The 109,873-nt window shown below is 68.8% G+C and carries 107 protein-coding genes and 1 tRNA gene; 66 read left to right on the top strand and 42 right to left on the bottom strand.

From position 1 onward, the window contains the following. Positions 1 to 400 precede the first annotated feature (400 nt). Entirely contained in the window at positions 401 to 1,147 is a 747-nt protein-coding gene (locus ACN5KJ_RS08920) for a hypothetical protein (RefSeq protein WP_347165822.1), read from the top strand. A 69-nt stretch (positions 1,148 to 1,216) separates the two neighbouring features. Here ACN5KJ_RS08920 and ACN5KJ_RS08915 read toward each other — a convergent pair whose 3' ends face one another. Genes ACN5KJ_RS08915 through ACN5KJ_RS08895 form a run of 5 tightly spaced genes read right to left on the bottom strand, consistent with a single transcriptional unit; the run spans position 1,217 to position 6,053 of the window. Then, positions 1,217 to 2,464 (bottom strand): Nramp family divalent metal transporter, encoded by a 1,248-nt coding sequence (locus tag ACN5KJ_RS08915; RefSeq protein WP_347165821.1) that lies wholly within the window; start codon positions 2,462 to 2,464, stop codon positions 1,217 to 1,219. A gap of 57 nt (positions 2,465 to 2,521) precedes the next feature. Next, positions 2,522 to 3,748: an FAD-dependent oxidoreductase gene (locus ACN5KJ_RS08910; RefSeq protein ID WP_418593391.1), complete on the bottom strand. Its 1,227-nt coding sequence runs from the start codon at positions 3,746 to 3,748 to the stop codon at positions 2,522 to 2,524. Between the two features lies 1 nt (position 3,749). Continuing rightward, the gene (locus tag ACN5KJ_RS08905; protein ID WP_418593390.1) at positions 3,750 to 4,217 is read right to left on the bottom strand and encodes a RidA family protein; all 468 of its coding nucleotides are present in this window, start codon (positions 4,215 to 4,217) and stop codon (positions 3,750 to 3,752) included. A gap of 28 nt (positions 4,218 to 4,245) precedes the next feature. Further along, entirely contained in the window at positions 4,246 to 4,938 is a 693-nt protein-coding gene (locus tag ACN5KJ_RS08900; protein WP_418593388.1) for a gamma-glutamyl-gamma-aminobutyrate hydrolase family protein, read from the bottom strand. After that, complete coding sequence (locus tag ACN5KJ_RS08895) at positions 4,926 to 6,053, bottom strand: M20 family metallopeptidase (RefSeq protein WP_418593386.1); 1,128 nt, start codon at positions 6,051 to 6,053, stop codon at positions 4,926 to 4,928. The genes ACN5KJ_RS08900 and ACN5KJ_RS08895 overlap by 13 nt, the downstream gene beginning before the upstream one ends. 101 nt (positions 6,054 to 6,154) lie before the next feature. Between ACN5KJ_RS08895 and ACN5KJ_RS08890 the strand changes: the two genes are divergently transcribed. The 12 genes from ACN5KJ_RS08890 (at position 6,155) to ACN5KJ_RS08835 (ending at position 19,791) form a co-directional block, all read left to right on the top strand. Then, the gene (locus tag ACN5KJ_RS08890; RefSeq protein ID WP_418593385.1) at positions 6,155 to 7,009 is read left to right on the top strand and encodes a LysR family transcriptional regulator; all 855 of its coding nucleotides are present in this window, start codon (positions 6,155 to 6,157) and stop codon (positions 7,007 to 7,009) included. 299 nt (positions 7,010 to 7,308) lie between these two features. Further along, positions 7,309 to 9,273 carry an AMP-binding protein gene (locus ACN5KJ_RS08885; RefSeq protein WP_418593573.1) on the top strand — a complete coding sequence of 655 codons (1,965 nt, stop codon included), beginning with the start codon at positions 7,309 to 7,311 and terminating at the stop codon, positions 9,271 to 9,273. A gap of 211 nt (positions 9,274 to 9,484) precedes the next feature. Next, the gene (locus tag ACN5KJ_RS08880) at positions 9,485 to 10,300 is read left to right on the top strand and encodes an ABC transporter ATP-binding protein (RefSeq protein WP_418593384.1); all 816 of its coding nucleotides are present in this window, start codon (positions 9,485 to 9,487) and stop codon (positions 10,298 to 10,300) included. Positions 10,301 to 10,465: 165 nt separating this feature from the next. Further along, on the top strand, positions 10,466 to 11,419 hold the full coding sequence (locus ACN5KJ_RS08875) for a branched-chain amino acid ABC transporter permease (RefSeq protein WP_206564118.1): 954 nt from the start codon (positions 10,466 to 10,468) through the stop codon (positions 11,417 to 11,419). Positions 11,420 to 11,482: 63 nt separating this feature from the next. Beyond that, a complete protein-coding gene (locus ACN5KJ_RS08870) occupies positions 11,483 to 11,737 on the top strand; it encodes a hypothetical protein (RefSeq protein ID WP_347165814.1) in 255 nt (84 codons plus the stop codon). Then, on the top strand, positions 11,734 to 11,997 hold the full coding sequence (locus ACN5KJ_RS08865) for a hypothetical protein (protein WP_347165813.1): 264 nt from the start codon (positions 11,734 to 11,736) through the stop codon (positions 11,995 to 11,997). Before ACN5KJ_RS08870 ends, ACN5KJ_RS08865 begins: the two co-directional genes overlap by 4 nt. 177 nt (positions 11,998 to 12,174) lie before the next feature. Then, a complete protein-coding gene (locus ACN5KJ_RS08860) occupies positions 12,175 to 13,251 on the top strand; it encodes a branched-chain amino acid ABC transporter permease (RefSeq protein WP_418593382.1) in 1,077 nt (358 codons plus the stop codon). A gap of 160 nt (positions 13,252 to 13,411) precedes the next feature. Further along, entirely contained in the window at positions 13,412 to 14,710 is a 1,299-nt protein-coding gene (locus tag ACN5KJ_RS08855; protein ID WP_418593381.1) for an ABC transporter substrate-binding protein, read from the top strand. Between the two features lie 173 nt (positions 14,711 to 14,883). Continuing rightward, a complete protein-coding gene (locus ACN5KJ_RS08850; protein ID WP_206564113.1) occupies positions 14,884 to 15,708 on the top strand; it encodes an ABC transporter ATP-binding protein in 825 nt (274 codons plus the stop codon). Positions 15,709 to 15,727: 19 nt separating this feature from the next. Beyond that, entirely contained in the window at positions 15,728 to 16,729 is a 1,002-nt protein-coding gene (locus ACN5KJ_RS08845; RefSeq protein ID WP_418593379.1) for a phosphatase domain-containing protein, read from the top strand. Then, positions 16,726 to 17,898: a phenylacetate--CoA ligase family protein gene (locus ACN5KJ_RS08840; protein WP_347167944.1), complete on the top strand. Its 1,173-nt coding sequence runs from the start codon at positions 16,726 to 16,728 to the stop codon at positions 17,896 to 17,898. The genes ACN5KJ_RS08845 and ACN5KJ_RS08840 overlap by 4 nt, the downstream gene beginning before the upstream one ends. Positions 17,899 to 18,063: 165 nt before the next feature. Further along, complete coding sequence (locus tag ACN5KJ_RS08835) at positions 18,064 to 19,791, top strand: peptidoglycan-binding protein (protein WP_418593378.1); 1,728 nt, start codon at positions 18,064 to 18,066, stop codon at positions 19,789 to 19,791. Between the two features lie 212 nt (positions 19,792 to 20,003). Here ACN5KJ_RS08835 and ykgO read toward each other — a convergent pair whose 3' ends face one another. Both ykgO and ACN5KJ_RS08825 read right to left on the bottom strand, forming a co-directional pair. Further along, positions 20,004 to 20,129, bottom strand: coding sequence for a type B 50S ribosomal protein L36 (gene ykgO, locus ACN5KJ_RS08830; RefSeq protein ID WP_005859170.1), 126 nt, complete (start codon positions 20,127 to 20,129; stop codon positions 20,004 to 20,006). A 100-nt stretch (positions 20,130 to 20,229) separates the two neighbouring features. Further along, a tRNA-Val gene (locus tag ACN5KJ_RS08825) sits at positions 20,230 to 20,304 on the bottom strand. A gap of 151 nt (positions 20,305 to 20,455) precedes the next feature. Here ACN5KJ_RS08825 and ACN5KJ_RS08820 point away from each other — a divergent pair. Continuing rightward, on the top strand, positions 20,456 to 21,316 hold the full coding sequence (locus tag ACN5KJ_RS08820; RefSeq protein WP_418593376.1) for an N-formylglutamate amidohydrolase: 861 nt from the start codon (positions 20,456 to 20,458) through the stop codon (positions 21,314 to 21,316). A gap of 203 nt (positions 21,317 to 21,519) precedes the next feature. Here ACN5KJ_RS08820 and lpxK read toward each other — a convergent pair whose 3' ends face one another. The 7 genes from lpxK to rbfA form a co-directional block, all read right to left on the bottom strand. After that, the gene (gene lpxK / locus ACN5KJ_RS08815; RefSeq protein ID WP_418593375.1) at positions 21,520 to 22,515 is read right to left on the bottom strand and encodes a tetraacyldisaccharide 4'-kinase; all 996 of its coding nucleotides are present in this window, start codon (positions 22,513 to 22,515) and stop codon (positions 21,520 to 21,522) included. Position 22,516: 1 nt separating this feature from the next. Further along, positions 22,517 to 23,743: a 3-deoxy-D-manno-octulosonic acid transferase gene (locus ACN5KJ_RS08810; protein WP_418593374.1), complete on the bottom strand. Its 1,227-nt coding sequence runs from the start codon at positions 23,741 to 23,743 to the stop codon at positions 22,517 to 22,519. A 163-nt stretch (positions 23,744 to 23,906) separates the two neighbouring features. Continuing rightward, complete coding sequence (locus ACN5KJ_RS08805) at positions 23,907 to 24,146, bottom strand: DUF4170 domain-containing protein (RefSeq protein WP_206564106.1); 240 nt, start codon at positions 24,144 to 24,146, stop codon at positions 23,907 to 23,909. A gap of 126 nt (positions 24,147 to 24,272) precedes the next feature. Further along, a complete protein-coding gene (locus ACN5KJ_RS08800) occupies positions 24,273 to 25,046 on the bottom strand; it encodes a 3'(2'),5'-bisphosphate nucleotidase CysQ (protein WP_418593372.1) in 774 nt (257 codons plus the stop codon). After that, the gene (locus tag ACN5KJ_RS08795; protein ID WP_418593370.1) at positions 25,033 to 26,379 is read right to left on the bottom strand and encodes a TldD/PmbA family protein; all 1,347 of its coding nucleotides are present in this window, start codon (positions 26,377 to 26,379) and stop codon (positions 25,033 to 25,035) included. The genes ACN5KJ_RS08800 and ACN5KJ_RS08795 overlap by 14 nt, the downstream gene beginning before the upstream one ends. 125 nt (positions 26,380 to 26,504) lie before the next feature. After that, positions 26,505 to 27,263 carry a phosphodiester glycosidase family protein gene (locus ACN5KJ_RS08790; RefSeq protein WP_418593369.1) on the bottom strand — a complete coding sequence of 253 codons (759 nt, stop codon included), beginning with the start codon at positions 27,261 to 27,263 and terminating at the stop codon, positions 26,505 to 26,507. Positions 27,264 to 27,267: 4 nt separating this feature from the next. Beyond that, positions 27,268 to 27,663 (bottom strand): 30S ribosome-binding factor RbfA, encoded by a 396-nt coding sequence (gene rbfA, locus ACN5KJ_RS08785; RefSeq protein WP_418593368.1) that lies wholly within the window; start codon positions 27,661 to 27,663, stop codon positions 27,268 to 27,270. A gap of 109 nt (positions 27,664 to 27,772) precedes the next feature. Here rbfA and dapB point away from each other — a divergent pair, with 109 nt between their 5' ends. Beyond that, positions 27,773 to 28,585: a 4-hydroxy-tetrahydrodipicolinate reductase gene (gene dapB / locus ACN5KJ_RS08780; protein WP_347165803.1), complete on the top strand. Its 813-nt coding sequence runs from the start codon at positions 27,773 to 27,775 to the stop codon at positions 28,583 to 28,585. Positions 28,586 to 29,078: 493 nt separating this feature from the next. Here the strand turns inward: dapB and ACN5KJ_RS08775 are convergent, their stop codons facing one another. Continuing rightward, complete coding sequence (locus ACN5KJ_RS08775) at positions 29,079 to 29,276, bottom strand: DUF1674 domain-containing protein (protein WP_206564100.1); 198 nt, start codon at positions 29,274 to 29,276, stop codon at positions 29,079 to 29,081. A gap of 78 nt (positions 29,277 to 29,354) precedes the next feature. On the opposite strand from ACN5KJ_RS08775, the gene ACN5KJ_RS08770 reads away from it, so the two are divergent. The 8 genes from ACN5KJ_RS08770 (at position 29,355) to ACN5KJ_RS08735 (ending at position 39,686) form a co-directional block, all read left to right on the top strand. Then, positions 29,355 to 30,632 (top strand): RsmB/NOP family class I SAM-dependent RNA methyltransferase, encoded by a 1,278-nt coding sequence (locus tag ACN5KJ_RS08770; protein ID WP_418593367.1) that lies wholly within the window; start codon positions 29,355 to 29,357, stop codon positions 30,630 to 30,632. Between the two features lie 50 nt (positions 30,633 to 30,682). Further along, entirely contained in the window at positions 30,683 to 32,431 is a 1,749-nt protein-coding gene (locus ACN5KJ_RS08765) for a heparinase II/III family protein (protein ID WP_418593366.1), read from the top strand. Positions 32,432 to 32,453: 22 nt separating this feature from the next. Then, positions 32,454 to 34,040, top strand: coding sequence for a bifunctional phosphoribosylaminoimidazolecarboxamide formyltransferase/IMP cyclohydrolase (purH, locus tag ACN5KJ_RS08760; RefSeq protein ID WP_418593364.1), 1,587 nt, complete (start codon positions 32,454 to 32,456; stop codon positions 34,038 to 34,040). Positions 34,041 to 34,176: 136 nt separating this feature from the next. Then, positions 34,177 to 34,659, top strand: a complete 483-nt coding sequence (gene lspA / locus ACN5KJ_RS08755) for a signal peptidase II (RefSeq protein ID WP_347167943.1) — start codon at positions 34,177 to 34,179, stop codon at positions 34,657 to 34,659. A 56-nt stretch (positions 34,660 to 34,715) separates the two neighbouring features. After that, entirely contained in the window at positions 34,716 to 35,237 is a 522-nt protein-coding gene (locus ACN5KJ_RS08750; protein ID WP_418593362.1) for a DUF3035 domain-containing protein, read from the top strand. Positions 35,238 to 35,393: 156 nt separating this feature from the next. Beyond that, complete coding sequence (locus tag ACN5KJ_RS08745) at positions 35,394 to 36,782, top strand: M16 family metallopeptidase (RefSeq protein ID WP_418593360.1); 1,389 nt, start codon at positions 35,394 to 35,396, stop codon at positions 36,780 to 36,782. Continuing rightward, positions 36,779 to 38,101 carry a M16 family metallopeptidase gene (locus ACN5KJ_RS08740; RefSeq protein ID WP_418593358.1) on the top strand — a complete coding sequence of 441 codons (1,323 nt, stop codon included), beginning with the start codon at positions 36,779 to 36,781 and terminating at the stop codon, positions 38,099 to 38,101. The genes ACN5KJ_RS08745 and ACN5KJ_RS08740 overlap by 4 nt, the downstream gene beginning before the upstream one ends. A 154-nt stretch (positions 38,102 to 38,255) precedes the next feature. Beyond that, the gene (locus ACN5KJ_RS08735) at positions 38,256 to 39,686 is read left to right on the top strand and encodes a DUF2252 domain-containing protein (protein ID WP_418593356.1); all 1,431 of its coding nucleotides are present in this window, start codon (positions 38,256 to 38,258) and stop codon (positions 39,684 to 39,686) included. Here the strand turns inward: ACN5KJ_RS08735 and ACN5KJ_RS08730 are convergent. After that, the gene (locus ACN5KJ_RS08730) at positions 39,677 to 39,955 is read right to left on the bottom strand and encodes a hypothetical protein (RefSeq protein ID WP_418593354.1); all 279 of its coding nucleotides are present in this window, start codon (positions 39,953 to 39,955) and stop codon (positions 39,677 to 39,679) included. The genes ACN5KJ_RS08735 and ACN5KJ_RS08730 overlap by 10 nt on opposite strands. 14 nt (positions 39,956 to 39,969) lie before the next feature. Then, positions 39,970 to 40,845: a 4-hydroxy-tetrahydrodipicolinate synthase gene (gene dapA, locus ACN5KJ_RS08725; RefSeq protein ID WP_418593353.1), complete on the bottom strand. Its 876-nt coding sequence runs from the start codon at positions 40,843 to 40,845 to the stop codon at positions 39,970 to 39,972. Positions 40,846 to 40,981: 136 nt separating this feature from the next. Between dapA and ACN5KJ_RS08720 the strand changes: the two genes are divergently transcribed. Beyond that, positions 40,982 to 42,955, top strand: coding sequence for a lytic transglycosylase domain-containing protein (locus tag ACN5KJ_RS08720; protein ID WP_418593351.1), 1,974 nt, complete (start codon positions 40,982 to 40,984; stop codon positions 42,953 to 42,955). A gap of 118 nt (positions 42,956 to 43,073) precedes the next feature. Here ACN5KJ_RS08720 and ACN5KJ_RS08715 read toward each other — a convergent pair whose 3' ends face one another. Together ACN5KJ_RS08715 and mnmD are read right to left on the bottom strand one after the other, a co-directional pair. Next, the gene (locus ACN5KJ_RS08715) at positions 43,074 to 43,943 is read right to left on the bottom strand and encodes a DMT family transporter (RefSeq protein ID WP_418593350.1); all 870 of its coding nucleotides are present in this window, start codon (positions 43,941 to 43,943) and stop codon (positions 43,074 to 43,076) included. A 2-nt stretch (positions 43,944 to 43,945) separates the two neighbouring features. Further along, positions 43,946 to 44,608 (bottom strand): tRNA (5-methylaminomethyl-2-thiouridine)(34)-methyltransferase MnmD, encoded by a 663-nt coding sequence (mnmD, locus tag ACN5KJ_RS08710; protein ID WP_418593348.1) that lies wholly within the window; start codon positions 44,606 to 44,608, stop codon positions 43,946 to 43,948. 94 nt (positions 44,609 to 44,702) lie between these two features. Here mnmD and ACN5KJ_RS08705 point away from each other — a divergent pair, with 94 nt between their 5' ends. Further along, positions 44,703 to 45,731, top strand: a complete 1,029-nt coding sequence (locus ACN5KJ_RS08705; protein WP_418593347.1) for an NAD(P)/FAD-dependent oxidoreductase — start codon at positions 44,703 to 44,705, stop codon at positions 45,729 to 45,731. A 75-nt stretch (positions 45,732 to 45,806) separates the two neighbouring features. Here ACN5KJ_RS08705 and ACN5KJ_RS08700 read toward each other — a convergent pair whose 3' ends face one another. From ACN5KJ_RS08700 to ACN5KJ_RS08690, 3 genes are all read right to left on the bottom strand, one after another. After that, complete coding sequence (locus tag ACN5KJ_RS08700) at positions 45,807 to 46,289, bottom strand: hypothetical protein (protein ID WP_418593345.1); 483 nt, start codon at positions 46,287 to 46,289, stop codon at positions 45,807 to 45,809. A gap of 153 nt (positions 46,290 to 46,442) precedes the next feature. Continuing rightward, positions 46,443 to 46,886 (bottom strand): MaoC family dehydratase, encoded by a 444-nt coding sequence (locus tag ACN5KJ_RS08695; protein ID WP_206564085.1) that lies wholly within the window; start codon positions 46,884 to 46,886, stop codon positions 46,443 to 46,445. Positions 46,887 to 47,010: 124 nt separating this feature from the next. Next, a complete protein-coding gene (locus tag ACN5KJ_RS08690) occupies positions 47,011 to 47,709 on the bottom strand; it encodes a helix-turn-helix transcriptional regulator (protein ID WP_418593343.1) in 699 nt (232 codons plus the stop codon). A gap of 107 nt (positions 47,710 to 47,816) precedes the next feature. Between ACN5KJ_RS08690 and ACN5KJ_RS08685 the strand changes: the two genes are divergently transcribed. Continuing rightward, positions 47,817 to 47,942 carry a hypothetical protein gene (locus ACN5KJ_RS08685; RefSeq protein ID WP_347165791.1) on the top strand — a complete coding sequence of 42 codons (126 nt, stop codon included), beginning with the start codon at positions 47,817 to 47,819 and terminating at the stop codon, positions 47,940 to 47,942. Positions 47,943 to 47,949: 7 nt separating this feature from the next. Here the strand turns inward: ACN5KJ_RS08685 and ACN5KJ_RS08680 are convergent, their stop codons facing one another. From ACN5KJ_RS08680 to ubiA, 4 genes are all read right to left on the bottom strand, one after another. Continuing rightward, positions 47,950 to 48,822 carry a TIGR01459 family HAD-type hydrolase gene (locus ACN5KJ_RS08680; protein WP_418593341.1) on the bottom strand — a complete coding sequence of 291 codons (873 nt, stop codon included), beginning with the start codon at positions 48,820 to 48,822 and terminating at the stop codon, positions 47,950 to 47,952. 214 nt (positions 48,823 to 49,036) lie between these two features. Then, positions 49,037 to 49,363 (bottom strand): hypothetical protein, encoded by a 327-nt coding sequence (locus ACN5KJ_RS08675; RefSeq protein WP_206564082.1) that lies wholly within the window; start codon positions 49,361 to 49,363, stop codon positions 49,037 to 49,039. Next, a complete protein-coding gene (locus tag ACN5KJ_RS08670) occupies positions 49,350 to 51,284 on the bottom strand; it encodes an OmpA family protein (protein ID WP_418593339.1) in 1,935 nt (644 codons plus the stop codon). The genes ACN5KJ_RS08675 and ACN5KJ_RS08670 overlap by 14 nt, the downstream gene beginning before the upstream one ends. 61 nt (positions 51,285 to 51,345) lie before the next feature. Continuing rightward, positions 51,346 to 52,311, bottom strand: coding sequence for a 4-hydroxybenzoate octaprenyltransferase (gene ubiA / locus ACN5KJ_RS08665; RefSeq protein ID WP_418593337.1), 966 nt, complete (start codon positions 52,309 to 52,311; stop codon positions 51,346 to 51,348). Positions 52,312 to 52,323: 12 nt separating this feature from the next. Here ubiA and ACN5KJ_RS08660 point away from each other — a divergent pair, with 12 nt between their 5' ends. The 4 genes from ACN5KJ_RS08660 (at position 52,324) to ACN5KJ_RS08645 (ending at position 55,851) form a co-directional block, all read left to right on the top strand. Further along, positions 52,324 to 53,043 carry a 16S rRNA (uracil(1498)-N(3))-methyltransferase gene (locus tag ACN5KJ_RS08660; RefSeq protein WP_347165787.1) on the top strand — a complete coding sequence of 240 codons (720 nt, stop codon included), beginning with the start codon at positions 52,324 to 52,326 and terminating at the stop codon, positions 53,041 to 53,043. Beyond that, positions 53,040 to 53,894: a GNAT family N-acetyltransferase gene (locus tag ACN5KJ_RS08655; protein ID WP_418593335.1), complete on the top strand. Its 855-nt coding sequence runs from the start codon at positions 53,040 to 53,042 to the stop codon at positions 53,892 to 53,894. Before ACN5KJ_RS08660 ends, ACN5KJ_RS08655 begins: the two co-directional genes overlap by 4 nt. Next, positions 53,891 to 54,415, top strand: coding sequence for a hypothetical protein (locus ACN5KJ_RS08650; RefSeq protein ID WP_418593334.1), 525 nt, complete (start codon positions 53,891 to 53,893; stop codon positions 54,413 to 54,415). Before ACN5KJ_RS08655 ends, ACN5KJ_RS08650 begins: the two co-directional genes overlap by 4 nt. 65 nt (positions 54,416 to 54,480) lie before the next feature. Then, positions 54,481 to 55,851: a glutamate--cysteine ligase gene (locus ACN5KJ_RS08645; RefSeq protein ID WP_347165784.1), complete on the top strand. Its 1,371-nt coding sequence runs from the start codon at positions 54,481 to 54,483 to the stop codon at positions 55,849 to 55,851. Between the two features lie 253 nt (positions 55,852 to 56,104). On the opposite strand, the gene ACN5KJ_RS08640 is transcribed toward ACN5KJ_RS08645, so the two are convergent. From ACN5KJ_RS08640 to ACN5KJ_RS08630, 3 genes are all read right to left on the bottom strand, one after another. Then, a complete protein-coding gene (locus ACN5KJ_RS08640; RefSeq protein ID WP_418593332.1) occupies positions 56,105 to 57,682 on the bottom strand; it encodes a gamma-glutamyltransferase family protein in 1,578 nt (525 codons plus the stop codon). A gap of 708 nt (positions 57,683 to 58,390) precedes the next feature. Beyond that, positions 58,391 to 58,852: an ATP-binding protein gene (locus ACN5KJ_RS08635; protein WP_418593330.1), complete on the bottom strand. Its 462-nt coding sequence runs from the start codon at positions 58,850 to 58,852 to the stop codon at positions 58,391 to 58,393. A 23-nt stretch (positions 58,853 to 58,875) separates the two neighbouring features. Then, entirely contained in the window at positions 58,876 to 59,211 is a 336-nt protein-coding gene (locus ACN5KJ_RS08630) for an STAS domain-containing protein (RefSeq protein ID WP_347165782.1), read from the bottom strand. Between the two features lie 89 nt (positions 59,212 to 59,300). Between ACN5KJ_RS08630 and ACN5KJ_RS08625 the strand changes: the two genes are divergently transcribed. From ACN5KJ_RS08625 to ACN5KJ_RS08610, 4 genes are all read left to right on the top strand, one after another. After that, positions 59,301 to 60,473, top strand: a complete 1,173-nt coding sequence (locus ACN5KJ_RS08625) for a thiolase family protein (protein WP_418593329.1) — start codon at positions 59,301 to 59,303, stop codon at positions 60,471 to 60,473. Between the two features lie 144 nt (positions 60,474 to 60,617). Then, positions 60,618 to 61,079 (top strand): GAF domain-containing protein, encoded by a 462-nt coding sequence (locus ACN5KJ_RS08620; protein ID WP_418593327.1) that lies wholly within the window; start codon positions 60,618 to 60,620, stop codon positions 61,077 to 61,079. 109 nt (positions 61,080 to 61,188) lie between these two features. Beyond that, complete coding sequence (locus tag ACN5KJ_RS08615) at positions 61,189 to 61,572, top strand: GFA family protein (RefSeq protein WP_418593326.1); 384 nt, start codon at positions 61,189 to 61,191, stop codon at positions 61,570 to 61,572. A 176-nt stretch (positions 61,573 to 61,748) separates the two neighbouring features. Beyond that, entirely contained in the window at positions 61,749 to 62,393 is a 645-nt protein-coding gene (locus ACN5KJ_RS08610; protein ID WP_418593325.1) for an RluA family pseudouridine synthase, read from the top strand. Positions 62,394 to 62,597: 204 nt separating this feature from the next. On the opposite strand, the gene ACN5KJ_RS08605 is transcribed toward ACN5KJ_RS08610, so the two are convergent. Further along, the gene (locus ACN5KJ_RS08605) at positions 62,598 to 64,037 is read right to left on the bottom strand and encodes an aldehyde dehydrogenase family protein (RefSeq protein WP_418593324.1); all 1,440 of its coding nucleotides are present in this window, start codon (positions 64,035 to 64,037) and stop codon (positions 62,598 to 62,600) included. 168 nt (positions 64,038 to 64,205) lie between these two features. On the opposite strand from ACN5KJ_RS08605, the gene ACN5KJ_RS08600 reads away from it, so the two are divergent. From ACN5KJ_RS08600 to ACN5KJ_RS08575, 6 genes are all read left to right on the top strand, one after another. After that, complete coding sequence (locus ACN5KJ_RS08600) at positions 64,206 to 64,859, top strand: peroxiredoxin (RefSeq protein ID WP_206564067.1); 654 nt, start codon at positions 64,206 to 64,208, stop codon at positions 64,857 to 64,859. 352 nt (positions 64,860 to 65,211) lie between these two features. Beyond that, on the top strand, positions 65,212 to 66,243 hold the full coding sequence (locus ACN5KJ_RS08595; protein WP_418593322.1) for a succinylglutamate desuccinylase/aspartoacylase family protein: 1,032 nt from the start codon (positions 65,212 to 65,214) through the stop codon (positions 66,241 to 66,243). A gap of 225 nt (positions 66,244 to 66,468) precedes the next feature. Continuing rightward, entirely contained in the window at positions 66,469 to 67,257 is a 789-nt protein-coding gene (locus ACN5KJ_RS08590) for an exodeoxyribonuclease III (RefSeq protein ID WP_418593320.1), read from the top strand. Between the two features lie 496 nt (positions 67,258 to 67,753). Beyond that, positions 67,754 to 68,668 (top strand): thioredoxin, encoded by a 915-nt coding sequence (gene trxA, locus ACN5KJ_RS08585; protein ID WP_418593318.1) that lies wholly within the window; start codon positions 67,754 to 67,756, stop codon positions 68,666 to 68,668. A 27-nt stretch (positions 68,669 to 68,695) separates the two neighbouring features. Continuing rightward, positions 68,696 to 69,340: an LON peptidase substrate-binding domain-containing protein gene (locus tag ACN5KJ_RS08580; protein ID WP_347165773.1), complete on the top strand. Its 645-nt coding sequence runs from the start codon at positions 68,696 to 68,698 to the stop codon at positions 69,338 to 69,340. Continuing rightward, on the top strand, positions 69,337 to 69,519 hold the full coding sequence (locus tag ACN5KJ_RS08575; RefSeq protein ID WP_206566931.1) for a Trm112 family protein: 183 nt from the start codon (positions 69,337 to 69,339) through the stop codon (positions 69,517 to 69,519). The genes ACN5KJ_RS08580 and ACN5KJ_RS08575 overlap by 4 nt, the downstream gene beginning before the upstream one ends. A gap of 107 nt (positions 69,520 to 69,626) precedes the next feature. Here ACN5KJ_RS08575 and ACN5KJ_RS08570 read toward each other — a convergent pair whose 3' ends face one another. Beyond that, the gene (locus ACN5KJ_RS08570) at positions 69,627 to 70,592 is read right to left on the bottom strand and encodes a threonine ammonia-lyase (RefSeq protein ID WP_418593316.1); all 966 of its coding nucleotides are present in this window, start codon (positions 70,590 to 70,592) and stop codon (positions 69,627 to 69,629) included. Positions 70,593 to 70,864: 272 nt separating this feature from the next. Between ACN5KJ_RS08570 and ACN5KJ_RS08565 the strand changes: the two genes are divergently transcribed. The 7 genes from ACN5KJ_RS08565 (at position 70,865) to ACN5KJ_RS08535 (ending at position 76,513) form a co-directional block, all read left to right on the top strand. Continuing rightward, positions 70,865 to 71,389 (top strand): DUF1643 domain-containing protein, encoded by a 525-nt coding sequence (locus tag ACN5KJ_RS08565; protein WP_418593314.1) that lies wholly within the window; start codon positions 70,865 to 70,867, stop codon positions 71,387 to 71,389. Between the two features lie 109 nt (positions 71,390 to 71,498). Then, positions 71,499 to 71,780, top strand: a complete 282-nt coding sequence (locus ACN5KJ_RS08560; RefSeq protein WP_206564065.1) for a DUF5665 domain-containing protein — start codon at positions 71,499 to 71,501, stop codon at positions 71,778 to 71,780. A gap of 104 nt (positions 71,781 to 71,884) precedes the next feature. Further along, the gene (locus tag ACN5KJ_RS08555) at positions 71,885 to 72,916 is read left to right on the top strand and encodes a calcium-binding protein (RefSeq protein ID WP_418593312.1); all 1,032 of its coding nucleotides are present in this window, start codon (positions 71,885 to 71,887) and stop codon (positions 72,914 to 72,916) included. Between the two features lie 161 nt (positions 72,917 to 73,077). Further along, positions 73,078 to 73,347 (top strand): 30S ribosomal protein S15, encoded by a 270-nt coding sequence (rpsO, locus tag ACN5KJ_RS08550; protein WP_147099053.1) that lies wholly within the window; start codon positions 73,078 to 73,080, stop codon positions 73,345 to 73,347. Positions 73,348 to 73,855: 508 nt separating this feature from the next. Then, positions 73,856 to 74,332 carry an SsrA-binding protein SmpB gene (smpB, locus tag ACN5KJ_RS08545; protein WP_206565721.1) on the top strand — a complete coding sequence of 159 codons (477 nt, stop codon included), beginning with the start codon at positions 73,856 to 73,858 and terminating at the stop codon, positions 74,330 to 74,332. Between the two features lie 136 nt (positions 74,333 to 74,468). Further along, a complete protein-coding gene (gene sseA / locus ACN5KJ_RS08540) occupies positions 74,469 to 75,329 on the top strand; it encodes a 3-mercaptopyruvate sulfurtransferase (protein ID WP_347165767.1) in 861 nt (286 codons plus the stop codon). Continuing rightward, positions 75,329 to 76,513, top strand: a complete 1,185-nt coding sequence (locus ACN5KJ_RS08535) for an aromatic amino acid transaminase (RefSeq protein WP_418593310.1) — start codon at positions 75,329 to 75,331, stop codon at positions 76,511 to 76,513. The genes sseA and ACN5KJ_RS08535 overlap by 1 nt, the downstream gene beginning before the upstream one ends. A gap of 309 nt (positions 76,514 to 76,822) precedes the next feature. Here ACN5KJ_RS08535 and ACN5KJ_RS08530 read toward each other — a convergent pair whose 3' ends face one another. Next, positions 76,823 to 77,170: an antibiotic biosynthesis monooxygenase gene (locus ACN5KJ_RS08530; RefSeq protein WP_347165765.1), complete on the bottom strand. Its 348-nt coding sequence runs from the start codon at positions 77,168 to 77,170 to the stop codon at positions 76,823 to 76,825. Between the two features lie 58 nt (positions 77,171 to 77,228). After that, positions 77,229 to 80,327, bottom strand: coding sequence for an error-prone DNA polymerase (locus ACN5KJ_RS08525; protein ID WP_418593571.1), 3,099 nt, complete (start codon positions 80,325 to 80,327; stop codon positions 77,229 to 77,231). Between the two features lie 481 nt (positions 80,328 to 80,808). Between ACN5KJ_RS08525 and ACN5KJ_RS08520 the strand changes: the two genes are divergently transcribed. The 4 genes from ACN5KJ_RS08520 to rlmH all read left to right on the top strand — a co-directional run bounded on the left by ACN5KJ_RS08520 (position 80,809) and on the right by rlmH (position 83,484). Beyond that, the gene (locus ACN5KJ_RS08520; RefSeq protein WP_418593309.1) at positions 80,809 to 81,903 is read left to right on the top strand and encodes a hypothetical protein; all 1,095 of its coding nucleotides are present in this window, start codon (positions 80,809 to 80,811) and stop codon (positions 81,901 to 81,903) included. A 176-nt stretch (positions 81,904 to 82,079) separates the two neighbouring features. Continuing rightward, the gene (locus tag ACN5KJ_RS08515) at positions 82,080 to 82,379 is read left to right on the top strand and encodes a hypothetical protein (protein ID WP_418593308.1); all 300 of its coding nucleotides are present in this window, start codon (positions 82,080 to 82,082) and stop codon (positions 82,377 to 82,379) included. A 259-nt stretch (positions 82,380 to 82,638) separates the two neighbouring features. Continuing rightward, complete coding sequence (rsfS, locus tag ACN5KJ_RS08510) at positions 82,639 to 83,004, top strand: ribosome silencing factor (protein ID WP_418593306.1); 366 nt, start codon at positions 82,639 to 82,641, stop codon at positions 83,002 to 83,004. A gap of 9 nt (positions 83,005 to 83,013) precedes the next feature. Continuing rightward, complete coding sequence (gene rlmH / locus ACN5KJ_RS08505) at positions 83,014 to 83,484, top strand: 23S rRNA (pseudouridine(1915)-N(3))-methyltransferase RlmH (protein ID WP_418593304.1); 471 nt, start codon at positions 83,014 to 83,016, stop codon at positions 83,482 to 83,484. An 81-nt stretch (positions 83,485 to 83,565) separates the two neighbouring features. Here rlmH and ACN5KJ_RS08500 read toward each other — a convergent pair whose 3' ends face one another. After that, a complete protein-coding gene (locus tag ACN5KJ_RS08500) occupies positions 83,566 to 84,369 on the bottom strand; it encodes an undecaprenyl-diphosphate phosphatase (protein ID WP_418593302.1) in 804 nt (267 codons plus the stop codon). 233 nt (positions 84,370 to 84,602) lie between these two features. Here ACN5KJ_RS08500 and ACN5KJ_RS08495 point away from each other — a divergent pair, with 233 nt between their 5' ends. The 7 genes from ACN5KJ_RS08495 (at position 84,603) to ACN5KJ_RS08465 (ending at position 93,875) form a co-directional block, all read left to right on the top strand. After that, entirely contained in the window at positions 84,603 to 86,051 is a 1,449-nt protein-coding gene (locus tag ACN5KJ_RS08495) for an NAD(P)-dependent oxidoreductase (RefSeq protein ID WP_418593300.1), read from the top strand. A gap of 124 nt (positions 86,052 to 86,175) precedes the next feature. Continuing rightward, complete coding sequence (locus tag ACN5KJ_RS08490) at positions 86,176 to 86,682, top strand: hypothetical protein (RefSeq protein ID WP_418593299.1); 507 nt, start codon at positions 86,176 to 86,178, stop codon at positions 86,680 to 86,682. Then, positions 86,679 to 87,107 carry a GFA family protein gene (locus ACN5KJ_RS08485; protein WP_347165759.1) on the top strand — a complete coding sequence of 143 codons (429 nt, stop codon included), beginning with the start codon at positions 86,679 to 86,681 and terminating at the stop codon, positions 87,105 to 87,107. Before ACN5KJ_RS08490 ends, ACN5KJ_RS08485 begins: the two co-directional genes overlap by 4 nt. A 51-nt stretch (positions 87,108 to 87,158) precedes the next feature. Continuing rightward, on the top strand, positions 87,159 to 87,359 hold the full coding sequence (locus ACN5KJ_RS08480) for a hypothetical protein (RefSeq protein WP_418593297.1): 201 nt from the start codon (positions 87,159 to 87,161) through the stop codon (positions 87,357 to 87,359). Between the two features lie 107 nt (positions 87,360 to 87,466). Beyond that, the gene (gltB, locus tag ACN5KJ_RS08475; protein WP_418593295.1) at positions 87,467 to 92,011 is read left to right on the top strand and encodes a glutamate synthase large subunit; all 4,545 of its coding nucleotides are present in this window, start codon (positions 87,467 to 87,469) and stop codon (positions 92,009 to 92,011) included. Between the two features lie 375 nt (positions 92,012 to 92,386). Then, positions 92,387 to 93,118, top strand: coding sequence for a monofunctional biosynthetic peptidoglycan transglycosylase (gene mtgA, locus ACN5KJ_RS08470; protein WP_418593293.1), 732 nt, complete (start codon positions 92,387 to 92,389; stop codon positions 93,116 to 93,118). Positions 93,119 to 93,209: 91 nt separating this feature from the next. Further along, the gene (locus tag ACN5KJ_RS08465; protein WP_023849825.1) at positions 93,210 to 93,875 is read left to right on the top strand and encodes a glutathione S-transferase family protein; all 666 of its coding nucleotides are present in this window, start codon (positions 93,210 to 93,212) and stop codon (positions 93,873 to 93,875) included. 91 nt (positions 93,876 to 93,966) lie between these two features. Here ACN5KJ_RS08465 and ACN5KJ_RS08460 read toward each other — a convergent pair whose 3' ends face one another. Together ACN5KJ_RS08460 and ilvD are read right to left on the bottom strand one after the other, a co-directional pair. Further along, positions 93,967 to 94,590 carry a DedA family protein gene (locus tag ACN5KJ_RS08460; protein ID WP_418593290.1) on the bottom strand — a complete coding sequence of 208 codons (624 nt, stop codon included), beginning with the start codon at positions 94,588 to 94,590 and terminating at the stop codon, positions 93,967 to 93,969. Positions 94,591 to 95,142: 552 nt separating this feature from the next. Next, complete coding sequence (gene ilvD, locus ACN5KJ_RS08455; protein ID WP_418593289.1) at positions 95,143 to 96,993, bottom strand: dihydroxy-acid dehydratase; 1,851 nt, start codon at positions 96,991 to 96,993, stop codon at positions 95,143 to 95,145. Between the two features lie 97 nt (positions 96,994 to 97,090). On the opposite strand from ilvD, the gene ACN5KJ_RS08450 reads away from it, so the two are divergent. From ACN5KJ_RS08450 to ACN5KJ_RS08425, 6 genes are all read left to right on the top strand, one after another. Continuing rightward, entirely contained in the window at positions 97,091 to 98,017 is a 927-nt protein-coding gene (locus ACN5KJ_RS08450) for a LysR family transcriptional regulator (protein WP_347165754.1), read from the top strand. 249 nt (positions 98,018 to 98,266) lie between these two features. Beyond that, the gene (gene queG, locus ACN5KJ_RS08445; RefSeq protein WP_418593287.1) at positions 98,267 to 99,325 is read left to right on the top strand and encodes a tRNA epoxyqueuosine(34) reductase QueG; all 1,059 of its coding nucleotides are present in this window, start codon (positions 98,267 to 98,269) and stop codon (positions 99,323 to 99,325) included. Between the two features lie 233 nt (positions 99,326 to 99,558). After that, the gene (msrB, locus tag ACN5KJ_RS08440; RefSeq protein ID WP_347165753.1) at positions 99,559 to 100,008 is read left to right on the top strand and encodes a peptide-methionine (R)-S-oxide reductase MsrB; all 450 of its coding nucleotides are present in this window, start codon (positions 99,559 to 99,561) and stop codon (positions 100,006 to 100,008) included. Continuing rightward, positions 100,005 to 100,511, top strand: a complete 507-nt coding sequence (gene msrA, locus ACN5KJ_RS08435) for a peptide-methionine (S)-S-oxide reductase MsrA (RefSeq protein WP_418593285.1) — start codon at positions 100,005 to 100,007, stop codon at positions 100,509 to 100,511. The genes msrB and msrA overlap by 4 nt, the downstream gene beginning before the upstream one ends. A 421-nt stretch (positions 100,512 to 100,932) precedes the next feature. After that, the gene (locus ACN5KJ_RS08430) at positions 100,933 to 102,957 is read left to right on the top strand and encodes an FAD-dependent oxidoreductase (RefSeq protein ID WP_418593284.1); all 2,025 of its coding nucleotides are present in this window, start codon (positions 100,933 to 100,935) and stop codon (positions 102,955 to 102,957) included. A gap of 200 nt (positions 102,958 to 103,157) precedes the next feature. Continuing rightward, positions 103,158 to 103,703 carry a type 1 glutamine amidotransferase domain-containing protein gene (locus ACN5KJ_RS08425; RefSeq protein WP_418593282.1) on the top strand — a complete coding sequence of 182 codons (546 nt, stop codon included), beginning with the start codon at positions 103,158 to 103,160 and terminating at the stop codon, positions 103,701 to 103,703. 63 nt (positions 103,704 to 103,766) lie between these two features. Here ACN5KJ_RS08425 and ACN5KJ_RS08420 read toward each other — a convergent pair whose 3' ends face one another. After that, positions 103,767 to 104,216: a DUF4399 domain-containing protein gene (locus ACN5KJ_RS08420; RefSeq protein WP_418593280.1), complete on the bottom strand. Its 450-nt coding sequence runs from the start codon at positions 104,214 to 104,216 to the stop codon at positions 103,767 to 103,769. A 181-nt stretch (positions 104,217 to 104,397) separates the two neighbouring features. Here ACN5KJ_RS08420 and ACN5KJ_RS08415 point away from each other — a divergent pair, with 181 nt between their 5' ends. Further along, positions 104,398 to 105,306, top strand: a complete 909-nt coding sequence (locus tag ACN5KJ_RS08415; protein WP_418593279.1) for a LysR family transcriptional regulator — start codon at positions 104,398 to 104,400, stop codon at positions 105,304 to 105,306. Positions 105,307 to 105,393: 87 nt separating this feature from the next. On the opposite strand, the gene ACN5KJ_RS08410 is transcribed toward ACN5KJ_RS08415, so the two are convergent. The 5 genes from ACN5KJ_RS08410 to ACN5KJ_RS08390 all read right to left on the bottom strand — a co-directional run bounded on the left by ACN5KJ_RS08410 (position 105,394) and on the right by ACN5KJ_RS08390 (position 109,016). Further along, positions 105,394 to 105,789 (bottom strand): J domain-containing protein, encoded by a 396-nt coding sequence (locus ACN5KJ_RS08410; RefSeq protein WP_418593277.1) that lies wholly within the window; start codon positions 105,787 to 105,789, stop codon positions 105,394 to 105,396. Positions 105,790 to 106,009: 220 nt separating this feature from the next. Continuing rightward, entirely contained in the window at positions 106,010 to 106,939 is a 930-nt protein-coding gene (locus ACN5KJ_RS08405; protein ID WP_418593275.1) for an OmpA family protein, read from the bottom strand. After that, a complete protein-coding gene (locus tag ACN5KJ_RS08400) occupies positions 106,911 to 107,483 on the bottom strand; it encodes a peroxidase-related enzyme (protein ID WP_206565692.1) in 573 nt (190 codons plus the stop codon). The genes ACN5KJ_RS08405 and ACN5KJ_RS08400 overlap by 29 nt, the downstream gene beginning before the upstream one ends. Beyond that, positions 107,480 to 108,220 carry a GNAT family N-acetyltransferase gene (locus ACN5KJ_RS08395; RefSeq protein WP_347165746.1) on the bottom strand — a complete coding sequence of 247 codons (741 nt, stop codon included), beginning with the start codon at positions 108,218 to 108,220 and terminating at the stop codon, positions 107,480 to 107,482. The genes ACN5KJ_RS08400 and ACN5KJ_RS08395 overlap by 4 nt, the downstream gene beginning before the upstream one ends. A gap of 64 nt (positions 108,221 to 108,284) precedes the next feature. Continuing rightward, positions 108,285 to 109,016 (bottom strand): molybdopterin-binding protein, encoded by a 732-nt coding sequence (locus tag ACN5KJ_RS08390; protein WP_206565690.1) that lies wholly within the window; start codon positions 109,014 to 109,016, stop codon positions 108,285 to 108,287. A 45-nt stretch (positions 109,017 to 109,061) separates the two neighbouring features. Between ACN5KJ_RS08390 and sfsA the strand changes: the two genes are divergently transcribed. After that, positions 109,062 to 109,766, top strand: coding sequence for a DNA/RNA nuclease SfsA (gene sfsA, locus ACN5KJ_RS08385; protein WP_347165744.1), 705 nt, complete (start codon positions 109,062 to 109,064; stop codon positions 109,764 to 109,766). The last annotated feature ends 107 nt before the right edge of the window (positions 109,767 to 109,873 follow it).

Below are 109,873 nucleotides of genomic sequence, written 5' to 3'. Positions count from 1 at the left end.
CGGGCAGCGCTTTGCGGTTCCGGGTCCGGGCGGGTGGTCCGGGGGTGCGGCAGGCCATGACCGGCCGGGGCCGTCTTGCGACATCCGCGTGGGGCGCGGCGGGCGCAGGCCCGGGGGCCGGCTCTGCGCCGATGACAGCGGTGGCATGGCGCAATTTCGGTTCACCGGTGACGGTTGCGCCGAAGTGTATTAATCTCGGCAAACCTGCTTGGTCCGGGCGGTCGCGCCGAGGGTCCCGACGGGCCCGGTGGCCCGCGCCGGACGGTGGGTTGGCTTATCGCGAATCCCGATCAATGCATGCGCACTCTTCGCTTCCAATTTCATGCGATGCTGGCAAGTGTCCGCCAGTTCAGCGGCGCCGCATCGGGCGCCGCCTATCCAGATGAGGAGAGGACCCGACGTGGACGTTCATGAAACGAAGCTGACACATGCCGATCGGCAGGGGCGGCGGGTGCGGCTGGGCTTGCTGTCACCGGCCTCCGATATCCTGATCGAGCGCGACTTCTGGCGGCTGGGACTGGCCGCGAATGTCGATATCTACACCACCCGGATCGCGCTGGAGATGCCGCTGACGCCGGTGACGTTGGCCCGGCTGGCCGATGGCATCGGCGATGCCACGGAACTGCTGTTGCCCGAGGCGGAAATCGACGCGCTGGTCTTCGGCTGCACCTCGGGGTCGGCGGTCATCGGTCCCGACAATGTCGCGGCGCGGGTGCATGCGGTCAAACCCGGTCTTGCGGTCACCAACCCGGCAACGGCGGCGGTCGCGGCACTGGACCATCTGGGCTGCAAGCGTATCGCTTTCATCGCGCCCTATACGCCGGACGTGGCAGAGATCACCGCCGATGTCTTCCGCAACGGCGGCATCGCCATCAGCAGCGCGCGCTGCCTTGGCCTGCTGACGGACGAAGAGATCGCGCTGCCCGGACCGGATCACTATCTGAAGGTGCTTGAGGCGATGGACCTGACGGATGCCGAGGCGATCTTCATTTCCTGCACGACCTCGCGCGGGCTGGACGCGATTGCGCCGGTCGAAGCAGCGACGGGCCTGCCGGTTGTCACCAGCAATCAGGCGTCCTTCTGGCACGCGCTTCAGCTGATCGACCGGCCCGCTCGGATCGAGGGCTTTGGCCGCCTTCTGCAATAGCGAAGGCCATGTCGGCCCTGCCTTGCAGGGTCAGCGCGCGCCACCCTTCGCGGATGGCGCGCACAAGGGTCAGCCCAACAGGGCGGTCAGCGTGGAGATCAGGCTTTTCCCGCCAAGGAAGAGCGTCACGATGGCCGCGAGAGCCCCGAGGGTCAGCGAGAGTTTCGAGTTCACGTACTCACGCATGAAGCGGGCCTGACTGGTGATCACGACAAGGAAGATCACCGCGACGGGCAGGATGATCCCGTTGAGAACCTGGGCCGAGATGATCACGGCGATGGGGTTCAGGCCGGTCGCGGAGATCAGGATGCCGAAGATCAGGATCGCCATGTTGGTGGCAAAGAAGCGGCGGTCCGATTTGTCGTAGCGCCACCCGAAGATGCCCGCCAGAACATAGGAGGCCCCAAGCGGGGTCACGATGGCCGAGGACAGGCCCGCCGCGATCAGGCCGATGCTGAGGAAGTAGTTGGAGAAATCCCCCATGATCGGGCGCAGCGCCTCGGACATGACGGCGACGCTCTCGACGGGCACCCCGCGAATGACGGCCCCGGCGGTGATCAGGACCGCGGCGGTGATCACGCCGCCGACGGTGATCGCGACGAAGATGTCCAGCTTGGTCAGCGCCAGCTCGTCGGTGCTGGCAAAGGACTTGCGCGCGTTCACTGCGTGAATGAACAGGTTGTAGGGAACGATGGTGGTGCCGATCAGGCCCAGAACGAGGAACAGGCCGCCGGGCGGAATGCTGGGGATCAGGCCCGTCGCGACCTCGGACCAGTCGGGTCCGACGGCGAACATCGCGAAGACGAAGACGACCGCCATGATCGCGACCAGCACCATCAGGATCTTCTCGACCAGCTCGTAGGGGCCGTAGTTGATCAGGATCAGGATGGCGATCCCGATCAGCGGCCCGAGGATCTGCGTGGAGACGCCGGTGATGCTGGACAGGCCGGCGGCAGAGCCGGTCAGGTCGCCGCCCATGTAGGCGACGCAGCCCAGCGGAATGGCAAGCCCGACAAGCCCGAGGCTGAGATACTTCAGGATGCGGTTCTGGAAGGTCTTGCCGATGGCTTCCGCCAGTCCTTCACGGGTGACAACGCCAAGGCGGGCGGCCATTTCCTGCAGGACGATGGTGGCGATGATGGCGAAAGCGACGGTCCAGAGCAGGCTGTAGCCGTAGTCCGCGCCGGTGCGGGTTGCCGTCGTGATCGTGCCGGGACCGATGAAAGAACCGGTGATGACGACGGCGGGCCCTATGGCCCGAAGCTTGTCGCGAAACGAATGTTGCGGCGGTGCCGCGGTTTCAGTCTTGTCGTTCATTCTCTTCTCCCTTTGAGTGTCTGGTGGCCAGGGCTCTGCCTGGCGTCGGTGTGTCGGTTAAATTCCGTGGTCGCGCATGACCTCCTGCAGTCTCGCGGCCGAGCCGAGGCACAGAGTCCAGCCCAGTGTGCCGTGGCCGTAGTTCAGGAACACGCCCCTGGATTTGCCCGGGGCGATGATCGGGCGCGAGGAGGGCGTGCAGGGCCGGGCGTCGGACCAGGATTGCGCATCCTGTTCCTCGGCAGAGGCAAAGCCCCGGGCAAAGGCGGCCTGCGCGCCTTCCTTGAGCGCGGCAAAGCGATCCTGCTCGAAGGCAAAGCGGCGGCGGCCGATATCGGCCATGCCCGCGATCCGGACCTGATCGCCCAGCCGGGCGAAGACCATCTTGCGCTTGAGATCGGTGATGGAGGTCTGCATCGCCCCTTCCGTGGCGGGCAGCGTCACGGAATAGCCCTGCACCGGCCAGACGCTGCTGAAGGCAGGGCTGAAGGGCGCCGAGAGCTTGGTGCCATAGCCGGTGGCGATGACCACGGCGTCGCAGTCCAGCGTCTCGTAGTTGCGGAACATCACGCCATGGACCCGGCCCTTGCGGGTCAGAAGCCGCTCGGCCTCGCACTGATACCGCGTCCGCAGCCCGTAGGAGGCCGTCAGGTGCCCGATCAGCTGCGCACAGAACTCGCTTGGTCGCCCGGCGGCGTCGTCGGGGCTGTAGACGACACCCGCGATCTCGTCCCGGTAATGGGCGAGGGCGGGCTCGATGGCCGTCGCCTCGTCGCGGCTCAGCATCTGCTGCCGGATGCCCATCGAGGTCTTGAGCGCGTAGCCGCTTTGCGCCGCCGCAAAGGAGGCGGCGGTCGGGAAGAGGATCATCTTGCCCGAAACCGTGTAATCGAAGTCCATCTGGAACTCGTCCAGGACCTCTTGCAGAAGACTGCGTGTGCCAGCGGCCATCTGCAGAAGATAGCGGGTATTGGACAGATAGCGCGCGCTGCTTGTGTTTGCCAGAAAGCGCAGGCCCCAGATCAGGAACTCGGGGTCGGCGTGAAGACGGACCCGATAGGCCGGGTCGCGCCCCAGCAGGATGCCCGGCAAGTGCTTCAGCAGCGAGGGCGATGCCAGCGCGTCGCCATAGGCATAGCTCAACTGGGCACCGTTGCGGACACTTGCGCCCGCGCAGGGGCCGGCATTGCGGTCGACCAGAGTGACCTGATGCCCGGCCTTGCACAGCATGTAGGCCGAGGCGACGCCAACGACGCCCGCCCCGATCACGGCGACGCGCGCCATGTCAGCCGTTGTCCCGGAGGATGACGGTCAGTTCGATCTCGACCGGCACACCGCGGGGCAGGGAGGCCATGCCCATCGCCACGCGGGCATGGGCGGCCCGGTCGCCGAAGATGTCGCGCAGCAGCTCGGACGCGCCGTCGATCACCTTGCCGTGCTGGGTGAAATCGGGCGTTGCCGCCACGTATCCGCCAAGCCGGACGAAGCCTTCGACAAGGTCCAGCGACCCGCAGATCGCCTCGACCTGCGCAAGCGCGTTCAGCAGGGCGCAGCCGGCGCAGTCGCGGCCCTGTTCGATCGTCACATCGGCGCCCAGGCTGCCGACCATCATCACCTTGCCGTCCTGCAGGGGCACCTGCCCGGAGACGGTGACGGTATTGCCATGGCGCACCGCGCCGCGAAACGCGCCCGGTGGGGGCGAGGCAGCCGGAAGCACGAGGCCAAGCGCGGCCAGTTTCTCAGAAACGTTCATGTCGGATCCAATCCGTTGAGGGTGTCGGCTAGTCGTCGGCGCCGCAGCAGGCGCGCACGAAATCGTTGACGATGGCGCGGTCGAGCCGCGACAGTCGGTACTCGGGATGCCATTGCAGGCCGACGCAATAGCTTTCGGTCAGCCCCTCGATGGCCTCGGCCACGCCGTCGGGCGCAACCGCGGAAACAACGAAGCTGCCGCTGCCGCCGATGCCCTGCCGGTGCAGGCTGTTCACCTCTGCGGTTGCGGCCTGCGCCAGCCCGGCAAGCCTGGTGCCGGGCGCGATGGCGATCCGGTGTCCGAAACGGTCGGGCACCGCGAAGGGCAGGTGCTCTGCCGCGGCTTCGATCTCGTCCGGGATGCTGTCGATCAGCGTGCCGCCAAGGGTCAGGCCGATCATCTGCATGCCGTTGCAGATCCCCAGCAGCGGGCGGCCCGCATCCAGCGCGGCGCCGATCAGCGCCATCTCGAAATCGGTCCGAAGGGGTTTGACGGTGACGTTCGGGGTGCCGCCGGTGATCAGGAAGCCGCTGAAGCATTCCAGATAGCGCGGGATCTCCGCGATATCGTAGGAGAGGATCACCGGGATGCCGCCCGCCTCGCGGATGGCCTCGGCGTAGTTCCGGCGCACGATGTACTGCGTTTCCGTCGGCCGTCCCGCCCCGTCGTCGCAATCGGGCGTGATGGCGATCAGCGGCGCCCGCGCGGTCACGACAGCCACCGCGTGGCGATATCGACATAGATGTCGACCACCTGGCGAATCCGCTCTACGCTGGCGGTTTCGTTCGCCTGGCCGCTCATGCCCAGATCGCCGGGGCCGACGATGGCGAAGGGCACATCCAGACCTTCCAGAAGGATCGCACCGTCACTGTAATAGGACACGCCCTTGATCTGCGGCGCATGGCCCGTTCGGCTGGCGATGGCCGCGGTGCAGGCGGCCACGAAATCGCTGTCCGAGGGTTCTTCCACCGCATGTTTGAAATCGGTGATTTCTAGCGAGACGCCCGCGGGCAGCACCGCTTCCAGCTGCGCCATCACCGTTTCGACCGCGATGCCGGGGCCGAACCGGACGTCGATCTCGGCAGAGCACCGGTCGGGCGTCACATTGACCGCGCTGCCGCCTTCGATCCTGCCCACGTTCACCGAGGGCGGCGTCAGCAGGGGATGCTCGGGCAGGTCCAGCGTCAGGCCGCGAAGGTCCGTCAGGAAATCGACCATCAGGTCGATGGCATTGATGCCCGCCGCGCCAGAGACATGCCCCAGCTCGCCCTTGGCCGTGGCCTGCAACCACAGGATCGCCTTTTCTACGACGATGATATCCAGCGTGCTGGGCTCGCCGCAGAGGAAGGCGCCGATTTCCGACTGGAAGCCGGATTTCACCAGATGGTGCGCGCCAAGGCAGTTGGCGCTTTCCCCGGCCGTGAAGGCCAGGATCACGTCGCCCGCAAGCGGCTCGGCGCGCCGGTTGATCCGGTCGGCGGCGGCGATGAAGGTCGCGACCGCCGATTTCATGTCCGAGGCGCCGCGCCCGCGCAGGCGATCATCGACAACATCGCCGGCGAAGGGCGGGAACTGCCAGTCCTGCTCGCCCACGGGGGTGGTGTCGAGATGGGCGGACAGCACCAGGGGCGGCTTGGCCCCGGTTCCGCGCACCCGACCGATCACATTGGCGCGGCCCGGCAGGAACTCGTCAAGCTCGTGCTCGATCCCGAGGGCCGCAAGCTGGCGTGCCACCGCCTGCGCCACCGCAAGCTCGCCACCCGGCGGGTCGCAGCTGGGGATGCGGACCAGCTCTGCGGTGAAAGCGACGGCGTCGAACAAATCGGAATGAACCATGTCTCCCCTTTCCTCTCCACTTCGGGCTTCGGGGTAGCTACGGCATCCGTTCCGCAAACATAATCGGTAAAGCTTGCTTCATTTATCGGAATATGTGATAAATGCCGATGGACACCACCGCGCTGAAAAGTTTCCTGGCCGTTGCCGAGATGGGCAGCTTCACCGTGGCTGCGGCGCATCTGAACCTCAGCCAGTCGACGGTCAGCGGGCATATCCGGAAGCTGGAAGAAAGGCTTCAGGCGCAGCTTTTCAACCGCACGACACGGCGCTGTGAGCTGACCACGGCAGGCGAGGCCCTGTGCGTCCGCGCGCAGGAGGTGGTCGGCGCCGCCGACCGCCTGATCGAGGCTTTTGTCCCCAGCTACCTGGGCGGTGCGATCCGGCTGGGCATCCCCGAGGATTACCACCTGTTCCCGGCCATCATGGCCGCCATTCAGGAGTTTCTGGCCTCCAGGCCGAAGGTCTCCGTCAGCATCGACGCCAGCCTGTCCGAGCGGCACCGCAAGGGGCTGCGCGACGGCTATCTGGACCTTGCGGTGATGCGGCGCCCGGTCGGCCCGGATACCGACCCGACGCTTGCGCGCAGCCCGCTGGTCTGGATCGCGGATCCGGGCCTTGACCTGGACGGCGATGCGGCGATCCCCCTGGCCCATGTCAGCGGCCCCTGCCAGTACTTCCGCGCGGCCAGCGCGGTGATCGAGGCGGCGGGGGACCAGTGGCGGTCGGCCTGTTCCTGCAGCACGCTGGAAGGCGTGCGGGCCGGGGTCAGGTCCGGCCTTGGCGTCGGCGCGATGCCGATCGAGGATTGCACCGATCCATCGCTGATCCGGTCCCATCCGCGCCTGCCTCCGCTGCCGCAATTCAGCCTGATCGTCGAGGTTTCAAGCGTCGATCCCCCGGTGATCGTGCGCGCCCTTGCCGACAGGCTGCGGCGATTCGTCGGGCAGGTTGCCTGACGCGCCAGGCCGCCGTCCGGATGCCTCTCGCGGCCCGGGGCAGGGCCGGATGCCCGGTCTTGCTGCGGCGCGGCCCGGGCCCATTCCGGGCCGGGGAAAGGACAGGCCGCCATCCACCGCCGACCCGGGCGGCCCCTGTTACAATTCGTAAGAATTGGGAAAACATCAGGAAAAAGTTGACCGCAAGCCTGAGCGGGTCCCACACTGGGTACAGAATCGTCCGCCATGGAGAAGGGCCCGGCCAACGGGTTCGGCGGAGGCCGGAAAGACCGGCGCAGGGAGGAAACGGATTGGCTCACATGGTTGAGGGCGCGGCTGGTCTGCGCTCCATTCCCGACTTGCTCAAGCGCAATGTCGCCGAGTTCGGCGGTGCCCCGGCGTACCGCGAGAAGGAATACGGGATCTGGCAAAGCTGGACCTGGTCCGAGACCGCGGAAGAGATCGAGGCGCTGGCGCTGGGTCTGCTGAACCTCGGCGTGAACGAGGGCGACTTCATCGCCATCATCGGGCGCAACCGGCCCTATCTGTACTGGTCGATGGTGGCGGCGCAGATGGTCGGGGCGGTGCCGGTGCCGCTCTATCAGGATGCCGTCGCCGAAGAGATGGAATATGTCCTGGGCCATTGCGGTGCGCGTTTCGTCATCGCCGCCGATCAGGAGCAGGTCGACAAGGTCATCGAGATCCAGGACGACCTGCACCAGTTCGAACACATGATCTACGTCGACCCGCGCGGCCTGCGGAAATACGACCACAGCGCCCTGCACCAGTACGACCATGTGCAGTCGCAGGGCCGCGCCGCCCGCGACGAATTCCTGCCGGAACTGGACCGGCGGCGGACGGGCCTTGGCTACGACGACACCTGCGTGATGCTTTACACCTCGGGCACCACCGGCAAGCCCAAGGGCGTGGTGCTGTCCAACCGCAATATCGTCGAGGCGGCCAAGTCCTCTGCCGAGTTCGACCACCTGAAACGCAGCGACGAGGTGCTGGCCTATCTGCCCATGGCCTGGGTCGGGGACTTCATCTTTTCCATCGGGCAGGCCTACTGGAAGGGTTTCTGCGTCAACTGCCCCGAAAGCGCCGACACGCTGATGACCGACCTGCGCGAGATCGCGCCCAGCTATTACTTTGCCCCGCCCCGGATCTTCGAGACGCAGCTGACGCAGATCATGATCCGGATGGAGGATGCCTCGCCGCTGAAGCAGCGGATGTTCAAGCACTTCATGGCCCATGCCCGCAAGGTCGGGCCGCGCATCCTGGACGGCAAGCCGGTGGGGGCGCTGGACCGGATGAAGTACCGGCTGGGCGAGTTCCTCGTCTACGGGCCGCTGAAGAATGCCATGGGCTTCAGCCGGGTGCGCGTGGGCTATACAGCGGGCGAGGCCATCGGGCCGGAGATCTTCGATTTCTACCGCTCGCTGGGGATCAACCTGAAACAGCTTTACGGGCAGACCGAGGCCAGCGTCTTCATCACCGTGCAGCCGGACGGCGAGGTGCGCTCGGACACCGTGGGCGTGCCCGCGCCGGGGGTCGAGATCCGCATCGGCGACAGCGGAGAGGTCTACTACCGTTCACCCGGGACCTTCGTGGAATACTACAAGAACCCCGAGTCGACGGCGGACACCAAGGACCCGGAGGGCTGGGTGGCCACGGGGGACGCGGGCTTCATCGAGGAAGACAGCGGCCACCTGCGGATCATCGACCGCGCCAAGGACGTGGGCAAGATGGCGGACGGGGCGCTGTTTGCGCCGAAATACGTCGAGAACAAGCTGAAGTTCTACCCCAACATCCTCGAAGCCGTGGTCTTCGGCGCCGGGCGCGACCGCTGCTGCGCCTTTTTGAACATCGACCTTTCGGCGGTGGGCAACTGGGCCGAGCGCAACAATATCGCTTATGCGTCCTACCAGGAGCTGGCGCAGCACCCGCAGGTGCTGGAGACGCTTCAGGCCCACGTCGAAGAGGTCAACGAAAGCATCGCGCAGGACGAGATGCTGTCGGGCTGTCAGGTGCACCGCTTCCTCGTGCTGCACAAGGAGTTGGACGCCGACGACGGAGAGCTGACGCGCACCCGCAAGGTCCGCCGCAAGGTGATCGGCGAGAAGTTCGAGGACCTGGTGACGGCTTTGTACGACGGATCGGAGTCCGTCTACACCGAGACCGAAGTGACCTACGAGGACGGCCGCAAGGGCAAGATCAAGGCGACGCTGGCGGTGCGGGACGCAAAGACCTGGCCCGTCGCGCAGGCGAAGGTGGCGGCGGAATGACGGCCGGAGGCTCCCGCTGCGCGGATCGCAGGGCTTCGCCCGTTCGCGCCTCACACGGTTCCCCGGACGGTGTGTCGCCTGCGGCGAACCGGGGCTTGCCCCAGCATCCCGCAGGAGATGGGGTCCGGGGAGCGCTACTGCCCGCGAGCCCACCGCCGGTTGCAGCTGTGGAGCGGGGTATTTGGGCCAAGAAGAAGCAGGGAGCCTGCGCATGAAGGACACCGAGGGCTACGTCACCGCCGACGGGCGGCAGATCGGCGGCACGCTGATGGAGATGCGCAATATCACGCTGAAGTTCGGCGGGCTGGTGGCGATCCAGGACATCTCTTTCGACATCCGCGAGGGCGAGATCCGGGCGATCATCGGGCCGAACGGGGCGGGCAAGTCCTCGATGCTGAACATCATCAGCGGCTTCTACACGCCGACCGAGGGCGAGGTCTGGTACAAGGGTGAAAAGCGCCCGCCGATGAAGCCCTACGAGGTGGCGCGCATGGGCGTCGCGCGGACCTTCCAGAACATCGCCCTGTTCGAGGGGATGACGGTTCTGGACAACGTCATGACCGGGCGGCTGACGCATATGAAGGCGGGGATCGCGGCGCAGGCGCTGTGGTGGGGCAAGGCCCGCGACGAGGAAATGGAGAACCGTGCGCATGTCGAGCGGGTCATCGACTTTCTGGAAATCCAGCGCATCCGCAAGACCCCGGTGGGGCGGCTGCCCTACGGGTTGAAGAAGCGGGTGGAACTGGCGCGCGCGCTGGCCGCCGAGCCCTCGATCCTGCTGCTGGACGAGCCCATGGCGGGGATGAACGTCGAGGAGAAGGAGGACATGAGCCGCTTCATCCTGGACGTGAACGACGAGTTCGGCACCACCATCGCGCTGATCGAGCACGACATGGGCGTGGTCATGGACCTGTCCGACCGGGTGGTGGTCATGGATTACGGCAAGAAGATCGGCGACGGCACGCCCGACGAGGTGCGCGGCAACCAGGACGTCATCGACGCCTACCTGGGGGTGCCGCATGATTAAGGCGCGTCTTTTCGAACGCCATGCGGGCGGCTGCGTCGCAAGGGGCTCTGCCCCTCGGCCTCGATCCGTCCCCCGGACGGCTCGCCGCTGCGCGGACCGGCCTTCACCCCCGGGATATTTTTGGACAGAAGAATATGAAGGCCGGACGCCTTCGGGGAGAGGATCATGCTGAGAGACATCTTCATCACGCCCTTCGCGGATATGATCGAGGCACCGGATTTCTTCCTGCAGGTGCTATGGGAGGGGCTGGTCTCGGGCGTCCTTTACGCGCTGATCGCGCTGGGCTTCGTGCTGATCTTCCGGTCGAGCCGGATCTTCAACTTCGCGCAGGGCATCATGGTGGTCTTTGCCGCCCTGACGCTGGTGGGGCTGCATGCCTATGGCATCCCGGCCTGGATCGCCGTGGCGCTGACGCTGGGGGTGATGTTCGTGCTTGCGGTCAGCATCGAGCGGATCGTGCTCAGGCCGCTGGTCGGGCAGCCGGACATCATTCTCTTCATGGCGACCATCGGCATCACCCTGTTCCTGATCGGCGGCGGCGAGATCATCTTCGGCGGCGAGAACAAGGTGATGATCACCGGGGAACTGGGCATTCCCACCGGCGACACGGTGCTGGAGCCCTGGGGCGGGCTGCTGATCCTGCAGCACCTCGATATCACCGTGGTCGTGGTGGCGGTTCTGCTGGTGGCGGCGCTGCTGGCTTTCCTGAACTACACCCAGATGGGGCGCGCGATCCGGGCCCTGGGCGACGACCACCAGGCGGCGCTGTCGGTGGGCATCTCGTTGCAGACGGTCTGGGTGCTGGTCTGGTTCATCGCGGGCATCATCGCGCTGGTCACCGGCATCGCCTGGGGCGCGCGGGCCGGGGTGTCCTTCGCGCTGGAGGTGATCGCCTTCAAGGCGCTGCCGGTGCTGATGCTGGGCGGGCTCGAGTCGATCACCGGTGCGATCATCGGCGGGCTGATGATCGGCGTGCTGGAAAAGCTGTTCGAGATCTACTGGGGGCAGCCGCTGCTGGGCGGCAATACCGAGACATGGTTTGCCTTCGTGCTGGCGCTGATCGTGCTGCTGTTCCGCCCGCAGGGGCTGTTCGGCGAGCGGATCATCGAGCGTGTCTAGGATGGCTGTCCGACCGATCTTCGGACTGGAGGCGGTGAAGCCCGCCCGAGGGAGTGACAAGACGTGGCAAAGCTGATCGCAATCCTCAACGTGGTGGCCTGGGCCGGGTTCTGGGCCTTTGGATACCTCGCCTTGACGACGCCGCCGGAAGAGGGCTCGCGGATGGTTGCCGCGCTGCTTCTGGCCTCGGTGGGCGCGGCCGCGGGACTGTGGGCCTATTTCTGGATCGTGCGGCATTCGGAGCGGTCGGGCTATGCCCGGCCCTCGGGCAGCCGGGCGCGGTTCGAGGTCGATGCCGGGCTGGAGCAGGCGCAATGACCAGGGCGATGCGCGAGAGCCGGGCGCGACCGAGGCGGCAGACCGACCCGGGCGTGGCGGATATCGCGCGGGGCGCCAACGGACTGGGCGAGGATGGCGCTAGCGCGGTGCATCCCGTGGCGGGGCTGGTCTCGGCCAGTGTCAACGGCGCCATGGCGGTCGGGCTGACCGGGGCGGCGCTGACGCTGGGCATGATGGCGCGGGTCATGAGCCTTGGCGCGATGGTGCGGCGCGGGCCCCGGGACGGGGGTGTGGAATGACGGCGGCGCCCGCTGCCTTGCGGGTCCGGGCCTGACCGCCGCGAAACCGGCGCGCCGCGCGCCTCTGGGCGGGCAGCGGGCGGAGACCGGGCCGGAGGATGACGGCGGGGCCGGGCAGAGGCCCGGCCTGCGGAAGAACAGGCTGGCCGGGAGGGCCGGCAAAGGGAGGAAGACGCGATGCTCTATCGCACGGCGGGACAGTTCAAGACGACGTATCAGGCGGACCAGGCGCTGTTCCCGGTGCGGCAGGATGCCTTTCTGCTGGGGGTGATCCTGCTCTTTGCCTGGGTGATCTTTCCGCTGACGGCCAGCGAGTTCGCCTTTCAGACGCTGCTGATCCCGATCCTGATCTATTCGCTGGCCGCGCTGGGGCTGAACGTGCTGACGGGCTATGCCGGGCAGCTGTCGCTGGGCACGGCGGCCTTCATGGGGGTCGGCGCCTATGCCTGCTACAAGCTGATCACCATCATGCCGTGGATGAATCCGATCGTGGCGATCCTGCTGTCGGGTGTCTTCTCGGCGGGGATCGGGGTGGCCTTCGGCATCCCCAGCCTGCGCATCAAGGGGTTCTACCTGGCCATCGCCACGCTGGCGGCGCAGTTCTTCCTTGTCTGGCTGTTCGAGAAATGGGCCTGGCTTTACAACTACAACGCCTCCGGCGCGATCCAGGTGCCGAACCTCGATATCTTCGGGCTCTATGTCTCGGGGCCGCAGGCCAGTTCCATCGTGCAGTATTACGTGGTGCTCTTCATCGTCTGCCTGCTGACCATGCTCTGCATCAACCTGACGCGGGGCACGCTGGGGCGGACGTGGAAGGCGACGCGGGACATGGACATCGCCGCCGAGCTGATCGGCATCAACCTGATGAAGTCCAAGCTGACCGCCTTTGCCGTGTCCTCCTACATCGTCGGAGTTGCCGGGGCGCTCTTCGTCTTCATGTGGCGCGGCGCGGCAGAGCCGAACCTCTTCGACATCCCGCTGTCCTTCCGCATCCTCTTCATCGCGATCATCGGGGGGCTTGGGTCGATCATGGGCAACTACCTTGGCGCCATCCTGATCGTCGGCCTGCCGGTGGTGCTGAACCTGGTGCCGAACGCGCTGGGGATCCCCATCGGCAGCGCCACGGTGGAGCATCTGAACATCATGATCGTGGGAAGCCTGATCGTCTTCTTCCTGATCGTGGAACCGCACGGGCTGGCACAGCTGTGGCGGCTGATCCGGGAGAAGCTGATCATCTGGCCCTTCCCGCATTGATGGCGGGCCTGTCCGGCCGGGACCGGGACCGCCAGGGGACCGCCCGGGGCCGGAGGCGCCGCAGGCCATGGCGGGTTGCAAACCCACCCGACGGTGCGCCGCAGCCGGCGCGCCCAAGACCAAAGACGAAACGCAAGCATTCTCAGGGAGGAGAAAGACTATGACACGTTTCACGAAACTGGCCGTCGCCGCCGTGGTGGCGGGACTGACGGCGGGGTCCGCCCTTGCGGAAGAGCTTTACCTGCCGAACCTCGCCTACCGGACCGGCCCCTTTGCCGCCACCGGCATTCCGCTGATGAACGGGCAGGCGGACTACATGGCGATGCTGAACGCCCGCGACGGCGGCATCGGCGGCGTCATGGTCAATGCCGAGGAATGCGAGACCGGCTATTCCACTGAGAAGGGCGTGGAATGCTACGAGAAGACCAAGGGGCAGGCCATCGTGACCCAGCCCTGGTCCACCGGCATCACGCTGCAGGTGCTGCCCAAGTCCAATGTCGACGAGATCCCGATCCTTGCCTCGGGCTACGGCTTCAGCCCGATGATGCAGGGCGAGACCTTCCAGTGGGCCTTCAACACGCCGGGCGGCTACTGGGATGCCGCCGACATGATCATCCAGTACCTCGAGGGGCAGGGCTCGCTGGAGGGCAAGAAGATCGTGCACCTGCATCTCGACCATCCCTTCGGGAAAGAGCCGCTGCCGGTGCTGGAGCAGCTGGCCGAGGAGAAGGGCTTCGAGCTGGTGCCGATCCCGGTCGGCCTGAAGGAGATGCAGAACCAGTCGGCGCAGTGGTTGCAGATCCGCCGCGAGCGGCCCGACTACGTGGTCATGTGGGGCTGGGGCGCGATGAACGCCGGAGCCGTGACCGAGGCGGTGAAGACCAAGTTCCCCATGGAGAACTTCATCGGCGTCTGGTGGGCCGGGCATGACGCCGACCTGCGGCTCGTCGGAGAAGAAGGCAAGGGCTACAAGTCGATCTCGTGGTCGATCCCGAACCTGGATGCACCGGTCTATGCGGATGTGCAGAAGCATGTCATCGACGCGGGCCTGTCGAAGACCGACGCGGAAGAGATGAAGGGCGTGTTCTACGGACGCGGCATGCTGATCTCGGCGATCCTCGCCGAGGGTGTGATCTCGGCGCAGAAGCACTTCGAGACCGATGTGATCGATGCCAAGCAGCTGCGCTGGGGCCTGGAGAACATCGACATGACCGAGGCCCGGATCGAGGAGCTGGGGCTGACCGGCATGATCGCGCCCTTCAAGACCTCCTGCAACAACCACACCGGGCATTCGGGTGGCTGGATCATGGAGTGGGACGGCGAGAAGTTCGTGCAGGCCTCTGACCACCTGACGCCGGATATCGAGAGCTACCGCGCCCTGGCGGTGGAGAAGGCCGCCGAATACGCCGAGGCCAACGCGCCCTGGCCGGTGAACGACGACTGCGCGGCAGCGAACTGACACGGGCGGCCCGGCGGCGGGAGACCTCGCCGCCGGGTGCCAAAGGGCCTTGGGAAGGCCCTTCGGCCCCGTCGCGCCCTGCCTCGGCGCTGCGTTTTGCGGCGCTCGGGCGCAGGGGTACTTGGACCAAGAAGAAGCACGAAGGTCGCGTTCCCGCGGCGAGGAGGGGTGCCATGCCGGACAGCACGAAGTCAGACGAGGTCCTGCTGGACGTCAACAATATCGAGGTGATCTACAATCACGTCATCCTCGTGCTGAAGGGGGTGTCGCTGTCGGTGAAGACCGGCGGGATCACCGCGCTGCTGGGCGGCAACGGGGCGGGCAAGACGACCACGCTGAAGGCGATTTCGAACCTGCTGCATTCCGAGCGGGGCGAGGTGACCAAGGGCTCCATCCTCTACAAGGGCGAGCGGGTGCAGGATCTGGATCCGGCGGCGCTGGTCAAGCGCGGGGTGATCCAGGTGATGGAGGGGCGGCATTGCTTCGGCCATCTGACGGTGGAGGAGAACCTTCTGACCGGCGCCTATACGCGGCGCGACGGCAGGGGCGCGGTCGAGGCCGACCTGCAGATGGTCTACGATTACTTTCCCCGGCTGAAGGAGCGGCGGAAGTCCCAGGCCGGCTATACCTCGGGCGGGGAACAGCAGATGTGCGCCATCGGGCGGGCCCTGATGTCGCGGCCCCAGACGGTGCTGCTGGACGAGCCGTCCATGGGGTTGGCGCCGCAGCTGGTGGAGCAGATCTTCGAGATCGTGAAATCGGTGAACGAGAACGAGGGCGTGTCCTTCCTGCTGGCCGAACAGAACACCAATGTGGCGCTGAAATACGCGCATTCGGGGTACATTCTGGAGAACGGGCGCGTGGTGATGGAGGGGCCTGCCAAGGAGCTGCGCGAGAACCCGGATGTGAAGGAATTCTACCTCGGCATGTCGGACGAGGGGCGCAAGTCCTTCCGCGACGTGCGATCCTATCGCCGCCGCAAGCGTTGGCTTGCCTGAAGCGAAAGGAGCAGGTGGCATGGCATTGACGCGGGCGGCGCGGGGCGTCGAGGGATTGATCGAACGGGCGTTCCGGCGCGAGGGGCGGCCCATGCTGAAGGCCTATCGCGGCTATGCCGAGCCGGGCGGGCTGGTCCTGCAGGGCCGTGTGGTCAGCGCCGTCCGGCGGGCGGCGCCCGAGGCGGACCAGACGCGCTGGACGAATTTCAGGCAGATGCTGTCGCTGTTCCTGACCTCGGAGGTGCGCGACGTGCGCGTGCGCGCCGAGGGGGTCGAGGCGCTGTCCGATGCCGAGGGCTACGTGCGGCTGCACGTGCCGCGCGCGCCCGACCACGCGGGCTGGGTGCATGTGGCGGCGGAGCTGGCGGAGGGCGGCGACGACCCGGTGCCGATGCCGGTTCTGGTGCCGCAGGCCGAGGCGCGCTTCGGCGTGATTTCCGACATCGACGACACGGTCCTGCGCACCGGGGCACATTCGCTGCTGCGCAATCTCTGGACCACCTTCACCGGCAATGCCCTGACGCGAGAGGTCTTTGACGATGCCATCGCTCTGATGCGCCGGTTGCACGAGGGTGGGCGGAACCCGGTCTACTACGTCAGTTCGTCGCCCTGGAACCTGTTTGCCTTCCTCGAGAAGATCTTCGACCGCGCCGGGCTGGTGCCGGGGCCGATGTTCCTGCGCGATCTGGGGGTGTCGGACCGGGGGCTGATCGGGGCCGGGCATGGCGATCACAAGGGCGCCTCGATCGACGCGATCCTCTGCGCCACGCCGGGGCTGCGGTTCTGGCTGATCGGCGACACCGGGCAGAAGGATGTCCTTGTCTACCGCGACGCGGTGGCGCGGCACCCGGGGCGGATCGGCGGGGTGATCCTGCGGCAGGCGTCGGGGCGGGTCTCTGCCCGGACCCGCGCCGCGATGGACGAGATCGGCGCGGGCGGGGTGCCCGTGGCCGTTGTGGCTTCATTCGACGACCTCGGCGCGGCGGTGCTGCCGGGGGATCAGGAAGGGAAGGCGATATGAGCAGCTATTTCGACGCTCTGGAGACGCGCAGCCGGGACCAGCGCGCGGCGGCGCAGCTGGAGGCGCTGAATGCGCAGCTGGCGCGGAACGGTCAGCAGGCGGTCGCGGATCTTGCAGAGCTGGCGGCCCTGCCGGTGCTGCGCAAGTCGGATCTTGTGGCGCGGCAGGCCGGGCAGCCGCCCTTCGGGGGGCTGCCGGTGTCGAACCTCGCCCATGTCTTCCAGTCGCCGGGGCCGATCTACGAACCGGGCGGCACCAGCCACGACTGGTGGCGCATGGGCCGCTTCCTGCATGCCTGCGGGATCGGCGCGGGGGACATCGTGCAGAACTGTTTCGGCTACCACCTGACGCCCGCCGGGATGATCTTCGAGAACGGCGCGCGGGCGGTCGGCGCCGCCGTGCTGCCCGCCGGCACCGGCCAGACCGAGTTGCAGGCCCGCGCCGCGCGCGACGTCGGCGTGACGGCCTATGCGGGCACGCCGGACTACCTGAAGGTGATCCTGGAAAAGGCCGACGCACTGGGCTACGCGCTGGGGATCACCCGGGCGGCGGTGGGGGGCGGTGCGCTGTTCCCCTCGCTCCGGCAGTGGTACGCGGATCGCGGCATCGCCTGCCTGCAGTGCTACGCGACCGCCGATCTTGGCAATGTCGCCTATGAGAGCGCGGCGATGGAGGGGATGATCCTCGACGAGGGGGTGATCGTCGAGATCGTGACCCCCGGCACCGGCGACCCGGTGCCCGAGGGCGAGGTGGGCGAGGTCGTGGTGACCACGCTGAACCCCGATTACCCGCTGATCCGCTTCGCCACCGGCGACCTGAGCGCCGTGATGCCCGGCGAGTCGCCCTGCGGACGGACCAACACCCGCATCAAGGGCTGGATGGGTCGCGCCGACCAGACCACCAAGATCAAGGGCATGTTCGTGCGGCCCGAGCAGGTCGCAGAGCTGGTGGCGCGCCATGCCGAGGTGGCGCGGGCGCGGGTCGTGGCCTCTCGGGATGGCGAGACGGACGTGATGACGGTGCGAATCGAGACCGAGGCGGCCGATGCGGCGGCCTATGAAAAGAGCATCGCCGAGATCCTGAAGCTGCGGGGCGCGGTAGAGCTTGTGCCGCTCGGCGGATTGCCGCGCGACGGTCTGGTGATCGAGGACGCGCGCAGCTACGACTGAGGGGCCTGTCAAGCCTCTGCCCGCGCTGTGAAATTTCCCGTTGACGCGGTGGGTGGTCGCGGAATGGCGGGGCAGGGGGCCGCCCCTGGGCTCGCTTGCGGCGCTTGTCCTGCGGGACATGCCGGGTAGGCTATCGGAAACGCCCCGATTCATGAGGTATTTGTCATGCGTATTCCGACACTTGCGGCCATGGCCCTGATTGCGGCCTCGCCCGCGCTCGCCGAGGGCGACGCGCTGGTGATCGGCAACAGCCGTTACAGCGCCATGCAGACCCTGTTCGGCGCGGCGCGGGTGGCGGCCTCGGCGCAGGCCATGCGCGACAAGGGCTTCGACGTGGCCGAGGTGCAGGACGCCGACGCCCCGGCCATGCGCGAGGCCTTCGGGGCCTTCGCCGAGATGCTGGCAGAGGACGCGGGCGGGCCGGTGGTGATCGTGCTGGCCGGGGCCTTCCTGCATGGGACCGGCGGTGCCTACCTGCTGCCGGTGGAAAGCGACGGCGCCATCGACGAGGCCCGCGTGCTGACCGAGGCCTTCCCGCTGGACGCGGCGCTGAGCGTGCTGGAGCAGTACCCCGGGCGCGCTTTCCTGATCCTTGGCGAATCGGCGGCAGAGCCCGAGGTCGGCCCCTGGCTGCGTCTGGGTGCCGGGGATCTGGACATTCCGCAGGGCGTCACCGTCCTGCGCGGGCCGGCGGCGGATGTGGCGCGCTACGCCGCGCGCGACCTTGCGCGGGCCGGGCGCCTTCTGTCGCGCGCCGCGGCGGACTACGCGCTGACGCTGGAAGGCTACGCGCCGCAGGATCTTGTGATCGTGCAGCCCGAAGAGCCAGGCGCCCCGCAGGGCGCGACCGAACCGCCGCTGCCCGACCCCGAGGCGCCGGAAGCCGAAGCGCCCGAACCCGCTCCGGAACCGGAGGCCCCCGCCGTCGACCCCGAGGACGAGCTTGCCTGGAACCTTGCCCAGGGCGCCGATACGGCAGAGGGCTACGACGCCTATCTTTCGCGCTTCCCCGAGGGCGCCTTTGCCGGTGCCGCGCGGCAGCGGCTGAAGGCCATCGAAGACGAACCCTTCTACCAGCAGCGCCGGGCGGAAGAGCAGCTGGAACTGGACCGCGAGGCGCGGCGCGCGGTGCAGCGCGACCTGACCATGCTGGGTTTCGACACGCGCGGCATCGACGGCATCTTCGGCTCTGGCACGCGCGGTGCCATCAAGGCGTGGCAAAAGGATGAGGGGGTCGAGACCTCGGGCTACCTGACCGCCGGGCAGATCGCCACCATCGACACCCGGGCCGCGGCCCGCGCCGCCGAACTGGAACGCGAGGCGGAACAGCGGCAGGCCGAACTGGAGCGGCAGGACCGGCTGTTCTGGGGCGACATGCAGGGCCGGGGTGACGAGGCCTCTATCCGCGCCTATCTCGAACGCTTCCCGGACGGCGCCTTTGTCGAGGACGCCCGCGCGCTCTTGCGGGAGATAGAGCGGCAGCGCGAAGAGCGCGCCGCCGCCTCTGACCGCCAGGCCTGGGAGCGCGCCGAGGCGGGCGGCACGGTCGAGGCCTACCGCGATTACCTGGAAACCTTCCCGGGCGGTGCCTTCGCCGCCGAGGCGGAAAGCCGTGTCCGGCGGCTGGAGCAGGAAAGCGGGCGCGTACAGGACGTGGCCGTGGCGCGTCAGGAAGAGGCAGAGCTGAACCTCAATGCCGTGGCGAAGCGGCTGGCCGAGGCCCGGCTGTCGCAGCTTGGCCTGCCGGTGGGCGAGGTCGACGGGCGCTTCGACGAAGACACCCGCCGCGCCCTGCGCCGCTATCAGGAAACGCGGGGCCTACGGGTGTCAGGGTATTTTGACGAGCAGACCGTGGTCCGGCTTCTGGCGGATGGGGTTCTGGGCAACGACTGAGGGCAAAGGCGTCGGGTCGCGATTCGCCTGCGGCCCGCCCGGGACCGGGTGCGGCGGGTCACTGGCCCACCCCGCCGCTTGCCGCCCAGGGCCCCGGGGCCATCGGGCGCCGGGGCGATCGGGCCGGAGCGTTCGGGTATGGCATACAGGCAAAACAAAACCCGCTTGCCGGGGGCAGGCGGGTTCTGGAGATGTTCGCTCTGGGCGGTCGTTCAGCCCTGACGGGCCTTGAACTTACGCTGCGTCTTGTTGATCACGTAGACGCGGCCCTTGCGGCGCACAACGCGGCAGTCGCGATGGCGGTTCTTGAGCGAGCGGAGCGAGTTGGCGACTTTCATGTCGTCTCTCCCGATATCGCGGCGCGCGAGCGCCTGGTTAAGGCCCGTGCCCCGCCCCGTGCGCCTGACAGGCGCGCCCCGGGCGGGGCGGTGAATTCCATGGTGGGCGATACTGGGATCGAACCAGTGACCCCTTCGATGTCAACGAAGTGCTCTACCGCTGAGCTAATCGCCCTATGGCCGGTGTGGTCTGCGCGCCCCTGAAAGACAGAGGCGCGGAGTTTTCCGCGCCGGTGCAGCGCTCTATAAATAGGTTCCGGGGTGGGATCAAGGGCTTTTGGCAAACAAAGAAATCAGTCTATGATCGCCCATCACAAGGAGCCGGGATGCCACAGACCGCTTACCATCTGCATCTGCCCGAAGCCCACACGTCGCGCGTGGTTTTCGCCTCTCCGCACTCGGGCCGCGACTATCCCTGGACCTTCCTGCGCACTACCGTTCTGGACGAACACAGCATCCGCACCTCTGAAGATGCCTATGTGGACAGGCTGTTCGACTGTGCCCCGCACTTCGGGGCGCCCTTGCTGCGGGCCGGTGCGCCGCGTGCCTACGTCGACCTGAACCGCGCCGCGGACGAGCTGGACCCGGCGCTGATCGACGGGCTGAAGCGTGGCGGTCACAACCCCCGGGTCGCCAGCGGGCTGGGTGTGGTGCCGCGCGTCGTGGCGAACGGGCGGGCGATTTATCGCGGCAAGCTGTCCCGGGTCGAGGCGGACAAGCGAATCGCCCGGATCTGGGCGCCTTACCACGAGCGGCTGCACCTGCTGCTGCGACAGGCGCACGAGCGATTCGGCGAGGCGGTGCTGATCGACTGCCACTCGATGCCGCATGAGGCGCTGGACGGCGCCACCCGGGGCGGCGGTGCCCGGCCCGAGATCGTGATCGGCGACCGCTTCGGGGCCTCGGCCTCGCCCGGGATCGTCGCACGGGTCGAGGCGGCCTTTGTCGAGGCGGGTTTCGTGGTGGCGCGCAACGTGCCCTTCGCGGGCGCCTATACGACCCAGCACTACGGGCGCCCCTCGCGCGGGCAGCATGCGGTGCAGGTGGAAATCGACCGTTCGCTTTACATGGACGAACAGCGCATCCGGCCGAACAAGGATTTCCACACCATCCGGCGCGTGTTGCGCGGTGTCGTCTCGGACATCGCGGCGCTTGGCGCCGGAGAGCAGCGGATGGCGGCAGAGTAACCGCCTCCACGAGGGCCGCCGGACCGCCGGGGCCTTGGCCTTTCTCGGGTACAGATACACAGGCGGTAGTCCGTTTGGGCTGCTGTGGGCCGTGACAGGGGGCAGTGCGATCAGCCCCGGCGCGCGCCCGGCGGCAAAGCGAGGCGCCAGCACCGTCCCGCGGCCAAAGCAGACCAGCGGGCCCGGAAATTCCGCTTTCTGTCTTACGGCACGCTGGGGAACAGCCGGTCCAGAGCGGCATCGAGCGGCGCGGCGTCGTGCAGGCTCAGCCGGACCGGCAGGGCCAGCACCTTGCCCCGGAACTCTGGCGGCAGGCGGACCGCGTCCTTCTCGGTGGTGACAAGCTGCGCGCCCATGCGGGCGGCGTCGTGCTCCAGCCGGGCCAGAAGCGCGGGCGCCAGCCGCTGGTGGTCGTCCAGCGAAACCGTCTGGCGTAGCTCGGCGCCCAGCCCGCGCAGGGTGGCGAAGAACTTCTCGGGGTGGCCGATCCCGGCGAAGGCCAGCGTCGGCAGGCCCTCCCAGTCCATGCCGGTCTGAAGCGGCTCAAGGTGGGCGGTCAGATGCGGCACAGGGATGCGCGCCCCCCATGTGGCGGCAAAGCGGTCCTGTGCGGCGGGGGCGCCGATGGACAGCAGCAGGTCGGCGCGCCTCAGGCCCCGGTCGACCGGTTCGCGCAGCGGCCCGGCGGGTAGGCAGCGCCCGTTGCCGAACCCCGCCGCCGCATCGACCGTGACCACCGTCAGGTCGCGGGGCAGGGCGGGGTTCTGCAAGCCGTCGTCCAGCAGGATGCAGTCGGCGCCCGCCGCCTCGGCCTCTGCCGCGCCTTTCGCGCGGTCCTTGGCCACCCATGTCGGCGTGAAGGCGGCCAGCAGCAGCGGCTCGTCCCCGGTCTCGTCGGCGCTGTGGTCGGCCACGCGGACCGGGCCTTCCAGCCGGCCGCCGTAGCCGCGCGAGACGACGTGGGCCGTCACCCCGCGCGCCGCCAGCCGCTGCGCGAGGGCGATCACCGTGGGCGTCTTGCCGGTGCCGCCCGCGTTGACGTTGCCGACGCAGATCACCGGCACGCCGGGGCGGTGGCTGGGCGGCCGCGCCACCCGCCGCGCGGTGGCGGCGGCGGTCAGGGCCCCCAGCGGGGCCAGCAGGCGGGCCTGCCAGGCGGGGTGCTCGGGGTCGGTGTTCCAGAAGGCGGGCGGGCGCATGTCAGGCAGACCTCCGGGCGTCCAGCGCCTCTCCGACCAGGGCCAGCACCTCGTCCACCAGCGCCGCCCGGGACGAGATCACGTCCCAGCCCGCGTGGGCCATGCTGGCCGCCTGATCCGGCGCCACGAGATGCGAGACCGCCGTACCCAGAGAGTCGGCGTCGCGCACGATGCGCGCCGCGCCCGCCTCGACCAGCAGCGAATAGGCATCGAGATATTTGCCCACGTTGGGGCCGTAGAGAATCGCGGCGCCCAGCGAAGCGGCCTCGAAGGGGTCCTGTCCACCGGCCCGCGGCACCAGAGAGCCGCCAAGGAAGGCCAGCGGCGCCAGCCGGTACCAGAGCCCAAGCTCGTCCGGCGAGGCGGCCAGAAGGATCTGCGTGTACTCGTCGGGCATGTCGCCGTTTTCCCAGTCGCAGACCCGCATCTGCGAGGCCCGCACGGCGCGGGAAATCAGCGCCTCGTCCCGCGGGCTGGCGGGTACGGCGATCAGCAGCAGCCGGTGCGCAAGGCGCACGGCGTGGCGGTGGGCGGCAAGAACGTCGCCGATCTCTTCGGCGCGCAGATGCGCGGCCAGCCAGACCGGGCGCCCGGTCAGGGTTGCGGCCAGTTCCGCGTGCAGGCGGTCCGGGCAGTCCAGCGGCGGCGGGGTGTCCAGCAGCGGCGCCGCGTCGTGCAGGATGGGGCCGGTGACCCCCATGCGGCGCAGCCGCCGCGAGGCCGCGTTGCCCTGCGTGAAGACATGCGAAAACAGCGACAGCGCGCCGCTTGCCGGATCGGGCAGCCAGCGCGGGGCCGCGGTGGGCCAGGCCGCGTCGGCAGCGTCCAGCCCGATGATCGTGCAGCCCTGCGTCGCGGTGGCGTGCAGCAGGGCGGGCCGCAGCGACTGGCTGGCCCAGAGCAGCACGTCGGGCTTCAGCTGCGACACGAAGGCCTCGCAATCGGTCAGCTGTTCGCGGGGCAGCGCGACCTGTGTCGCCTCGGGTTGCGGGGGGATCTCGCCGCTCTGGACGACGGTGACCTCGGGCCGCTGCAGGCGCAGGCGGGCGCAGAGGCTGGCAAGGGCGCGGCCCCGGCGGGCGCTGTCCGCATGGGCCCAGACCAGCGGGCCGGGCGGGCGGCGCAGCGGTTCGGGAGAGGCGGCGCTTGCGGCGCCGCCCCGGGCATAGGTCAGGTAGGCCGTCAGGCTGAGCGCGCGGCGCGAGGGAGAGGCGGCAGGGGGCTTCAACGCGGGTCCTTGTCTGCCCGAAGGGTTCGGTCGGGCACAATGCCATGCCCGCGCGCCGGTGAAAAGGCCCGCCCCGGGGCGGGCGCGGCGCCTGTGCGGGGCTAGGGTCCGGCCTGCTGGACCGGCGGGCAGGCTGGGCCCAAGCCCCGTGCAGGGCGGCCTGTCATCCCAGCTCCTCGGTCGAAGAGGTCTCTTGCTCTTCTTCCCGCAGGCGGTGCAGGTGGGCGATGAAATAACGCATGTGGGCATTGTCCACGGTGCGCTGCGCCTCTGCCTTCCAGGCGTTGTAGGCGCTGTCGTAATCCGGGAAGATGCCGACGATGTGGATGTCGTCCACGTCGCGAAAGACCGATTTGGTCGGGTCGACGAGTTCGCCGCCAAAGACGAGGTGAAGACGTTGCATGGCAGACCGGCCCCCTTGCGCGTTGCTGCTGAGGGCGACCCTAGCCATCCCGGCCCGCCGGTCAAGGCTGGCGTCCTGCCAGGCCTGCCAAGGCCTTTCCGGGTGCCGCGATATCGGGCAGGCGCCTCAGATCAGCCGGTCGAGAAGGTCGCCGTGCAGCGTCGCGTTCGCGGCCAGCACCCCGTCGGTCTGCGGGTGCGCATTGTTGAACCGCAGCGGCGCGCCGCGCCGGTCGGTGACCTGCGCCCCGGCCTCTGACAGGATCAGCGCCCCGGCGGCGATGTCCCACTCCCAGGTCGGGCGCAGGGTCAGCATGGCGTCATAGCGTCCCTCGGCCACGAGGCTGAGCCGATAGGCCAGCGAGGGCCGGTGCGCGCGGGTCATGCCGGGCACCCCGCCGGGCCAGTTCCCGGTCTCGAAGGTGGGTTTCTTGGCAAGGATCGTGCCGCCCTCGGCGCTGGCACGGCGGGTGACCGCGATGGGCGCGCCGTTCAGCCGGGCGCCCGCGCCTTCGGCGGCGGCGTAAAGCCGGTCGAGCAGCGGCAGGTAGACCACGGCGGCGCGGATTCGGCCCTGCTCGGCCACGGCGATGGAATGCGCCCATGTCTTCTCGCCGTCGATGAAGCTGCGGGTGCCGTCGATGGGATCGACGATGAAGACCCGCTTGGCGCCCAGCCGGGCGGCTGTGTCGGGGCTTTCCTCGCTGAGCCAGCCATAGTCGGGCCGGGCACTGCCTAGAACCCGGTGCAGCAGGGTGTTCACCGCCAGGTCGGCGCGGGTGACGGGGCCTGCGCCCGCGTCCTTGTAGCGGACGTCCAGCGGTTCCGACAGGCAGGCGCGGGCGGTGTCCCCGGCCCGCCGCGCGGCATCGATCAGGAGGCTGAGATCACTCTCCGGCAAGCGTCAGCCCCTCGACGAGCAGCGAGGGCACGACACGGGTCAGCCAGGGCCGGGCGTCATTGGCGGGCACGATCGAGGCCAGCATCTGCCGCAGGTTGCCCGCGATGGTCACGCCGGACACCGGGTAGGCGGGCTGGCCGTTCTCGATCCAGACCCCCGCCGCCCCGCGCGAATAGTCGCCGGTGTTGGGGTTGATGGTCGAGCCGATCATCGAGGTCACCAGCAGGCCGGTGCCCATCTGCGCCATCAGCGCCTCGCGGCTCTGCTCGCCCTGGGTCAGCGACAGGTTCCAGGTCGAGGGCGAGACCCCGCCCGCCACCGAGCGTACCGCGTTGGCGGTGCTGTCCAGCCCAAGCTTGCGGGCATTGGCAAGGTCGAGGGTCCAGCCGGTCAGCACGCCGTTCTCGACCAGCGCGCGGGGCCGGGTCGCCAGCCCCTCGGCGTCGAAATGGCGCGAGGCGCTGCTGCGCGGCTTCCACGGATCCTCGTGCAGGCTCAGGCCCGCGGGCAGAACCGGCTGCCCCAGCGCGTCGCGCAGCCAGGACGCGCCCCGGGCGATCTGCGCGCCGTTGATGGCGGCGACAAGGTGGCCGATCAGCGAGGAAGAGATGCGCTCGTCGAAAAGCACCGGGTAGGCGCCGGTCTTCGGCTTGCGCGGGCTCAGGCGCTCGACCGCGCGGCTGGCGGCGGTGGCGCCGATCTCTTCGGGGCTGCGCAGGTCGGACTGGAAGACCCGTGCGTCGCCGTCATAGTCGCGCTCCATCCCCGTGCCCTCACCGGCGATGGCCACGCAGGAGGTATAGCGCGAGGACCGCCGGTAGTGCCCGGCAAAGCCGTTGGTGGCGGCCAGCGCGATCTCTTGCGCGCTGTAGCCGGCGGTGGCGGATTGCACCTGCGTCACGCCCGCGTTGGCCAGCGCGGCGGCCTCGGCCCGGCGGGCGTCGTCCTGAAGCGCGGCGGGATCGGGTTCGGGGGCCGGGTCGTGCAGCTCCAGCCCGCTTGCGTCGCGGGTCCGGGCCAGCTGCGCCGGATCGGCGAGGCCGAGATAGGGGTCTTCGGGCGCCTCGCGGGCCATGGCGACGGCGCGTTCGGCCATGGCGGCCAGCGTCTCGGGCCGCGCGTCCGAAGACGAGACCACGGCGGCGCGCTTGCCCAGAAGCACGCGCAGGCCGATGTCGGTGCCCTCGGCGCGCTCTGCCTGCTCCAGCCTGCCGCCGCGCACGTCGATGGACAGCGCGGTGCCCGACAGCGCGATGGCATCGGCAGCGTCTGCCCCGGCCCGGCGGGCGGCGTCGATCAGCTGTTCGGCAAGCGAAAGGGGCGTCTGCGGCATGGGGAACCTCGGGCTTGGGACTGCTTCCGAGGTAGGCCGGTCGCGACCGGGACGCAAGGGCGGCGGCGGGGAGACGGTTTCTTGCAAAGAAACCGGCCCGAATTCTTTGCAAGAATTCGGCTGCCTCAGTCGGCGGGGGTGGTGACGGCGACGATCGGGCCCATGCGGCGCCCGATGTCGGAGCGGTTCAGCTGCGGCGCGTGCAGCCGCGAGACATTGCCGTCCAGAAACAGCGCGTTCGGCAGCTTCAGCCCGTCGCGGAACAGCCGGGCGAATTCGTGGAAGGTGACGGTGTTGCGCGAGATGGCGAAGACCACGCGGCGCCCGTCGGCCGAGGTCCCGACGCCGTTGCGGATATAGCGCGAGGTGCTGTCGGGCAGAAAGCGCGGGTGCAATTCGTTGTCGATCACCAGCATCGGGCCGGATTGCGTGGCGTGGCGGCAGCGCGGGCGACTGGCCAGGAAATCCCGCGTCTCGATCACGTCGGTGCGGGTGTCGCGGATGCACAGGATGCCGTTCGGCAAGAGGCCGAAGTTGCCCGGCCCGGGGTCCGGCACCACGCGCATCGCCTCTGCGCCGTCCTCGACGTAATGGCCCACCGGCGCGCGGTCGTCGTGGTACATGCCCGCGTTCATCGCGAAGACGAGGTCCTGGCCCTCGGCCTCCAGCGCCGCCTCGAGGCGGTTGAACTGGCCCCAGGGCGCGCCCTCGGGGTCGTCGAGGAAGAGCCTCAGGCGCTCCTGTGCCGCGTCGACCTCGCAAACCGTGTAGCGGCTGTCCTCGAAGGCCACGTTCCGGCAGTCCACGGCTTCGGCCCGGACGGGCAGAAGCGCCCAGACAAGCGCGGCGAGCAGGGCGCCCGTTCGAACGGCGGCGGCGGCCATGCGCTCAGTTCTCCAGGTCCCGCCGCACGGCGTCATCGGAGAAGATGCGGCGGGTGTCGTCGAGCCGGTCGAAGGTCTCGTCGAGACGGAAGCGCAGCTCTGGCGCGTGCTTCAGGTCGAGCCCCTTGGCAAGAAGGCGCCGAAGCTCTCCGCGGTTGCGGTGCAGCAGGTCGAACATCGCCTGCTGCCCCTCGCCGCCCAGCGGCACCACGTAGGCGGTGGCGATTCGCAGGTCCGGCGAGACGCGCACCTCGCCGACGGTGATCGTCATGCGATTCAGGTCGGGGTCGTGCACATCGCCGCGCGAAAGCACTTCGGACAGGCGGCGGCGGATCACCTCGCCGACACGAAGCTGTCGTTGGCTGGGGCCGGAGCCCTCGGAGGAACGGTTGCGTGACATGGGGCAAGACTTAGCCCTCGATCCGGGTTTTGCCAAGCGGGCTGCGGCGGGTTATTGAGGCCCCCGGACGCGGCACCGGGGTGCCGTCGGGAAAACTGGAGAGAAGCGGATGGCCGAAAGCGTGGGCGTGGTTGTGACCGGAGTGTCGGGCCGGATGGGGCAGATGCTCGTGCGGGAGATCGCGGCGCATGACCGGCTGCATCTCGCCGGGGCGCTGGAGCGCGCGGGCCATGACTGGATCGGGCGCGATCTGGGCGAGGCCATGGGCGGTGCGGCGCTTGGCGTGGCGGTCTCGGACGACCCGCTGGAGGCCTTTTCCCGGGCGCAGGCGGTGATCGACTTCACCGCGCCAGCCGCCACGGTGGCCTTTGCCGAACTGGCGGCGCAGGCGCGGGCGGTGCATGTGATCGGCACCACCGGGCTGGCCCCGGAGGATCTGGAGAAGATCAGGGCGGCGGCGCGCCACGCGGTCGTCGTGCGGGCGGGCAACATGAGCCTTGGCGTGAACCTTCTGACCAAGGTGACCGAGCAGGTGGCGAAGGCGCTGGACCTGGACTGGGACATCGAGATCGTCGAGGCCCATCACAACCGCAAGGTCGACGCGCCCTCGGGCACTGCCCTGATGCTGGGCGAGGCGGCTGCGGCGGGCCGTGGCGTTGCGCTTGACGCGGTGTCGGACCGGGGTCGCGACGGGATCACCGGCGCGCGCGAGCCCGGCGCCATCGGTTTCCACGCGATCCGGGGCGGCGATATCGTCGGCGAGCACGAGGTGATCTTTGCCACTGCCGGCGAGCGCATCACGCTGAAGCATATCGCCAGCGACCGGTCGCTCTTTGCGCGGGGTGCCCTGAAGGCGGCGCTGTGGGGGCAGGACAAGGCGCCGGGGGAATACGACATGCTGGATGTCCTTGGCCTGAGCTGAGGCCCGCGCCGATATCCGGGCCTGCGGCTGGGACTGTTGCCTTCGGCAAGGCGCCCACCCGCCGACCCGGATTGGGTCTGACCCAAAAACCGGCGCGGATGGCCAGGGCGTTCAAGCTCTGGCTCACCAGGGCAAAAGCCCCGGAGCCCCCATCGCCGAGCCCTTGCCTGACAAACCGCCACCGGGGGGCCAAGGAAAATGGCCGTATCCCCAAGGGGCCCCTCGGCAATTTTTCTTGCCCCCCGGCAGCGGCCCGTCCGGATGCGGGCAGGCGACGGCGGCTCCGGGGCAAATGCCGGGGACCGGTTTCGCCCTCTGCCGGAGCGGTAAGCGCGAGGGGCGGTTGCAGGTTGGCGCGCGCAGCCAGCATGGCGGTCCGTCCGGGGCGGAGGCCGGGCTGTGCCCGGGTGCGGACAGGGGAGGCCGGTGGGGAATGGCACCGGCGGGGCCCGCGGGTCGGCGCCAGGGTCCGCGCCGCTATGTGCCGCCGCGGTCAGAAGTCGATGGCGATGCCCTTTTTCTCCCAGTCGCCATAGCGGGCGGGATCGAGGCCGTCGCGGCCTCCGAGTTCGGTGGGGGCCGGGTTGGCGCGGGCCTCGGCCTCGGCCTTGGCGCGGCGCTCTGCGGCTTCCGCCAGGGCGCGCCGGGCGGCGGGGGGCAGATCCCGGGGCTGTTCGGGGGTATCGGACATCGGGCTTTCCTCGCTTCGTGCCTCTTGATATACGCCCCGCCTGTCGCGGGGCAAGGTGTCCCGCCGCCCGGAGATGCCATGTCCACCAACCCCAGCCCCGCCCGTCTTGCCGCCGTCGACCTGCTGGATCAGGTGCTTGCGCAGGGGCGACCGCTGTCCGAAATGGCGCGGCTGGAGGCGCTGGCGCCCGCCGACCGCGCCGCCGCCCAGCGTCTGGCCATCGAGGTGCTGCGCGGGCTGGAGCGGGCCGACAAGCTGCTGAAGCCGCATCTGCGCAAGGCGCCCGCGGTGCGGGTGATGAACATTCTGCGGCTGGGCACGGTAGAGCTTTGCGCGGGCGGCGCGGCCCATGGCGTGGTCAGCGATTGCGTCGAGATCGCCGCGAAGGGCAAGCGCACGCAGGGCGCCAAGGGGCTGGTGAATGCCGTCCTGCGCAAGGTCGCGGAGACCGGGCCGGAGGGCTGGGCACGGCTGCGCGTGCCGCGCCTGCCGAAGTGGCTGCGCGGGCCCCTGGTGGCGGCCTGGGGGCCAGAGGCGGTGGCGGCGATGGAGCGGGCGCATTTCGCCGGTGCGCCGCTGGATCTGTCTATGAAGGGGGCCGTGCCGGAGGGGCTGGGCGGAGAGGCCCTGCCCACCGGGTCCCTGCGCCTGCAGGACGCGGGGCAGGTGACGGCCCTGCCGGGGTTCGGGACCGGCGACTGGTGGGTGCAGGATGCCGCCGCCGCCCTGCCGGTGAAGCTGTTGGGGGATCTGCGCGGCCTGAAGGTGCTGGACATGTGCGCGGCACCCGGCGGCAAGACCCTGCAACTGGCGGCGGCGGGCGCGCAGGTGACGGCGCTCGACCTGTCCGAGGCGCGGCTGGAGCGGGTGCGCGAGAACCTTGCCCGCACGGGGCTGGCGGCCCGACTGATCGCGGGCGATGCGCTGGAGCATGACGAGACCTATGACGCCGTGCTGCTGGACGCGCCCTGTTCGGCGACCGGCACGATCCGGCGTCACCCGGACCTGCCGCATGTCCACAAGGGCGAGCGCATCAGCGAGTTGATCGGCCTGCAGGAGGCCCTGTTCGACCACGCGCTGCGGCTGGTGAAGCCCGGCGGGCGGCTGGTCTACGCGACCTGTTCGCTGATCCCCGACGAGGGCGAATGCCAGGTGGACGAGGCCCTGCAACGCCATCCGGGGCTGAGCGTCCTGCGGCCGGACGCGCCCTGGATCGAGGAGGCCTGGCGCTCCAGCGAGGGCGGCTTGCGCCTGCGGCCCGATTTCTGGGCCGGGCGCGGCGGCATGGACGGGTTCTACATGGCGGTCCTGCAGCGCGGCGAAAGCGTTGATGACTTCGCGGCCCCGGCGGGGTAGGATCTCTGCAACAGCCCCCGAAGGGGCGGCAAGAGGCAGTGCAGAGACCCATGGCGACGCGTCGGAACTGGCGGACCGCGCAGGCGCGGGCATTGGACCGCGTCCATGCCCGTCTGGCGGCGCGCGCCCGGCCCGCGCGCGGCTTCGTCTCGCAGCCCGAACCTCGCACCATCGGCTTCTTTGCCAAGGGCCGCCAGTTGATGGCGGGAAACCTGATGTTCGCCGGTCATCTGGTCGAGGCGAAGGGTGTGCTTCCCTGGGACCTGGATGCCCCCGACGAGGCCTTTTCCGAGGAAATACAGGGCTTTGCCTGGCTTGACGATCTTGCCGCCGTGGGCGACCCGCGCGCCCGCAAGCTGGCGCAGGACTGGGTCTGGGGCTGGATCGACCGCTATGGCCGGGGCACCGGTATCGGCTGGGCGCCGGGGCTGACCGGGCGGCGGGTGATCCGCTGGATCCACCACGCGCTGTTCCTGCTGCGCGGGCGCCCGGCAGAGGAGGCGGCGGCCTTCTATCGCGCGCTGGCCGCGCAGGCGCGCTTTCTGGCGCGGCGCGGGCAGGGGGCAGAGCCGGGGCTGCCGCGCTTCGAGGCGATGACGGGGCTGCTGTATGCCGGGCTGTCGCTGGAGGGGATGGAAGAGCATGTCGGCCCCGCGCTGGCGACGCTGAGCGCCGAATGCCGCAGGCAGATCGATGCAGAGGGCGGTATCCCGACCCGCAACCCCGAGGACCTGCTGGAGGTCTTCACCCTGCTGACATGGGTGCAATCGGCGCTGGCCGAGGCCCACCGCGAGACCGACAGCGCGATCACCGAGGCGATCGGCCGGATCGCCCCCACCCTGCGCACCCTGCGCCACGCCGATGGCGGGCTGGCCCGGTTTCACGGCGGCGGGCGCGGGCTGGAGGGGCGGCTGGATCAGGCGCTGGCCGCCTCGGGCAGCAAGCGGCGGCAGGCGGACGGGCTGGCCATGGGCTTCGCGCGGCTTTCGGCGGGGCGGACCAGCGTCATCGTGGATGCGGCGCCGCCACCCGCCGGGCCCGCCTCGGCGCAGGCCCATGCCTCGACACTGGCCTTCGAGCTGACCTCCGGGCGCAGGCCGGTGGTGGTCAGCTGCGGATCGGGTGAGGGCTTTGGCGCGGAATGGCGCCGCGCCGGGCGGGCCACGCCCTCGCATTCGGTGCTCTGTCTTCAGGGCTATTCCTCGGCGCGGCTGTCGCCCGAGCGATGGGTCGGCCCGGCGCGCCGCGAACTGCTGGAAGACGCGCCGCGCCATGTGCCGATCCAGATGACCCGGCTGGCCGACTCGCTGCGGTTCGAGGGCGGGCACGATGGGTATCTGGGCGGGCAGGGGCTGACCCATGCGCGCAGCCTGATCCTTGAACACGACGGCCGCACCCTGAGGGGCGAGGACTACCTCGTGGCGCTGGATGCCGCCGCCCGCAAACGCTTTGACCGCGCGATGGACGGGGTCCGGCTGGCCGGGCTGCCCTTCGAGATTCGCTTTCACCTGCACCCCGAGGCCGATGTGACGCTGGATATGGGCGGGCTGGCCGCCTCGATCGCGCTGCGGTCGGGCGAAATCTGGGTGTTTCGCTTCGAAGGCAAGGTCGAAATGGCGCTGCAACCCTCGGTCTACCTTGAAAAAGGGCGCCTGAGGCCCCGTGCGACCAAGCAGGTCGTTTTATCCGGGCGCGCAATGCAGTATGCGACGCGCGTCCGCTGGACGCTGGCCAAGGCGCAGGACACGGCGCTGGCCGTGCGCGACCTCGCCCGCGACGAGGCGGACGGAACCGTTTGACCTGAACACTGGGGAACCCCGCATGTCCGACCTTCAGCCCGTGCGCCGCGCGCTTCTTTCCGTTTCCGACAAGACCGGTCTGATCGACCTGGCGAAGGCGCTGGAGGCTGCGGGGGTCGAGATCCTGTCCACCGGCGGCTCTGCCAGGGCGATCCGCGAGGCGGGCGTCGCGGTGCGCGACGTGGCCGATGTCACCGGCTTCCCCGAGATGATGGACGGCCGCGTCAAGACGCTGCACCCGGCGGTGCACGGCGGGCTTCTGGCGCTGCGCGACAATGCCGAGCACACCGGCGCGATGGAGGAACACGGCATCGGCGGGATCGACCTGCTTGTGGTCAACCTCTACCCCTTCGAGGCGGCGCTGACGCGCGGCGCGGATTACGACGAGATGATCGAGAACATCGACATCGGCGGCCCGGCGATGATCCGGGCGGCGGCCAAGAACCACGCCTTCGTCACCACCATCGTCGATGTCGAGGATTACGACGCCCTGCTGGCCGAGCTGCAGGCGAACGGGGGCCAGACCTCCTACGCCTTCCGCCAGCGCCATGCGCAGATCGCCTATGCCCGCACCGGCGCCTATGATGCCGCTGTCAGCACCTGGATGGCGGGCGCCATCGGCGAGACGACCCCGCGCCGCCGGGTCTTTGCCGGGACGCTGAAGCAGGGGCTGCGCTACGGCGAGAACCCGCACCAGCAGGCGGCCTTCTACGTGGATGGCAGCGACCGGGCGGGGATCGCCACTGCGACCCAGCTTCAGGGCAAGGAACTGTCCTACAACAACATCAACGACACCGACGCGGCCTTTGAACTGGTGAGCGAATTCGCCGGCGGCGCGCCCGCCTGCGCGATCATCAAGCACGCCAACCCCTGCGGCGTGGCGCAGGGCGCAACGATTCTGGATGCTTACAAGGCGGCCTTCGACTGCGACCGGACCTCTGCCTTTGGCGGGATCGTGGCGCTGAACCGCCCGCTGGACGCGGAAACCGCCGAGTCGATCTCGGAAATCTTCACCGAAGTGGTCATCGCGCCCGGTGCGGACGAGGCCGCGAAAGAGATCTTCGCGAAGAAGAAGAACCTGCGCCTGCTGCTGACCGAGGGTCTGGCCGATGCCGCCACCGCCGGTCTGACTTATCGACAGGTGGCTGGGGGCATGCTGGTTCAGGACAAGGATGTGGGCCAGCGGACGCTTGAAGACCTGAAGGTGGTCACAAAAGTGCAACCGACAGAGGCGCAGATGCAGGACCTGCTGTTTGCCTGGAAGGTCGCCAAGCACGTCAAGTCCAACGCCATCGTCTACGTCAAGGACGGCGCAACCGTGGGTGTGGGCGCGGGCCAGATGAGCCGCGTCGACTCGGCCCTGATCGCCGCCAAGAAGGCCGAGCGCATGGCCGAGGCCCTGGGCCTGCCGGAACCGCTGACCAAGGGCTCTGCCGTGGCTTCGGACGCCTTCTTCCCCTTCCCGGACGGGCTGATGGAGGCCGCCGCCGCAGGCGCGACCTGCGTGATCCAGCCGGGCGGGTCGATGCGCGACGACGAGGTGATCGCCGCCGCCGACGAAGCCGGTCTGGCGATGGTCTTCACCGGCATGCGCCACTTCCGCCACTGAGGGCTGGGCGGGCCTCCGCGCGTCGGGGGCCTGCCGCAATGGGCCGGGCTTGAGGCTCGCGCCCCCGGCGACTATCAGGCGCGGACGAACAGGACAGGGCAGGGCAATGGCAGCGACGAAACCGGTGACGAAACCGATGCGGCTTGTGGCGCTGAGCGCGCTGGTCGTTTTTGCGCTCGACCAGATGTCGAAGCTTTGGGTGCTGAGCGCCCTGAACCTTGACCAGCGCGGCACCATCGAGGTCTTTCCGCCCTTCCTGACCTTCCGCATGGCGTGGAACCGGGGGGTGAACTTCGGCCTGATGGCAGGCGACGACGACCTGACGCGCTGGGTGCTGATCGCAGTGGCGCTGGTGATCGTCGCCGTCGTGGTGGTCTGGATCCGCCGCGACCCGCCGGGCCTTCTGGGCCTGATCGGCGCGGGCCTGCTGATCGGCGGCGCGCTTGGCAACGTGATCGACCGCGTCCTTTACGGCGCGGTGGCGGACTTCCTGAACATGTCCTGCTGCGGGATCGACAACCCCTTTTCGTTCAACGTGGCCGATATCGCGATCTTCGCGGGCGCCATCGGGCTGGTCCTCTTCACACCGTCGAAACCGCCGAAGAAAAAGGCCCCGTGACGGGGCCGGGAAGATCGGTTAAAGCTGTGCGCAATGTGGGAAACGGAGGGTAGCCAATGCGGCTGTCGCTTCTTGTGGCGATTGTGGGACTGGGGGTTTGCGCCTCCTGCGGGCTTGTGCGCAGCGACAAGCCCCTGCACGACCTGAGGACCAACCAGCGCGAGCCCGAGGAATTCGGGATCGTTCCGAACCGTCCCCTGCTGGACCCTGAGAGCTACGGGCAACTGCCGCCTCCGACGCCCGGTTACGCCAACCGCGCCGACCAGAACCCCAAGGCCGATGCCGTGGTGGCGCTGGGGGGCAACCCCGCGCGGCTGGATCCGAACGCGGGCATTCCGGGCAGCGATGCGGCGCTGGTCAACCGGGCCACGCGCTACGGGCGCGATCCGAACGTGCGCGCCGAACTGGCGACCGCGGACGCGGAATTCCGCAAGCGCAAGAACATCTTCAACTGGTCGCTGGTGCCGGACAACCGTTACAACCGCGCCTATTCCGGGCAGTCGCTTGACCCGAACGAATGGCTGCGCCGCTACCGCGCCGCCGGTGCGCGGACGCCCACGGCCCCGCCCGCAAACTGACCAGCGCGCCGTCTGGGCCGGGGTGGACCCCGGTCCGGCGCAGGCCGTCGCGTCCTTTACGGTTCTCACGTCCCTGTCACCGCATCGTGGGCTCGCTTGATCTTGCGCGAGCACTGCGTACTTATGACCCAACCCGTGGTGACAAAGGATGACGCGATGCGCCTGACCTCCCTGATCCTGTCCCTTGCGATGGCCACCGGCCTGCCCGCATTGGCCCAGACCGAGGCCCCCCCGGCAGAGGAGGCGCTGACCGATCCGGTGACCACCTTCGCGCTGGAAAACGGCATGCAGGTCGTCGTGGTCGAGGATCACCGCGCGCCCGTGGTCGTGCACATGGTCTGGTACAAGGCGGGCTCTGCCGACGAGATCCCCGGCACATCCGGCGTCGCGCATTTCCTCGAACACCTGCTGTTCAAGGGCACCGAGACGCTGGAACCGGGCGAGTTCAGCGCCACCGTGGCCCTGAACGGCGGGTCCGACAACGCCTTCACCAGCTTCGACGAGACCGCCTATCACCAGCGCATCGCCGCCGACCGCCTTGGCCTGATGATGCAGATGGAAGCGGACCGCATGGTCAACCTGCAACTCGACGAGGAAGACATCCTGACAGAGCGCGAGGTCATCATCGAAGAGCGCAACATGCGGGTCGAGAACGACCCCGGCTCGCTGTTTCGGGAGCAGACCATGGCGGCGCAGTATCTCAACCATCCCTACGGGCGCCCGATCATCGGCTGGCGCCATGAGATGACGCAACTGGATCTGGACGACGCGCTGGAGTTCTACAACCGCAACTACGCGCCCAACAACGCGATCCTCGTGGTCGCGGGCGACGTGACCCCGGACGAGGTGCGCACGCTGGCCGAAGAGCACTACGGCCCGATCCCGCCCAACCCCGAGCTGGGCGAACGGGTGCGCCCGCAAGAGCCGCCGCAGACCGCCGCGCGGCGCATGGTCTTCGAGGATCCGCGCGTCGCGACCCCCTATGTGACGCGCAGCTACCTTGCGCCCGAACGCGATCCCGGCGCGCAGGAAGAGGCCGCCGCGCTGACCATCCTCGCCGAGGTTCTGGGCGGCGGGCAGACCTCTGTCCTGACGCAGACCTTGCAGTTCCAGCAGCAGAAGGCGGTCTATACCACGGCCTATTACGCCGGCACTTCCTACGACGACACCGCCTTCGGACTGGTGATCGTGCCCGCCCCGGGCGTGACGCTGCCAGAGGCCGAAGAGGCGCTGGACGCGACCCTCGCGCAATTCATGCAGGACGGCGTCGACGCCGAGCAGCTGGAGCGGATCAAGTTCCAGATCCGCGCCGCCGAGATCTACAACCGCGACGACCCCGCCCGCACCGCGCGCCGCTACGGGCAGGCGCTGACCGCCGGCCTGACCGTCGAGGACGTGCAGGCCTGGCCGCAGGTGCTGGAGGCGGTGAGCGCCGAGGACGTGATGGCCGCCGCCAAGAAGGTCTTCGACCCCAAGGCCTCGGTCACCGGCTACCTGACCACACCGCCCGACGCCGGACAGGCCCCGAAGGAGATCACCCAATGAAGCGCCTCTTCCTTGCCCTGACCGTCACCGCCTGTTCCTTTGCCGCCACCGCATGGGCCGCCGTGGACATCCAGCAGGTCGAAAGCCCGGGCGGCTTCAAGGCCTGGCTGGTCGAGGAACCCTCGATCCCCTTCGTCGCCCTGGAACTGCGCTTCAGGGGAGGAACCTCGCTGGACGAGCCCGGCAAGCGGGGCGCGACCTCGCTGATGGTGTCCACGCTGGAAGAGGGCGCCGCCGAGATGGACGCCAGCGCCTTCGCCGCCGCCAAGGAAGGCATCGCCGCGAAGATCCGCTACGATGTGGGCGACGACGCGGTCAGCATCTCGATGAGCTTCCTGTCGGAAACCCGCGACGAGGCCGTCGAACTGCTGCGCGCCTCGCTGGTCGAGCCGCGCTTTGACGAGCAGGCGGTGGAACGGGTGCGCGCGCAGCTTCTGTCGAACCTGCAATCGGACCTGAAGGACCCCGACACCATCGCCAGCCGCGCTTTCGACGCGATGATCTTCGGTGATCACCCCTATGGCACGCCCCCCGACGGCACGCCCGAAACCGTGGCGGCGCTGACCCGCGACGACCTTGTGACGGCGCTGAAGAACGGGCTGACGCAGGATCGCGTCTACGTCGCGGCGGCGGGTGACATCACCGCCGACGAACTGGGGGCGCTGATGGACCGCCTGCTGTCCGACCTGCCCGAAACCGGCGCGCCGCTGCCCGCCGACGTCGAGGTGCAGACAGAGGCCGGGGTGACCGTAATCCCCTTCGACACGCCGCAGTCGGTCGCGGTCTTCGGCCACAAGGGCATGAAGCGCGACGATCCCGACTTCTTCGCGGCCTACCTGCTGAACACCATCTTCGGCGGCGGCGGCTTCGAGGCGCGGCTGATGAACGAGGTGCGCGAGAAGCGCGGCCTGACCTACGGCATCTACAGCTATCTCGCCCCGAAGGATCATGCCGAGCTTTTCGTGGGCCGCGTCGCCAGCGCCAACGACCGCATCGCAGAGGCCATCGACGTGATCCGCGACGAATGGCGCAAGGTGGTCGAAGAGGGCGTCACGCCCGAGGAACTGGAGCGGGCGAAGACCTACCAGACCGGCGCCTATCCGCTGCGCTTCGACGGCAACGGGCCGATCGCGCAGATCCTCGTGGGCATGCAGATGGATGACCTGACGCCCGAGTACATCGAGACCCGCAACGCCAAGATCGAGGCGGTGACGCTGGAGGACATCCAGCGCGTCGCGCAGGAGCTGATGAAGCCGGAGGCGTTGCATTTCACCGTCGTCGGCCGCCCCGAGGGGCTGGACGAGGCGCCGATGCAGTAAGCGCGCGCCGCGCCACGGCCACGAACCGCAGCAGGGACCGAAGCCGGGCAAGGGCTTCGGTCCCATTGTTTTGCGCGGCCCGCCTGTGCTTGAGTGGAACGCTTTGCCCCGGGGTGCCGTTGACCTTTCCAGAACCGAGGGAAAGGACAGGGCCATGGCAGCCAGCGACAGCGCGAAAGACAGCGGGACCAGGAAGGCCCGGAAGAAGAAAACCGCCTCGCCCGTCGAATCGCTGCAAAGCCGGGTCGGGGACTATGCCCGGCTTGCCGACCGCTTTGCCGCAGAGCCGGTGGTCATGCGCCCGCAGAACCTGACGGGGCAGGCGCGCCGCCTGCATGTGCGCAAGACGATCATCGAGGATCACGCCGTGCGCATCGACCAGAAGGCGCAGGGCGCCGACGAAAAGTTCGACACGCTGGCCAGCAACCTGTTTTCCTTCTTTCGCGGCACCTCCCTGCTGTTTCACCGCGACATGGTGGGCGAGGACGACCGCATGCCGACCGTCCTGGTGCTGGGTGACGTGCACCCGGCCAACTTCGGCGTGATGCCCAATGCCGACAACGTGCCGATCTTCGGCGTGAACGATTTCGACGACGTGATCTATGGCCCCTTCAGCTGGGATCTCAAGCGCGGCGCCACCGGATTCATGCTGGCAGCGCAGCAAGAGGGCGGCCAGGGCACAAAGATGCAGCGCAAGATCGTCGCGAAGTTCGTGAAGGGCTACCACGAGGGCATGACCTTCTATGCGAAGCACGGCGACGGCACGATCCGCCACATGCGCCCCGACAACAGCCCCAAGGTCATTCGCAAGCTTTTCGACAAATCCGGGAAAAGCCGCAGGGACTGGCTGCGCGACCGCTACCTGAACGAGAACGGGCTGGGCTTTCGCGCCAACTCCGAGCTGACGCCGATTTCCACCCGCACCGAAGAGTTTCAGGGCTACATCAACCGGCTGGTCGCGGCGAACGGCCTCGACAGCAAGGGCCGCGCGGGCACGCTGACGGTCAAGGATGTCTGCATGCGCCACGGGCAGGGCACCGCCTCGCTGGGGCTGCCGCGCTACTATTGCCTGCTGGAGGGGCCAAGCCGGGATGCCTCGGACGACCTGATCATCGAGTTCAAGCGCGCGCGGGCCTCGGCTCTGGAAGGGCTGGTGCCCGCGAATGACTTTGACGCGGGCGATCAGGGCGACCGGATCGCGCATGGGCAATCGGTGCATCTGGCCTCTGGCGACGTGTTCTACGGCGCGGTGGAGATCGACGGCGAAAGCTTCATGTCCCGCGAGCGCGCGCCGTTCCGCAACGACATCGACCTCGACGACCTGTCCAGGAAAAGCTGGAAGAAATACGCCCGCGCCTGCGGGCTGGCGCTGGCACAGGCGCATGCCCGGTCCGACGACGCGGGGCAGCTGGATTACGAGATCGAACCGCGCATCCTGGAGGCGATGGAGCCGCTGCCGCTGTTCATCGACGACATGATCTGTTTCGCGGAAGAGGCGCTGGAGCGGCTGGAACAGGATCACGCCTATTACCGGCGGGACCTGAAGCAGGGCGCCTTCGACGTGACGCTGAAACGCTACCGCTGATCGCCGGTGTCCAGGTACCAGCGGATGAAGGCGTTCCCGGTCTTGGGCTGGGGGATGGTGCGGCGCAGGATCGCCGGATGGATGATCCTGAACAGCCAGACATGCAGGGCGACAAGCAGCGCCAGCAGGCCCATGGCCGTCAGCGGGCGCAGCCCCGGGCCGGGGTCGATCACCGAGGCCAGTCCGAAAAACGCCAGCGACAGAACCAGCGCGCCGATGGCGATGCGCCAGCGCCTGTGCAGGGGATGCGGGCCGAGAAGCATCTTCACGGCCCGCCCCGCCCTCAGTTCAGCAGGCCGGCGTGCCGCAGCCCGTTGTCGACCTTGGCCATGGTATCCGGCGTCAGCGCGACCAGCGGCAGGCGCACCTCGTCGCTGCACAGGTCCAGCCGCGACATGGCGTATTTCACGCCGCAGAGGCCCGGTTCGGTGAAGATCGCCTGATGCAGCGGCATCAGGCGGTCCTGAATGGTCAGCGCAGTGCCGTAGTCGCCCGACAGGCAGGCTTCCTGCAGCTCCGAGCACAGCTTCGGCGCCACGTTCGCGGTGACCGAGATGCAGCCCACGCCGCCCTGCGCGTTGAAACCGTGCGCGGTGGCGTCCTCACCCGAGATCTGAAGGAAGTCCGGCCCGCAGGTGATGCGCTGGCGGCAGACCCGCGCCAGATCGGCGGTCGCGTCCTTGACGCCGACGATGCGCGGCAGTTTCGCCAGCTCGCCCAGCGTTTCCGGCGACATGTCCACGGCGGACCGGCCCGGGATGTTGTAGATGATGATCGGGATATCCGCGCAGTCATGCACGGCGGTGAAATGCGCGATCAGCCCGGCCTGCGTCGGCCGGTTGTAATAGGGCGTCACCACCAGCGCGCCATCGGCGCCGACCCGGTGGGCGAACTGGGTGAAGCGCACCGCCTCGTCGGTGTTGTTCGACCCGGCGCCCGCGATCACCGGGATGCGCCCCGCCGCCGCCTCGACGACCGCCTCGATCACCGCCTCGTGCTCGGCATGGGTCAGGGTCGGGCTTTCGCCCGTGGTGCCGACCGGCACCAGCCCGTGCGAGCCCTGATCGACATGCCAGTCGACAAGACGTTTGAGCGTATCGAAGTCCACTGCGCCGTTCTTGAACGGCGTAACCAGTGCAGGCATAGATCCCTTGAACATGATACGCTCCTTTTCGTGCTACTGTGCAAGCGGGGGAATCCCGCCGACCCATCGGGAATGTGAGTTGAAGACCCGCATGGCGGCGATATCCTCCCGAAATGGCTCTATTCCTTTTAAAAGCGGAAATTGCAAGCTGATGTCGCGATTCCTTGCTGTTCTGATGTTCCTCTGTACCGGCTTCGCGGCCCATGCCCAGACCCAGCCGCAGGAGGCCGGAGAGGCGCTGGCCCGCGCCATGCAATCCCTGCGCGAAGGCAACTGGGCGGCGGCCCAGATCCAGGCGCGCGGTGATGGCCAGACCGCCGTCGACGTGATCCTCTGGCACGCGCTGCGCGCCGGGCGCGGCGACGCGACCGAGGTGATGGATTTCCTCGACCGCAACCCGAACTGGCCGGGCGAGCCCTACCTGCGCGAGAAGTCCGAGATCGCCATGAACGAGGGTGCCACGCCCGAACAGGTCCGCGCCTTCTTTGCCGATGGCCTGCCGCAGACCGGCGCCGGGGCGCTGGCGCTGGCGCGCGCCCATATGGCGGCGGACGACGAGGGCGCGGCGCAGGCCGATATCGTGCTGGCCTGGCGCACCCTGTCCATGTCCGACGACGAACGCCGCGCCATGCAGGCGGCCTGGGGCGAAATCCTGAAACCGCACCACGAAGCGCGGATGGACATGACGCTGTGGCAGGGCTGGACCCGGAACGCGGAATCGATGCTGCCGCTGGTCGACGAGGGCTGGAAGGCGCTGGCGCAGGCGCGGCTGGGCCTGCGTGGCTCTGCCGCCGGGGTCGACGGGCTGATCGCGAAGGTGCCCGAGGCATTGATCGACCATCCGGGCCTGGCTTTCGAGCGGTTCCTCTGGCGGGTGCGCAAGGGCCGCGACGCCGATGCCATCGCGCTGCTGCTGGAACGCTCCACCAGCGTTGCATCGCTGGGCGAACCCTGGGCCTGGGCGTCGGAGCGGCACGACCTCGCCCGCGAACGGATGCTGCAGGGCGCCTATGTCGAGGCCTACAATATCGCGTCCACGCATTTCCTCGTGGAGGGCAGCGACTATGCCGCGCTGGAATGGCTTTCGGGCTATCTGGCGCTGCGCTTCCTGAAGGATCCCGAACGCGCAATCACCCATTTCGAGAACTTTCAGGACGCCGTCTGGACACCGATTTCCGCCGGACGCGCGGGCTATTGGCTGGGCCGCGCGCATGAAGCGGCGGGCCATGCCGAAGAGGCGCAGAAGGCCTATGCCATGGGGGCGGACTTCCAGACCTCCTTCTACGGCCTGCTGGCGGCAGAGCGCGGCGGCGTCGCGCCGGATGCGCGGCTGGCCGGGACCGAGGCCTTCCCAGACTGGCGCGAGGCCGCCTTCACCCGAAGCTCGGTCTACAAGGCGGCGCTGCTGCTGCTCTCGGCCAAGGAACTCAGCCTTGGCGAACGCTTCCTGACCCATCTGGCCGAGGGGCTGGACCGCGAGGGCATGGGGCAGATGGGCGACATGCTGGCCGAGATGGAGCGCCCCCACGTGCAGGTGATGCTGGGCAAGCGCGCGGCGCAATACGGGATCGAGCTGGCCGGGCCTTACTATGCGCTGCACCCGGACATCGTGAAGACCGAGTTCCCGGTGCCCAAGGAGCTGGTCCTGTCCATCGCGCGGCGCGAATCCGAGTTCGACCCCGGCGTGATTTCCGGGGCGGGCGCGCGCGGCTTCATGCAGCTGATGCCGGGCACGGCGCAGGACGTCTCTCGGCAGCTTGGCCTGGACTACAGCGCCGACCGGCTGCTGACCGATCCCTCCTACAACGCGCGGCTGGGCTCGACCTACCTGGCGGGGCTGGCAGAGCGGTTCAACGGCAACGTGGTGATGATGTCGGCGGGCTACAACGCCGGGCCGGGCCGCCCGCTGCGCTGGATGCAGGAGCTGGGCGACCCCCGGACCGGCGAGGTGGATGTGGTCGACTGGATCGAATTCGTGCCCTTCGCCGAGACCCGCAACTACATCATGCGGGTGGCGGAATCGCTGCCGGTCTACCGGGCGCGGCTGGGCAAACCCCCGCACCCGGTGCCCTTCAGCGAAGAGCTGGTCGGATCGACGCTGAGGGCCGAGGCGGTCAGCCAGTAGCCCGCCGCGCATGACTGCGGCCTGTCCCGTCGGTGGATCGCCGGGCGGCATTGGCCGCGGTCGCGCGGGGGCGGTTTCTTTGAAAGAAACCGGCCCGAATTCCGGTGCGGAATTCGGCTCAGCCGCGGAGCTTGCGCGCCCGGAACAGGGTGAAGAGCCCGGCGGCCACCACAATCGCACCGCCAAGGACGACGTTGGTGCGCAGGGTCTCGTCGAAGACCATCAGCCCGATGGTGCTGGCGAAGACCAGTTGCAGATAGGCGAAGGGCTGCACCGCGCTGGCCTCTGCGACCTCGTAGCAGCGGATCAGCGTGTAATGCCCGGCCACGCCGGTCAGGCACAGCAGCCCCATCCAGCCCCAGTCCGGGGCCACCATCGGCTCCCAGAACCACAGGCCGATGGCGGTTGCGGCGACCACGCCCACGGTGCCGGTGTAGAAGAACGAGGTCGCGGCGCTGTCGGTCCGTGCCACGTAGCGCGTCAGCAGCCCGTAAAGCGCGAACATCGTGGCCGCCAGCAGGGGGATCGCGGCAAGGGGCGAAAAGACCCCACCCGAGGGTTGCAGGATGATCACCACGCCGACAAAGCCCACGCCGATCGCCGTCCAGCGGCGCCAGCCCACGTGTTCACCCAGCACCGGGCCGGACAGCGCCGCCACCAGCAGCGGATAGCAGGCAAAGACCGCGTGGCTTTCCACGAGGCCCAGCAGCACCATGGCCACGACCATCACGTTGATCTCGACCACCAGAAGCGTCCCGCGCAGCGCCTGCACCCAGGGCATGCCGCTTTTCGCGGCGGCCTGCAGCCCGCCCGCCTGCCGCGCGGCCAGCGTCAGCACGAAGGCGGCGAAGAACCAGTAGCGGATCATCACCACCATCATGGCGTTGTATTCCCCGGCAAGATGGCGCGACAGCGCGTCCTGCAGGGCGAAGATCAGCGTGGTCGCGACCATCAGCCAGATCCCGAGGCGGGTATCCTGTTCTGCCATGCTTAGGGCCTTTCCGCGATGGTCATGTGTCGTTTGCGCCCGTAGCCCGGGACGCGGGCGACGGCCAGCCCCGCCGCCTGAAGCGCGCGGCGCACGTGGCCCGCCGCCGTATAGGTGGCCGCCGTGCCGCCCGGCGCCATGTGCCCCGCGACCTCGGCCAGCAGCGCCGCGCCCCACAGCTCGGGGTTGCGGGCCGGGGAAAAGCCGTCGAGGAACCAGGCATCCGCCGCGCCCTGCCAGCCTGGCAGGGTCTCGCGCGCGTCGCCCACGATCATCTCGAAGTGCAGGTCGGGCAGGTCGAAGCTTTGCGCGCCCTGCTGCCAGAACGGCGCCAGCTCCTGGCTCAGCGCCTCCAGTTCCGGAAAGGCGGCCTGCGCGCGCAGCATCTCGGGCGCCTCCAGCGGGAAGGCCTCGAAGGTGGTGAAGCGCAGCCGCCCGCTCTGGCCGGTGTCGCGCCAGGCCTTGAGGGTCGTCAGCAGGTTCAGCCCGGTGCCGAAGCCCAGTTCGGCGACGTGAAAGCCGTCGCGGAAGCGCCCGGGCAACCCGTTGCCGGCCAGAAAGACGTGGCGTGTCTCGCTCAGCCCGTCCTCGAGCGAGAAATAGGGGTCGTCGAAACGGGTGGAGACGGGGATCTCTCCCCGCCATTCCAGCGTGGCTGGCGGCATGGTCTGGCCCTTCTGCCCGGGGCTGCGATAAGGAAGGCCCCGGGCCGGAACGGCGGCCCCGGGACAGGGCGCAAACTTGCAGGAGGCGCAGGGAATGACAAGCCGGGATGTGACGATTCGCGGTGCCGGGATCTTCGGCCTTTCGGTGGCCTGGGCCTGTCTGCGGCGCGGGGCCCGGGTGCGGGTCATCGACCCCGCGGGCCCGGGGGCCGGGTCTTCGGGCGGCGTGGTCGGGGCGCTGGCGCCGCATGTGCCGGAGAACTGGAACGAGAAGAAGGCCTTCCAGCTGGACAGCCTGCTGATGGCCGAAGGCTTCTGGCGCGCGGTCGAAGAGGCCGGGGGCCTGTCGGCGGGCTACGGGCGCAGCGGGCGGCTTCAGCCGATTGCCGACGAGGCGGGGCTGGCGCTGGCGCAGGCGCGGGCCGGGGGCGCGGCGCAGCTGTGGCAGGGGCAGGCAGAGTGGCAGGTGATTCCGGTGGCAGAGGCGGGGGCCTTCGTGCCGCCCTCTGCCTCGGGCCTTGTCATCCGCGACACGCTGACGGCGCGGATGTTTCCCCGCCGTGCCTGCGCCGCGCTGCAGGCGGCCCTGACGGCGCGCGGCGCCGAGATCGTCACGCAGGGCGAGGATCGCGGGGCGGTGGTCTGGGCGACCGGCTGGCGCGGGTTGCTGGACCTCTCCGAGGCCATGGGCCGCAAGGTCGGCGATGGCGTGAAGGGGCAGGCGGCCCTGCTGGGGTTCGACGCCCGCGAGGCGCCGCAGGTCTTTGTCGACGGGATGCACATCATCCCCCATGCCGACGGAACCCTGGCCATCGGCTCGACCTCCGAGCGCGACTTCGAGGCGCCCGACGCGGTGGACGACCAGTGCGAGGCGTTGATCGCTCGCGCCCGCCTGCTGATGCCGCAGCTGGCCGGGGCGCCGGTGCTGCAACGCTGGGCTGGGGTGCGCCCGCGCGCGCGCAGCCGCGCGCCGCTGCTGGGCGCATGGCCCGGCAGGCCCGGGCATTTCGTGGCCAACGGCGGTTTCAAGATCGGTTTCGGCATGGCGCCGAAGGTCGCCGAGGTCATGGCCGACCTGATTCTCGACGGCCATGATGCCATTCCGGACGGGTTCCGCCTGTAGCCGGGACGCGGGGCCTGCGGCGGTCCGGAGGCGGTCACAGGGGCCGCGCGCCCGACCGGGTCACTCCGCCGGGTGTCAGCGGATCCAGCCGCTGCCCGGATCCCAGCGCAGGCCTGCGCGCGCCTTGCCCATCGTCAGGCCTTCGGTCCAGCCGACCTGCGCCTCTTGCGGGCGGCAGTCCAGACGGACGAGGTCGGTCCCGCCGTTGCGCAGGGTCACGCCGCCCTCGGGCCAGGCGCTTTCGTCCATCCGGTCCATGCTGATCGTGACCGTGTAGCTGTAGCTGCCGTTGTAGAAGGTCACCGTTTCCCAGACCGACCGGCCCACCCCGGGCCATGGCGCGTAATCGAGCGGGCCGTATTGCGCGACCAGTTCCAGTTCCGGCTGCCCGGAGGGGCCGTAGCGGTAAACCGCCGCCTGATCCTCGGCGCAGACTTCCAGCCATTTTCCGCTGCCTTCAACCGGGCAGGAGGGAAAGCTCGCCTGGGCAGAGGAGCAGGCGGCAAAGGCGGCGCCCGTCGAGAGGGCGATGGCAAAGGCGGAGAACCGGATGATCATGTGCAAAATCCCTGAAACGAAAGAAGCCGTGGCGGGTGCCACGGCCTGATCCTGATCGATCCGGTCTTCAACGGGATTTCCGCAGTTCCGCTGGCCCGAACGCGCGGCAGGCGATGCAAGACCGTCCGCCGGGTGCTGAAGCGGTGCCCGCCGTCAGTCGAACTTGCGCGAGGGGGCGAGGACCTTGGCCTCTCCGATGACCACCTTCTTGCCGTCGACCGAGCAGTGGGTTTCCAGCGTGACGCGGCGCTTGGCGATGTCGATATCGGTCACCTTGACCTCGGCATAGACCATGTCGCCGGGGCGGACCGGGGCGAGGAACTTCAGCGACTGGCCCAGATAGACGGTGCCGTGGCCGGGAAGCTGTTCGCCGATCACCGCAGAGATCAGCCCGGCGGTCAGCATGCCATGGGCGATTCGGCCCTCGAAGATGGTGTCCTGGGCGTAGTCGTCGTCCAGGTGCACCGGGTTCCGGTCGGTCGAGACCTCGGCGAACATTTCGATGTCCTGATCCGTCACCTGTTTGCGCAGGTGGCGTGTCATGCCCATCTCGATGTCCTCGATGCAGATCGTGCCGCGTGGCATATTGTCCAACATCTCGCCCTCCATGGCTGCGCCCTTGGGTAATTTTGAACCGCGGAATTATCCGCTAAGGAAACTTAATTACTTTGCGCGCGCAGAAAATCAAGAAGAAATGCGCAGGATGCACCTTTCGTCGCAGTCACGACCGGGGTGACTCTGGCGCCGGGGCGCCCGCTTCGGCCTCGCGCCAGAGCGCCCGCAGCGTTTCGGCCTGCTCGGGAAAGCGGGCGTCGAGCGGCTCTGCCTCCCACATGCGGTCGGTGCGAAAGTGGCGCAGCGCGCCGCGCAGCTCGCACCAGGCCGCCAGCATGACGCAGTCGAGGTGATAGATCATGGCCAGCGGTCGGACGATGCGCCGGGTCTCGGCGCCGGTCTCGTCGCGATAGACCAGCCGCAGCTTGCGGCAGTCGCTGATTGCCTGACGCAGCGCCGCCTTGGACACGCAGCCCTTGGCCGGATCGTCCAGCGGCGCGCCCCATGGCGCCACGTCCAGCCAGTCGGCGCCGTCGCGCAGGGCGTCGACCTTGGTGCAGATGCGGGTCGCCGCCGCCTGCAGGGCGCCGTCGCCGGTGCGTGCCAGCATCGACAGGCCGACGCGCAGGGCGACGATCTCTTCGGGGTCGAAGTTCAGCGGCGGCAGGTCGTAGCTGCGCCGCAGGATGTAGCCTAGGCCCGCCTCGCCCTCGATGGGCGTGCGCATGGCCTGAAGCGCGGCAATATCGCGGTAGATCGTGCGGGCGCTGACCTCCAGCCGCAGGGCGAGGGCGGCGGCGGTCATCGGCCGGGTTTCCCCCCGCAGGATCTGGATGATCTCGAACAGGCGGTTGGTGCGCTGCATGGGCTGTCTCCGGCTGCGGTGCTGACAGGCTAGCATGGACTGCTGACAACGGGGTGTCAGTGGCCTTGGCGCAGGGTGCCGGAAACGCTGGAGAAAGGGCCGCAGCCATGAGCTACTACGATCACCACGTCCTGATGATGCTGCAACTGGGCCGCTGGGCGCCGGAGGGCGCGCGGGCGCGGCGGCGCCCGGCCCCGAAGGGCACCGAACGCCGTTACCTGTGGGTCGAGTGACCCGCGCTCAGCGCAGGTAGCCGATCGAGAAGGTCGGCGCGATCTGCTGGCTGGCGATATAGTCGGCCAGCGCCCCGGGTTCGGGCTGGGTCTCGGTGCGGGTCTCTTCGCGTGCCAGCCCGCCGGTGATGAAGAGCGAATCGAGATCCTCGCCCATGGCGCCCCGGACGTCGGTGGCCGGGCCGTCGCCGATGGCAAGGATGCCCGCGTCGGCCACGCCCTTGCGGTGCTGTTCCAGTCGCCGCCGGGCAAGATCGTAGATCGGCGGATGGGGCTTGCCGAAATAGAGGCTCTCGCCGCCCATCTCGGTGTAAAGCGCGGCCAGCGCACCGGCGCAGTATTCGCGCCGCCCGCCGCGATCCACCACGATATCGGGGTTGGCACATAGCAGCTTCAGCCCGCGCTGCTTGGCCAGCAGGAACTGCGGGCGGTAGACGTCGGGCTCCGCATGCGGGTCCAGCGGGCCGCAGCAGACGATGCCCTCGGCCTCTTCCAGCGGGACCACCTCGACGGGGGCGGGGTTCTCGATCAGCTGCAGCGGCTCGAAGAAGCTGCGGTCGAATTCCTGCCCGATGAACCAGACCTTGTTGCCCACGGCGCCCTGAAACATCGCCGCGCGCCCGCTGTCGCCGGAGGTGGCGATGTCGTCATAGGCGTCGGTCGGCACGCCGAAGCGGACCAGCTGCTTGGCCACCTCGTGGCGCGAGCGCGGGGCATTGGTGACAAGGATCACCGCGCCGCCCTTGGCACGGTAGGCCTGCAGGGCGGCCACCGCCTCGGGGAAGGCCGTCACGCCGTCGTGGACGCAGCCCCAGAGATCGACGAAGAGCGCGTCGTAGCGGTCGGAGACCTCGGAAAGGGCGGTGATCAGCTGGGTCATGGGGCGGGCTCCGTCCGGACAGGGTTTGCCGGGGTCATCCCATATCGCGGGCCGGGGGGGAAGGGCGGATCTCTGGCGCGGGCAGAGGGTTACCCAGCCTGCGCAGGGGGCGCGACGGGGTATCGGGATGGTGCGTGCGACACGGCGCTGTGCGGGGCTGAAACCCGGCCGGGGTCGGAGCTGCGCAGAACCCGCAGGGGCTTGCCGGATGGCCTCAGGCGCCGTTCATGCGCTCGACGTAGGTCCGCATTTCCTCGGCTTCGGTCCGGGCTTCGCGCAGGCCGTCCATCGCAGCCCGCAGTTCTGCTTCGGTCTGGACCAGCTGGTTGGTCAGCTCGGCCTCGCGCTGCTGCAGGTAGGTGATCGCCTGATCGCGGGTTTCCTCGGCCTCGTGCAGTTCCTGGCTCATGCGTTCCAGCTGATCGACGTCGGCCTGACTGACGCGGCGAAAGCGGTGAACCAGCCAATGGGCGAACCATCCTAGGCAGAAGGCCACGAACAGGATGATCGCCGTGACGACTATGAATTCACCTCTGTTCATCCGCGGGCCCTTCCGCGGGGACATCTGCTTCTCCGGTCTCTGCCGGCTCGTCCGATTCCGGATCCGGCGAGTCCCCATCCGCCGGTTCGTCTCCCTCTTGCCCCTCTTCGGAGGCGATTTTCAAGAGCTTGAATTCGATCCGACGGTTTTCCTCGCGTCCCGCTTCGGTGCCGTTGTCCGCGATGGGGGTCTCTTCGCCGTAGCCGCGCACGGTGTAGCTCTTGACCGGGACGAGGCGCATGCGCAGCGCGTCCAGAACCGCCTGCGCGCGGTCGCGCGACAGTTCCTGGTTCATGCTTTCGCGGCCCTGGCTGTCGGTGTGGCCGCCGATTTCCAGCGGGATGTCGCCGCAGCGCTTCAGCAGTTCCGCCAGTTCGTCCATGATCTCTTCGGCAGAGGCATCCAGCGTCGCGGCGCCGGGTTCGAAGCTGATCTTGCGCGCGCCGATGGTCTGGACGATCTGCGTCTCGCATTCCTCGGGCGAGGGCAGGCCCAGCAGCGGGTCCAGCCGTTCGACGTATTCCACCGAGATATCCATCGCGGCGCCTTCGCCCATCTTGGTGGCCAGCAGCGCGGCGATCTCTGCATTGGCATCGGCATTGCCGGTCTTGCCGCGCACGGTGACGCCGTCGGGCGTGACGGTGACCGACCCGTTGGCCAGCGTCGCCAGCGCTTCCAGCCCGGCCAGCGTGCGCACCGGCCAGTCCTGCGGCATGTCCTCGGCGACGCGAGCGGCGGTATAGACGTTTTCAGAGCCGAAACGCGCCTTGGCAAAGCTGTCCATGGTCGTGCGGGCGCTGTCGGACGACAGGCGACCGCGCATCTGCACGCGGCCTTCCGGCGACAGGGTGGCGATGAATTCCACCGGGCCGTCGTCCTGCGCCTCGGGCGGCTTGGTCAGGGTGGCGTGCAGGGCAAAGACCTCGGGCAGGGCGGCCTGCAATTCGCCCACCACGCGGTCGAAGCTGGCCTCGTCGGTGCCCTCGGCGGCGATCAGTGCGACGTCGGTGTTGGAGAAGGTGACCGAGCCCTGTCCCAGTTCGGCCAGCTTGGAAATCGCCAGTTCGGTCGCATCGGCCCAGCGGCGCGAGGGGGCGCCAAGGCCCAGCGTGCAGGTGGCCTTGTCCTCCAGCCCCGCGCCCGTGGCGGCGCGAAGGATGCGGTCGCGCGTGGCCTCGGTATCGGCAGAGCAGGCGTCGAAGCGCGGCCCGTTCCCGTCGATCGTGAAGCGCAGCGCGAAGGGCGAGATCACCGGCCGCGGCGCCGAGAGGTCCAGCGCCAGCCGCAGATCCTCGGGCTTGCGGCGGGTCAGGGCGGTCTCGATGCGGGACCGGGCCTCGGCGCTGTCGGTCATGGCGGTGATCTCGACCCGCTCGGCATCGACAGAGATCTTCGACCGCGGCAGGTCGCGCAGGGCCGCGGTGGCAAAGTGCAGCGCGTCGTCCCAGCCCTCGGGCGCCGGGAAATCGGCGGATTCGAGCAGGTCGGATACCTCGACCCCCTTGGCCGCCGCATGGAAACTGTCCATCAGCGCCTCGCGGTCGGTCGAGGTGGGCACGAGGCCGATCACCGAGATGCCGGCGTCGTTGCGCAGGATCTCCAGCGAGAAATACGGCGGGGCGAGGTCTTCGGGGTCTTCCACCAGCATCTGGTCGATCACGCGGCTGGCGTCGACGACCCGTCCCGCGGTGGACAGGGCCTGAAAGCGGGCGGCCTCGTCGGGCGCGGTGCCGATCAGGAAGACCTGCAACCCGTTGGTGTCGACCTCGGCCCAGGTCAGGCCCTCGGAGTCCAGCTCGTTCAGGACGCTGGTGATAGAGGCGTTTTCCACCATCTGGGCCGAGAAATAGGCGGCAACAAGGCTGAGTGCCCCGGCCGCCGTGAAGGTTCCGCCGATGGTGAAGAGCGTCGAAAGCCGCATGAGAGTCGGTTATCCCCAGTTTCGTCCGGACTTATCTATGCCTGCCCCTCCGGCTGCGCAATCAAGCCAGCAGGGCACCGGCGAAAAATAGCACGGGCAGAAGGCCCGCGTCGCGGTTCGACCGGAACAGGTCCAGCAGGCGGTCGTTGTCGTCCAGCTTCAGCCGCCGCATCTGCCAGACCATGTGCCAGCCCATGGCCCAGGGGCCGAAGATCATCACCACCAGCGCCATGATGTTTCCCCCGGGCGCCGCAAGCACGATGGCGGCACCCATCAGGAAGACGCAGATCACCAGGAAGCGCGACAGCCACTTCGGCGTGTCGTCTCCGAACAGCCGGGCGGTGGATTTGACCCCGATCAGCGCGTCGTCCTCCTTGTCCTGATGGGCGTAGATGGTGTCGTAGAACAGCGTCCAGGCCATGCCCGCGAGGTACAGAAGCACGGCGGGCAGGCCCAATGTGCCCGAATGCGCCGTCCAGGCCAGCAGGGCGCCCCAGTTGAAGGCGATGCCAAGGAAGACCTGCGGCCACCATGTGAACCGCTTGGCAAAGGGGTAGATGGCGACGGGCAGCAGCGCCAGCACCCCCAGCGCGATGGCCATGGGCGGGAAGGTGATCAGGATGCAGAAGGCCACCAGGCATTGCGCCACGGCCCATGCCAGAGCCTGCTTCGCCGTGACCTGCCCCGAGGGGATCGGCCGCGAGGCCGTGCGTGCCACCGATCCGTCGATGTGCCGGTCGGTGATGTCGTTCCAGGTGCAGCCCGCGCCGCGCATCAGCACCGCGCCGATGCCGCAGCCGACGAAGATCCACAGGTCGAACCAGCGCGCCTGCCCGTCCGACACCATCGACAGCAGCAGCCCCCACCAGCAGGGCAGCAGCAAGAGCCAGGTCCCGATGGGCCGGTCCGCGCGCGACAGTCGCAGGTAGGGCCGCGCCCCCGAAGGCGCCCAGCGGTCCACCCAGTTGCCGCGCACCGCGTCGCGAACCTGTCCCTGTACCTCTGGCGTCTGTTCCGTGCCGGTCATATGTTCCGCCTCATGAAACCGAAGATCCGCCTTTGTGTAGAGCACCCCTTGGGCGAGGGGCAACAGGTCGCGCTGACGCGGGAGCAGGCGCATTACCTCTTTGGCGTGATGCGGCTGGGTCCGGGCGATGTCGTGGGCCTGTTCAACGGCTGCGACGGCGAATGGCGCGCCACGGTCGAGGATGCGGGCAAGCGCGGCGGCCTGCTGGCCTGTCAGGCGCAAAGCGGGCCTCAGGTCATGCCGCCCGACCTCTGGCTGATGTTCGCGCCGGTGAAGAAGGCGCAGACCCAGTTCATCGTCGAAAAGGCCGTCGAGATGGGCGCGCGCCGCATCCTGCCGGTTCTGACCGCATTCACCAATTCGGAACGCCTGCGCGTCGACAAGCAGCAGGCCCATGCGCTGGAGGCCGCCGAGCAATGCGGCGCGACCCATGTGCCCGAGGTGGCGGAACCGCAGCGCCTCGACCGCCTGCTGGCGGATTGGCAGGGGCGGCGCATCCTCTTCGCCGATGAAAGCGCCGTCGGCGGCGCGGTCTCGCTGTCGGGGCTGGAACCGGGGCCCTGGGCCGTGCTGATCGGCCCCGAGGGCGGTTTCTCCGAGGCCGAGCGCAGCCGCCTGCGCGGCATGGACTGCACCACCGCCATCAGCCTCGGCCCCCGCATCCTGCGCGCCGAAACGGCGGCGGTCGCGGCCCTGACGCTCTGGCAGCAGGCCGTGGGGGACTGGCGATGATGCGGCGCGCGACCGAAGCGGATGTGTCCGCGCTCCGCGCCTTTCTGGAGCCGCGCATCGAGACTTCGATGTTTCTTTTGGGCAATCTCGAAGCCCATGGCACCGGCAACGGGGACCACCCGCATGGCACCGCCTTTTACCTTCGCGAAGAGGACGGGGTCATCACCGGCGTGCTGGGGCGGGCCAATGGCGGCTTCCTGATGTGCCAGATGCCGCACCTCTCGGTTCAGCAGGCGCGGTCCTGCCTGCCGCTGCTCGATGGTCTCGACCTGCGCGGCATGACCGGCGAGGCGGATCAGGTCGCGCGGTTTCTAGAGGCGCTGCCGCTGGCCGCGGAGGACTGGTCCTTGAACAGAGTCGAGCCGCTATACCGTCTGGATCTGGCAACCCTGTCCTCTGCCGATACGGTTCGGATGCCCGGGGCGGCGGACCTGCCGCTCTTGCAGACATGGTTCGCGGGATACCTTGCCGACACCCGGACCGGCACCGCCGAAGACGCGGTGTCCCGGGCGGCAGGGGCCGTGGATGCGGAACACATCCGCCTGTTGCTGCAAGACGGCGAGCCGGTGGCGATGGCGGCCGTCAACGCGCGCGCCGGCGATACCGTGCAGATCGGCGGCGTCTACGTTCCGCCGCCGCTGCGGGGCAGAGGTCTCGCGGGGCGCGTCGTCGCGGCGCATCTGTGCGCACTGAGGGGGGCGGGGATTCGCACCGCCATCCTCTTCGCGGCCTCCGACGCCGCCGCCCGGGCCTACGAGAGGATCGGCTTTGCCCGGGTCGGCGCCTATCGCGTCGCCCTGCTGAACGGGATGGTCCGGCTGAACACCGCGCTGTCGGGCGTGCTGTCATGATCCGCGACGAGGCCAGGGCCGCGCTCAACCGCTGGCGCGATGCGCTGATCGGGGTGGGGCTGATCCTGCTGGGCCTCTACTGGGGGTTCTTCACCGGCGGCGGGCTGCTGCACTGGATCGGCTACGCCGTGGTGCTGGGCGGCGCGGTGATGGTCTACACCGGCATCCAGCGCGGCCGCTTCCACCGGGAGGAAACCGCCCCCGGTGTGGTGCAGGTGGTGGAGCGGCGGATCAGCTACTTCGGTCCGCTCTCGGGCGGGATCGTCGATCTCGAGGCGCTCGAGGCGCTGTCGCTCGATCCCACTGCGCGCCCGCCGCACTGGCTGCTGCAGGCGCCGGGCCAGCCCGCGCTGGCGATCCCGCTGGGGGCCCGGGGCGCCGACCAGCTCTTCGATGCCTTCGCGACCCTGCCCGGCATCCGCACCGAACGCATGTTGCAGCAGATGCAGGCGGGCGCCCGTCAGCCGGTCGTGATATGGCGCGCAGAGCATGTGCGCAATGCAGCAAGGCGTCTGCATTGACACCCCCGGCGTTTGCGACCATGGCTTGAACCCCTAGGCGCAGGACAAGACCCGGAGTATCCCCAATGTCGATCCCTCAATCCGGCGGCGGACCCGTCGAGTCCAAGGCGCAACTGGCCGAATACCTCGCCTCGGGCATCAAGCCCAAGGACGACTGGCGCATCGGCACCGAGCACGAGAAGTTCGGCTACTGCAAGGATTCCCTGAAACCGCTGCCCTATGACGGCACCCGCTCGATCCGCGCGGTGCTGGAAGGCCTGCGCGACCGCTTCGGCTGGGACCCGGTCGAAGAGGGCGGGCATATCATCGGCCTGACCAAGGACGGCGCCAACGTGTCGCTGGAACCGGGCGGCGCGCTGGAGCTTTCGGGCGCACCGCTGGAAACCATCCACCAGACCTGCGACGAGGTGAACGAACACCTGCGCGAGGTGAAGGGCGTCGCCGACGAGATCGGCGTGGGCTTCATCGGGCTGGGGGCGGCGCCGATCTGGACGCATGACGAGATGCCGCTGATGCCCAAGGGCCGTTACAAGCTCATGGACGCCTATATGCCCAAGGTCGGCACCACCGGGCGCGAGATGATGCGGCGCACCTGCACCGTTCAGGTCAACCTCGACTTCGGGTCAGAGGCGGACATGGTGCAGAAGCTGCGCGTGGCGCTGGCGCTGTCCCCTGTCGCCACCGCGCTCTTTGCCAACTCGCCCTTCTTCGAGGGCAAGCCGCTGGGCGTGCAGTCCAAGCGCATGCAGATCTGGGAAACGCTCGACGACAGCCGGACAGGCATGCTGCCCTTCGTCTTCGACGAGGGCTTCGGCTTCGAGGCCTGGGTCGATTACGCGCTGGATGTGCCGATGTACTTCGTCTACCGCGACGGGGTCTATGTCGATGCACTGGGCCAGTCGTTCCGCGACTTCATGAAGGGTGAACTGCCGGCGCTGCCGGGCGAAATCCCGACCCTCTCGGATTGGGCCGACCACCTGACCACGGTCTTCCCCGACGCGCGGGTGAAGAAATTCATCGAGATGCGCGGTGCCGATGGCGGTCCCTGGCGCAGGCTCTGCGCGCTGCCCGCCTTCTGGGTCGGGCTGATGTACGACCAGGGCGCGCTCGACGCGGTCTGGGACATCGCGAAGGGCTGGGATGCCGAAACCCGCGAAGAGCTGCGCGCAGCCTCGATCCGCGACGGCCTGCGGGCGAAGGTCGGCAAGATCGACATGCTGGCGCTCTCGCGCGAGGTGCTGGACATCGCCGAGGCCGGGCTGAAGGCGCGCGCGCGCCCCGGTTCGGGCGGTCTGGTGCCCGATGAGACCCATTTCCTGAACGCGCTGAAGGAAAGCGTCGACAGCGGCAAGACCCCCTCCGACGAACTCCTGGAACACTACCACGGCGACTGGAACGGCGACCTGAAACGCATCTACGCCGCCTATTCCTACTGAGCGCCGCGGGTGGGTTGCAGACCCACCCCCCAGACCCATCCCAGACCACCCCGGCGCTCCGCCGCGCCCGATGACGGCGGCAAGACGACCGGAAAGGCGATCCGGGCACCGCCCTGTCTTCTCTGGTCCGGCAAATACCTCGGGTGGGGTCCGGGGAGGGCAGAGCCCGCCCCGGGGCCTGCGCGGCCCGAGCGCACTCTGACCTGAGCGCCGCCAGGCGCCCCTTCGGATCACATCTGCCACAGGCCCTGTGTCAGTAGCCCACCGCGCAGCCGTCCTTGCGGGGGTCCGAAGCGCCCTCCAGCACGCCGTTCTCGTGGATCACGATCGCCTGCGCACCGCCGATCGGCTTGGCCGCCTCGCGCACCACATGGCCCCGCGCCGCCAGCTCTGTCGCAACGCCCGGCGCATAGCCACGCTCGATCTGCAGCACGCCCCCTTCGGCAAAGCAGCGGGGCGCATCCAGCGCCTGCTGCGGGTCCATGCCGTAGTCGATCATATTTGTCAGCACCCGGGCGTGGCCCTTGGGCTGGTACTGCCCGCCCATCACCCCGAAGGGCATGGTCACGCGGCCCGCCTTGCGCAGCATCGCCGGGATGATCGTATGCATGGGCCGCTTGCCGCCCGCCATCTCGTTGGCGTGCCCCGCGTCCAGCGAGAAGCCCGCGCCCCGGTTCTGGAACAGCACGCCGAAGCGGTCCGAGGCCAGACCCGCGCCGAAGCTGTGGAAGATCGAACAGATCAGCGAGACCGCCATGCGGTCGCGGTCCACCACGGTGATATAGACCGTGTCGCGATGCACCGCCTCGCTGATCCGGGTGGCCGAGGTCATCGCCCGCCTGGGGTCGATCAGCGCCGCCAGCGCCCGCGCCGTCTCTGGTGCGCGCAGATGGTCGAGCCGGGTGATGTGGTCCGGGTCGGCGACAAACCGGTTGCGGGCGTCATAGGCCAGCTTCGCCGCCTCGGCCTCGATATGGGCACGGTCGGCGCCGAGGGGGTCCATGGCGCCGAGGTCGAACTCGGACAGGATGTTCAGCAGCAGCTGCGCCGTCACGCCCTGTCCGTTGGGCGGATGCTCCAGCAACTCGTGCCCCTTGTAGATCCCGTCCAGCGGCGCGCCCACCGTGCAGGCGGTGGCGGCGAAATCCTCCAGCCTGTGGCAGCCCCCCAGCGCGCGCAGGCTGTTCACCATGTCCTCGGCCACCGCGCCTTCGTAGAAGGCGCTGCGGCCCTGCGCGGCGATCCGGCGCAGCACCTCGGCCTGACCGGGCAGGCGGAAGATCTGGCCTTTTGTCAGCGCCGCATCGCCGGACAGGAAATGCCGTCGCGCCGCGCCCTGCAGCCGGTGGCCCGAGGCGGCGTAGTCGTAGGCCACGCGCGGCGCGATGGGCACGCCCTCGTCCATGGCGCGAATCGCCGGGGCGAGGCTGTCGGCCAGACCCAGCCTGCCCCATCGCTCGGACATGGTGCAGAAGGCGTCGACGGCGCCGGGCACCGTCACCGCATGGGCACTGTCCAGCGGCACGGTGTCGTGGCCTTCCGCGCGCAGGGTCGCGGCGCTGGCCCCGGCGGGCGCGCGGCCCGATCCGTTGACGGCGATCACCTCGTCGCCGCCCGCCGGAGAGACCAGTGCGAAGCAGTCGCCACCGATCCCGGTCATCGCGGGCTCTGCCAGCCCCAGCAGCACGGCGCCTGCAATGGCCGCATCCATCGCGTTGCCGCCCCGCCGCAGGATCGAGATCGCCGCCTCTGCCGCAATCGGGTGCGAGGTGGCGCAGAGGCCGTTCATTGCCAGGACGGGGGACCGTCCGGGAAGCTGGAAATCGCGCATGTCCGGGGTCTCCTCCCTCGTCGCGCCGAGCATAGGCGCCGCTTCGGGGGCGTCAATCGCGCGTCTGTCGGGGGGCGGCGCCGCGCGCCGGATTGGCCTGTCGGGGCAGGACACCGGGACAGGCCATATGCGGCAACCGGGCAGGGGAGCGCCGCCAATCCGGGCCGATCTGTGGCGAGGCGAGCTTGTGCGGGGACGGCGGAAAGGGGGCAGCGGGCAGGCGCGGCCCCATGGGCGGCTCGTAAGGTGGGAGATTTTGGGGGGAAGACCTCGACGCCGCGCACTGGGTGGGGGCTGTGAACGCGCGACGCCGAGGGAAGCCATATGCAGCTACAGGACCGAGAGTGCCCGCCAAACCGGGCGGGATTTAGACCCCAGCGGGACCATTTCTGACGCTGAGGAGTCTTCGCGTAAGGCAATACACGTTTAGCGGGAATGTCTTGGCCTGGCGCTCACCACATCGCCGCCCGGCCCGACGGTCCGGGGCGGACAGGCCGGCACATCAGGCGTGACATCCGGCGTGGCGCGGCCGGGATCAAAGACGCCGAGGCGGCGGCACCCCGGCCCCGCGTTCCACCCCCATGGCGGTGCTGGCGCGCAGGTCCCGCAGGCATCCCGGCGCGGCCCGGGTGCCGGGACGCATCCCCCGGGGAAGGCAGGGGCCGCCGCAGCCCGGGTCCGGCGGGGCAGGGGGGGGGCGTCCGGTCGTCAGCCGTCCAGCGACCGTGGCACCGTTAGGGACAGGTGGTTGGCCCCGTCCGCGCGGCGGTAGCGCAGGTCGGTGGTCAGCGAGCGGATCAGGAACCAGCCAAATCCGCCCTCGGGCAGGGTCTCGGGCGCGCGGTCCACAGCCACCGCCCGGCCTTCCGGCGGGCATTGGCCGGGCATCGCGCACCCGTCGTCGGTGAAATCGGCAAACAGGCCGGTGGCGCGGAACGCGAGGCAGACGATAATCCTGCCCGAGGGGCGGTCGCGACAGGCGTGCTCGACGATATTGTTCAGCACCTCGGCCACCACCAGCTCCCATGGCAGCCCCTGATCGACCCCGGGCGCCTGCTGTTCGATCTCGGCCCGGATCTTGCGCAGACAGTCAGAGACGCTGTCCGGCGTGGCGTCCAGCATGCAGCGGATCAGGATGCCGTCATCCGACCGTTCGGCCGATGTGATCATCGTCGCCCTCCCCCGCGCGGCGGTCAGGCCGGGCCGGTGGTCGCCGCCTCGGCATCGGCATGGATGGCGAAGATGCTGTCCATGCGGGTCATGCGAAAGACCTTGTCCACGGCGGGCGTCAGCCCGGCCAGTTCCAGTTTCGCCCCCGGCGGCATCAGCTTCATCGCGGCCACGATCGCGCCAAGGCCGCTTGAATCGATGAAGGTGACCCTGTGCAGGTCCATCACAAGGCGGTCTTTCGCACCGGAGAGCGCCTCGCGCATGCGGTCCTTGAACTGGATCGCGACCGCCGCGTCGATGCGGTCGGCATTGACGGTCACGACGTCCACGCCGTGTTGCCGGGTTGTGGTAAGGTCCATCTTCGCCTCGTCGGGGTTGTCTTTCGGTCGAAACTAGGCGCCAATCCTTACCATTCGGTATGCATCGGACAGGCACAGGGGGGATCGTCATGCACAGGGTCGTCATCACCGGGGCCGCCCGGACGCCCATGGGGGGCTTTCAGGGGGCGCTTTCGGCGGAAACCGCCGCCGGTCTGGGCGGGGCCGCGATCCGGGCTGCCCGCGCGCAGGCGGGCGATCCGGCCATCGACGAGTTGCTGATGGGCTGTGTCCTGCCCGCGGGACAGGGGCAGGCCCCGGCGCGTCAGGCGGGTTTTGCCGCGGGGCTGGACGAGGCGGTCCCGGCCACCACGCTCAACAAGATGTGCGGCTCTGGCATGAAGGCGGCGATGGTCGGCTTCGACCGGCTGGCGCTTGGCCATGCCGCGACCATCGTCGCGGGCGGCATGGAGTCGATGACCAATGCGCCCTACCTCTTGCCGAAGATGCGCGGCGGCGCCCGGCTGGGCCATGGCGCGGTGGTCGATCACATGTTCCTCGATGGGCTCGAGGATGCCTACGACAAGGGGCGCCTGATGGGCACCTTTGCCGAGGATTGTGCCGAGGCCTTCCAGTTCACCCGCGCTGCGCAGGACGATTATGCGCTGGCCTCGCTGTCGCGCGCGCTGGAGGCGCAGAAGACCGGGGCTTTCGGCGCCGAGATCGCGCCGGTCACACTGGCCACCCGCGGCGGCGAGACGACGGTGGCCGAGGATGAACAGCCCGGCAACGCAAGGCCCGACCGCATTCCGCATCTGAAGCCCGCCTTCCGCGAGGGCGGCACCGTGACGCCCGCCAATGCCTCGTCGATCTCGGACGGCGCGGCGGCGCTGATCCTTGCGACCGAAGAGGCGGCAGAGGCCTCCGGCTGCACGCCGCGCGCCTATGTGATGGGCCATGCCAGCCACGCGCAGGCGCCCGCGCTGTTTCCCACGGCGCCCGTCCCGGCGGCCCGCAAGCTGCTGGAGCGCCTGGGCTGGGACAAGGCGGATGTCGACCTCTGGGAGGTGAACGAGGCCTTTGCCGTGGTGCCGATGGCCTTCATGCGCGAAATGGCGCTCGACCGCGAGATCGTCAACGTCAACGGCGGGGCCTGCGCGCTGGGGCACCCGATCGGGGCCTCGGGCGCCCGCATCGTGGTGACGCTTCTGCATGCGCTCGAGGCGCGCGGCCTGAAACGGGGCGTCGCCGCGATCTGCATCGGCGGCGGCGAAGGCACCGCCATCGCCATCGAACGCCCCTGACGCGCCCGGCCTCCCGGCTGATCCCGCCGTGCTGAGCACGCTGTGCCGACCGCACGGGCGGGCGCGATGCCGGGACGAGCGTGGCACAGGCGCCCTCGCCCGGCCGGGGAGGCGGGCGCCGACCGAGACCGAAGAAGGACCGCAATGCCAGCCGATTACCAGACCCTGTCCAGAACCGTCGCCGCGCTGACAGAGGGCGAGACGGATATCGTCGCGCTGATGGCCACCGTCACCTGCGAGGTGCACCACGCCGACGACCGGTTCGACTGGACCGGCTTCTACCGGGTCACCGAACCGGGCCTTCTGAAGATCGGCCCCTATCAGGGCGGGCACGGGTGCCTCGTGATCCCCTTCGACAGGGGCGTCTGCGGCGCCTGCGCCCGCACGGGCCGGGCGCAGCTGGTCCCGGACGTCGGGGCCTTCCCCGGGCATATCGCCTGCGCCTCTTCGACCCGGTCGGAACTGGTGCTTCCGGTGCGCGACGGCTCTGGTGCGCTGATCGCCGTCTTCGATATCGACAGCGACCGGCCCTCGGCCTTCGACGAGGCAGACGTGCGGGCCTTGCAGGCCATCCTGGACGCGGTCTTCGCCGGCGGTGGCGGATGAGCGCGCAGCCTCCGGGCGCCCCGGCCACGGGGCTGACGCCCCGCAGCGGCCCCCCCCCCTCCAGCCACGCGCCGGGGTGTCCGGCGCGACCATCAGGAAAGGACTTCCCATGACCGACCAGACCCTCCGGGGCCACTGCCTCTGCGGCGCCGTGACCTTCCGGACCGAGGCCGCGCCAGCGGGGCCAAGCGTCTGCCATTGCAGCCAGTGCCGGCGCATGTCGGGGCATCTCTGGGCCTCTGCCTACGTGCCCCGGGCGGCCCTTGTCATCGAGGGACCGGTGCGCTGGTTCGATTCCTCCCCGGAGGCGCGGCGCGGCTTCTGCCCGACCTGCGGTTCCTTCCTGTTCTGGGAGGCCCATGCCGAAGAGACGACCAGCTTTGCCCTGGGCGCGCTCGACCGGCCCACCGGGATTACGCTGGAAAAGCACATCTTTGCCGCCGACAAGGGCGACTATTACGACATCGCGGACGGCATCCCGATCCGGTCCTGAGCCGGGCAGGGCCGCCCGCCAACCCGCCAGGCCCGCGCTCCGATGCCCGATGCGCGCCGCAGCCGCCTGTGCCGCGCGGGGCCTCGCAGGCGTCTGGCCCGGTCCCGGCCTCGTTTCGCCCCCCGCAAGTGTCCGGCCCCTTGCTCCGGCCCCGCCCATCTGGCAGGAGCCGGGGCATGAGCGATTATACCCCTCCGCAGGGCGAGATCCCGATCCTCTACGAGGATGCGGATCTTCTGCTCGCCGACAAACCCGCCGGGCTCTTGTCCGTCCCCGGCAAGGGCGAGCATCTGGCGGATTGCCTGATCGCGCGCCTGCAGCGGGCCTTTCCCACGGTCCGGCTTGTGCACCGGCTCGACCGGGACACCTCGGGCGTCATGGTCTTCGCCCTGACCGAACACGCGCAGCGCCACCTCAACCAGCAGTTCGAGACCCGCAAGACCCGCAAGACCTACCTCGCCCGGGTGGCCGGACGGCTGGAGCCCAGGACCGGAGAGGTCGACCTGCCGCTGATCGTCGACTGGCCCAACCGGCCGCGCCAGAAGGTCTGCCACGAGACCGGCAAACCGGCGCTGACCGGCTGGAAGGTCATGACGGCATCGGAGGGCGAGACCCGCCTGCGCCTCTTTCCGCAGACCGGCCGCACCCACCAGCTGCGCGTCCACATGCTGGCTCTGGGCCACCCGATCCTCGGCGACCCCTTCTACGCGCCGGAGACCGCTCAGGCCTACCCGCGCATGATGCTGCATGCCGAGGAACTGCGCTTCAATCATCCCGAAAGCGGCAAGGGTCTGACGATCCGCGCCCCGGCCCCCTTCTGACAGGCATCGCCCGCCCTTCTTCTGTCCGCAAGTATCCCGGGGGAGGCCCGCAGGGCCGGGGGCAGAGCCCCCATGCGCCCGAGGGGCGCCCGGAACTCCGGCGGATCAGGCACATGCGTCCGGTCTGAGACACCGGCGCGCCCGAAGGGCGCGCCCCCCGCCCCGCAGGGAAACGCGGGCGGCGTCAGCCGCCCGCCGAAGGGATCATTCGGCGGCCCAGCCGGACACCGCCTTGACCTCGACGAAATCGTGGATGCCATAGGCGCCGCCCTCGCGGCCGTTGCCCGACATCTTCATGCCGCCGAAGGGAGACCCGGCGCCGCGCGACTGGCCGTTCATCTCGACCATGCCCGACCGCAGCTGGCGGGCAAGGCGCCGGCGCCGCGCGTCGTCGGCGCTCTGCACGTAGTTGGTCAGGCCGTAGGGCGTGTCGTTGGCCATCTCGACCGCCTGCTCCTCGCTGTCGAACTTCAGGATCGACAGCACCGGGCCAAAGATCTCCTCGCGCGCGATGGTCATGTCCTGCGTAACGTCGGCAAAGACCGTGGGGCGCACGTAGAAGCCCTTGTTCAGCCCGTCAGGCCGCCCGGGGCCGCCCGCGACCAGCCGCGCGCCTTCGTCGATGCCCTTCTGGATCAGGTCCTGGATCTTCTCCCACTGCACCTTGTTCACCACCGGGCCGATGTGGCGCCCCTCTTCCGAGGCGGGGCCTACGGTGACCTTCTGCGCAACGGCAGCCGCCTCTTCGACGGCGGCGTCATAACGCGCCGCCTCGACGATCATCCGCGAGGGCGCGTTGCAGGACTGGCCGGTGTTGTTCATCATGTGCAGCACGCCGCGCTTCACCGCCTTCTCGTCCGCATCGGCGAAGATCAGGTTGGCGCCCTTGCCGCCCAGCTCCAGATGCACGCGCTTGAGCGTATCGGCGGCGGCCTTCGAGATCAGGCGCCCGGCGCGGGTCGATCCGGTGAAGCTGACCATGTCCACATCCGCGTGCGACGACAGCTGCGAACCAACGCCCGCGCCATCCCCGTTCACCAGGTTGAAGACGCCCGGGGGCAGGTCGGCGGCATCCATGATCTCGGCGAAGATCATCGCATCCAGCGGGCTTTCCTCGGAGGGTTTCAGCACCATGGTATTGCCCGCCACCAGCGCCGCCCCGACCTTCAGCGTGATCTGGTTCATCGGCCAGTTCCACGGCGTGATCAGGGCGCAGACGCCCACCGCCTCCATGATCAGCCGGTCGTTCGGGGCGTGATCGCCCAGCGGACGCTCCCATTCAAAGGCCTTGGCGGCGGCGATGAAATTCTTGAGGTGGCCGATGCCCGCCCCGACCTGGCTGGCGCGCGCCATCTCGATGGGCGCGCCCATCTCGGTCGACATGGCCCGGGCCAGATCCTCGGTCCGGGTCTTGTAGGCGGCATAGACACGCTCCAGCGCCGCGATGCGGTCCTCGACCGGGGTCGCCATCCAGCCGGGAAGGGCGGCCTTGGCGGCGGCGACGGCGGCATCGGTGTCGGCCTGACCGCCCAGCGAGATCACCGCGCAGGGCTCTTCGGTCGAGGGGTCGATGACCGGGTGATCCCTGCCGTCAATGGGCTCGACCCATGCGCCGTTGATGTAGAACTGCTTCTTCTCGATCATCGTATCCTCCCCGATGAGGCTGAGTGGTTCCCGACCGTTCGGTCGGTCATTGGCGACACTCTGTCACCGGGGCGCCAGAGTCGCAAGAGAGGGGTTCCATTCCCCGCGCCAGCCTATACCTAGGCAGGGAACGCGACGCTTTCATCCTCCAAACGAAAGGACATTGTCATGGCATTGCGCATCAATGACGAAATCCCCAACCTGACCGTCACCACCGACCTCGGCGAGGTCTCGCTGCACGACTGGATCGGCGACAGCTGGGCGATCCTGTTCTCGCACCCCAAGGACTTCACCCCGGTCTGCACGACCGAGTTCGGCGCCGTGGCGCAGCTCTCCGACGAATGGGCCAAGCGCGGCACCAAGGTCATGGGCATCTCCGTCGACGGCGTCGAGGACCACAAGAAGTGGAAGGGCGACATCGAAAGCACCTCGGGCGCCAAGGCCGGTTTTCCGATCATCGCCGACGATGACCTGACCGTCGCCAAGGCCTTCGACATGCTGCCCGCCGACGCCTATCTGCCGGATGGCCGCACGCCCGCAGACAGCGCCACCGTGCGCGTTGTCTTCATCATCGGGCCGGACAAGAAGCTGAAGCTGTCGATGACCTACCCGATGACCGTGGGCCGCAACTTCGCCGAAGTGCTGCGGGCGCTGGACGCGCTGCAGACCTCGGCCAAGGAGAACGTGGCGCTGCCCGCCAACTGGACGCCCGGCGAGGACGTGATCGTGCCGGTCGCAGTCTCGGACGAGGACGCCATCGCCAAGTACGGCGCCATCGACACCGTGCTGCCCTACCTGCGCAAGGCCAAGCTGAAGGCATAAGCGCTTGCGGCAAGAATGACCGGACGCCCCTGCAGGACACTGCGGGGGCGTTTTTCCTTGGGGCCCGCTTCCTGGCCGCTGCCTGTTCGGTCGCCCGGCTGGCGCCGGGCGCCCGACCGGGGGCTTTGCCCCCGGACCCCCAAGGTATTTTTGGACCAAAGAAGGCGAGGCGCCTTCCCTTGTGTCTTCTGCCCGGACATCCCGGGGCGCGCGTGGGGTGCGGCAGCCTTGTGTCGGTCGCGTGGCTGTTGCGGGGCCCGTGGAGGTGCTTTGCCGGTGGCTGTCCGCCCGGGGGCAGTTGCCATGTCCGGCGCCTTTGCCTAACCCTTTCGGAACGAAAGGAAGCGCCCGCATGAAGCCCTTTGTCCTCGGTTCCCAGACCATCGCCGCCGGAGCGCGGCGGACCGTCGACCTGCCGGTCTCGGTCCTGTCGGATCATACGCCCGTCAATCTTTCGGCCCATGTCATCCACGGCAGGAAACCCGGCCCGGCGGTCTTCGTTTCGGCCGCCATCCACGGCGATGAGGTCATCGGCGTCGAGATCGTCCGCCGCCTGCTGCGCGCCGCGCCGCTGTCGCGGCTGTCCGGCACGCTGATCGCCGTGCCCATCGTCAACAGCTTCGGCTTTCTCAACCAGTCGCGCTACCTGCCGGACCGGCGCGACCTGAACCGGTCGTTCCCCGGCCATGGCGAGGGCTCTCTGGCCGCGCGTCTTGCCGATCTCTTCATGAAGGAGATCGTGCGGCGCTGCGACGTCGGCATCGACCTGCATTCCGCCGCCGTGGGCCGCGAGAACCTGCCGCAGATTCGCCTGACCCCGGGCAGCGCCCGCCTGAAGGAGCTGGGAGAGGCCTTTGCCGCGCCCGTCACGCTGACCTCGAAGGTGCGCGAGGGATCGCTGCGGCTGGAGGCGGGGGCGGCGGGCGTCGACGTGCTGCTTTACGAGGCGGGCGAGGGGCTGCGTTTTGACGAATTCGCGGCGCGGGCCGGGGTCTCTGGCATCCTGCGGGTTCTGGCGAAGCTGGGCTTGATCGCGGGACGCGGCGTGCCGAAGCCGCGCGGGGCATCGGTGTTCTGCGAGCGGTCGTCCTGGGTGCGCGCGCCCTCGGGCGGGTTGCTGCGGACGCTGAAGGCCAGCGGCGAATACGTCACCCGCGGCACGGTGCTGGGCATCGTCACCGACCCCTTCGGAGAGGCGGAGGCCGAGGTTCTGGCCGAGGTCGCGGGCATCGTGATCGGGCGCACCAACCTGCCGGTGGTGAACGAGGGCGACGCGGTCTATCACATCGGCGAGCCTGCCGAGCACAAGCTGGCCCGCGCCGCCGACGGCTTCGAGGCGCATCAGGACGCGCCGCCGCTGTTCGACGAGGACGAGATCATCTGAAGCCGTCCCGCCTCCTCTGCCCCGGGGGTGGATGGGGGCATGTCTGAGCGGGACGAGGGGTCGCGCTGCGCACTGCGCCTGTGTCTCGTCGCTGTCCCAGGCGCGAAGACCCGGCGGGCGCCGTAGGGTCGGGCGGCGACCCTGTGCCCCGGTGCAAAGCAGGAACCGGGTTGCGCCCCGGCGCCCGTGGGTGCAGGTTCGCGGCCACAGCAGCCGGAGACCGCCATGCCCTTCACCCTTGCCACCTGGAACATCAATTCCGTGCGTCTTCGCAAGGATTTGGTGGAGAAACTCCTGACCGAGGAGATGCCGGATGTGCTGTGCCTGCAGGAATGCAAGTCGCCGGTGGACAAGATCCCGCTGGAGGGCTTTCAGGCGCTTGGCTACAACCACATCGTCGCGCGCGGCCAGAAGGGCTACAACGGCGTCGCGATCCTGTCGAAGCTGCCGATCGAGGATGTGGGCGACCGTGATTTCGCAGCCCTCGGCCATGCCCGCCACGTCGCGGCGCGGCTGGAGAACGGCGTCACGGTGCACAACTTCTATGTCCCGGCGGGCGGCGATGTACCGGACCGCGCGGTGAACCTGAAGTTCGGGCAGAAGCTGGACTACCTGTCCGAGATGCGCGACTGGTTCCACGGCGAACGCCCGGAAAAGGCGATCCTTGTCGGCGACCTGAACATCGCCCCGCGCGAGGACGACGTCTGGGACCACAAGAAGATGCTGAAGGTCGTCAGCCACACCCCGGTCGAGGTCGAGGCGCTGGGGGCCACGCAGGACGCGGGCGGCTGGGTCGACATCACCCGCAAGGACCTGCCCGAGGGGCAGCTTTATTCCTGGTGGTCCTACCGCGCCAAGGACTGGGATGCCGCCGACAAGGGCCGCCGCCTGGATCACGTCTGGGCCACCTCCGATATCGCCAACGCGGGGCATTCCAGCCGTATCCTGCGCGCCGCGCGCGGCTGGGAGAAACCTTCGGATCACGCGCCGGTCTTCGCGACCTTCGACCTGTAGGGCGGTTGCGGGAGGCGCGCATGCGCCATGCCCGCCCTCGGGAGGGCGGAGGCGCCTGGTGCGGCCCTGCCGTGAAAGTCGCCGGTCGAACCGCGCGGGGCAGATGTTGCGGGATGCCCCCCGGGGCGGGCATGGCGCCGGCGCGCCGGGTGCGGAGAAGGGCGGCGCGCGTGCTGATCCTGAAGCATCGATATGCGTGCAGCGCCCCTGGCGGATCGGTCGGGGGCTTTGACCGTTCGGTCCACAGGGGCAACTCCCGCAAAGCCTGCATCCTCCTGCGTCGCTTCGGTCGGGGTTGCGCCCGTTCGGACCTCGAAGGCTCCGCCGGAGCCTTCGTCCACCTGCGGCGGATCGGCTGGGCTTACGCCCGTTCGGTCCTGACAGCCTTCCCCCGGAAGCCTGTCCCACCTGCGGCGGATCGGACCTCACCCTTGCAACTGACGGCGTCGTGAGCCATCTAGCCTGTCAAGGAAACCGCAACACGGCGGAGGCGAAGATGCTGGAACTGAATGCTGCGAAGGGCCCCGAGGCGGGCGATCTCGTGAAGGATATCACCGAGGCGGAGTTCATGGCCGAGGTCGTGGACGGGTCGAAAGAGATCCCGGTGATCGTCGATTTCTGGGCGCCCTGGTGCGGGCCGTGCAAGACGCTTGGGCCGCAGCTGGAAGAGGCCGTGAAGGCCGCCAAGGGCGCGGTGAAGATGGTCAAGGTCAATGTCGACGAGGCGCAGGCGATCGCCGGTCAGATGCGCATCCAGTCGATCCCCACGGTCTATGCCTTCTATCAGGGCCAGCCGCTCGACGGCTTTCAGGGCGCGCTGCCGCAGTCCGAGATCAAGGCCTTTGTCGAGCGCGTGGTGCAGGCCGCCGGTGGTGATGCCTCGGGCGGGCTGGACGATGCCGTTGTCGCTGCCGAGGAAATGCTGGAGCAGGGGGCGGCGGTGGACGCGGCCCAGACCTTCGCCGCAATCCTCGAGGAAGACCCCGCCAATGCCAAGGCCTATGGCGGACTGGTGCGGGCGCATGTGGTGCTGGGCGAGCTGGAGCAGGCCGAGGCGATCCTGAACGGCGCGCCGGTCGAGATCTCCAAGGCGCCCGAACTGGAGGCGGCGCATGCGCAGCTGGAACTGGCCAGGCAATCGGCGGGCGTCGGCCCGGTGGCCGAGCTGACCGCGACGGTGGAGGCCGAGCCCGACAACCATCAGGCGCGTTTCGACCTTGCGCAGGCGCTTTATGCCAATGGCGATGCAGAGGGCGCGGTGGCGCAGCTGCTGGACCTGTTCCGGCGGGACCGCGAGTGGAACGACGGCGCCGCGCGGGCGCAGCTTTTCACCATCTTCGAGGCGCTGAAGCCCAACGACCCGGTGGCCCTGAACGGACGCCGGAAATTGTCGTCGATGATATTTGCCTGAGCCCCGGCGCAGGCTACCTGAGACGGCATGACACGGCTGACAGACCTGCCGGGTATGATCCCGGTCTTTCCCCTGCCCGGGGCGCTCCTGCTGCCGCGGGCGCGTCTGCCCCTTCATATCTTCGAACCGCGTTATCTGGCGATGCTCGACGACGCGCTCAAGACGCCGGAGCGGCTGATCGGCATGGTCCAGCCCGCGCCGGTCCCGGGGCGGATGGAAAAGGGGCTGCACCGGATCGGCTGCGCCGGCCGTGTCACCCAGTTCTCGGAAACCGAGGACGGGCGCTACATGATCACCCTCACCGGGATCTCGCGGTTCCGCGTGTCGCAGGAGGTCGAGGGCTTCACCCCCTACCGGCGCTGCGAGGTCTCGTGGCAGGGCTTCGACCGCGACCGCTCTGCCGGGCCCGAGGCGGATGAGTGTTTCGACCGCGACCGGTTCCTGCGGCTGCTCGACCGCTACTTCACCGCCCGCGACCTTCAGGCGGACTGGCAGACGCTGAAGGACGCCGACGACGAGCTGCTGGTGAACTCTCTGTCGATGCTTCTGGACTTCGGTCCCGAGGACAAGCAGGCGCTGCTCGAGGCGCCCTCGCTGGGCACGCGGCGCGAAACGCTGGTGACCCTGATCGAATACCGCATGCGCGGCGGCGAAGGAGACGTGATGCAATGACCCCCCCCGAATTCGACCGCCGCATGCTAGAGGCGCTGATCTGCCCCCAGTCGCAAGGCACGCTGGACTACGACGCCGAGCGGCAGGAGCTGATCAGCAAGCAGGCCAATCTTGCCTATCCGATCCGCGACGGCATCCCGGTCATGCTGGTCGACGAGGCGCGACGGCTGGACCCCTAGCGCCGGGCGCGGCAGCGCTCGGGCCGGAGGGGCGGGACGCCGTGTCCCGGACGCGCACCGGCGATGCGCGGCCTTCGCGAAACGCCGAAGGCACCGGAACCGCGTCGCTAGCCCGCCAGCGCCCGCGCCAGCACCGCAGCATCGACATTCCCGCCCGATACGGTGGCGATCACCGTGTCGGCCTCCAGCGCCTCTGACCGGAACAGCGCGGCGGCCAGCGCCACCGCGCCGCCCGGCTCTGCGACGATCTTCAGGTGCCGCAGCGCAAGGGCCATGGCCTGCAAGACCTCTGCATCCGAGACCGACAGGCCCGGACCGCAGAGGCGGGCGTTGATCGGAAAGGTGATTTCTCCGGGGGTGGGCGTCAGGATGGCGTCGCAGAGGCCGCCCGCCTCCTGCGTGTTGCTCTGCCGCGTGCCGCTGGCCAGCGATCGGGCGGTGTCGTCGAAGGCCTCGGGCTCGGCGGGGCGGACGCGCAGGCCCGGGGCGCGGGCCTCCAGCGCCAGCGCGATCCCGGCGGTCAGCCCGCCCCCGCCGCAGCAAACCAGCACCTCGGCCCGGTCGATGCCCTGTTCGGCGGCCTGTTCGGCGATCTCCAGCCCGCAGGTGCCCTGTCCGGCGATGACCTCGGGTTCGTCATAGGGCCTGATCAGGGTCAGCCCGCGCGTCTCGGCCAGCCTTGCGCCGATGGCCTCGCGGCTCTCGCCGCCGCGGGTGTAAAGCACCACCTCGCCCCCCAGGGCCTTGGTGCCCTCGATCTTCGCGGCGGGGGCGTCCTGCGGCATGATAATCACCGCAGGCACCCCGAACAGCTGCGCCGCCCGCGCGATGCCCTGCGCATGGTTGCCCGAGGAATAGGCGAGGATGCCGCGCGTGCGGACCTCCGGGGGCAGGGCCGAAACCGCCGCATAGGCGCCGCGGAACTTGAAGCTGCCGGTGTGCTGCAGGCATTCCGGCTTCACGAAAACCCGCCGCCCGGCGATGGCATCCAGATGCGGCGAGGACAGCAGCGGCGTCCGGCGTGCAATGCCCTTCAGGCGGGTTGCGGCGGCCTCGATTTTCTCGATGTTCATGGCGGTCCTTTCCGGGGCGGTTCTGCGGCGCCATGGGGAGGCGGGGCGCCCGGAAAAGTCAAGCACTTGCGCCGCGCAGGTCACCGGGGCAGGGTCCGGTGCATGATCCGGCTGAATGCCATTCCAAACCGGCCCGTTCGACAGGGGTCAGCCGTCCGCCAGGGGGCAGGCCGCGCGGCTGACCCGCGAGGCAAGGCGGCGGCCATGCTGCGGCGGGGGATGACTGTGCGGCGCCGGACAACCGCCCCGAGCGGCGCGCCCCGGGGCCGGCCATGATCCGCCGCACGTCGGTCCGCGCGGACGGCCAGCGCAGCGAGGCCTTCTTCTCGACCTGCGGGGTCTATCGCTATGGGCTGCGGCGGGTCTGGCGCGAGGGCGCCGACGAGGTGCTCTTCGTGATGCTCAACCCCTCGACCGCCGACGAGACGCGCAACGACCCGACCATCGAACGCTGCCAGCGCCGGGCCGAGGCGATGGGCTTCGGCGGGCTTCGGATCGCCAATCTTTTCGCGTATCGCGCCACGCATCCGCGCGACCTGAAGGCCGCGCCGGCGCCGGTCGGCCCCGGGAACGACGCCCTGCTGCGCGACTGGGCCCGGGGCGCCGCGCTGACCGTCGCCGGCTGGGGTGTGCATGGCGGCCTGCTGAACCGGGGGCCGGAGGTGGCGGGCTGGCTGGGCCCCGCAAGCCACCTTGGCCTGACCCGCGACGGCCACCCGCGCCACCCGCTTTACGTGGCCTATGCCACCGCCCCGATGCCCTGGCCGGAGGCGCGGCGCTACCTCCGGCCCGCCTGAAGGGGCGTTGCCGATCCGCCGCGCCCGGGGCGCCCGGTCCCGCGGGGGGATTGCCTTGGCCTGCGGTTCTGGCCTCCTGCTAGCGAAAGGACCACCGGAGAACAGCGCGATGGATAGACCGCAGGAGGATCTGGACAGGCTGCACAGGGACCTGGGTCGCCTGGCCGACGAGGTCGGCGCCTTCAATGCGCATCGGCTGGTGCGGGTTCACAACAATGTCTGGCGCCTGATGTGGTGGCAATTCCTGCGCGGACTGGCCTTCGGCCTTGGCACGGTTGTCGGGGCGACGGCGCTGGTCTCGGTGGTGGCGCTGATCCTCGGGCAAATCGAGTTCATCCCGATCATCGGAGAGATCGCCCGGGCCATCATCGAGGAAATCAACGGCCCGTGACGGCCCGGGTCCGTTAACCTTTCAGGCTGAAAGCGTTTGATCGGTCAATCTCTGTCTGGGATAGTCGTGGCGGCCTGTCATGAGGACGGGAATGGGGCGGAACCATGCTGTTTCTCACTGGATTGCTTGGAATGATGGCGCTGGGATCGATCGCGATCGTCAGCACCGGCCTGCCGGAAGACGATCCCGACGCCGCGCCCGAGCGGGATGCCGAAGGGGAGGCCGAGGGGGACACCGACCAGACGCAGGGCGATGGCCGGGCGTGGTTCGAGGCGGGGGACGAGGGTGACGGTGAGGAGGGCGGGTCGCTGCTGGCCCGGCTTGGCGTCACCACCGAGGGTGACGCGGATGACGAAACCCTCTCTGGCACGGAATTCGACGACCGCATATCCGGCGGCGCGGGCAACGACAGCCTCGACGGGCTGGGCGGCGGCGACGACCTGCTGGGCGGAGCGGGCGACGATACGCTTCAGGGCGACTGGAGCGACGACACCATCCACGGCGAAGGCGGAAACGACAGCCTCGACGGCGGCGAGGACAACGACGAACTCTACGGTCATGACGGCGACGATATCCTGATGGGCGGCCCCGGCGTCGACAGCCTTGTCGGCGGTCTGGGCAACGACCTGATGCTGGGCGACGCGGGCGCCGATGCCCTCTTGGGCCGTGAGGGCGGTGATACGCTGGAGGGCGGGGCCGGGGTGGACACGCTCTTTGGCGGCTGGGGCAACGACGTGATCGTCGGCGCCATGCCGGACGAGACGGGGGCCGATACGGACGAGGGCGACTTCCTGAACGGTGGCGACGGGGCCGATACGCTGGTGGGCGGCAATGGCGACATGCTGCAGGGCGGTGCGGGTGCGGATCGGCTGCTGCTGGGGGACTGGATCACCTCCGCCGCATCCAGCCTGCTGGACTATGACGCGGCGGAGGACCAGATCATGGTGGTCTTCGACGACAGCGACGAGGCCGCCGACCCGCAGCTGTCGCTGCGCATCAGCGCGGAGGATCCCGAGACGACGGAGATCGTGCTGGACGGCGTCGTGATTTCGACCCTGCCGACGGCGGTTGCGCCGGGGCTGGACGCCATCGTGCTGGTCGGGGAAAGCGTGGCGGACCAGATCGCCTTTGGCTGACCGGGACCGTGACGCCTTGCCGGGGCCGGGGCGGCTGGCCCTTCCCATCCCGAAGGGAATCGCGTAGAGAGGCACATCCGCGCGATGCGGATACTCTCCACGGGCCTTGCTGGACGACATCCCGGCTTGCGCCATAACCCTCGATCCGAAAGGAGCCCCCGATGTCGATCACGGTCGAAGAAAAAAACCGCCTGATGAAAGAATATGCCACCAAGGAAGGCGACACCGGTTCGCCCGAAGTGCAGGTGGCCATCCTGACGTCGCGCATCAGCACGCTGACCGAACACTTCAAGACCCACAAGAAGGACAACCACTCGCGTCGTGGCCTTCTGAAGCTGGTGGCTCAGCGCCGCAAGCTGCTGGACTACCTGAAGGGCAAGGAAGAAGCGCGCTACCAGGATCTCATCAAGCGCCTCGGCATTCGCCGCTAAGCCGCGACGGCCGGATCCGCTGGTGATCCGGTCTATCCCCCGCGGCCAACGAGAAGCGACTTACCTCGTACGAGGGACAGGGCGCCCGTCTTCGGAAACGGAGGCGGGCGTTTTCCGTGCCGGGGCCTGTGCGGAGGCCCGCGGCCGGGGTGTTTCGCCTGCCTTTGGCAGGCGCCCGGCTGGGGAGGCTTCGCCTCCCCAGACCCCTCCAAGGTATTTGAAGACCAAAGAAGAGGGGGCGGGGCGTTTTTGGGACAGGCTCGGCCGATTTGCGGGATGAGGGGGGCGGGTCTGCGGCGCCTTTTGGGGCGTGCGGCTGGTTTCCTGGGGGCGCGGGGGTGCGGGCCTGCCGGGGAAGGGCCGTGGGGCGCGCGGCCCTGTGTCTGGGGGCTGGCTGGCCTGTCAGAGGGGGCGGGACGCGGTCTGATGTTGTGCGGGCGCCTTCCCGGGCAGGATTTGCATCGCACCCCGTGGACAGAAGGGCCGCGAGACCCTATCTAGGCGTGCCATGGCCAAGAAACCCGACAGCAACCCGAATTACAAGGTGATCGCCGAGAACCGGCGCGCGCGCTTCGATTATGCCATCGAAGAGGATCTCGAATGCGGGATCATCCTGACCGGCTCCGAGGTGAAGTCGCTGCGCGAGAACACCTCGAATGTCGCCGAAAGCTATGCGGCGGTCGAGGACGGCGAGTTGTGGCTGGTGAATTCCTACATCGCCCCCTACGAGCGCGCCATGTTCGGCCATGAAGAGCGGCGGCGGCGCAAGCTGCTGTGCTCCAAGCGCGAGTTGTCGCGGCTGTGGAACGAGACCCAGCGCAAGGGCATGACGCTGGTGCCGCTGGTGCTGTATTTCAACCACAAGGGCATCGCGAAGCTGAAGATCGGCATCGCCAAGGGCAAGAAAAACCACGACAAGCGCGAGACCGAGGCCAAGCGCGACTGGAGCCGCCAGAAGCAGCGTCTGCTGAAAGAGCGCGGCTGAAACTGGCGCGGCGGCGCCGGGCTGTTGCGCGCTGTCCCTTGCCGGGGGTGCCGCGAATGGCGGGGCCGGAGGCTGATGCTTGCAACGGGCCGCGTCTGTGGCTAGGCAAGGCCAAGCTGACAAGACGGGGGGCGGCATGGCTGCTGTGGACGATCCCAAGACGCTGGTCTCGACCGGCTGGCTGGAGAAACACCTGAACGATCCCGACCTGCGCATCCTCGATGCCAGCTGGTACCTGCCCGACATGGGCCGGGACGGGCGCGCCGAATATGCCGCCGCGCATATCCCCGGCGCGCGGTTCTTCGACATCGACGACGTGTCGGACGCGCGCTCGGACCTGCCGCACATGGCCCCGGCACCGGAAAAGTTCATGAGCCGCATGCGCGCCCTGGGTGTCGGTGACGGCCATCAGGTGGTGATCTACGACGGCGCCGGCCTGTTTTCGGCGGCGCGCGTCTGGTGGCTGTTCCGCCTGATGGGGCAGGACAGCGTGGCCGTGCTGGACGGCGGTTTGCCGAAGTGGCAGGCCGAGGGCCGGCCGGTCGAGGACCTGCCGCCGATGATCCGCGACCGCCACATGACGGCGCGGCGCCAGGCCCATCTGGTGCGCGACGTCACGCAGGTCTCCGCCGCGGTGAAGCTGAAGGATACCGAGGTAGTGGATGCCCGCTCTGCCCCGCGCTTCCGTGGCGAGGCGCCGGAACCGCGCGAGGGCCTGCGGCCCGGCCATATCCCCGGCTCGAAGAATGTGCCCTACCGCGCCGTTCTGGCCGAGGACGGCACGATGAAGGATGCGGAGGCGCTGCGCGGCACCTTCGAGGCGGCCGGCGTGGACTTGTCGAAGCCGGTCATCACCACATGTGGGTCGGGCGTGACCGCCGCCGTGCTCAGCCTCGCGCTCGAGGTCATGGGCAAGGGTGACCACTCGCTTTATGACGGGTCCTGGGCGGAATGGGGTGCCTTCCCGACGCTGCCCGTCGCAACCGGAGAAGACTGATGTTCGAGACGCTCAAGGAGCAACCCGCCGACAAGATCCTGCAGCTGATGCAGCTGTACAAGGAGGACCCGCGCGAGAACAAGATCGACCTTGGCGTCGGCGTCTACAAGGATGCCAGCGGCAATACCCCGATCATGCGCGCGGTGAAGGCGGCGGAAAAGCAGCTGTGGGAAGCCGAGCAGACCAAGGCCTATACCGGGCTTGCGGGCGATCCGGCCTATGGCGATGCCATGGTGTCGCTGGTGCTGGGCGATGCGGTGCCGCGGAGCCAGGTCGCGGCGGCGGCGACGCCGGGCGGCACCGGCGCGGTGCGGCAGGCCTTCGACATGATCCGCATGGCGAATCCCGCCGCACGGGTCTTCGTCAGCGATCCGACCTGGCCGAACCACCTGTCGATCCTCAAGCACATGCAGATCGAGACCGTGCCCTACCGCTATTTCGACGACGAGACGCGCGGCGTCGACTTCGACGGCATGATGGCGGACCTGGACGCGGTGAAGGCCGGTGACGTGGTGCTGGTGCATGGCTGCTGCCACAACCCGACGGGCGCCAACCTGAACATGACCCAGTGGCAGGCGCTGGTCGACCTGCTGCTGGCCAAGGGCGCGGTGCCCATGGTCGATATCGCCTACCAGGGCTTTGGCGACGGGCTTGAGGAAGACGCGCAGGCGGTGCGGCTGGTCGCATCCTCGGTGCCCGAGTGCCTGATCGCGGCCTCCTGTTCCAAGAACTTCGGCATCTACCGCGAGCGCACGGGCCTTCTGATGGCCGTGGCGCAGGACCCGGCGAAGCAAAAGCTCAACCAGGGCACGCTGAACTACCTGAACCGGCAGAACTTCTCGTTCCCGCCGGACCACGGCGCGCGGCTGGTGACCATGGTGCTGACCGACGGGGCCCTGCGCGCCGACTGGGCGGCAGAGCTGGAAGAGGTCCGCAACACCATGCTGGGCCTGCGCGCGCAGCTGGCGAGCGAGCTGCAGCGGCTGTCGGGCTCCGACCGCTTCGGCTTCATCGCGCAGCACCGGGGCATGTTCTCGCGCATCGGCGCCACGCCCGAACAGGTGCAGAAGATGCGCGACGATTTCGGCGTCTACATGGTGGGCGATTCGCGGATGAACATCGCCGGGCTGAACCAGAGCACCGTGCCGATCCTCGCCGAGGCCATCGTCAAGGCAGGCGTCTGACGCCACGGGGGCCGGGCAGGCAGGTCCTGCCCCACCCGCCCTCGGGATCCCGGTGCGGTTTCCCTCAACGGGGTGCCTGCCGGCACGCCGGATGCCCCGGCCCCCCTCCTGTCCTCCCCCCGCCACGCCGGGGGAGGGACCGCCTTTCGGGCCGGCCCCGAAACAGGGGTGTCTCTCTTTCCGCTCAGCCCTGTGGCCCGCCTTGGGCGGTCCGGGCGGGGCGTCATCGGACCCGGTCTTTGCGCGGGGCCCATGGCTGCGCGGACTCTTTCCGAAAATACCGTCTTTCCCGGACAATCGGCATTCCCTTCAGCCGCCGTGCCGCGCGCGGCTGTCCTCGGGGGCCTGCGCCCGATCCTCCTTGCCGTAATCGCGCAGCACATGCGCCACCCGCAGCCGGTATCCGGCGAACAGCCCGCCGCGCCCGGCCTCCTGCGCCGCGCGGTGCTTTTCCAGCTGGCGCCAGCGGTCGACCGCCGCCTCGTCCTCGAAGAAGCTGATCGACAGCAGCTTGTCCGGGTTCGTCAGGCTCTGGAACCGCTCGACCGAGATGAAGCCCTCCACCTGTTCCACGAGGGGCCGCATGGTGGCGGCGATGTCGAGATAGGCCTGCTTGCGTCCCTCCGCCGGGGTCACTTCGAAGATGATGGCGATCATGGTTTCCTTCCTCCGATACGCCAGAGTGATCCACCGCCCGCTCCGGCACAAGCCGCACTCAACTCCGCAGGCGACCGCCCTTGTGAGTGCCCCTCATCTGCGGGACCGGCGCGGGCATGTCGCGCGGATGCCGCCCGTGCCCGCTGGCAAGATCGGCCCGCGCCCCCGCCGGATCGGCACCGCCCCCCGTTTCTTCTGTCCGGAAATATCCCGGGGGGCTGCGCAGCAGCGGGGGCATGTTGTCTGCATGCCTTTGGCATGACGCCCCCTCCGCCCCCTCAACCGGCGTCAGCAGATGCCGCAGCAGGGCCACCGGATGTGCGCGCAGGGACAGCCGCATGGCGACGTAATCCTCCACCACCTCCTCGCCGGGGGTCATCGCGGGCAGCGCGGCCAGCGCCTCGGCAATCGCCTCGCCGTCCATGTCGCGGGCAAACAGCGGCAGGTCCGGCCCCGGCGCCAGTGCCCTGGCCTCCCACAGGGCGGCGCGCCGGGTCAGCGCCAGCGTGGCAAAGACATCGGCCTCGGCCAGCCGCGACAGCACCGCAGGCCCCAGCCCGGCCCGCCGCCAGACGTCCCGCACCGACCGGTAGCCGTTGCCGCGCGCGGCGGTCAGCCACTGCATGTCTTCTTCTGTCAGCCCGCGCACCTGCCGGAACCCCAGCCGCAGCGCCAGGGCTCCGCAGCCGTCGCGTTCGATCGTATTGTCCCAGTAGCTGGCGTTCACGTCGACGGGCAGCACCGTCACCCCGTGCTCACGCGCGTCCCGCACGATTTGCGCGGGTGCGTAGAAGCCCATGGGCTGGGCGTTCAGCAGCGCGCAGGCGAAGATCGCCGGGTGGTGGCACTTGATCCAGGCCGAGGCATAGACCAGAAGCGCGAAGCTTGCCGCATGGCTCTCGGGGAAACCATAGGATCCGAAGCCCTCGATCTGGGAAAAACAGCGCTCGGCAAACTCTGCCTCGTAGCCGTTGCGCGCCATGCCGCGCAGGAACCGTCCGCGAAACTCTGACACGCTGCCGTGTTTCTTGAAGGTCGCCAGCGAGCGCCGCAGCCGGTCCGCCTCGTCCGGCGAGAACCCCGCCCCGGTGATGGCGATCTGCATCGCCTGCTCCTGGAACAGCGGCACGCCCAGCGTCTTGCCCAGAACCCGCCCCAGCGCGTCCGAGGGGAAGGACACCTGCTCCTCGCCGTTGCGCCGCCGGATATAGGGATGCACCATGTCACCCTGGATGGGGCCGGGCCGGATGATCGCCACCTCGATCACCAGGTCGTAGAAGCAGCGTGGCCGCATCCGGGGCAGGAAGTTCATCTGCGCCCGGCTTTCCACCTGGAAGACGCCGATGCTGTCGGCGCGGCACAGCATGTCGTAGACGCGCGGATCCTCGGGCGGCAGCGTGGCCAGCGTATGCCGCTCGTTGTGCTCGGATGCGATCAGCTCGAAGGCCTTGCGGATGCAGGTCAGCATGCCAAGGCTCAGCACGTCGACCTTCAGGATCCCCAGCGCGTCGATGTCGTCCTTGTCCCAGCAGATCACCGTGCGGTCTTTCATCGCGGCGTTCTCGATCGGCACAAGCTCGTCCAGCCGCCCCTCGGTCACGATGAAGCCGCCGACGTGCTGCGACAGGTGGCGCGGAAAGCCCTGGATCTCCTGCACCAGCTCCAGCGTCTGCGCCAGCCTGCGGTCGGTCGGGTCCAGCCCGATCTCGCGCATCCGCTCCGCCTCGACCCCATGGGTGGAAAAGAACCCCCAAAGCTGCGAGGAAAGCGCCCCGATGGTGTCGCGCGACAGGCCCATGGCCGCGCCGACCTCGCGGATCGCGCGCTTGCCGCGGTAGTGGATGACAGTGGCGCAGAGGCCGGCGCGATGCCGCCCGTAGGTCCGGTAGATATGCTGGATCACCTCTTCGCGGCGCTCGTGCTCGAAATCCACGTCGATGTCGGGCGGCTCGTCGCGGGCCTCGGACACGAAGCGCTCGAAGACCATGGTGCCGATCTCGGGGCTGACAGAGGTCACGCCCAGACAGTAGCACACCACGGAATTCGCCGCCGACCCGCGCCCCTGGCAGAGGATGTCGCGGCTGCGCGCAAAGGCCACGATATCGCGCACGGTCAGGAAATAGGGCTCGTAGCGCAGCTTGGCGATCAGGGTCAGCTCATGCTCCAGCAGGGTCCGCACGCTCTCGGGCGCGCCCTGCGGATAGCGCCAGCCCAGCCCCTCCAGCGCCAGCCGCCGCAGCCGGTCCGTGGGTGTCTCGCCCTCGGCGATCTCCGAGGGGTACTCGTAGCGCAGCGACCCAAGGTCGAAACGGCAGTCCCGGGCCAGCGCCGCCGCCCGGTCGACGGCGCCCTCATGGGCCGCGAACAGCCGCCGCATCTCATCCTCCGACCGCATCCGCCGCTCGGCATTGGGCAGGGCGTCGCGGCCAAGGTGATCCACCCGCCGCCCGGTGCGGATCGCGGTCATGACATCCGCCAGCCGCCGCCGCCGCCCGTGGTGCATCAGCGGCTCGGCACTGGCCAGCGTCTCAAGCCCCAGCCGCTCCGCCAGTGCCGCCTGCCGGTCCAGCCGGGCCCCGTCGCGCCCGTCGTAGCGCGGCGCCATGGCCAGATGCGGGCGCACCCGCAGGCGCGCCAGCAAGGCCCGGACCTCGGTCAGCCAGCCCTGCCGCACCGCGCCCGGCGGGTGCAGGATCAGCCGCAGCCCCCCGGGATCGTCCGGCAGATCCGCCAGGTGCAGCAGGCATTCCCCCTTCGCCGCCCGCTGCCGCCCGGTGCTGATCATCCGGCACAACAGCGCCCAGCCCGCGCGCGAGGCGGCCAGGGCGGTCATCTCCACCCCCTCGGCAAAGACCAGCCGCGCGGCGGGGATCAGCCGCGGCACATGGCAAATGTCCAGCGAGGGCGCAGGCAGGGCGCCTTCGGGCGCCACCGGCCCCATGGGTCCGGTGCGCGCCTCTTCCCGCGCGCGCTCGGCCACCTGGTGGCGAATCTCCCTTGCCTGCGAAAAGGCCCGCACGATGCCGGCGACGGAATTGCGGTCGGCGATGGCAATGGCCCCGATTCCGCAGAAGGCGGCCCGTTCCATGAACTCCTCGGGATGCGAGGCCCCGGTGAGAAAGGTGAAATTCGAGGTGATGCAGAGCTCGGCGAACATGCCCGGAAGCATAGTTCATTTTTTGTTCTCTTTCGAGTCCCCCCCCTGGAACAGGCCGACGCGGCGGGCGCTGCCGGTTCTGCCGTCTTCTTTGGTCCTCAAAATACCTCGGGGGAGGCCGCAGGCCGGGGGCAGGGCCCCCCGCGACCGCTCCGGCCCCGTCCCGGGTGAAGACCAAGCGCCGCGCTCCAAATCACGCCGCGCCGGTCGGGAGGCATCAGCGACCCGCAACCGCTCAGCCCGGCGGGCCTGGGCCGGCCGCGCTGACCGCCCTCAGGCCGGGCGGAAGGCGTCTCTCTTCCGCTCCCCGCAGGACGCCGCGCCCTGTGGCATCCCTGGCCATCGATGCGCCTCTCGCGACCGGTGCGCGTGCGGGTTTCGCGAAGCCGCCCGGATCGCAGGCGCGGTGCCGTGAACCGGCGCTTTACCCGGCCGACCGGCTGCGTTACCCAGCAGGCAAGGGCACCGGGCAGGGACAGCCGTGGGCGATTTTGCGACCTTGAGCCTTGAGGGCAGCGGGCTGGCGCGGCAACCGCGGGTGCCCCCGGACAAGCGTGCCAAGGGCTACGCGGACCGCTTCGACGCCACGACGCTGTGGCTGGACGCGGTCTGGACCGGTCACGAGGTGGTCCTTGTCTGCCCCCGGCTCAACACCCTGCGGGCGCCGGTGTCACGCGCCGCCTTTGCGCTGGACGGCAGGCCCGTGCGCGCCCGCCTGCGCCGCTACTACCGTCATACGCTGATCGCGCTGAAGGCCCCGGTCCGGCCGGACAGGGTTTCCGTCCGGATCGGCGACTGGGTCGGAGAGACCGGGGTTCACGGGCCGCAGACCGCCGGTTTCGCGGGCCTGAACGTGCTGATGACCCTGTCCAAGGACAATGATCCCGCGTGGGTCGAGGATTGGGCGCGGTTCCATGTGCGTCACCACGGGGCTCAGGCCTGCCTTTTCGTCGACAACGGGTCTGCGGAATACGGACCCGAGGCAATCCGCCCGGCGCTGGAGCGCGCGGGCCTTTCGCGGTCGGTGATCCTGTCGACCCCGCTGCGGTACGGGCCGCGCGGCAAGCCGCCCTTCGTCAATGCCGAGCTGTTCCTGCAGACCGGGGTGATGAACGTGCTGCGCCTGCGCTTCCTGAAGCAGGCGCGGGCGGTGCTGAACTGCGACATCGACGAGCTGGTGATGACCCCGGGCCGGACGGTCTTCGACCTCGCCGCCGGCTCGTCGCGCGGTTTCGTGCAGTTCCCGGGCCGCTGGGTGCATCCGGCGCCGGGCTCGCAGGGCTGGTCATGGCATGCCCGCCACACCCATGCGGACAGCCCGGCGCGGCCCTGCCCGTCGAAATGGTGCATCGTGCCGGAGGGTCCGCTGGGGCGGCTGCAGTGGCGCCCGCATGAACTGGAAGGGCTGCCCCTTCCGTGGCGCTTTCGCGCCGACGGCGCTTGGTTCTATCACTGCCGGGCCATCACCAACGGGTGGAAGTCGCAGAGCCGCACCGAGGTCAACGAGAACACGGTGCCCGACGAGGCTCTGACCGCCGCGCTCGACGCGGCGGAAATGCCGCATCGGGCGGGTTGAAAACGCGGGCCCCGGGCGCCAGATTCCCGGTGGTCCGCCCGATCCGGGCCTCATGATCCCTGCGCCCGGCCAGCAGGCCGCGCGCCGTCGTCCGCCGTTCGGCGGCAGCGCGGCGATCCGGGGCAGGGGGCAGGGGCGGGATCGGTGCCAAAATGCAACACAAGGAGAGCCCCTGAATGGCCAGTCCTGCAATGGTCCTGTTCGCCCCGTCGATCGCGCTGTGGATCGGCGCGCAGTCGTGGCGGCGCAAGCGTCTGAAGCGCGCGGCCGGGGATCTTCCGACGAAGCTGCGGCGCCTGCTGGGGCCAGAGCCGGATTACCTGCCGCCCGAGGGCGGCGCCGCATCGCCCGAGATGGCGGATTACGCGAAACTGCACCGCAAGACCGGGCGTGTGGCCAATGCGGTCGGGCTGCTGGCCTGTCTCTGGCTGCTGTTTGTCGCCTATCTCGCTCTGCAGGGCCATGCCCTGCCCTGACGGCAGGGGTAAATCCCCCGCGCAGATCGCGCGTCTGGAGGGCGCATGGGGCCCGATTCGCCGCCGCCGTGACGGCTTTGCGCGGCAGGGAGTGGTTTCTGGATCGCGGGCTGCGCCCGCTGCGTTGAGAATCCGCAGCGCAGGTGTTATATCAGGGTCACACCCGGCGCCGGGGTGTGGCACGGCGCGAGCAATATAGGAGGACTATGTCCTGTCTGCGACGGCATATGCGGCGGAAGCCGCAGCACAAGGTGCGGCGATGGGTGCCGTGACCTCCAGCAAACCCGATGGCGAAGCCCTGCTTGCCAGGGTTTTTACCCTGCTCTCCGACAACAAGGCCGAGGATATCGTGCAGATCGACCTGCGCGGCAAATCCTCTGTCTGCGATCACATGGTGATCTGCTCCGGCCGTTCGTCGCGGCAGGTCAGCGCGCTGGCGGAGAAACTGGCCGATACGCTCAAGGCGGAATACGGCATCCTCAGCCAGACCGAGGGCCGCGACACCGGCGACTGGGTGCTGATCGACGCGGGCGACGTGGTCGTCCATGTCTTCCGCCCCGAAGTGCGCGAGTTCTACCAGTTGGAAAAGATGTGGCAGCCCGTGGGGGCCGCGACCGGGGCCTGACGACGGGCCATGCGGGTGCATCTTTGCGTTGTGGGCCGGCTGAAGGCCGGTCCCGAACACGCGCTTGTTTCAGACTACATCAAGCGATTCGACCGCAGCGGGCGGGCCATGGGGCTGGGCCCGGTGACGGTGCATGAAGTTGACGACCGCAAGGGCGGTGGCATGGCCGGGGAAGCCATGCTGCTGCGCCGCGCCCTGCCCACGGGCGCGCGGCTTTGCGTGATGGACGAACGCGGGCGGGTGATGGGCTCCCCGGCCTTTGCCGAAAGGCTGGCGGACTGGCGCGATACCGGGACGCAGGACCTGGCCTTCGTGATCGGCGGCGCGGACGGGATCGACCCCGCCCTGCGCGCCGAGGCGGATTTCGCGCTGAGCTTCGGAGAGATGGTCTGGCCGCATATGCTGGTGCGGGTGATGCTGACGGAACAGCTGTATCGTGCCGCGTCGATCCTTGCGGGGGCGCCTTACCACCGGGCGTGATGGCCGGTTGCGGCGGGGCTGGGGGCTCTGCCCCCGGCCTGCGGCCTCCCCCGAGGTATTTTCGGACCAGAGAAGGGCGGGTCAGCTGTAGGCGATCCAGAGCAGGACCGCGCCCAGGATGACCCGGTAGATCACGTAGGGCGTGAAGCTGACGGACTGCAGCAGGCGCATCATCAGCGTCAGCGCGCCGAGGGCCGCGACAAAGGCAAAGGCGGCGGCGATCGCGCCGTCGCGGGCGGCGGCGGCATCGGCGGTGGATGCGACCTCGAGGCCCAGCAGGGTGCCGGAGGCGATGATCGTCGGGATCGACATCAGCATGGCCAGCTTGGCGCCGTCCTGGCGCGTGTAGCCCAGCCGCCGCGCCGCCGTGATGGTGATGCCCGACCGCGAGGTGCCCGGGATCAGCGCCACCGCCTGCCACAGGCCCATGGTGATCGCGTCCCGCAGGTTCCAGTCCGCATCGGTCTTGACCGTGGGGCTGCGGCTGTCCGCCCACCAGAGAACCAGCCCGAAGCCCAGCATCGCCCAGCCGATCACCGCGACGGAGCGCAGGGCGTCGTCCAGCCCGGTGAGTTTCAGCGCCAGCCCCGCGAGGATCACCGGGATGGTGGCCATCAGCAGAAGGAAGGCCAGTTCGGCGCCCGGCGTGTCGCGGCGCCCGGTCAGCAGGCGCAGCGTGCCCGAGGCGGCCAGCGCCACATCGCGGCGGAAGTAGAGAATCACCGCGAAAAGCGTGCCGAGGTGCACGGCGACGTCGATCACCTGCCCCTGATCCTGCATGCCGGTCAGCGAGGGCAGGAGAATCAGGTGCCCCGAGGAGGAGACCGGCAGGAATTCCGTAACACCCTGGATGAGCGCGAGAATCAGGAGCTGGGTGAGGGGCATTGGGGTCATCCGGTTTGGGGTCACCTGCCGGGTATAACCCCATGTTCCGGATTGGAAAGAAACGAATTAGGTATATGATCGGACCTAATTTTGGATGCCGGGCGTGGATCGGAGGTGGGTAGCGCCAGATTTTTCTGCATATAGGTCAGTAGTTGTGACTTTTAATTCGGTTTCGGCTTCTGTATCAGGTGCGGGAGCTTTGACGCACCCAATTTCTGGAAAAGGCACGTACTATGGCAAAGCAGCCGATGCTTAAGTTTGTCACGACTCAGCGGGAGATGCCCGCAAAGCGCGAGGCTGATGTCCGGAATCGGGACTTTGCCGAAATTTACGCCGAATATGCCGACCAGAAGGCCAGGGAGCAGGCATCGCGGTGTTCGCAATGCGGCGTGCCCTACTGCCAGAGTCACTGCCCGCTGCACAACAACATCCCCGACTGGCTGAACCTGACCGCCACGGGCCGCCTGAAGGAGGCCTATGAGATCAGCCAGGCCACCAATACCTTCCCCGAGATCTGCGGCCGCATCTGCCCGCAGGACCGCCTGTGCGAAGGCAATTGCGTGATCGAGCAGTCGGGCCATGGCACCGTGACCATCGGCTCTGTCGAGAAATACATCACCGACACGGCCTGGGAAGAGGGCTGGGTGACGCCCGCCGCCCCCGAGGTCGAGCGCAAGGAAAGCGTCGGAATCATCGGTGCCGGGCCGGGCGGCCTGGCCGCCGCCGACATGCTGCGCCGGGCCGGGGTGCAGGTGACGGTCTACGACCGCCACGACCGCTCGGGCGGGCTGCTGACCTATGGCATCCCCGGCTTCAAGCTGGAGAAAGAGGTGGTCATGCGCCGCAACCAGCAGCTTGAGGCGGGCGGCGTGCGCTTCGTCCTGAACTGCCGGGTGGGCGAGGACATGTCCTTCGAGGAGATCCGCGCGCAGCATGACGCGGTCATCATCGCCACCGGCGTCTACAAGAGCCGCGATCTGGGCGGGCCGGGCGCGGGCGCCAAGGGCATCGTCAAGGCCATCGACTACCTGACCGCCTCGAACCGGGTCGCCAATTTCGGCGATACCGTGGCCGAGTACGACAGCGGCGAGTTGAACGCCAAGGGCAAGAAGGTCGTGGTGATCGGCGGCGGCGACACGGCGATGGACTGCGTGCGCACCGCGATCCGGCAGGGCGCCGAGAGCGTCAAATGCCTGTACCGCCGCGACCGGGCAAACATGCCGGGATCGCAGCGCGAGGTGCAGAATGCCGAGGAAGAAGGCGTGCAGTTCGAATGGCTGACCGCGCCGGCGGGCTTCAGGTCCGGCGAGACTGACGCCGTGGGTTCGGTGATCGTGCAGAAGATGCGCCTTGGCCTGCCCGATGCCAGCGGACGCCAGTCGCCCGAGGTGATCGAGGGGGCGGATTACGACGAGCCCGCCGACCTGGTGATCAAGGCGCTGGGCTTCGAGCCCGAAGAGCTGCCGACGCTCTGGGGCTGCCCCGAGCTGGAGGTCACGCGCTGGGGCACCGTGAAGGCGCAGTTCACCAGCGGGCGCACCGCGCTGGAAGGCGTCTACGCGGTGGGCGACATCGTGCGCGGCGCATCCCTGGTGGTCTGGGCGATCCGCGACGGGCGCGACTGCGCCGAGGCGATCCTGGGCGATCTGAACAGCCGCGCCGCCGCCATCGCGGCGGAGTGACGCGACAGCCGGTCCCGGCGCGGCGGTCTGCGTGCAGGCAATCGGCGCCGGGCCTGGCCGGTGGAACGGGCAACGCAACAGGGATCGACCGGGTCGGCGGTGCCGGCCCCTGGAGGGTTTAAGGGTGAGAACGGGGAATGCCATCGCGGGTCTGGCGGGCGGTCTGACGATCGCCGCGACGGCCTGTGGCGCGGCGGCACCCGCGCGGGCCGGGGCGCTTTTCGAGCCGCCCGCGGGCTGCGCGGTCTATCTGACCACGCAGAACCGCGACAGCTGTCCCACCGTGGACCCGGATCAGCGCAGGATCCATGGCTCGGTTCCCGGCTCGGGCGCCGGGGGCGGTCGTATCGACGGCGATGCGCGGCGGGTCGAAAGCGGCCCCGTGGCAGAGCCGGACCGGAGGCGCAGCCTGCGGCCCGATGCGGCGACCCGCGGCTCGCGCGCCTTGAACGCGGCCGGGGGGAAGGTCTGCGCCGTCATCGCGCGCAGCGGCGGCGGGATCGTCGGGCTGCTGCGCGGTTTCGACGGGGTGAGCGCCGGGTTTGCGGTCGAGTCGCGCGTTGCCGGTCTTGCAGAGGTATTTGGACCAAGAAGAAACACAGGGGTGTTTGCTGTCGGGGGCGGGGCATGACCGTGCGGCGGGGGCATTGTCTTTGCGGGGCGGTCTCTTTCGAGGCGGCGCAGACGGGTGGTTTCGGTGTCTGCCACTGCGCGCAGTGCCGGCGCTGGCTGGGCTCTGCCATGTTCGCCGTCACCGTGCCCGAGGCGGCGATGCGCGTCGCGGGGGCGGAGCACATCCGCAGCCTGCGGTCGTCGGACTGGGCGTCGCGGAGCTTCTGCGGGAAATGCGGCTCGGCGCTGTGGTATCGCTATGACAGGGGTGTCGACGGCGCGGGCGACTACGAGGTGCCGGTCGGGCTGCTGGACGACGCCGGGGGGCTGGTGCTGGAGCGCGAGATCTTCGCGGATCAGAAGCCGGAGTGCTGGAGGCTTGCGGGCGACCACCCGAGGCTGAGCCGGGCCGAGACGCTGGCGCTTTACGGAGGCGCGACATGAGCGTGACGGCAGGCCGATGCCTCGGCGGCGCGCTGTGCAGGCGGTGTGCAGATGGGTCTCGCGGTGTCCGGGGCGCGGGCCCGGCTGTCGGGGCCGGTGACGCGGCGCCGCTCGTCGCCGGTTGCGGCGCGGGCGTGGTGCGACGCCTGCGGGGTGTCGGTGCTGTTGCAGGATCACGGGTCGGACATGGTGGAGCTGTGTCCGGGTTTTTTCGAGAATGCCGGGGGCGCAGGTTTGATGCGCGTGGTCTAGGCAGACCGTCACCCGGAGGGATTTTGGCTGGGGGCGCGCAGGTCAGGCGCGTGTCCCGGCGTGATTACGACGCGGACAATCCGCATCTGAACGAGGAGTGCTGAGCCATGACCAAGTACGATCAAGACTGGGTTCGCCGCGAGGAAGCCAAGCGCAAGTGGATGTCGGAGAACGGCATGTACCACGAGAGCGAAGAGCATTCGTCCTGCGGCGTGGGGCTTGTGGTGTCGCTGGACGGTTCGCCGTCGCGCCGTGTTGTCGAGGCGGGGATCACCGCGCTGAAGGCGATTTGGCACCGGGGCGCGGTCGATGCGGACGGCAAGACCGGTGACGGGGCGGGCATCCACGTGCAGATCCCGGTGCCCTTCTTCTACGACCAGATCCAGCGCACTGGCCACCACCCGCGCCAGGACGAGCTGATCGCCGTGGGGCAGGTCTTCCTGCCGCGCACGGATTTCGGCGCGCAGGAGGCCTGCCGGACCATCGTCGAGACCGAGGTCCTGCGCATGGGCTACTACATCTACGGCTGGCGCCACGTGCCGGTGGATGTCTCCTGCCTTGGCGAAAAGGCCAACTCGACGCGGCCCGAGATCGAGCAGATCCTGATCTCGAACGCCAAGGGTGTGGACGAAGAGACCTTCGAGCGCGAGCTTTACGTGATCCGGCGCCGGATCGAGAAGGCGGCGGCGGCGGCGGGCATCGCCGGGGCGGGGGGGCTGTATATCGCTTCGCTGTCCTGCCGGTCGATCATCTACAAGGGCATGATGCTGGCCGAGCAGGTGGCGGAGTTCTACCCCGACCTGCAGGACGACCGCTTCGAGAGCGCCTTCGCGATCTATCACCAGCGTTACAGCACCAACACCTTCCCGCAGTGGTGGCTGGCGCAGCCCTTCCGCATGCTGGCCCACAACGGCGAGATCAACACGCTGAAGGGCAACCTGAACTGGATGAAGAGCCACGAGATCCGCATGGCCTCCTCCGCCTTCGGCGAGATGGCCGAGGACATCAAGCCGATCATCGCCAACGGGGCGTCGGATTCGGCGGCCCTGGACGGGGTGTTCGAGGTGCTGGTGCGCGCCGGGCGCTCGGCGCCCATGGCCAAGACCATGCTGGTGCCCGAGTCGTGGTCGAAGCAGGCGGTGGAACTGCCCGAGTCGTGGCGCGACATGTATTCCTACTGCAACTCGGTGATGGAGCCCTGGGACGGCCCCGCCGCCCTAGCCATGACCGATGGCCGCTGGGTCTGCGGCGGCCTGGACCGCAACGGGTTGCGCCCGATGCGCTATGTCGTGACCGGTGACGGGCTGCTGATTGCCGGGTCCGAGGTGGGCATGGTTCCGACCGACGAGGCCACGGCGCGCGAGAAAGGCGCGCTTGGGCCGGGCCAGATGATTGCCGTCGACATGAAAGAGGGCAAGCTTTACCGCGACGTCGAGATCAAGGACAAGCTGGCTGCGGCACAGCCCTTTGGCGAATGGGTCGGCAAGATCACCGAGCTGGACGAGACGCTGAACGCGGTCACCGAGAGTGCAAAGTTCGAGGGCGCGGAACTGCGCCGCCGCCAGATCGCCGCAGGCTACACCATCGAGGAACTGGAACAGACGCTGTCGCCCATGGCCGAGGACGGCAAGGAGGCGCTGGCCTCGATGGGCGACGACACGCCCTCTGCGGTGCTGTCGAAGAAGTATCGTCCGCTGTCGCATTTCTTCCGGCAGAATTTCAGCCAGGTGACGAACCCGCCCATCGATAGCCTGCGCGAATTCCGGGTGATGTCGCTGAAGACGCGTTTCGGCAACCTCAAGAACGTGCTGGATGAATCGAGCGCCCAGACCGAGATCCTGGTGCTGGACACGCCCTTCGTGGGCAATGCCCAGTTCGAGGCGCTGAAGGGGCAGTTCAACGCGCCCTGCGTCGAGATCGACTGTACCTTCACCGCCGGCAAGGACGCGCTGCGCGAGGGTCTGGCCCGCATCCGGGCCGAGGCCGAGGATGCGGTGCGTTCGGGTGCCGGGCACCTGATCCTGACCGATGAGCATTGCGATGCCGACAAGATCGCGATGCCGATGATCCTGGCGACCAGCGCGGTGCACAGCTACCTGACCCGCAAGGGCCTGCGGACCTTCTGCTCGATCAACGTGCGCTCGGCGGAATGCATCGATCCGCATTACTTCGCCGTCCTGATCGCGGCGGGGGCGACCGTCGTGAACCCCTATCTTGCCGAGGACAGCCTTGCGGACCGCATCAAGCGCGGCCTCTTGGACATGACCCTGACCGAGGCGGTCTCTGCCTACCGCGAGGCCATCGACGCGGGCATGCTGAAGATCATGTCGAAGATGGGCATCTCGGTCATCTCGTCCTATCGCGGCGGGCTGAACTTCGAGGCCGTCGGGCTGTCGCGCGCCATGGTGGCGGAATACTTCCCCGGCATGATCTCCCGCATCTCGGGGATCGGCGTGAAGGGCATCCAGAAGAAGGCCGAGGAAATCCACGCCCTTGGCTTCCGGGGTGGCCGTGACGTGCTGCCCATCGGCGGCTTCTACAAGGCGCGCAAGTCGGGAGAGACCCACGCCTGGGGTGCGCAGACCATGCACCTGATGCAGGCCGCCTGCGACCGCGCCTCTTACGAGATGTGGAAGCAGTATTCCAACGCCATGCAGGCCAATCCGCCGATCCATCTGCGCGACCTTCTGGACGTGAAGCCGCTGGGCAAGCCGGTGCCGCTGGAAGAGGTCGAGAGCATCACCGCGATCCGCAAGCGTTTCGTGACGCCGGGCATGTCGCTGGGCGCGCTCTCGCCCGAGGCGCACAAGACGCTGAACGTCGCCATGAACCGGATCGGGGCCAAGTCCGACTCCGGCGAAGGTGGCGAGGATCCGGCGCACTTCGTGCCCGAACCCAACGGCGACAACCCCTCGGCCAAGATCAAGCAGGTCGCTTCGGGCCGCTTCGGTGTCACTGCCGAGTACCTGAACCACTGCGAAGAGCTTGAGATCAAGGTGGCCCAGGGCGCCAAGCCCGGCGAGGGTGGCCAGCTGCCCGGCATGAAGGTGACCGACCTGATCGCGCGGCTGCGGCATTCGACCAAGGGCGTGACGCTGATCTCGCCGCCGCCGCACCACGACATCTACTCGATCGAGGATCTGGCGCAGCTGATCTACGACCTCAAGCAGATCAACCCGCGCTGCAAGGTGACGGTGAAGCTGGTGGCCTCTTCGGGCGTCGGCACCATCGCGGCGGGCGTGGCCAAGGCCGAGGCCGACGTGATCCTGATCTCGGGCCACAACGGCGGTACCGGGGCTTCCCCGGGCACCTCGATCAAGTTCGCGGGTCTGCCGTGGGAGATGGGCCTGACCGAGGCGCATCAGGTTCTGGCGATGAACAACCTGCGCTCGCGCGTGACGCTGCGCACGGACGGCGGCCTGCGGACCGGTCGCGACATCGTCATGGCCGCCATGATGGGTGCCGAGGAATACGGCATCGGCACCGCCGCGCTGATCGCCATGGGCTGCATCATGGTGCGTCAGTGCCAGTCGAACACCTGCCCGGTGGGCGTGTGTACGCAGGACGAGGCGCTGCGCGGCAAGTTCACCGGCAACGCCGACAAGGTGGTGAACCTGATCACCTTCTACGCGCAGGAAGTCCGCGAGATCCTCGCCTCGATCGGGGCGCGCAGCCTTGACGAGGTGATCGGTCGCGCCGACCTGCTGAGCCAGGTCAGCCGGGGTGCCGAGCATCTCGACGACCTCGACCTGAACCCGCTGCTGATCCGCGTCGACGGCTCGGACGACATCGTCTACGACCGGGGCAAGCCGCGGAACCCGGTGCGCGACACGCTGGATGCCGAGATCGTGCGCGATGCCGCGCGCTTCCTAGAGGACGGCGAGAAGATGCAGCTGTCCTACGCGGTGATGAACACGCATCGCACCGTGGGCACGCGGGTCTCGTCGCATATCGTGTCGAAGTTCGGGATGCGCAACGCGCTGCAGCCCGATCACCTGCACATCAAGCTGTCGGGTTCCGCCGGTCAGTCGCTGGGCGCCTTCGCGGCTCCGGGGCTGAAGCTGGAGGTCTCGGGCGATGCCAACGACTACGTCGGCAAGGGCCTGTCGGGCGGCACCGTCGTGGTGCATCCGCCGCTGGTGTCGCCGCTGGTGGCCTCGGAGAACACCATCATCGGCAACACCGTGCTTTACGGCGCGACGGATGGCTACCTCTTCGCGGCGGGCCGCGCGGGCGAGCGTTTCGCGGTGCGGAACTCGGGTGCCAGGGTGGTGGTCGAGGGCTGCGGCTCGAACGGCTGCGAGTACATGACCGGCGGCGTGGCGGTGATCCTTGGCGGGATCGGCGCGAACTTCGGCGCGGGCATGACCGGCGGCATGGCCTATCTGTATGACCCCGAGGGCCGGGCGCAGGACATGATGAACATGGAAAGCCTCGTGACCTGCCCGGTGACCGTCTCCGAATGGGAAGACGAGCTGAAGGGCCTGATCGAGCGTCACGTCGAAGAGACCCGCAGCCGCAAGGCGCAGGATATCCTGCAGCACTGGGACCTCGAGAAGGGCAACTTCGTGCAGGTCTGCCCGAAGGAGATGCTGAACAAGATCCCGCATCCGCTGGGCATCGAGGATCAGGTCGCGGTGCCGGCAGAGTAAGACAAGGGGGCGGCCTTCGGGCCGCCCTTTTTCATGACTCATGGGCGCGGGCCCGGCTGGCGGAAGCCGTCCTGCGGGGCGCTCCCGGCGGGGCGTGGGTGACGTTGCAGGCCCGGGCTGGCGCCGGTGACTGCGGTGGTTGCTTCGCGCAGGGCCGGAACGCCTAAGGGGGGCGTCTGCCTTGGGCGAAAAGGTCCGATCTTGCCACACTCTGCACCAAGTCAGGCCCGATTGCGCCCTCAGGATGTGACCCTCCACGGGGGCGGACGCGATCCCGGCATGGGGGCAGCTTGGCTTTCAGTTGCGCGGGGTGCCGGTCAATGCCCGGCGCGCCCTGTCTTTCCGGGGCCGGGTGTCCGGTGTAGAACGGGCGATATGGCAGGCAAGAAACAGAAGTCCACGGGCAAGACGCGGGAGAAGCCGCAGGTACGCCGGTTCCGCCCCGGTCGATGGCTGATGCGCTGGACATTGCGGTTGGGAGTGATCATGGGCGCGCTGGTGATCGGGGCGGTGGTGCTGTTCAGCGTGGTGAACCCGCCGACGACGCATACCATCTGGGCGGAACGGCAGCGTCTGGGCGCGGTGGAACACCAATGGGTCGATCTCGACGCGGTGGCGCCGGTCATGGCGCGGGCGGTGGTCGCCGCCGAGGATGCCAACTTCTGCAGGCACTGGGGCTTCGACATGGATGCGATCCGCGCGGCCATCGCCTCTGGCGCGGAGCGTGGCGGCTCGACGATCAGTCAGCAGGTGGTGAAGAACGTCTACCTCTGGCAGGAAAGAAGCTATATCCGCAAGGCGCTGGAGGCGGTGCTGACACCGGCGGTGGAAACCCTCTGGTCGAAGCGCCGGATCGTCGAGGTCTACCTGAACATCGCAGAGTTCGGCGAGGGCGTCTTCGGCATCGATGCGGCGGCGCGCCACTATTTCGGCGTGGCACCGGCGGATCTGTCCGCGCAGCAGGCGGCGCTTCTGGCCGCGGTGCTGCCCAGCCCCAAGACACGCAGCGCCTCGAACCCCTCGAACGCGGTCAGCCGCCGCGCGCGCGCGATCCGGGACGGGGCGGCGACGATCCGGGCGGACGGGCGGGCGGCCTGCTTCGAGTAGGCGCCGATTGGCCCATTACCGCCTCGCAGGCATTGAAACCGGGGGCCGATGACGACTAAGAGGGGCTGTTCCCGCCATCAACAGGACCATCATGGCCAAGCTGTACCACGTGCCTCTTTCCCCCTTTTGCCGCAAGGTTCGCCTGAGCCTCGCCGAGAAGAAGATCGAATGCGAGTTGGTGGAAGAACGCTACTGGGAGCAGGACCCCGACTTCCTGCGGCGCAACCCGGCGGCCAAGGTCCCGGTTCTGCGCATGGACGGCAAGACCATGGCCGAAAGCGCGGCGATCTGCGAATGGATCGAAGAGAAGTACCCCGAACCCGCGCTGATGCCGCGCGGCGCCGATGCGCGCTATGAGGTGCGGCGCATCGTCGGCTGGTTCGACGACAAGTTCCACAACGAGGTGACGTCGAAGCTGCTGTACGAGCGGGTGAACAAGAAGGTCATGAAGGCCGGGTTCCCCGACAGCGGCAACGTCAAATCGGGCGCCAAGGCGATCAAGTACCACCTCGATTACCTCGCGTGGCTGCTGGATCACCGGCGCTGGCTGGCCGGGGATTCGATGACGCTGGCGGATTTCGCCGCCGCCGCGCATCTGTCGTCGCTGGATTACATCTCGGACGTCGACTGGAACCGCTCGGCGGTGGTCAAGGACTGGTACGCCAAGATCAAGTCGCGCCCCGCCTTCCGCTCGATCCTCGCCGATCAGGTGCCCGGCTTCCCGCAGCCCGCGCATTACTCGGACCTCGATTTCTGAGACATCACGCCTGCGGGCAGGGGCCTTCAAGGGGGCGCCGATGCCCGGCCCCGTGGGGCCATCGGAGCAGGCCGTGTGCCCCGTCCGGATACTAGCCGCTGCGCGCATCCTCTTTGCGCAGGCGCCGCTTGTAGGTGGCGACACGGTAGAGGTAGAGGGCGACGATGCCCGTGACCACGGCGGTCGAGACCGGGTTCAGCCATTGCGCGACCAGATCGTATTGCGACTGTAACGCGTAGCCCGCGAAGGCCAGAAGCGCGGTCCAGAGGAGCGTGCCCAGCGTCGTATAGGCCAGGAAGCGACCCATCGGCATCTTCGCGACCCCGGCGGGGACGGAGATGAAGGTGCGGACGGTGGGGATCAGGCGCCCGAGGAAGACCGCCGCGCCGCCGTGCCGCTGGAACCAGCCATTGGCCCGGTCGAGCTCATCGGGTGTGATGGTCAGCCAGCGCCCGTGCCGGTCGGCAAGGCGGCGCAGGCGCTCCATGCCGATCTTCGCGCCGAACCAGTACCACAGCAGCGCCCCCGCGATGGACCCCAGAGAGCCGAAGATGATCACCAGCCAGAGGTTCTGTGCGCCCGTCGCGGCGTTGAACCCCGCAAGCGGCATGATGAGCTCCGAGGGGATCGGCGGAAAGACGTTCTCGATGAACATCAACAGCCCGACCCCGAAGGCGCCGATGGCGTCGATGATGCCGGTGATCCAGTCGAACATGTCTGTGGGGCCTTTGCTGGTGCGGGGGGTAAACCCGTGGCGGCGGGAAAGGTTCAGAGGGGCGGGAAGGGGGGCCTGCCGCCGCCTCGTCGTGCGCGATGAACGGTCCTGTCAATATGCACAGACGCAGCCTCCTGTACTCAACTTTTGCGGACAGTGAACTTTCTACGAGAGTCTATGTGGGTGATTGCACTCTTACGATCCACCACCGGGCGCGGAATCCAGGCCGTAGGCCGCCGCGCCATCGCCGGGCCGTCCGGGGGCCCGGCGATTTGGCTGATGCTTGCGCGACCTGACGTGGTCGTACGGACTTTGCAGGGATAAACTGCCTTCCTGAACCGGGGGGCGCCGAACCACGCCCGTCACTGGCGCGGTTCATCGTATGTGGCGGTCGCAGGTGTCGGGGTGGCGTCAGCTCCTGAAATAGTTCGGCGCCCGGAGCTTGGCTCAATCCAGTGTCGGGCAACTTGAGGCTCTGGGCAGATCGACCTTGCCCAACAAAAAAGCCCCCACAGTCGCCTGCGGGGGCCCTGACGCGCGTCTTGGCTGCGCTCAGCCCTTGGTCAGCTGGCTGACGTCGCGCACCGCGCCCTTGGCGGCGGAGGTGGTCAGCGCGGCATAGGCCTGCAGGGCCGTCGTGACCTTGCGCTTGCGCGGCTCGGCGGGCTTCCAGCCCTTCTCGTCCTGCGCGGCGCGGCGCGCGGCCAGCGTCGCGTCGTCCACCATCAGGTTGATGCTCCGGTTGGGGATGTCGATCTCGATCTTGTCGCCCTTTTCGACCAGCCCGATGGCGCCACCCTCGGCCGCCTCGGGAGAGACGTGGCCGATGCTGAGGCCCGAGGTGCCGCCCGAGAAACGCCCGTCGGTCAGAAGCGCACAGGCTTTGCCGAGGCCCTTCGATTTCAGGTAGGAGGTCGGGTAGAGCATTTCCTGCATGCCCGGCCCGCCCTTCGGCCCCTCGTAGCGGATCACGACCACGTCGCCTTCCTTCACCTTGCCGGTGAGGATGTCCGAGACGGCGGCGTCCTGCGACTCGCAGACATGTGCGGTGCCGGTGAACTTCAGGATCGAGGCATCGACCCCGGCGGTCTTCACGATGCAGCCTTCCAGCGCGATGTTCCCGAACAGAACCGCCAGCCCGCCGTCCTGCGAAAAGGCGTGTTCCTTCGAGCGGATGACGCCGTTCTCGCGGTCCTTGTCGAGCTCCTTGAAGCGGTTCTCGGTGGAAAACGCCTTGGTCGTGCGCACGCCGCCCGGGGCCGCCTTGAACAGGCTTTCGGCCTCGGGGTTGTTGGCGACCTTGATGTCCCAGTGCCCGATGGCCTCGCCCATGGTGGTCGAATGCACGGTCGCGCATTCCTCATGCAGCAGACCCGCGCGGCTGAGTTCGCCGAGGATCGAGAAGATGCCGCCGGCGCGGTGCACGTCCTCCATGTGGACGTTCTCGATATTGGGCGCGACCTTGCACAGACAGGGCACCTTGCGCGACAGCCGGTCGATGTCGTCCATGGTGAACTGGACCTCGCCTTCCAGCGCGATGGCCAGAAGGTGCAGCACGGTGTTGGTGGACCCGCCCATGGCAATGTCCAGCGACATGGCGTTCTCGAAGGCCTCGAAGGTGGCGATTTCGCGCGGCAGCAGGCCGGTCTCTTCCAGCTCGTAGTGGCGGCGGGTGATCTCGACGATCTTGCGGCCCGCTTCCAGGAACAGGTGCTTGCGGTCGGCGTGGGTGGCCAGCGTCGAGCCGTTGCCCGGCAGCGCCAGACCCAGCGCCTCGGCCAGGCAGTTCATCGAGTTCGCGGTGAACATGCCCGAGCACGACCCGCAGGTCGGGCAGGCGTTCTCCTCGATGTGCTGGACTTCCTCGTCGGTGTAGGATTCCGACGCGGCGGCGACCATGGCGTCCACGAGGTCCACCTTCTTGACGTCGAGCGAGGCGAGGTCGATCTTGCCCGCCTCCATCGGTCCGCCCGAGACGAAGATCGCCGGGATGTTCAGGCGCATGGCGGCCATCAGCATGCCGGGGGTGATCTTGTCGCAGTTCGAGATGCAGACCATGGCGTCGGCGCAATGGGCGTTGACCATGTATTCGACCGAGTCCGCGATGATCTCGCGGCTGGGAAGCGAGTAGAGCATCCCGTCGTGGCCCATGGCGATGCCGTCGTCGACCGCGATGGTGTTGAATTCCTTGGCGACGCCGCCGGCCTTCTCGACCTCGCGGGCAACCATCTGGCCAAGGTCCTGCAGGTGGACGTGGCCGGGCACGAACTGGGTGAAGCTGTTGACGATGGCGATGATCGGCTTGCCGAAATCCTCGTCGCCCATGCCGGTTGCGCGCCAGAGGCCACGGGCCCCTGCCATGTTGCGGCCGTGGGTACTGGTTCTCGATCTGTAACGGGGCATCGGACCCTCCCTCTTTGCAGTGTCGACCGGGTATACCTCCCTGTTCCCTGCTTGTGAAATATATTATTCTGCGCCGACTAAGTCGCGAGGCATATCAATGGACACCCGGCAACTGAGACATTTCGTGGCGGTGGCCGAGGTGCTGCACTTCGGCCGCGCCGCCGCGCGTCTGGGCATGACGCAGCCGCCGCTTTCTCAGTCGATCCGCGCGCTCGAGGCCGCGCTGGGCGAGGCGCTGTTTGTCCGCACGCGGCGCTCCGTGGCGCTGTCGCCCTTCGGCGAAGCCTTCCTGCCGCATGTGCGGGCGGCGCTGGCGGCGGTCGAGGGGCTGCGCGACACCGCCGAAGCCCTGCGCGGCGGCGCGGCGGGGCGGCTGGCGCTGTCCTTCGTGTCGACGGCGGATTACTCGGTGCTGCCCGCGCTGGTACAGGGTTTCCGCGCGCGCTATCCGGGGGTCGACCTCGCCCTGACCGAGATGACCAGCGACATGCAGATCGCCGCGCTGGTCGAGGGGCAGGGCCACGCGGGCATCGTCCTGCCGCATGGCGACGACCCGCTGCCCGCATCCCTCGCCTACCGCCGCCTGCTGGCCGAGCCGCTGGTCGCGGCGGTCCCCGAAAGCTGGGTGGCTGAAGGCCGCCTGCCCGAGGGGCCGCGGCTGTCGCCGGAGGCGCTGATCGACAAGCCGCTGATCGTCTTCCCGCGCCGCGCCGCGCCGCTGTTTCACGACCTCGTCACCGGCTTCTACACGGCGCGCGGCGTCCGTCCGCAGGTGGCGCAGCACGCGATCCAGATGCAGACGATCATCAGCCTCGTCTCGGCGGGCATGGGGCTGGCGCTGGTGCCGCGCTCGCTGAAGAACCTCGCCCGGGCGGGGGTGGTCTACCGCGACCTCGACGGCACGGCTCCGGTGCTGGAAACCGGCATCGCCTGGCGCCGGGCGGACGAAACACCCACGCTGCGCAACTTCCTCGCGCTGGTCGAAGAGGGCGCGGCGGTGGCCAAGGGCGGCGCGAGCGGATAGGGGGAGAGGGGGGGGCGCCGCCCCCGTCCCTGCGGGACTCCCCCGAGGGTATTTGGACCAAGAAGAAGCAGGGGTGGCAGAGTTGCGCAGGGGCACGGCAGGGTCAGACGAGCGGGCACCCGGGATCGCAGGGCGCGCGCATAGCTCTTCTCTGGTCTTCCAAATACCTCGGGGGGCTGCGCAGCAGTGGGGGCAGAGCCCCCTCCGCCCCCAGATGCCGGGTGGCCCCGTCGTGGCAGGCGCGGCGTCATGACCCCGCTTGGTGACCGCCTGAAGGCGGAGGCCGCCGAGGCGGGTTTCGCGGCCTGCCGGATCTGTCGGCCCGGCGATGTGCCCGAGGTGATGGGGCGGCTGCGCGCCTTTCTGGACGCCGGGTATCACGGGCAGATGGGCTGGCTTGCCGATCGGGTGCACTGGCGCGGAGCGCCCGACGTGCTCTGGCCCGAGGCGCGTTCGGTCATCATGCTGGCCGAGAACTACGGCCCCGAGACCGACCCTCTGGAGGTTCTGGGGCGCCGCGACCGCGCCGCTGTTTCGGTCTATGCGCAGGGGCGCGATTACCATGACGTGGTCAAGAAGCGGCTGAAGCGTCTGGGGCGCTGGCTGATCGCCGAGGCGGGGCCGGAGACCGAGATCAAGGTCTTCGTCGACACGGCCCCTGTGCCGGAAAAGGCGCTGGGGCAGGCGGCGGGGCTGGGCTGGCAGGGCAAGCATACCAACCTCGTCAGCCGGGACCTGGGGTCGTGGTTCTTCCTTGGCGCGATCTTCACCACGCTGGCGCTGCCCGTCGACGGGGCCGAGACCGACCATTGCGGCGGCTGCCGGCGCTGTCTCGACATCTGTCCGACCGGGGCCTTTCCCGCGCCCTACCGTCTGGATGCCCGGCGCTGCATTTCCTACCTGACCATCGAGCACCACGGCCCGGTCCCCGAGGATCTGCGCGCTCTCTTGGGCAACCGCATCTATGGCTGCGACGATTGTCTTGCGGTCTGCCCCTGGAACAAGTTCGCCCGCCGCGCGGAGGAGCAGAAGTATCATGCCCGCGACGACCTGCGCGCGCCCGCGCTGGCAGAGCTTGCGGGCCTCGACGATGCCGCCTTCCGCGCCCGTTTCTCGGGCTCGCCGATCAAGCGGATCGGGCGCAACCGCTTTCTGCGCAACGTTCTTTATGCCATCGGGAACTCTGGCCAGCCGGATCTGCGGGCCGTGGCGCAGGGGTTGACGGATGACGCGGACGCGACCGTCCGGGATGCCGCCGGATGGGCGGCGCATCGGCTGTCGAATGCGACGCGGGAGGGGAGTGAGTGACCCCCGGCCAAGGCGTCTGTCGGGCGCCAAGCTGCCATCTCGGCGCCCGGAGCGACGCTTGGCGTTTCCTGGGAGAAAGGCTTTGTCACTCATGGTTTAAATGGCAACATCGACAGGATCGCGCAACCCCCGGCCAGGCGGACGTGATCTCTGTGACAGCATGCTTGGTTTTCGCGCGGCGGGCCCCATCTTTGCCGTGACCGCCCGCAGAGCCGGCCGAGGAAGGACCCGAGATGACAAAATATGAACGAAGACCGGAAGTTATCCACAGTCTGACGCCCGAGCAGTACCGCGTCACGCAGGAGAACGGGACAGAGCGTCCGGGCACCGGCGAATTCCTGCACAACAAGCAGGCCGGGCTATATGTGGACGTGGTGTCGGGCGAGCCGCTCTTTGCCAGCGCCGCGAAATACGAATCGGGCTGCGGCTGGCCCAGCTTCGTGAAGCCGGTGGAGCCGGACAACGTTGTCGAGCTGCGCGACATCACGCATGGCATGATCCGTACAGAGGTCCGCTCGCGCCATGGCGACAGCCACCTCGGCCATGTCTTCCCGGACGGGCCGGTGGATCGCGGCGGGCTGCGCTACTGCATCAACTCGGCCTCCCTGCGCTTCATCCCGAAGGACGAGATGGAGGCCGAGGGCTACGGCCAATACATCGACCAGGTGGAGGACATCGAATGACGAAACGTGCCGTTCTGGCCGGGGGCTGCTTCTGGGGCATGGAAGAGCTGATCCGCAAGCTGCCGGGGGTCGAGGCGACCCGCGTCGGCTATACCGGGGGCGACCTGCCCAACGCGACCTATCGCAACCACGGGACCCACGCGGAGGGGATCGAGATCCTCTACGACCCCGAGCGCATCACCTACCGCCGCCTGCTGGAGTTCTTCTTCCAGATCCACGACCCGACCACGCTGAACCGGCAGGGCAACGATCTGGGGCTGTCCTACCGCTCGGCGATCTACTACGTCGACGAAGACCAGCGGCAGGTTGCGCTGGACACGATTGCCGATGTCGAGGCCTCCGGCCTCTGGCCCGGCAAGGTGGTGACAGAGGTCGAGCCGGTGGGCGATTTCTGGCAGGCCGAGCCCGAGCATCAGGATTACCTGCAACGCTATCCGGGCGGCTATACCTGCCATTTCCCGCGCGCGGACTGGGTTCTGCCAAAGCGCGACGCGGCGGAATAGGCGCCCACGCGGGGCGGTGCGGGCCCTGCGGGTGCGATGAAGGGGCCGCCGGCGCTGCCGGCGAGCGGGTGGCCGGTTTCCGGGCGCCGGGGCCGAGTAGCCCGGCGCTGAAATCCGGTCCGGTGCCTGCCTTCCGGCGGGCGCGCGGCTGCGAGTGTCGCGGCGCCGTTTCGGACCGTCGAAACCGGCAGGCTGCCAAAACGCTTGCCGGTGCAAGTCGGGGGACGCGGGCGATGGGATCGCCCGCCGGGCCGTCGGCCTGCTGGGCCGGGGCGGTGGGCCGCGCCCTCTGCCCGGCCTTCCCGGCGGGCCTGTCGCGGGGCCTCCTCGCCCTTGCACCGGTCAGTGACGTCACGTTTCGCGGTGACAAGCGCACCGGTGCCGTGGAAGGGTCCGCCCAGACGCGAGGGAGGCACACGACATGACCCACTATCCGCATCTTCTGGCTCCGCTGGATCTTGGTTTCACCACGCTGAAGAACCGGGTCCTGATGGGATCGATGCACACCAACCTCGAAGAGCGCGGTGACTGGAACCGCGTGGCCGAGTTCTACGCCACCCGCGCCCGTGGCGGGGTCGGCCTGATGGTGACGGGCGGCATCGCGCCGAACCGCGAGGGCGGCGTCTTTCCCGGGGCTTGTGGGCTGTATACGCCCGAGGATGTGGCCAACCACCGGATCGTCACCGACCGGGTTCACGAGGGTGGCGGCAAGATCGCCATGCAGATCCTGCACGCCGGGCGCTATGCCTACGGACCCGACTGCGTGGCGCCCTCGCCGGTGAAGTCGCCGATCTCTCCCTTCCCGCCCAGGGCCCTGGACGAGGCGGGGATCGAGAAGCAGATCGCCGATATCGCCACGGCCGCCGCCCGGGCCCGCGAGGCGGGGTATGACGGGGTCGAGGTCATGGGGTCAGAGGGGTATTTCCTGAACCAGTTCCTTGTGACCCATACCAACAAGCGCGAGGACCGCTGGGGCGGATCCTACGAGAACCGCATGCGGCTGCCGGTCGAGGTGGTGCGCCGGGTCCGCGAGGCGGTGGGCGAAGATTTCATCCTGATCTACCGGCTGTCGATGATCGACCTCGTGCCCAATGGCTCGACCCACGAAGAGGTGGTGAGGCTGGCGCAGGCGGTGGAAGCGGCGGGGGCCTCGATCCTCAACACCGGCATCGGCTGGCACGAGGCGCGGGTTCCGACCATCGCCACATCGGTGCCGCGCCGGGCCTTCGCATGGGTGACGCAGAAGCTGATGGGCAAGGTCGGCATCCCGCTGATCACCTCGAACCGGATCAATACGCCCGAGGTGGCAGAGCAGGTGCTGGCCGAGGGCTGCGCCGACATGGTGTCCATGGCGCGGCCCTTCCTCGCCGATCCGGACTTCGTCGCCAAGGCAGAGGCCGGGCGGCCCGACCTGATCGCCCCCTGCATCGCCTGCAACCAGGCCTGTCTGGATCACACCTTCCAGGGCAAGGTCTCGTCCTGCCTTGTGAACCCGCGGGCGGGTTTCGAGACGGAGCTGGTTGTGACGCCTGCCGAGGTCTCGAAGAGTGTCGCCGTGGTGGGGGCGGGGCCTGCGGGCATGGCGGCGGCGATCACCGCTGCCGAGCGCGGGCACCGGGTGACGCTGTTCGATGCGGCGCAGGAGGTCGGCGGGCAGCTGAACATGGCCAAGGTGATCCCCGGCAAGGAGGAATTCCACGGGCTGGTGGACTGGTTCCGGGCCGCGCTGGAGGCGGCGGGCGTGACGCTCGAGCTTGGCCGCCGGGTGGAGGCCGGGGATCTGGGCGGCTTCGACGCGGTGGTGGTGGCGACCGGCGTGCTGCCGCGCGATCCGGGCATTCCGGGGCAGGATCACGGCTCTGTCCTGGGCTACGTGGATGTGCTGCGGCACGGCGCCGAGGTCGGCAAGCGGGTCGCTGTGATCGGTGCGGGGGGCATCGGCTTTGACGTGTCCGAGTACCTGGCGACCGGCGACAGCCCGACCGAGAGCCTGCCGGACTGGATGCGCGAATGGGGCGTGACCGATCCCGAAGCGGCGCGCGGCGGGCTGGCACCCGCAGGACCACAGCCGGAGGCGGCGGAGCGGGCCGTGGTCATGCTGCAGCGCAAAGCCGAGAAGCCGGGCAAGCGGTTGGGCAAGACCACCGGCTGGATCCACCGCGCGGCACTGAAGATGAAGGCGGTCGAGATGCGGTCCGGGGTGAATTACGAGCGCATCGACGATGCCGGGCTGCACGTCAGCTATGGCGCGGCGCGCGAACGGCCCGAGGTGATCGCCTGCGATACCGTGGTGCTTTGCGCCGGGCAGGTGAGCGAACGGTCGCTGGCCGATGCGCTGGAGGCGCAGGGTGTGGCCTGTTACGTGATCGGCGGCGCCGACGTGGCCGCCGAACTGGACGCCAAGCGCGCGATCGACCAGGGCGTGCGGCTGGCCGCCGCGCTCTAGCTCCGGCGGGCGGGCGCTGTTTGCCTGCGGCAAAGGCGCCCCGCCCACCGTCCCACAGGGCGCTTTGGCGGCGCGGTGGCGGGGCTGGCGGGCCGGGGATGCCTCCGGCGGGGATATTTCGGGACAGAAGAGGCCCGGGCGCGCCGGAACGCGGGCCCGGGCTTTGCCTTGATCTGGCAGGCAACCGGCTGAAGGGCGATTTGGACAAGAGCAAGATCGCCAGAGCCAGAGTCCTTTTCTTCTCGACCCATGGGTTCGAGCGATCGGAACTGGAGTTTCCCCGCGACCAGTTGCGCGCCAAGGGGGCCGCGGGTCATGTCGCCACGCTGGGCGGCAAGCCCGTCAGGGGCTGGGAGGGTGACGACCGGGGTCGCGAGGCGGAGGCCGATCCGACCCAATACGATGCCGTGGTGATCCCCGGCGGCCAGATCAACCCGGACCTGCGGCGCGTGGAAGAGCCGGTGCTGGCGCTGGTGCGGGCCTTTGCCAAGGAAGGCAGGGTCATTGCCGCGATCTGTCACGGGCCCTGGGTGCTGATCGAGGCCGGGATCCTCTCCGGGCGCGAGGTGACCTCATTCAAGTCGATCAAGACCGATGGCGTCAATGCGGGCGGGCGCTGGATGGACGAGCCCGTGGTCTGCGACAGCGGTATCGTCACCAGCCGCAAGCCCGAAGACCTGAAACACTTCGTGTCGAAGATCGTCGAGGAAATCGAGGAAGGCCGGCACAACAGGAAGGCAGCCTGAGGCGCGCCGGGTCCGGAAGGGGCCGGGGGCGGCGCCCGGGACATCCCGGCGCCGCCCCTTTTGTCATTCGACGATAATGGTGATGACCTCGGACATCACCGGGGTGCTGTGCGGCACATGGCCCGCGTCGCCCAGAACCAGTTGCAGACTGTGCTCCCCGGGATCGAGGTCCACCGTGACCTCGGTCTGGCCGCCGCCGAAGTGGCGGTGATGATCGTCGGCGGGCAGGCCGTTCATCAGCTCTTCGGCGCCCTCCTCGCCTTCGCCCAGCGGCGGGCGGTCGATCAGAAGATGGTGGTGACCGGTCATCTCCTTCTCTGTCCCGGCGGGGGCGACGCCCATGCCCCTCAGGCCGAAGACGATGGTCACCGGGCTGCTGACCCTGTCGCCATCGGAGAGATTCGCGAAATAGACGCTGGCGTCCTCTGCGGACGGGGTCGGGCCGCCCTGCTGGGCCCAGACGGGCAGGGCAAGGGCCATTGCCAGGGCGGCGGCCAGGGGTCGGATCGGCATGGGGAAACTCCTCCTTTGCATGGATGTCTTCGTCGGTGTCGCGCAGTCTAGCACGGCGCCGGTCGTTTCCCTGTCTTAAACAGAGCGCGCAAATACCGTCGTATTGTCCGGCGCGTGCCCAACTGTGGCCCCAGTTCGGCACCATCAAGGGGATCAACGACGCGACTTGAAGGAGACCGGCATGGATCGACTGACCGAGATGGAGGCCTTTGCCACGGTGGTGGATCAGGGCGGCTTCACCGACGCTGCCAAGAAGATGGGCATTTCCAAATCCGCGGTGTCCAAGCACGTGTCCTCGCTGGAGGCGCGGTTGGGCGCCCGGCTGCTGAACCGGACCACGCGGCGGGTGTCGCCGACCGAGATCGGGCTGGCCTATTACGACCGCGCCCGGCGCGTGCTGAACGACGCCGGAGAGGCGGACGCGCTGGTGACCTCGATGCAATCGGCGCCCTCGGGGCTGCTGCGGATCTCTGTCGCCACGGATTTTGGCGTGAACCACCTGAGCCCGGTGCTGGGCGAGTTCCTGGCCGAGTTCCCCGACATCACCGTCAACATGGTGCTGAACAACCGCTACGTCGAACTGATCAGCGAGGGCTTCGACATGGCCGTGCGCATCGGCGAGCTGGAGGACAGCACCCTGCGCGCCCGCAAGCTGACAGAGACCACGAAGCGCATGATCGCCGCGCCCTCGTACTTTCAGAAATACGGGCGGCCCGGGCGGATCGACGACCTGAACGCGCATAAGCTCTTGCACTATTCCAACCAATCCTCAGGCAACGTCTGGAAGCTGACCGCGCCCTCGGGCGAAAAGCGCCAGGTGCGCACGGCGGGCTGGCTGACGGTCAACGACGGGCAGTCGCTGCTGAACGCCTGCATCGCGGGTCTGGGGATCGCCTATCTGCCCTCTTACCTTTACGCCGAGGCGATGGAGGCCGGGCTGGTCGAGGATGCGATCCCCGATCTGCCGGTCGAGACACAGGGCATCTACGCGGTCTATCCGCCGGGCCGTTTCACCCAGCCCAAGGTGCGCGCCTTCATCGATTTCCTTGTGCATGCCTTTGCCGAGAAAGGCCCGCACAAGTGGGAATAGCCCCCCGCAGTCACTGAATTCCCCCCGCCCTGTTCAGGGACACCTTGACCCCCGGCCGCCGTGCCGGGGTTTCTTCTGTTTGGCTGGTCAGGCGTGGCGCAGGGTCCGGGCGCCGTCGCGGGCAAAGACGTCACGCGCGCTGGCGAAGCGGTCGAGCGCCTCGCGCGGGGCGGCCTGCTGCAGGGGTGCCAGAGAAGGGGCGCTGTCCGGGCGAGGCGGCTGCGGGTGTGGCTGCGGACGGGGCGGCGCGGCGGGCGTCCTTGTTGCGGCTTCAGGCAATGGCCGGTGCCAGCGCATGGCGTCGTAGGCGTCGTTCAGCGCCGCCAGTTCCCGCGTCGCCGCCTCTGTCCCGTCGCCATGCAGCACGCGGGGATAAAGCGCGCGGACCCGCTTCAGCCAGGTGCGGCGGATGGTGGCGAAATCGTCAAGGCGCGAGACCCCGAGGGTCCGGTATGCCTGTTCGGGAACGCTGCGCCTGCGCATCGGGGCCTCCTTGGTCCTGTCCTCGCCCGAATGATCGGGGTTCCGCCGGTCCTTCGAAAGTGGTTCAAATCTGTCATAAACCGGATGGACAGGGTCGGTCAGGTCAAATCCTGCCACAGCGTTAACGGGGCCGCTGCCACAGCCGGGGCGCCCATGCCCGGCCCTCCCTTCGGGGGCTTTCACGGGGAAGGCCGAGCGTCATACCGCCCGGCGTCACCGGCTACTCGGTGGACAGAAGCACCGCCTCGACCCGGCGGTTGGCCTCGCGCCCCTCGGGGGTGAGGTTGCTGGCGACCGGGGCCATGTAGCCCGCGCCCTCTGCCGCGATCTGCGCCGGGTTGGTGCCGCGGCGCTCGCGCAGGTAGCGGACGGCGGATTGGGCGCGGCTTAGCGATACGGCGCGGTTGGCGTCGAGAGAGCCGGTGGCATCGGTGTGGCCCACGATCAGCACCTTGCGGTTCGGGTTCAGGGCCAGCCAGTCGGCGATCGCGTCCAGCGAGGCGATCTCTTCGGTGCCCAGTTCCGAGGACCCGAAGGCAAAGACCACGTCCGACAGCACGGCAAAGCCCTGCTGCTCCAGCTGTCCGGGGATATCGCCGGGCGTGCCCAGCGGGCGCGGCGACAGGGGCGCGGTGCCGGGGCTGGCGCTGGCCTCGGCGCCGACGCGGATGATCTGGACGTAGCTCATGGCGCTGTCGCGGCTGGCCAGGACCGAGACGGCGCGCCCGTCCGGCGCAAGGGCCGAAACGAAGTGATAGGCCGAGAGGCTGACGAACATCTCGGGCGGCGGCAGCACCAGTGTGGCAAAGCGGAAGTCGAAGCCGCCGCAGGCCCGTGCCGGACAGTCCAGCAGGATTTCGAAGCCCGAGGCCCGCAGCGTGTCGCGGATCGGCGCGGCAAGCTGAAAGGGCGTGCGCTCGGCGCCGGGGATCTGCCAGGCCTCGACGCTGACACGGCCCTCGGCGCGGCGCACCGGCAGGGCGCCGTCCGCAAAGGGCCCCGTGGGCAGGGCATAGGCGCCCGGGTCCTGAACGGTGGCAAAGCCCCGTTCCGCGCCTTCGGGCAGGGGCAGGTCCTGCGCGGCGGCGCCGCCCGCCATGACGGCGCAGAGCGCGAAGGCCCTAGCGCGCCTGCGCGTGATAGTCGTCATTCGGTCGCATATCGGTGGCCGACGCCACGCGGTTGCTCATGTTGAAGAAGCCCGCGACATTGGCGATGTCCCAGATGTCGCGCTCGGAAAAGCCCGCGTCGCGCAGGGATTCGCGGTCGTATTCGCCGATCTCCGCGCTGTTCTTCGTCATCTTCTCGGCAAAGTTCAGCATGGCGCGCTGCCGGTGTTTCAGGTCCGCGACGCGCCAGTTCATCACCAGCATCTCGCCCAGCTTCGGGTCGCCCGACAGTTCGCGCACGGCGGCGCCATGGGCGGTCAGGCAATAATAGCAGCGGTTCACGGAAGAGACGACAACGGCGATCATCTCGCGTTCCAGCTTGCTCAGCCCGCTGTCCGCCAGCATCAGCTCGTTGTAGAGGCCTGAAAAGGCGTTCAGCTTGTCGATGTCGAAGGCATGGGCCTTCAGGACATTGGGGACCATGCCCAGCTTGTCCTGACAGATGTCGAAGAATTTCTGCGTCGGCTCGGGCAGCGGGTCGACCATCGGCAGGTTCAGCGCGGTGGGAAGGGTGTCGTCGGTCACGGGGTCTCTCTGTCTGCGTCCTTCAGGATGCGGTAATGGTAGTGCCCGGCGCGCGCCATGTTCAAGCTGTCGTAAAGCCCCGCCGCGCGGTCGTTTGCCTGCGTTACCAAAGCGGCGATCTCGGTCGCGCCGTGGTCGCGGGCCCAAAGCGCGGCGCTGCGCATCATCCAGCCGCCCAGGCCCTTGCCGCGATGGGCGGGCGCGACCTCCAGCGCATGCACCATGGCAAGGCCGTCGTGGATGGCGCAGAACCCGGCGCCCGCGGGGCTGTCGCTGACCCGCCCGAACAGGCCGGTCTTCGGCCCCGTCACGCGGTTCATGACGCGCTGGCGGCCCTCGCCGATGCCGGCCTCCTGCCACAGCTCGCGCATGATCGCCAGCGGCTCCCAGATGGTGAAGGCGCAGACCCGGGGCAGGCGCTTGTCGCAGAGCGCCTCGATGGGGGCGATGCGGATGTCGGTGGGGTCGGTCAGGGTGTATCCGGCACTGGCAAGGGCGCTGTCCAGCGCCTCGTCGCCCGGACGGATCTGGAAAAGCGGCGGCTGGCCCATCAGCTGCATGGCCTTCTCGGCGGCGCCGAGATCGTCGGCCTGCCACGCGGCCCGGGCCGTCGCGGCAGAGACCCGCTTGCCGCCGCCTCGGCCCTCGCGCAGGGTCCACGGCCCGGCCTCGACAAGGCTGGCGGCGGGCCATGTGGCCTGTATTGCGTCGAAAAGGCGGCGGGTCTCGGCGGGCATGGTCACCGGGTCACTGGGGCGGTCCCTCCGGTTATGGGACGCCCGCGCGCCGCTGTCCATCGGGTTACGCCCGGGCGTCCGGGAAAAGCGCCGCAAGCCGTGTCATCGCGGCGTCGATGCGCGCCCCGTCGGTGCCGCGGCAGACCACGTTGGCGCCGTAGACGCCGTCCTTCTGGAACGGGTAGGAGCCGAACTGAAGATCGTCGAATTCCGCCGCCAGCGTGGACAGCGGCCCGGCGATATCGCCCTCGCCGCGCTGGATGCGCAGGGTCTGCGACAGCAGCGGCTCGCCCCCGGTCAGCGTCGGCAGGACGCTGGCCACCATGGCCTGAAAGACCGCGGGCACCCCGGCCATGACATGCACGTTGCCGATGGTGAAGCCGGGCGCGATGCTGACCGGGTTCTCGATCAGGATGGCGGTGTCGGGGATGCGCGCCATGCGCTGGCGGGCGGCGTTGAATTCGGACCCCTGCCGGTCGTAATGCGCCTGCAACAGCGCGCGGGCGTCGTCGCGGATGCCGATCGAGACGCCGAAGGCCTCGGCCACCGCGTCGGCGGTGATGTCGTCATGGGTCGGCCCGATCCCGCCCGAGGTGACGACGGTATCGTATTGCGCGCGCAGAGCGTTCAGCGCGCCCACGATGGCGGCATGGTCGTCGGACACCATGCGCGCCTCGCGCAGGTCGATCCCGTGCTTGGTGAACTCCTGCGCGAGAAAATGCATGTTGGAATCGCGGGTCCGGCCAGAGAGGATCTCGTCCCCGATGACAAGCATGGCGGCGGTCGGGTTGGGCATGGCGGCTCCTTGGCCTTGGATGCGTTACGGTATAGGGCCGGGGCCATGCGCTTTCAAACCGATCTGGTGCCCGCGCGGCTGATCCGCCGCTACAAACGCTTCCTCGCCGACTGTCTTCTGGACGACGGGCGCGAGGTCACGGCCCATGTGGCCAACCCCGGCTCCATGCTGGGGCTGAAGGACGAGGGGCAGCGCATCTGGCTGGAGCCCAACGACGACCCGAAGAAAAAGCTGAAATGGGCCTGGCGGCTGGTCGAACATCCGGGCGGGCATTTCACCGGCGTCGACACCGGCGTGCCCAATCGGATGCTGAAGGCCGCGCTGATGGCCGGAGAGGTGCCGGGCCTGCAGGGCTACGACCTGGTCCGCCCCGAGGTGAAATACGGCCGGAACAGCCGCATCGACTTCCTGCTGACGGGCGGCGGCCCCGAGGCCTATGTCGAGGTCAAATCGGTCACGCTGTCCCGCACCCCCGGCCTTGCCGAGTTTCCCGACAGCGTGACCGCGCGGGGCGCCAAGCACCTTGCGGAACTGGCGCAGGTGGCGGGGCAGGGCGCCCGCGCCGTGATGCTCTACCTCGTGCAGCGCACCGACATCACCGCCGTCACTCTCGCCGCCGACCTCGACCCCGCCTACGCGCGCGCCTTCACGCAGGCGCAGGCCGCAGGCGTCGAAGTCCTCGCCTTCGGCTGCCGGATCACGCCGCAGGGCGTCACCCTCGGCACGCCGCTGCCGTTCCGGGCGCCCTGACCCCGGGCCCCCGTTTTCCTGACCCCGGGCCCCGGTTTTCTTCTGTCCCGAAATATCCCGGGGGAGGCCGAAGGCCGGGGGCAGCGCCCCCTCCGACGGGAACGAAA

The organism is Ponticoccus sp. (in: a-proteobacteria), from assembly GCF_048381735.1.
This window is presented reverse-complemented; position numbering and strand designations above follow the sequence as displayed.

Excerpts from the sequence above, each read along its gene's own strand:
- ACN5KJ_RS08915 (WP_347165821.1), bottom strand. The coding sequence starts at position 2,464 with ATGAACGACAAGACTGAAACCGCGGCACCGCCGCAACATTCGTTTCGC.
- ACN5KJ_RS08910 (WP_418593391.1), bottom strand. The coding sequence starts at position 3,748 with ATGGCGCGCGTCGCCGTGATCGGGGCGGGCGTCGTTGGCGTCGCCTCG.
- ACN5KJ_RS08905 (WP_418593390.1), bottom strand. The coding sequence starts at position 4,217 with ATGAACGTTTCTGAGAAACTGGCCGCGCTTGGCCTCGTGCTTCCGGCT.
- ACN5KJ_RS08895 (WP_418593386.1), bottom strand. The coding sequence starts at position 6,053 with ATGGTTCATTCCGATTTGTTCGACGCCGTCGCTTTCACCGCAGAGCTG.
- ACN5KJ_RS08890 (WP_418593385.1), top strand. The coding sequence starts at position 6,155 with ATGCCGATGGACACCACCGCGCTGAAAAGTTTCCTGGCCGTTGCCGAG.
- ACN5KJ_RS08885 (WP_418593573.1), top strand. The coding sequence starts at position 7,309 with ATGGTTGAGGGCGCGGCTGGTCTGCGCTCCATTCCCGACTTGCTCAAG.
- ACN5KJ_RS08880 (WP_418593384.1), top strand. The coding sequence starts at position 9,485 with ATGAAGGACACCGAGGGCTACGTCACCGCCGACGGGCGGCAGATCGGC.
- ACN5KJ_RS08875 (WP_206564118.1), top strand. The coding sequence starts at position 10,466 with ATGCTGAGAGACATCTTCATCACGCCCTTCGCGGATATGATCGAGGCA.
- ACN5KJ_RS08865 (WP_347165813.1), top strand. The coding sequence starts at position 11,734 with ATGACCAGGGCGATGCGCGAGAGCCGGGCGCGACCGAGGCGGCAGACC.
- ACN5KJ_RS08860 (WP_418593382.1), top strand. The coding sequence starts at position 12,175 with ATGCTCTATCGCACGGCGGGACAGTTCAAGACGACGTATCAGGCGGAC.
- ACN5KJ_RS08855 (WP_418593381.1), top strand. The coding sequence starts at position 13,412 with ATGACACGTTTCACGAAACTGGCCGTCGCCGCCGTGGTGGCGGGACTG.
- ACN5KJ_RS08850 (WP_206564113.1), top strand. The coding sequence starts at position 14,884 with ATGCCGGACAGCACGAAGTCAGACGAGGTCCTGCTGGACGTCAACAAT.
- ACN5KJ_RS08845 (WP_418593379.1), top strand. The coding sequence starts at position 15,728 with ATGGCATTGACGCGGGCGGCGCGGGGCGTCGAGGGATTGATCGAACGG.
- ACN5KJ_RS08840 (WP_347167944.1), top strand. The coding sequence starts at position 16,726 with ATGAGCAGCTATTTCGACGCTCTGGAGACGCGCAGCCGGGACCAGCGC.
- ACN5KJ_RS08835 (WP_418593378.1), top strand. The coding sequence starts at position 18,064 with ATGCGTATTCCGACACTTGCGGCCATGGCCCTGATTGCGGCCTCGCCC.
- ykgO (WP_005859170.1), bottom strand. The coding sequence starts at position 20,129 with ATGAAAGTCGCCAACTCGCTCCGCTCGCTCAAGAACCGCCATCGCGAC.
- ACN5KJ_RS08820 (WP_418593376.1), top strand. The coding sequence starts at position 20,456 with ATGCCACAGACCGCTTACCATCTGCATCTGCCCGAAGCCCACACGTCG.
- lpxK (WP_418593375.1), bottom strand. The coding sequence starts at position 22,515 with ATGCGCCCGCCCGCCTTCTGGAACACCGACCCCGAGCACCCCGCCTGG.
- ACN5KJ_RS08805 (WP_206564106.1), bottom strand. The coding sequence starts at position 24,146 with ATGCAACGTCTTCACCTCGTCTTTGGCGGCGAACTCGTCGACCCGACC.
- ACN5KJ_RS08795 (WP_418593370.1), bottom strand. The coding sequence starts at position 26,379 with ATGCCGCAGACGCCCCTTTCGCTTGCCGAACAGCTGATCGACGCCGCC.
- ACN5KJ_RS08790 (WP_418593369.1), bottom strand. The coding sequence starts at position 27,263 with ATGGCCGCCGCCGCCGTTCGAACGGGCGCCCTGCTCGCCGCGCTTGTC.
- rbfA (WP_418593368.1), bottom strand. The coding sequence starts at position 27,663 with ATGTCACGCAACCGTTCCTCCGAGGGCTCCGGCCCCAGCCAACGACAG.
- dapB (WP_347165803.1), top strand. The coding sequence starts at position 27,773 with ATGGCCGAAAGCGTGGGCGTGGTTGTGACCGGAGTGTCGGGCCGGATG.
- ACN5KJ_RS08775 (WP_206564100.1), bottom strand. The coding sequence starts at position 29,276 with ATGTCCGATACCCCCGAACAGCCCCGGGATCTGCCCCCCGCCGCCCGG.
- ACN5KJ_RS08770 (WP_418593367.1), top strand. The coding sequence starts at position 29,355 with ATGTCCACCAACCCCAGCCCCGCCCGTCTTGCCGCCGTCGACCTGCTG.
- ACN5KJ_RS08765 (WP_418593366.1), top strand. The coding sequence starts at position 30,683 with ATGGCGACGCGTCGGAACTGGCGGACCGCGCAGGCGCGGGCATTGGAC.
- purH (WP_418593364.1), top strand. The coding sequence starts at position 32,454 with ATGTCCGACCTTCAGCCCGTGCGCCGCGCGCTTCTTTCCGTTTCCGAC.
- lspA (WP_347167943.1), top strand. The coding sequence starts at position 34,177 with ATGCGGCTTGTGGCGCTGAGCGCGCTGGTCGTTTTTGCGCTCGACCAG.
- ACN5KJ_RS08750 (WP_418593362.1), top strand. The coding sequence starts at position 34,716 with ATGCGGCTGTCGCTTCTTGTGGCGATTGTGGGACTGGGGGTTTGCGCC.
- ACN5KJ_RS08745 (WP_418593360.1), top strand. The coding sequence starts at position 35,394 with ATGCGCCTGACCTCCCTGATCCTGTCCCTTGCGATGGCCACCGGCCTG.
- ACN5KJ_RS08740 (WP_418593358.1), top strand. The coding sequence starts at position 36,779 with ATGAAGCGCCTCTTCCTTGCCCTGACCGTCACCGCCTGTTCCTTTGCC.
- ACN5KJ_RS08735 (WP_418593356.1), top strand. The coding sequence starts at position 38,256 with ATGGCAGCCAGCGACAGCGCGAAAGACAGCGGGACCAGGAAGGCCCGG.
- dapA (WP_418593353.1), bottom strand. The coding sequence starts at position 40,845 with ATGTTCAAGGGATCTATGCCTGCACTGGTTACGCCGTTCAAGAACGGC.
- ACN5KJ_RS08720 (WP_418593351.1), top strand. The coding sequence starts at position 40,982 with ATGTCGCGATTCCTTGCTGTTCTGATGTTCCTCTGTACCGGCTTCGCG.
- ACN5KJ_RS08715 (WP_418593350.1), bottom strand. The coding sequence starts at position 43,943 with ATGGCAGAACAGGATACCCGCCTCGGGATCTGGCTGATGGTCGCGACC.
- mnmD (WP_418593348.1), bottom strand. The coding sequence starts at position 44,608 with ATGCCGCCAGCCACGCTGGAATGGCGGGGAGAGATCCCCGTCTCCACC.
- ACN5KJ_RS08705 (WP_418593347.1), top strand. The coding sequence starts at position 44,703 with ATGACAAGCCGGGATGTGACGATTCGCGGTGCCGGGATCTTCGGCCTT.
- ACN5KJ_RS08700 (WP_418593345.1), bottom strand. The coding sequence starts at position 46,289 with ATGATCATCCGGTTCTCCGCCTTTGCCATCGCCCTCTCGACGGGCGCC.
- ACN5KJ_RS08695 (WP_206564085.1), bottom strand. The coding sequence starts at position 46,886 with ATGTTGGACAATATGCCACGCGGCACGATCTGCATCGAGGACATCGAG.
- ACN5KJ_RS08690 (WP_418593343.1), bottom strand. The coding sequence starts at position 47,709 with ATGCAGCGCACCAACCGCCTGTTCGAGATCATCCAGATCCTGCGGGGG.
- ACN5KJ_RS08685 (WP_347165791.1), top strand. The coding sequence starts at position 47,817 with ATGAGCTACTACGATCACCACGTCCTGATGATGCTGCAACTGGGCCGC.
- ACN5KJ_RS08680 (WP_418593341.1), bottom strand. The coding sequence starts at position 48,822 with ATGACCCAGCTGATCACCGCCCTTTCCGAGGTCTCCGACCGCTACGAC.
- ACN5KJ_RS08675 (WP_206564082.1), bottom strand. The coding sequence starts at position 49,363 with ATGAACAGAGGTGAATTCATAGTCGTCACGGCGATCATCCTGTTCGTG.
- ACN5KJ_RS08670 (WP_418593339.1), bottom strand. The coding sequence starts at position 51,284 with ATGCGGCTTTCGACGCTCTTCACCATCGGCGGAACCTTCACGGCGGCC.
- ubiA (WP_418593337.1), bottom strand. The coding sequence starts at position 52,311 with ATGACCGGCACGGAACAGACGCCAGAGGTACAGGGACAGGTTCGCGAC.
- ACN5KJ_RS08660 (WP_347165787.1), top strand. The coding sequence starts at position 52,324 with ATGAAACCGAAGATCCGCCTTTGTGTAGAGCACCCCTTGGGCGAGGGG.
- ACN5KJ_RS08655 (WP_418593335.1), top strand. The coding sequence starts at position 53,040 with ATGATGCGGCGCGCGACCGAAGCGGATGTGTCCGCGCTCCGCGCCTTT.
- ACN5KJ_RS08650 (WP_418593334.1), top strand. The coding sequence starts at position 53,891 with ATGATCCGCGACGAGGCCAGGGCCGCGCTCAACCGCTGGCGCGATGCG.
- ACN5KJ_RS08645 (WP_347165784.1), top strand. The coding sequence starts at position 54,481 with ATGTCGATCCCTCAATCCGGCGGCGGACCCGTCGAGTCCAAGGCGCAA.
- ACN5KJ_RS08640 (WP_418593332.1), bottom strand. The coding sequence starts at position 57,682 with ATGCGCGATTTCCAGCTTCCCGGACGGTCCCCCGTCCTGGCAATGAAC.
- ACN5KJ_RS08635 (WP_418593330.1), bottom strand. The coding sequence starts at position 58,852 with ATGATCACATCGGCCGAACGGTCGGATGACGGCATCCTGATCCGCTGC.
- ACN5KJ_RS08630 (WP_347165782.1), bottom strand. The coding sequence starts at position 59,211 with ATGGACCTTACCACAACCCGGCAACACGGCGTGGACGTCGTGACCGTC.
- ACN5KJ_RS08625 (WP_418593329.1), top strand. The coding sequence starts at position 59,301 with ATGCACAGGGTCGTCATCACCGGGGCCGCCCGGACGCCCATGGGGGGC.
- ACN5KJ_RS08620 (WP_418593327.1), top strand. The coding sequence starts at position 60,618 with ATGCCAGCCGATTACCAGACCCTGTCCAGAACCGTCGCCGCGCTGACA.
- ACN5KJ_RS08615 (WP_418593326.1), top strand. The coding sequence starts at position 61,189 with ATGACCGACCAGACCCTCCGGGGCCACTGCCTCTGCGGCGCCGTGACC.
- ACN5KJ_RS08610 (WP_418593325.1), top strand. The coding sequence starts at position 61,749 with ATGAGCGATTATACCCCTCCGCAGGGCGAGATCCCGATCCTCTACGAG.
- ACN5KJ_RS08605 (WP_418593324.1), bottom strand. The coding sequence starts at position 64,037 with ATGATCGAGAAGAAGCAGTTCTACATCAACGGCGCATGGGTCGAGCCC.
- ACN5KJ_RS08600 (WP_206564067.1), top strand. The coding sequence starts at position 64,206 with ATGGCATTGCGCATCAATGACGAAATCCCCAACCTGACCGTCACCACC.
- ACN5KJ_RS08595 (WP_418593322.1), top strand. The coding sequence starts at position 65,212 with ATGAAGCCCTTTGTCCTCGGTTCCCAGACCATCGCCGCCGGAGCGCGG.
- ACN5KJ_RS08590 (WP_418593320.1), top strand. The coding sequence starts at position 66,469 with ATGCCCTTCACCCTTGCCACCTGGAACATCAATTCCGTGCGTCTTCGC.
- trxA (WP_418593318.1), top strand. The coding sequence starts at position 67,754 with ATGCTGGAACTGAATGCTGCGAAGGGCCCCGAGGCGGGCGATCTCGTG.
- ACN5KJ_RS08580 (WP_347165773.1), top strand. The coding sequence starts at position 68,696 with ATGACACGGCTGACAGACCTGCCGGGTATGATCCCGGTCTTTCCCCTG.
- ACN5KJ_RS08575 (WP_206566931.1), top strand. The coding sequence starts at position 69,337 with ATGACCCCCCCCGAATTCGACCGCCGCATGCTAGAGGCGCTGATCTGC.
- ACN5KJ_RS08570 (WP_418593316.1), bottom strand. The coding sequence starts at position 70,592 with ATGAACATCGAGAAAATCGAGGCCGCCGCAACCCGCCTGAAGGGCATT.
- ACN5KJ_RS08565 (WP_418593314.1), top strand. The coding sequence starts at position 70,865 with ATGATCCGCCGCACGTCGGTCCGCGCGGACGGCCAGCGCAGCGAGGCC.
- ACN5KJ_RS08560 (WP_206564065.1), top strand. The coding sequence starts at position 71,499 with ATGGATAGACCGCAGGAGGATCTGGACAGGCTGCACAGGGACCTGGGT.
- ACN5KJ_RS08555 (WP_418593312.1), top strand. The coding sequence starts at position 71,885 with ATGCTGTTTCTCACTGGATTGCTTGGAATGATGGCGCTGGGATCGATC.
- rpsO (WP_147099053.1), top strand. The coding sequence starts at position 73,078 with ATGTCGATCACGGTCGAAGAAAAAAACCGCCTGATGAAAGAATATGCC.
- smpB (WP_206565721.1), top strand. The coding sequence starts at position 73,856 with ATGGCCAAGAAACCCGACAGCAACCCGAATTACAAGGTGATCGCCGAG.
- sseA (WP_347165767.1), top strand. The coding sequence starts at position 74,469 with ATGGCTGCTGTGGACGATCCCAAGACGCTGGTCTCGACCGGCTGGCTG.
- ACN5KJ_RS08535 (WP_418593310.1), top strand. The coding sequence starts at position 75,329 with ATGTTCGAGACGCTCAAGGAGCAACCCGCCGACAAGATCCTGCAGCTG.
- ACN5KJ_RS08530 (WP_347165765.1), bottom strand. The coding sequence starts at position 77,170 with ATGATCGCCATCATCTTCGAAGTGACCCCGGCGGAGGGACGCAAGCAG.
- ACN5KJ_RS08525 (WP_418593571.1), bottom strand. The coding sequence starts at position 80,327 with ATGTTCGCCGAGCTCTGCATCACCTCGAATTTCACCTTTCTCACCGGG.
- ACN5KJ_RS08515 (WP_418593308.1), top strand. The coding sequence starts at position 82,080 with ATGGCCAGTCCTGCAATGGTCCTGTTCGCCCCGTCGATCGCGCTGTGG.
- rsfS (WP_418593306.1), top strand. The coding sequence starts at position 82,639 with ATGGGTGCCGTGACCTCCAGCAAACCCGATGGCGAAGCCCTGCTTGCC.
- rlmH (WP_418593304.1), top strand. The coding sequence starts at position 83,014 with ATGCGGGTGCATCTTTGCGTTGTGGGCCGGCTGAAGGCCGGTCCCGAA.
- ACN5KJ_RS08500 (WP_418593302.1), bottom strand. The coding sequence starts at position 84,369 with ATGCCCCTCACCCAGCTCCTGATTCTCGCGCTCATCCAGGGTGTTACG.
- ACN5KJ_RS08495 (WP_418593300.1), top strand. The coding sequence starts at position 84,603 with ATGGCAAAGCAGCCGATGCTTAAGTTTGTCACGACTCAGCGGGAGATG.
- ACN5KJ_RS08485 (WP_347165759.1), top strand. The coding sequence starts at position 86,679 with ATGACCGTGCGGCGGGGGCATTGTCTTTGCGGGGCGGTCTCTTTCGAG.
- ACN5KJ_RS08480 (WP_418593297.1), top strand. The coding sequence starts at position 87,159 with ATGGGTCTCGCGGTGTCCGGGGCGCGGGCCCGGCTGTCGGGGCCGGTG.
- gltB (WP_418593295.1), top strand. The coding sequence starts at position 87,467 with ATGACCAAGTACGATCAAGACTGGGTTCGCCGCGAGGAAGCCAAGCGC.
- mtgA (WP_418593293.1), top strand. The coding sequence starts at position 92,387 with ATGGCAGGCAAGAAACAGAAGTCCACGGGCAAGACGCGGGAGAAGCCG.
- ACN5KJ_RS08465 (WP_023849825.1), top strand. The coding sequence starts at position 93,210 with ATGGCCAAGCTGTACCACGTGCCTCTTTCCCCCTTTTGCCGCAAGGTT.
- ACN5KJ_RS08460 (WP_418593290.1), bottom strand. The coding sequence starts at position 94,590 with ATGTTCGACTGGATCACCGGCATCATCGACGCCATCGGCGCCTTCGGG.
- ilvD (WP_418593289.1), bottom strand. The coding sequence starts at position 96,993 with ATGCCCCGTTACAGATCGAGAACCAGTACCCACGGCCGCAACATGGCA.
- ACN5KJ_RS08450 (WP_347165754.1), top strand. The coding sequence starts at position 97,091 with ATGGACACCCGGCAACTGAGACATTTCGTGGCGGTGGCCGAGGTGCTG.
- queG (WP_418593287.1), top strand. The coding sequence starts at position 98,267 with ATGACCCCGCTTGGTGACCGCCTGAAGGCGGAGGCCGCCGAGGCGGGT.
- msrB (WP_347165753.1), top strand. The coding sequence starts at position 99,559 with ATGACAAAATATGAACGAAGACCGGAAGTTATCCACAGTCTGACGCCC.
- msrA (WP_418593285.1), top strand. The coding sequence starts at position 100,005 with ATGACGAAACGTGCCGTTCTGGCCGGGGGCTGCTTCTGGGGCATGGAA.
- ACN5KJ_RS08430 (WP_418593284.1), top strand. The coding sequence starts at position 100,933 with ATGACCCACTATCCGCATCTTCTGGCTCCGCTGGATCTTGGTTTCACC.
- ACN5KJ_RS08420 (WP_418593280.1), bottom strand. The coding sequence starts at position 104,216 with ATGCCGATCCGACCCCTGGCCGCCGCCCTGGCAATGGCCCTTGCCCTG.
- ACN5KJ_RS08415 (WP_418593279.1), top strand. The coding sequence starts at position 104,398 with ATGGATCGACTGACCGAGATGGAGGCCTTTGCCACGGTGGTGGATCAG.
- ACN5KJ_RS08410 (WP_418593277.1), bottom strand. The coding sequence starts at position 105,789 with ATGCGCAGGCGCAGCGTTCCCGAACAGGCATACCGGACCCTCGGGGTC.
- ACN5KJ_RS08405 (WP_418593275.1), bottom strand. The coding sequence starts at position 106,939 with ATGACGACTATCACGCGCAGGCGCGCTAGGGCCTTCGCGCTCTGCGCC.
- ACN5KJ_RS08395 (WP_347165746.1), bottom strand. The coding sequence starts at position 108,220 with ATGCCCGCCGAGACCCGCCGCCTTTTCGACGCAATACAGGCCACATGG.
- ACN5KJ_RS08390 (WP_206565690.1), bottom strand. The coding sequence starts at position 109,016 with ATGCCCAACCCGACCGCCGCCATGCTTGTCATCGGGGACGAGATCCTC.
- sfsA (WP_347165744.1), top strand. The coding sequence starts at position 109,062 with ATGCGCTTTCAAACCGATCTGGTGCCCGCGCGGCTGATCCGCCGCTAC.